Source organism: Shewanella sp. 1180_01 (assembly GCF_052850535.1).
This window is the reverse complement of sequence record NZ_VXCT01000013.1, coordinates 1-101,317: the sequence shown is the minus strand read 5'-3', so window position 1 is coordinate 101,317 and position 101,317 is coordinate 1. Positions and strand designations below refer to the sequence as shown.

The window sequence follows — 101,317 nt, the reverse complement described above, 5'->3', positions numbered from 1 at the left end:
TAAACAGGATGTTTAAATGCCCAAACGCACACACGGAACGGTTATTGGCATAAACCCAAAAACCAGTCGTATCGCCATAAAAGTAGACTTCGGTGATATCAGCATTCTCGAAGTTGATGACACATCAGACTTTGAGATAAACCACGTCCTCTATGGCGATCTTGAACAAGAAGGCGGTAATCTCATTTTTAATAAAACAGAGAAAACCGAACACCACGTCTACATTCAAGCCACAGGCTGTGACTATGAAACAGCCCAATATCAACTGTTCCGCGCATAAATTTCCCGCGCCAAATTAGTCCGTAACTGGCTATAAATATCGCGTCGCTTGATATGCTTCGCCTGATTAACGGGGTCAATCCTCGTCACCTCAATCGAACGCTCGGCGCGCATTTCTTCCATCTGCAAGTAACCCAAAAACCAATCCACGCACACTCGCGGCAACATCAAGGTGCCTTCATCACCTAAAATCACCCGACGCACCACTTTGTTGGCGATCTCCACTAAGCTGACGTTATCTAACGCCTCTAACTCGGGTTGCGTTCGCAACAGCTCAACAATGCGGCCCACCTGCAAACGGCTAAAATTATCCAAGGTGCTAAAACCGTAAAAATTCGCTAACTCGCGCCGCAAATCAACTTGGCACATGGGTAAGGTGTTTTTACTCAAGGCTGCCGCCTGCATCATCAGCACGTTAGCCTGAGCAACCAATAACGAAACCTTTGGATCGGCTGCCTCATCTTCTCGCTGCATAAAATCCTGTTGCGCAAGTAAAATATCCATATCATTACAAATATCTTGCTTGTCTTTTTCGAGTTTAAGAAACGGGTAAGCTAGCTCTAGCGCAATAATGCTGTCGTTTTTTATTGCTTGTTCACGTAACAAAACTGAGTGCATTTCAATCAGTTCGTCTTTAGAAGGAACCGCATGCAAAACAGCCTCTGTACAATTTGATTTAGGTTTCATTTTTTACATCCTATAAATAAAAAACCACGTTGTTATTAATTAAAAACTTTATTTAATATATGCTTAGGTATTTTTGTTGCTTGATGAAACAAAAATACTCGACGAACTGGCACTTCATTTTTAGCAAGCCATTGAGATACCGCTTGCTGAGAAACGTTGCAAGTTTTGGCGATTGCCGCTTGAGACCAGCCTGCAGGCATTAAGTCCCTTATTTTTTCTTCATTCAAAACAACCTCCCGTAGCAAGTAATACTTGTATCTCAATCAATTCTTGCATCTTAAAAGCAATTTGACAAGTTATTCTTGTGGTGCATAATAAAGCAATACTTGTAGCATTATAAAAATGGATGATAAGAACTTGATTGGTCAGCGCATAAAAGCCGCTAGAGAGAAGCTAAAACTCAGCCAGGAAGAATTAGGTGACCTGATGGGCGTGTCTTTTCAATCTGTGCAGCAATGGGAGTCGGGTAAAACGACACCCAGAACTACTCGCATGCGAAAACTGGCTACAGTATTAAAAACTTCACCTAACTGGATTCAGTTCGGGATGGGACAATCTACCTCTGAAAATCTTGACGATATTCTTAAATTTATTCGTTCAGATGAGTTCAAGAATCAAGTTTGTTCAGCTCACGCCAAATCATTGCAAGTATTGTTGTCTATGGGATGGATTGGGCTAAAACGGAATGACGTAACTATGAGCATTATGAATGACATATTCTTTGCTAAGTTACTCGAAGAATACGGACTAGACCCTGAAGAACCCTCAGTTTTAACACAAGAAACACTTCAAAAATAAAGCCGCATTAAGCGGCTTTTTTTATCTAACGACTTTTATCATTATCGGTACAACAGAATCACTTATTTGACTTTTTTCGAGCTCATCAAGATAATTAAAGTATCGTTCAACCAGCTCATCCTGCTCATCCGTTAATGTTTCAAACTCAGACAACAATTGCAAATCTGGTCTTGTATGCCTAATTTCATATTGTTTAATGGCGTTACGGATAAAGCATGCTGCTAACTCGCGTTCTGCATCCTCCTTGGACCCACATGTTTTAACCGAAGAACTATATTTCTTACTCACATTAAAAAAGAAATATAGGAACACAAAAACAAGAGCAATCATAAATATGTTATACACTGTTAAATCCCTCTAATGCCTGAAAATCCCTTTTGATTTTGAATCAGTTTCACCGTGTAGAAGATCATCACGATTAAAATAGAAACGTTAATACTCGGTATTGAATATTTATAAACCAAACCTAACAAATCTAAACCTATCTGCCTATCGAGCAATCTAACTATCTGCAACAAGGCAAAGACTTGCAATGAAAACGCTAAGTATTTTGAACAAATTGAGAATCTTAGTTGCAAGAACGCGTGCAACTTATAGATCATCAAAACACCAATAATATCTATAAAGGCAAACGTCATATAAAAAACCAATCTGCCAACGTCAACATCATAGCTTGATACAGCACTACGTATAGGGTACTTCAATAATACTCCCAGCGATTGGACAACCAAAAAAACCACAACCGCAATTGACTCAGATGAGAAGCGTCTTAACCAGACAACATGCAAAATCAAGAGTGCAACCAATGTGATTTCTACAGCCACGCCAATATAATCAAGCAATTCATTCGTTAACAGATTGGTCATTTTCCCTGCCTCTAGCAGATATTAAATATCTTAGTTATTTAATAATTGGTGGTTCAACACCGTCACCATTATCTGCTTTAGCTTTTGGTGGTTCCACTCCATCACCGTTATAAGCTTGCTGCTTTGGCGGTTCGACTCCATCACCGTTATAAGCTTGCTGCTTTGGCGGTTCCACACCATCCCCGTTATCTGCAGCTAACAATGCAAGCGCTTCTTCACTGATCATCACAGTGTTAGTCACTGGTTGAGTTGGATCCTGTGATATTTGCTCTTTAGTTTCTTGAAGCGCATCGAGAGGTTTAGAGTTGAGCTGATTTGCTATTTTCGCCGTATTTACAGACGTTTGACCAACAATTGTATTACTCATAAAACTTCCTTTTATTCAGTCATCCTGCCCGTTTGGGAGGTGAATAGTATGTTAAAAAACACTTCCGAAAAGTGGAATAATCACCTCACTTCAAAAGTTGTAATTGAATATTAACCTGCCCAAAAAAAATAATACAAGTTTTTCTTGATTTTTAGAGTGCATCTTGTAATATTTGATACAAGAAATACTTGCATCAACATAAAAGGACACGGAAATGATTCTATCAAAAGTTCAAACATCAGCTAAGCAACGCACTGAGTTTCGTCTACTGGTCGCTATTCGCTTTGCTTGCCTAATGGCAATCGCCAAAGGCCACACCAACCCAATGGATTGTGCCCGGGTGCAAGCGCGCTGTGCTGAGCTGGCAAAGCACTTTGCTTACAGCCACCCCAGCCCCGCCTTTCACAGCCAATACATCGGCCACGCTGGCGAACTTGGCAATAGCTTTTGCCTGCGCTTTAACGAACCAAACCAAGGCTTGTACGGCAAGGTGATGGTGTGGCGCAACGACTCGCAAGCCGTCACTAATGTGCATCCGCTGCACACTATGACGACAGCCACGCCAATCGGCCGCTAAGCAGTAGAGCCGCAGAGCCGCCGCACACATTCACGATTTAGGCTATCTAGGCAAAACAGCCAAGGGGTGATGGTCCATATCCCGATAACGGCGACAGTTTCACCTTGTTGGAGGCAATTATGTTTTTTGTTTACGGCGTGTCCATGACCTTAGCGAAAAAGCAGGCGGCCAAAAAGTGCAGCACCTCAGTAGGCGCACACCCTAACCGCCGTCAACTGAGCCCCGACGAGTACCAAGCTAAGTTGGATGATATGGCGCAGCACTTGTTTGAAACCATGAAGCCACAACGCCTGTCGCATTCGTTATCGACGCCCGCGCTGTGCCAGCAATATATCGTGTTAGCCATGACCCAAGAAGCCCACCGCGATGTGCATATTCGCTATCACAAGCTGTCGGACAAGGTGAACCCCAAAACCAAGAAACCCATCATCAATCTGGTGGTGTTTAACGGCGAAGCCGCAGCTTAGCCCTGCTGATTCAAAAGGAAGGAATAGCGTATGAACCACCCAACGAGAACGACATTTTTAAACGATGTGGCCGAACATCAACTCACCATTCTTAAAGATGATGGCGTGTTCCGTCACATGGTACTCAGTCAAGGCAGCTTTGAGCATCGCTTTGAGATCACCACATGGCCGCAGCATTTGTGCATCAGTGGCGATATGGGCTGTTACGTATTTTCTCGGGTTCAGGACATGTTTAGCTTCTTTCGCCAAAGCGATGATGACTGGGGTGTGAATGCGAGTTACTGGGAAGAAAAGGTACTGGCTGAGTGTAAAACCGACGGCACTCGCGAGTTTGATGCCAAGGAAGCCGATCAACGCCTTGAGCAGTTTTTGCAGTGGTTTATCGAAGGGCTCGACCCAACGAACGAAGAAGATGCTGAGGCGATTAGCAGCGCGACCAATGCCGTTAAGGAGTTTACCCAAAACCGCGAAAACGCCGAGTGGGATGTGGTTTACCGCCTCAATAATTGGGATGAAGAAGAGGCAGGCGGCATGACATTGGATGATTTTTGGGATGGCTGGAAAGACCTCTTCACCTATCGCTTTATCTGGTGCTGTTTCGCCATCGTTTTTGCCATCCGCCAATACGACGAAGCCACCCAAAGCAAGGAGGCAGCATGATGGATATGTGCTATTCAATGCCCGCTGTGATGGGCGTACAAGGTGGCAAAGTGTTTTACACCGTTATCATGTCGATGCGTGTACTGGTTCGTATGTTACGCATTGACGATGCCGGCAGTGTGCTCGACCGCAGCCAACGCAAAGTTAACCCTGCCCGTGCTAAATCCATTGGCAATTACATGGTGGCGAATCCAACGGGGTATTTTCTGCCAGGCATTATCGGCGTGGTTGAAGTGCCCACTGGTGGTGATGCGCCAAAGTTCGAAGCGTCCGAAATCAGCGGCGTGGTTGGTGTATTAAAAGTTGGCCTTGATTCAATTATCAAGTTGTTCGATGGCCAGCACCGCGCCACCGGTATCGCAAAGGCACTGGAAACATCACCTGAGATTGCCCAAGACTCAATCTCTATCACCCTATACATGAATTTATCGCTGCAAGAACGCCAGCAAGCGTTTACCGATATCAACCAAAATGCCAGCAAACCGCCTCAAGGTTTGTCAGATACCTACAACCACAGGGATGAGCTATCAAAGCTCACCATGGATTTAGTGAAACAAATCGACTGGATGCAAGGCCGTGTTGATTTTGCGACAAACAAACCCACGGCACAAAGCGAATTTTATTGGTCCTTTAAACAAATTAAAGACGCCACGGCCATCATGCTGGGTACCAAGAAAAACCTTGAGCCCTACCACGCCACCCTTGCCTATGACTTTTGGAACACCATGGGCGCAGCAATGGAGTTGCAAACCCTTGGCAGTAAAGAGCGCGAAACCAGCTTATTTACCACCACAGTAATGCTTAAAGCACTGGCGAGCGCCGCAAACGTGGCTGAGTCAATCGGCCAAAGACACTGGCGCTACGCTTACCAAAATCTCGTTTGGACCCGCAACAGCCAAGACTTTACAGGCCGCTGCATTTGCCCCAAAACAGGCAAGTTACTCGCGAACGCCGATGCCGTGACACTGACATCAAACCTCATTCTTAAAACCATGCAGCAAAAGCTCGACCCCGTTCGCGCCAGCGTTGAAAGAACCTATTTCCCAGAGGTGGCGGCATGAACCCATTATTCTACCTACGCGATTCGCGCGGCAATGTTGGCAGCACTTGCATGTTTTGGGCAGACCGTGGCGGCTATACCAGCAACTTAGAACTAGCTGAGGTGTTTACCCTTGAAGAAGCACAGCGCCAATTTAATAGCCGTCACACTGACATTCCACTTAGCAAGGAGCTTGTCGATGAGCAATCAACCGTGCGCGTTGATCACCAGTATCTTGGCGATGAGGGGGAAAAGTCAGGCTGTGATGAATACGTTATTCGCATTGGGGATCGCACTGATGGCAATGATGTTTATTGGCTAACAGTCGATTTTAGCTCTGTAAGTTACAAGGCATCTGCCGTATTTGCATACCAAGTTGCGCTAGTCAGAGTAAACGAACTCAAGACACAAGGTATCGTTGCCACTATCTATGCCAAAACCGACATAGACGCCATCGCGCGCCGCACTTTCCAAGCCGCAAATATCAACGAGCGCAGCATGATCACTGCTGCTGGCATTCGTAAACCCAAGCGACCACGCACCCGCCGAACCACAGGTAAAACGCGTGGCAATTGCCCACATTGTGGCTGCATTACTTGGGGATTAAATCCTTACGAAGCCTATAGCTGTGCTGATCAATATAGCGAACGCATGGAGCTTGATTTCACGGTATCCATAAGCTGCGAAGAATTGAAGGCAAGGAGAAAGGCTGCATGAACCACTTACTCCCGGGCTTTGAATCACAAGAGCGCGTTGCGTTATTGCTGTCACTTACCCGCATTAGTTCACCCGAGGTGATTGCCGCGTTAACGCTGCATTACACCAGCGCCCTGCCCGCTGAACGCGCGGCGGCTCGCCACGGGATCGAACTGTCGAACTTTATGCGCGGGCAAAAGAAGTTAGAGCAAATCGCCGCCACGGTCGAGGCCATTAAAGCCATCGACTGGGCCAAGCTGCAATTAACTCATTTGCAATCAAGCCCTTTGCAACCGAAACAGGTGGCCTAAATGACTCAATCAGCGGCGTTTCGCCATCTGCTAAATCATTACCGCAGCCATAAGTTAAGCCTGCTACTCAAGGCCACAACGGGCGACAGCATCAAAATCGCACTGGCACTAGGCGCGTTAGATTGCCTGTACTGGCAAGCATTGGGCAACGGCTTAACCAACTTAGCCAAGGGCATTAGCCGCACCATAGTGTATTCGTACCGATATCACCCAATGCGCCTGCCCTGCCATTCGCCTATCAGCCAAACAAGCGACAACCAAAACAAGGAGGCGGCATGAATACGTTTAGCACTAAAGCGGGCGTGGTCACGTTATCTAAGCCCTACTCCACCTTGATGTGCGATCAGCAACAAATCGAAGTGAAGTACACCCCCAACAATTACCACGGCTGGGGCATTTGTAAGTCTTTTAACGCCATCGAGTGCAGCGACTTCGGCCAAGCCGACGCCGAAGTATTCGCACTCAACGCAGAATCAAAACTCAGGATAAAAGGAGAAGCAGCATGCGAGGCTTAATCGTCGATAATTTTGCAGGTGGTGGCGGTGCAAGTACGGGCATAGCGTGGGCGATTGGTCGCAGTGTGGATATCGCTATTAACCACGACCCTGACGCCATTGCGATGCATTCAGCAAACCACCCAGAGACGTTTCACTATTGCGAGTCGGTATTTGATATCGACCCCGTGCAAGCTACGGCAGATAAGCCAGTTGATTTAGCTTGGTTCTCACCCGACTGTAAACACTTCTCAAAAGCCAAAGGCAGCAAGCCCGTGAGTAAAGAGATACGCGGCTTGGCTTGGGTGACGGTTCGCTGGGCGATGATGGTTCGGCCGCGCGTGTTGATGCTTGAGAATGTTGAAGAATTTAAAACGTGGGGGCCTGTTATTGAATGCCCAGTCACGGAGGCGATGCGCCCCTGCCCTGAGCGCAAAGGCGAAACCTTTAACGCCTTTGTCAGTATGTTGAGCACTGGCATAGATGCAGATCACCCAGCATTAGCGGAATGCGTCGAAACCTTAGGCTTACTCGATACCGCCAAACTGATGAAAGGGCTGGGTTATAAGGTGGAGTGGCGCGAGCTACGTGCCTGTGACTTCGGCGCCCCTACCATTCGCAAACGCCTATTTATGATCGCCCGTTGTGATGGCCAGCCCATCGTTTGGCCTGAGCCGACCCACGGCGCACCCAATAGCGAAGCGGTTAAATCGGGCAAGCTGCAACCTTGGCGAACGGCGGCTGAATGCATCGACTGGTCACTACCTTGTCGCTCCATCTTTGGCCGTAAAAAGCCGTTGGCAGAAAACACCATGAAGCGCATTGCTAAAGGGATTCAAAAGTTTGTGTTTGATGCCAAGGAGCCGTTTATCGTTCCGCAAAATGTCACGCTAGCCCCTTTTATTACTGAGCACGCGAATGCCAGTAATCAACGCAATATGCCCGTTGATGAACCCTTACGCACTATCTGTGCCCAAGTAAAAGGCGGTCACTTTGCGGTGGTGCAACCGGTGCTGGCGGCGGCCAATATCTGCAAGCATTACGGCGGCAATTACTCGGGACCAGGTGACGATCTAAAAAATCCCTTACCGACTGTGACAACGGTTGATCACAACGCGCTGATCACCAGCCACATGATTAAATTGCGTGGTACTAACCTCGGCTTTGCAATGGACGAGCCCGCACACACGATCACCGCTGGCGGCTTACACCTCGGCGAAGTGCGCGCGTTCTTCATCAAATACTACGGCAACGAGCAAGACGGCGTGGCATGTAACGAACCATTGCACACCATCACCACCAATGACCGCTTTGGCCTAGTGATGATCAAGGGTGAGCCCTATCAAATCATCGATATTGGTATGCGCATGCTCGAACCCCATGAGCTGTTCGCCTGCCAAGGTTTTAACCCTGAATACATTATCAGTAACTACAACGGCAAATCGACTAAAAAGCAGCAAGTCGCCCGAGTGGGCAACAGCGTTCCGCCCCCGTTTGCCGAAGCACTTACCCGCGCAAATCTCCCCGAGCTTTGCATACACACCGCCGAAGCGGCATAGGAGTTTTTATGAACCCGATACAAGCAGCAACTGTAGAACGTGAAGAAGGTTATTGGACCCATCCAGATATGCCCGAGTGGGATGAAGGCGTGACCCGTGTGGAGTGTGAAGCATGGGCTGCACGCCAAGGCGGCGAGTTTGTGGCGATTTGGTTTGAACTCGATGCCCCTGAAAACCTCATCGAGCGCTACTTTGACGAGGGCGACACCGATATCAGCGATTGGCAACCCGTTTGCGACAAGGCCGGCTCATTCTTGCTGAGTATTCACGACACCGAAGATGGCCCCGTCGCACTGTTCTTCGCACCAAAGGACAAGGAATTGGCAAAGGAGGTAAATGACAAAAAACCGTGTTAACGATATTAGAAAACAGCTGTTCGGTGTACCCCTGCGCTGACAACTAAAATGTCAGGCAAAAAAGATTTAAATAACAATACTATCAGAACATTAGAGGTTAATTATGAACGTTAAAAAACCAATTGAAAACGTTATACCAGCTAGATGGATTCGTGGCAATTTAATGCCAAATGTGTTTGGCATTTCCTCCGAGGCTGCACGTAAGTATCGCGAGCGAGGCGTTTGGTTGGAAGGTAGGCAATGGCGCTATGACCCTATTGGACGCATAGTTTACAACATCAATGAAATTGAACAGTGGATGGAAGGAGCCGCTTAATGATTGAACTACCAAAGGGAGTCGAAAAGCTCCCTTCTGGCATCCATATTCACGGTGAAACGGTACGCATTGATTTTCGTTACAATGGCGAACGTTGCCGTGAGCCATTGGCTGGCCATTACAAGATCACTAAGTCTACGATTAAGTATGCTGAAAATAAGCGTACAACGATTCTGACTGAGATAGCCGAGAATCGATTCGACTATCTCGCCCACTTTCCTAACTCAGCAAAGGCGGCAAGGTTTGCGGGGATCTGCCAGAAAAAACGTTATGTGGCAGAAGCGGTTAAGCTTTGGCTGGATGTGCAAGAAGCTACAAAAGCCCAAAGCACATTCAAAAATTACAAAGTTAAAGCACAGCACGTACTCAATAAATGGGGAGACAGAAAGCTTACTGATATCACCAAATCACAAATGGAACTCTTTCAAGTTGAATTGCTGAAAAGTGGCCTAGCGCCAAAAACCGTAAATGACATTTTCACTATCATTCGGGGCGTATGGTCAGAAGCTTTTCATGAAGGCACGCTCAAAACCAATCCACTTGATCGAGTGAGAAATATCGAACGTGACAACCTAGAAGAAACAGCTGATCCGTTTACTCGCGAAGAACTGCTGTGCATTGAGACGATAGACACATCACGTCAGTGTGATATCAACATGATCATGTTCTGGTGCTGGTCTGGATTATCACTCTCAGAAATCATCGCGCTGGCTTGGGAGGATATAGATACTGAGACTTGGACGGTGAAAGTACAGCGTGCGAAGGTGTTAAATCAATATAAGGTACCTAAAGAGCGTGGTCGCATACGTGTTATTGAGTTATTAGAACCTGCAAAGTTTTGGCTGCAACGCCAAATGGAACACACCTTTAATCAGCATGCGACTAAATACACCATAAAACAACGTGACAACATTACGAATAAACAAGAGAGTATTAGGCTCGTTTTTCTCAATGGGAAAAGTGGTTTGCCTTGGTATGATCATTCTGTTCGTCGCTGGTTTACCGGTATTTTGAATGGTGCCAAGTTACGCCATCGTGGACCGAATCAATGTCGCCATACCTTTGCAAGTCAGATGCTTTCTAACTACGTACCACTTGAATGGGTTGCAAGACAATTAGGCCATAGCGATACCACAATGATTAAAAAACATTATGGCAAATGGATACCTAAGGACTCACTAAGAATGGCTAATCGTATCTCTGAAATGATGGGTTTTAGTGAGGATAATAACGGACTAGAACACCCTGAAATGGTCCCAAATAGGTCCCAGAGCAACAAAGGGAACCAGTAAGATACTGATTCCCTTTGCTTTAATTTGGCGGTGAGAGAGGGAGTCGAACCCTCGATACGTTACCGTATACACACTTTCCAGGCGTGCTCCTTCGGCCACTCGGACACCTCACCATATGTCGATTTATGTTAGCGTGGTTAATCTTTCACGTTTAAGAATCGCTAGCGATTTTATATAGCCTTGCCGAGAGGCTTTCATCGTTAACGGAGCGGTACTGTACGCAAAAGCCTAAAGGGGGTCAAGTAAAAAAGACTCAGTTTCAGGCGGTTGCGCAATTGCTAAGCAAACCGCAGTCATTTCCTGAATCTTTTCACCGTTTTATACCGTTAATTGACGGTAAATTTGTGTACTTCTTTTGACATTAAATTCGCGTCAAACGTCAGGGCTTTGGTCAGTTCCCTAAGCTCATCGGAGATCCTTTGGGTATTAAGATAAATCTCACTGATCTTCAATGCATTACGATTTACGTCTTCCGATACGGCCGATTGCTCGTGGGTTGCGGTGGCAATTTGCTCGTTCATGCGGTCAATAATGTCGACTTGCTCCACAATCCGTTTCAGTTCAACGCCCGCTTGCTCGGCTTCATGAACACTGTTATTCGCCTGCCCCAAGCCTCTGTCCATGGCTTTTACCGCAATACTCGCCCCTGCCTTCAATCTATCTGTCATGTTTTTAATATCAGAGGTCGAGGTTTGTGAGCGCTGCGCCAAACTGCGCACTTCATCGGCAACAACGGCAAAGCCGCGGCCCATTTCCCCTGCTCGCGCGGCTTCAATCGCGGCATTGAGTGCGAGTAGATTGGTTTGCTCAGCAATACTGCTGATCACCTCAAGCACAACCACTATGCCATGAATTTCACGGTCTAAGTCGTTGATGGCTTTAGAAGCCCCACTGATATCATCGGCTAAGGCTTTGATCGCTTTGCTGGTTCGGCCGACTTCGAGGTTGCCTTCTTTAGCCTCTATATTGGCAGCGGAAGACGCTTCGGATGCCTGCACGGCATTGCTGGCAATCTCGGCCACTGTTGCACTCATTTCTGTCATAGCGGAGGCCACTTGTTCTGCCTCACTGTGGCCCGCCATCACATCTTGCTCCATGGCATGGGTACAAAGGTCCATTTGGGCTACCGCTTGCTGTAGCTTCGCGCCGCTAGCACGCACATGTAGGATAACCTTTTCAAAATCACTCATCATGTCGTTAAAGGCGATGGCAAGTTCACCAAACTCATCCGAGCTTGTTTGAGTCAGACGCACACTTAAGTCGTAATGTTTACGGGCTTGCGTGATGGTCGAATATAAGTGATGCACACTGTCATGCAAATAACGGATAACAGATAGACTCAATATCAAGACTATCGCCAATACTGAGATTAAGGTCGCGAGCACTAAGAACATTTTCTCATTCGCTAAGGTTAATCTTTCATGGGTGGTATTAAGTAAATCTGCCGAGACTTGCTGTTCAAACTCACGTAATAGCTCAATCCGCGCGGTCGATTTACTGAACCAGTCTTCGGGACTTTGTTGCAGGATTTTTTGACTGTCTTGCTCAAATGCAAGCTGGCGTAACAACTCAACATCGTGCATTGCCGCAGAACTCTGCAAACGGTTAAATGCCGTTAACAAATCTGAGTCTGCTAGCGCTAAGAATCGCTCTTGATAGGTATTTTGCTCCGACACTAAGGTAATAAATTTAGCGTAAACCTTAGGCTTAAATCCGGCTTGGCCGAAGGTTGAACTTAACACCGCCCTTTCTATCCCCGCCCTCTCCTTTAATTGCAAAAAAGCACTAAAGGCAGCAGCTTTGATGGCGATTTCTTGGTTGGCACCCGTTTTTGCGGTTTCATCGACTATCGCCAATAGTAACTTATTTAACTCAGTGTAATAGGCGACTTCGTCGGCGACGCTGATACTTAAACTGTCCACCTGTGAGCGAATTGAATTTAATCGCCCTAACTGTGAATTAAGCTCCTTAAGTTTAGGAGCAAATATCGTTGGCAACTGATTTTGAGTGATAAATTGCTGATAGAGACTAAGCTGCGTATCCGTTAACTGTCTTTGGCTTGGTATTTTACTGGCGAAGGCTTTTCCTGCTGAGCCGATAAATCCTGCACTCATTCCGCGCTCTTTTTGTAACTCGTGTACTAAGTTACTGTTTGTTACAGCCAACTCACTCAGTTGCACCACTAAGGTTAAATCTTGCTTATATTCATATTTTTCAATGAGGTATAGTGTACCGCAGAGGAAACAGGCTAATAAGGGAGGTAAGACAACCATTAATAATTTTTGTTTTAGACTGAGATTACCAATCCATTGCCATTTCATAGAAATATCCTTTTAAACTTAGTGTTAGACCAAATAACCAAACACTAGGTATAGCATATGATTAACCATATAACGACTAAGGCTTATGGGAAAACTCAGGTGAATCCTCTGATAAACGAGGATTTACCTCATGTCTCATCAATAGCGTTAGATTTGGCTTTTCGGGTAAGGTGAACCGCGGGATAAACATCAAACGAGTCACTGATAAAAACAAAAACGCACGGGATAAACTCCAATGCGTTTCGTAAAAAGAAGGAAAAACTCAATTCTGCGGGGTAATACGACTCTAGCTAAAGAGCTGCGGGAATAATCCCTTTACACCTGCCGCAATCACTTCAATACCTATGGATAGCATCAACAGCCCCATAAGACGAGTAATGACGTTAATCCCCGTCTTACCCAAAATCTTATAGATGACAGATGCCATTCTAAACAGGCCAAAACTCACTAAACCAAACACAATCACAGTAATGAACATCGCAATGATGTTCGACAATGAATTATGCTCGGCGGCAAAGACGATCACCGAACTGATAGCACCAGGTCCGGCCATCAGTGGCAAAGCCAAAGGCACAACCGCCACCGACTCCATCGCCGAGGACTCGCGATCTTCCTCTTGGTTACGCTTCACTTCGCCTAACTTACCTTGCAACATCGACATCGCAATAATGGCGATCAGACTACCACCCGCGATCCTAAAGGCTGATAACGAAATGCTGAACATATTCAGAATGTGCTGACCCGCCACAATCGTGACTAAGAGGATCACCACAACCGCAAAGTTAGCCACTTTACCCGTGTGATTTCGCTCAGCTTCAGTTTGATGGCTGGTTAAGCTCACAAACACAGGCAACAACCCGACCGGATTGATGATGGCAACTAGGCCAAGAAAAAATTTAACGTAAAGAGTTAACTCCAAGTTGCTATCCTTATGTGCGTGTCACGCCGTCTTCATCAAAATTTGCTTGAGGGCAAGTATAGTATCTCAAGCGCTATTGACTGAAAAATGAGATTTTTGAGGTTAAATCACAACTTCGAATAATATTTAGTTATCGAAGTCGATGCATTTTCAACGCAATTTTAAACAAACAAGTTACCCTAAGTGTAGTTTTATTACATAAAAGCCCGATATTGTCGGTGGTGTCACACTTTCAATGCGGCTTTAGGTGTAATTTTCTACCATAAAGAGGATTTAGTGAATGCCTTGATTCACTAAATCTTTTTAGGAGTATTAATCATGACAGTGACCAATGCACAAGAACTGGATCTCATGGTCGAGCGTGTAGCGAAAGCACAAGCCGAGTATGCGACATTCAGCCAAGCGCAAGTCGATAACATTTTCCGCGCAGCGGCCCTTGCCGCTGCCGATGCGCGTATCTCGCTGGCGAAAATGGCCGCCGCAGAAACCCGCATGGGTGTCGTTGAAGACAAAGTGATCAAAAACCACTTTGCCTCTGAGTACATTTATAACAAATACAAAGATGAAAAAACCTGTGGGATTTTATCTGAAGACGTCACCTTCGGCACTATCACTATTGCTGAACCTGTGGGCATCATTTGTGGCATAGTACCGACCACTAACCCCACATCGACTGCGATATTTAAGGCCTTAATCAGCCTTAAAACCCGTAACGCAATTATCTTCTCGCCCCATCCTAGGGCAAAAGTTTCAACCACAACTGCGGCAAAGTTAGTGCTGGATGCTGCCATAGCAGCGGGTGCGCCTAAAGACATAATTGGCTGGATTGATGAGCCCAGCGTCGCACTGTCGAATCAATTGATGACTCACCCTAAGGTTAACTTGATCCTCGCAACAGGTGGCCCTGGCATGGTGAAAGCCGCCTACTCTTCCGGTAAACCCGCGATTGGCGTAGGCGCGGGTAACACACCTATTGTTATCGATGAAACCGCCGACATCAAACGCGCGGTCAGTTCGATTCTCATGTCGAAAACCTTCGATAACGGCGTTGTTTGTGCGTCAGAACAAGCTGTGATTGTGGTTGACAGTATTTATGAGCAAGTAAAAGAGCGCTTTATCTCTCACGGTGGCTACATGCTGTCGAAGGATGAAACCGCGGCGATGCAGCAGGTCATTTTAAAAAATGGCGGTTTGAATGCCGATATCGTCGGCCAAAGCGCCGCCAGTATCGCGCAAATGGCGGGCTTTGAAGTGCCGCACTGGACTAAGGTTCTGATTGGTGAAGTCACCGACATTTGCGACAGCGAAGCCTTCGCCCATGAAAAACTATCACCACTGCTTGGCATGTACCGCGCCATCGACTTTAACGATGCCATGGATAAAGCTGAAGCTTTAGTCGCACTTGGCGGCATTGGCCACACTTCAGGGCTTTATACCGACCAAGATACCCAAACTGAACGTGTGCATGCCTTTGGTTTTAGAATGAAAACAGCACGTATCTTGATCAACACCCCAGCTTCACAGGGCGGCATTGGCGATCTGTACAACTTCAAACTAGCGCCTTCGCTGACGTTAGGCTGTGGTTCTTGGGGTGGCAACTCGATTTCAGAAAACGTTGGCCCGAGCCATCTGATCAACAAAAAAACCGTCGCTAAGAGGGCCGAAAACATGTTGTGGCACAAGCTTCCTGCATCTATCTATTTCCGCCGCGGCAGTTTACCCATCGCACTCGAAGAACTGAGCGATAAAAAACGCGCGCTGATCATCACCGACAGATTTTTGTTTAACCACGGTTATTGCGACGAAACCATGCGGATTTTAAAGGCCCAAGGCCTTGAAACCGAAATCTTTTACGATGTTGAAGCCGATCCCACTTTAGCCATAGTCCGTCAAGGCGCTAAGGTTGCCCAAAGCTTTAAACCCGATGTGATTATTGCGCTCGGCGGCGGCTCGCCAATGGATGCGGCGAAGATTATTTGGGTGATGTACGAGCATCCCGATGTGGATTTTGCCGATTTGGCGCTGCGCTTTATGGACATTCGTAAACGTATCTACAAATTCCCTAAAATGGGCACCAAGGCCATGATGGTGGCTATTCCAACCACTTCAGGCACAGGCTCAGAAGTCACCCCTTTTGCGGTAGTGACAGACGAAATTACCGGTAAAAAATACCCGATTGCCGATTATCAACTCACGCCCAACATGGCGATTGTTGATCCTAACCTAGTGATGGACATGCCTAAATCTCTGACCGCCTTTGGTGGCATAGATGCGGTGACCCATGCTCTTGAAGCCTATGTCAGCGTGATGGCAAACGAATATAGCGACGGCCAAGCACTGCAAGCCCTCGACTTACTGTGCAAATATTTACCCGATGCGTACAACTTGGGCTCACAGTCACCTGTCGCCCGTGAAAAAGTCCACAATGGCGCCACCATCGCAGGTATCGCCTTTGCTAACGCTTTCCTCGGGATTTGCCACTCAATGGCGCACAAACTGGGCGCAGAGTTCCATCTCGCCCACGGTTTAGCCAATGCGCTGCTGATCAATAACGTAATACGCTTTAACGCAACGGATCTGCCCACTAAGCAAGCGGCCTTTAGCCAATACGACAGGCCAAAAGCCCTGTGCCGTTATGCTGCCATCGCAGATCACTTGAAACTAGGCGGAAAAACGGATGAAGAAAAAGTCGAAAAATTGCTTGAGAAAATCACACACCTCAAGAAGACGATTGGCATTCCTGCTTCTATCCAAGAAGCCGGCGTCAACGAAGCCGACTTCCTCGCCAAGTTAGATGAATTAGCCGAAGATGCGTTCGATGATCAATGTACCGGTGCCAACCCACGTTACCCATTGATTAACGAGCTGAAACAACTGTTCCTCGATAGCTATTATGGCCGTGACTATAGCGATAACAACTAGGCAATCGCCTAACTATGCTAAGCGCGTGCTAAATAAACGCAGCGCGACATAAATGAAAAAGCCCTCGAATGAGGGCTTTTTACTGTGTGATGTTCCGTGGCTTACCTAGTTAATGAGTGACTTAATCGATGTGTTAACAACACGGACGTAAAATCACTTCACTAGCCGCTAACTCAACTTACGATCACTAAGCTAATCACCACTTAGCTGAGCATCACAACAAACTACGACTAACGCTGCGCCAGTACATAATCGATGGCGCTGGTGATGGCCGCAACCTGAGCCAGATTACATTCGGCCGGCGAAGCCGTTGGGCTATCTGGGTACACTTCTGTCGTGGTGTTATAGATACAACCCGTGACACTGCTGCAAAGCCCTAATGACTTAAGCGGATAGTTAATCACTCCGTGTTGCACCACAGTCGAGCCAATGATCTCGCCTTTCTCGTCGGCAGGGGCAATATGGGTCACTTTGCTCACGCCATCGATAATGGCTTTTTGGAAAGCATCCATTGAATGTTCGGTATCGCCCACAGCATAAAAACCATCAGGGATAGTGCCTTTGTCATATTCAATGCCATCACGGGCGCACAGCGCTGGACGAAACTCTAACTCATCTGAATCTGTGGTTTCATGCAAATCCACATGTAGATCAAAACCTTGCTCAACTGAAGCAACTAGGGCCATCAAGGCCGCCGATTCTTCTGCAGGGCTGTTGGCATAGAATGAACGGTTTGGATCGATAGCCTTTGGATTCCAGCGATTAATCGTCTCGTAACCCCAAGGACTCACGCACACGGCAACTACTAAGTTCACCTGTTGCACGTAATTCGCCACTTCGTTAGTTAAAAAGGCCAATGCGCCATGCACACCGCTGGTCTCGTAGCCATGCACGCCGCCAGTCACCAGCACGGTTGGCTTTTGTGGATCAAACTGCTGGCTCTTCACCGCAAATATTGGGTAACGCTCGGCATTAATCGATAAGGCGCCATATTGCACAATGCCAAGCCCAAGCGCAGACAGCTCTTCTTCCATCGCCTTGAGTGGCGTCACAACATCGTCCTGATATGAACGCTTGATTTGGGTGCTCGCCAGCCATGCGGCTTTTTCAGTCTCGCCCCATTTCTCGCCAGCGGTGCCGATGGGATAAAATGTTAAATTTGCCATAATTCCTCTATTTTTAGTTCTATTCGGTAAAGTTCTTTTTATTCAAGCTCTTTTTATTCAAGTTCTATTCGTTCAAGCTCTTCTCGCTCAAGCTTTTTCGTTGAATTGCTATTCAGTCGAATGATAGTGCTCGTGTTTGGATGATAAATGAGTGCAGTCAACCTAAAGCGTCAGCTGCATGGGGATATCACGGATGCCACCGCGATCTCGCTCGGGTCCAAGGGGCACAAAGCCAAAGCCTAAGTACACAGCCTGCGCATTCAGCGCCGAGTTCACGGTAAATACGCCCGGATTGCCTTGAGCTACACACTGAGCTTTGGCATGTTGCCACAACATTCGCGCCACGCCTTGCCCCTGTGCATGGGAGGCGACAAAAAGATGGTACAAGTGGCTATTCGCCTTCATCCCCACTACGCCTGCGAGTTGGCCCGAGTCCGTTATGGCGACATGGTACTGATAACCCATAGCAAAGTAGCTACCAATCGCTTCTATCGACATAGCATTGACTAAGATTGTAGCCCCCTCTGCAGTGCAAGTTGGGGCAATAAAATCTTGGGTTAATTGAGTGAGCAATACGCTTATTTCAGGGATATCAGTTAAGGTTGCGGCTCGAATATTCATCTCAACTCCTTGATTAAAAATAAAACCATTCCATGTGACACAATAAAAAGCCAGAACAGAGTCCTGGCTTTTTAAGACGCTTGAACAAAAGACGCTTCGCGTAAAACACTTTAATAGTTAATCACATCAAACGACTCGCCGATGATAACCCTATCAGGGCGAGCCTTACGCCTTTTATTACACTGCCATTCACTGTTTGTTATTAAACAGTCTGTCATTCAACAGTCTGTTATTGTGCTGGCAGTTACTGCTTAGTCCAGCGGTCCATCCAACGGAATACATTGGCGTACCATTGCTCTAAGTTTTCAGGTTTTAGGATCCAGTGGTTTTCATCTGGGAAAATCAACAACTCAGATGGAATACCTTTACGCTGCATAAAGCTAAAGGCCGCTAAACCTTGATCATACGGAACACGGAAGTCTTTCTCGCCGTGGATCACCAACATGGGCGTTTTCCAGTTTTCAACATAATTCACTGGGTTAAACTTCTCATATAAGGCTTTGTTATCTGAGTAAGTGCCGCCAAATTCATACTCTGGGAACCATAATTCTTCGGTCACATGGTACATAGAACGCATGTCGAACAGGCCAGCGTGGTCAACAAGACACTTGAAACCATCGTTCCAGTTACCTTGGATCCAGTTCATCATGTAGCCGCCGTAAGAACCACCGAGCGCACAGGCGTTTTGCGGGTCGAGCCATTTTTGTTGTTGGCTCACTGCCGCTAGGCCTTTTTGCAGATCTTCTAATGGCTTACCGCCCCAATCTTGGCTGATAGAATCCGTAAAGGCTTGACCGTAACCGGTTGAGCCGTGGAAATCCACCATGACAACGCCATAACCGGCACCCGCCCATAACTGCGCGTTCCATCGACCGCTGAAGGCATTACCAAATGAACCCTGCGGTCCACCATGCACTAAGTAGGCAATCGGGTATTTTTTACCTTCTTGGAAGTTAGCTGGTTTGATCCAGTAACCGTAGACGTCTTCGTTATTCCAACCCTTGAAGCTGAACTGTTCAAACTTACCGAACTTGATCTCGGCTAGCTTGTCTTTGTTCACTTCAGTCAGACGCTTAAGCCCTTGGCCATCTGTAGTGATACTGTAGAGATCGCCCGGCTCAACTAAGGTTTTGCTGTCGAAAATCAGTTCATCGTTAGTGACCGCAATTAAGCTATTCGTGCCATCGCTGTAGATAGAACGCACATCGCCAAATTGAGTATTCACTTGGAAAATAGATACTTGGCCTATGTCTTGCGCCGTGACATACAAGGTACGATTGTCAGGGGCAAACATCAGTGAGCTTGGGCTACGATCCCACAATGGCGCCACTTCTTTGATTTGGCCTGTGGTAGTATCACGCAGCATGATGCCGTAACGATCCGCTTCAAAACCCGGTTTCTTCATCGCTAAATAGGCCATGTAACGACCATCGCTCGAAAACGTTGGCTGTGCATCCCATGCGAGATTGTCTTTGGTTAAGTTCGTTGCAGTGCCGCCAGTGACTGGCACTTGCCACAAATCATAGTTAGTGGTCCAAGCTTGATCTTTGCTCGGCGCTTTAGCGCTATAAACGACGAATTTACCGTCTGGGGTGAAGGTCACTTCTTCCATACCCGAGAATGGTTTTGGCGGCGTTTCAGTGTCTAACCCTTGGGTGACATCAACAACTTTAGTCAGTTTTTCACCGTTGACTGCGCCCACAAATAAGTGGCTACGGGCATGATCTTCCCAAGTGTCCCAGTGGCGAACCATTAACTGCTTGTATTCGCGGCCAGTCGATTTACGCTCAGATTCAGCGGTAAATTTATCCTTTGAGCAGGCTAAATCCTTACACTCTGGGAATACGCGCATGCTGAGTACAACTTGCTTACCGTCGTTTGATAGTTTGTAACCATCAATATCCAAAGGTAAATCAGAAACTTGAACCGCTTCACCGCCCGTTAATGGCAGTTGGAATAGCTGGCTTGAACCGCTACGACCGGCAAGAAAATAAATCGACTTGTCGTCAGTGGCAAAACTCACATCGTGCTCAGTGCCCGCAGCAGAGGTCAGTTGTAACGGCTTCGCTTTCGTGTCAGTCAGATCCAATAGATACAGATCAGAACGGCCCTCTCTCTTATCGTTTACCGTTTTAAGACCATAAACTAATTTAGTGCCATCGTGGGACACTGTCGCAGAATGCATCTTATTGAGTTTAATGAGTTGTTGCACAGTAAAAGGCGTTGGATCGGCCGCTTGGGCTGATAACGCCAAGCCTGCGGCGCCGAGCGCCAATAGGAGAGGAGCTATTTTCATTGTTATGTCCGTCTTTTGTTGAACAGGTTCGAGGCTTGCAAATATTCGATAATCATCATTGCTGCAAACACGAATGTTAAAAACGATCTGAGATCGTATCTTTTGAAGATAAGCTTGCCACACTATCGAAACAAAAACGCTCAGGCAAGCCAAATGGCGAACCTGAGCGTATTTTTTTGTGACAAAATGTCAGTGGCGCAATGATTTGTCTAAGGAACTGATATCAGATTACCGAAGCAACCGATATCAGAGCGCAAATTTAAACGGCTTTGCTTAAAAAGCCATCAAGTTCAATCCGCTAACGCCTTCGCTTCACTCCCACTTAGGCTTTCGCGTTGGCGATATTCACTTTCCAAATTGCTGGGCCAGTTTCATGGGCGTTCACGCCATTTGAATCCACAGCCACAGTCACTGGCATATCTTGCACGTCAAACTCGTAAATCGCTTCCATGCCTAAATCGGCAAAGGCCACGACGCGAGAATGTTTAATCGCTTTTGACACTAAATACGCAGCGCCGCCAACGGCCATCAGATATACCGCTTTGTGTTTTTTGATTGATTCAACTGTCGCAGGGCCGCGCTCAGCTTTACCTATCATGCCCATCAAGCCTGTTTTTTCTAACATTAGGTCAGTGAATTTATCCATACGAGTTGCTGTGGTTGGGCCCGCAGGACCGACAACTTCAGCACCGACTGGATCAACTGGGCCAACGTAGTAAATAAACTTACCCGTAAAGTCCACGCCTTCTGGCAGACCTTCACCACTTTCGATTAGGCTTTGAATGCGCTTATGGGCAGCATCACGACCTGTGAGCATTTTACCGCTCAGCAGAATGGTTTCACCGCTCTGCCACTGCTCGATATCCGATTGGGTCACAGTATCTAAGTTAACACGGCGCACATCATCACCCACTTCACGGGTGATTTCTGGCCAATCTGACAATGATGGTGGCGTTAATTCAGCTGGACCTGAGCCATCTAAATGGAAATGTACGTGGCGAGTCGCTGCACAATTAGGGATCATCACCACAGGTTTTGAAGCCGCGTGGGTGGACGCCGATTTGATTTTAACGTCTAACACTGTGGTTAAACCGCCAAGACCTTGGGCACCTATGCCTAAATTGTTCGCGCGTTCAAAAATATCTAAACGCAGCTTTTCTTCGGTTGTTTGCGCGCCACGGGCCATCAACTCATGGATATCCACGCTTTCCATCAGTGCTTCTTTGGCTAATACGGCGGCTTTTTCTGCCGTACCGCCAATGCCGATACCCAGCATACCCGGTGGACACCAGCCTGCGCCCATCGTCGGTAACGTTTTTTCTACCCAAGCGGCGATATCGTCAGATGGGTTTAACATCACCATCTTAGCTTTGTTTTCACTGCCGCCGCCTTTGGCCGCAATCGCTACTTCGATGTGGTTGCCTGGCACCATGTCGATGTGCACCACAGATGGGGTGTTATCTTTGGTATTTTTACGGCTGCCCGCAGGATCTGACACGATTGATGCACGCAGAGGGTTATCAGGATTGGTATAGGCACGACGAACACCTTCGTCGACCATTTCCTGAATTGTCATATCGGTTTTGTCCCATTGGACACCCATACCCACTTTAACGAAGGTGGTGACAATCCCAGTGTCTTGACACAGAGGACGCTTGCCTTCGGCCGACATACGCGAGTTAATTAAGATCTGGGCAATGGCATCCTTCGCCGCCGCACTTTGTTCACGCTCATAAGCTTGGCTCATGGCATCCACAAAATCCTTCGGGTGGTAATAAGAGATGTATTGCAAAGCATCCGCCACACTTTCAATAAAGTCGGCTTGCTTTATCACAGAATTGACAGACATTTCATGGTTAGCATGGTTAGATGACATAGTAGGAGCGCTCCAGCAGCCTTTGCGGCCTAACTTATTTTTGTTTAATTCTTTCTGGGCCAATATGATACTCTTTCCCATCTTTTTGGGCTACATCACATTTTGAATAGGGTTAATCGATGGCAATTAGGGCGTCAAAACAGCTTGCATCACGCCAACTTGACTGGACATTAAGCACCGCAGCACTCTTCGAACACTTTGCCAATGACCCATGGGCAATCCTGTTAGATTCGGCGAACGCGCCACATCAGGACGCTCGATTCGACATCATTTGCGCCAATCCCATCGCAACATTAGTGACTCAGGGCGAGCGTAGCGATATAAAGCTCATCGATACGAGCTTGAGCTTACCCGAGGCGATGGACCCAAACCGTGATCCCTTCGACCTGCTCAACACTTTATTAAATCATTGGTATTCAAAATCTTTTGATTGCAATCTGCCCTTCAGTGGCGGCGCAATGGGCAGCTTTAGTTACGACTTAGGCCGTCGCATCGAATCCCTGCCGACAAGCGCTCAGCAAGATATTCAACTGCCAGAGATGAACATCGGCTTTTACGACTGGGCGTTAGTTTATGATTACCAAGCCCAGTGTTGGCATTTATTGCACTATTTAGGTGAAGCGGCACTCGACATTGAATTGAATAAAATTCAAGCGAAAATGGCACACAAGCCAAACTCAGATGCATTCATGCTCACAGGACCATGGACAGCACAAATCGATAAAGCCCAATACACTGCCAAATTTGAGGCAGTACAAGCCTATTTGCACAGCGGCGATTGCTATCAAATAAATTTAACCCAAAGATTTGAAGCTGGCTATCAAGGCGACGAATGGTCGGCTTACTGCCAACTGCGCAATGCCAATAAAGCCCCCTTCTCGGCCTTTATGCGGTTACCGCAAAACGCGATTTTATCGATTTCACCTGAGCGCTTTATTCAGCTTCGCGGTGATGATATTCAGACTAAACCCATCAAAGGCACGCTGCCGCGTCACGCAGATCCCGCGCTCGACGCAAAAGCTGCGAGCACCCTTGCCAGCTCGCCAAAGGATCGCGCCGAAAACGTCATGATTGTCGATTTGCTGCGTAATGATATCGGCAAGGTAGCAGCGGCAGGCTCGGTACGTGTACCGCATCTGTTTGAGATTGAAAGCTTTCCTGCCGTGCATCACCTTGTCAGTACAGTGACGGCTAAGCTTGATGCTAAGTACAGCGCCAGCGATTTGCTGCGCGCGGCGTTCCCCGGCGGCTCAATTACTGGCGCACCGAAAATCCGCGCCATGGAAATTATCGAAGAACTCGAACCTTCACGGCGCAGTCTGTACTGTGGATCTATGGGCTATATCAGCCAAGATGGCCAAATGGATACCAGTATCACCATTCGCACTATTGTGGCTGAGCAGGGGAAACTCTATTGCTGGGCGGGCGGCGGCATAGTGGCGGATTCAGAAGTGAATGCTGAATACCAAGAAACCTTTGATAAGATCAGCCGGATTTTGCCTTTGCTTGGCGCAGAGCCGCAAAAGCCGTAAGCTTTACTACTAAACAGTCACGGAAACCTCGATGGATCAAGCGGAATTTAGACTCAGATTTAATCTGCACCCTTTAGCACTGCAAGATCCGGCGGCCTTCCCACACCTTGGACTGCGCAAAGCCGCGGTGTTGATCCCGCTGCAGGATATCAACGGTGAACTGAATCTGATTTTAACCCAAAGACCCATGCACCTTCGCGCCCATCCAGGGCAGATCAGTTTCCCCGGCGGTAAAATTGAGCCCTACGATGTCGATGCAATTGCGGCTGCGTTAAGGGAAGCAGAAGAAGAAATAGGATTATCGCGGTATAACGTCGATGTGGTGGGCACATTTCCGGCCCACAATACCTTTACCGGATTTGAAATCACGCCCGTGGTCGGCATTATCAAGCAGGCATTTGATTGGAAACTCGATCCCGGTGAGGTAGCCGATTGCTTTACTGTGCCATTAAGCTTTTTTATTGAGCCGAGCAATCGTCACCAAAAACGCTTTTTACGCCAAGGGCGCTACTACAGCGTGCATTTTATTCCCTACCAACAACGCTTTATCTGGGGCGCGACCGCCGCCATTATCGACCATTTATGCCGCCAGTTAAGCATTCCTGCCGATATCCTCTGACTTTCTTTTCCATAGCGAAACAGCTACAAGCCAACAGGTTCGCTTAAACCACCAAATGAATATACAAACCGGCGACAATCGAGGTTAACAGCAACATGGGAATGTTAAACCAATAACCCATGCGGCTATGGTGGGCGACATAATAGTTAAACGCTAAACTGACCAAACTAATACCGCCACAGGCCCAAATCAAATACTGTAATAACTGGGTTTCGTGTGGATCCCAATGGACTCTAAATGTCGCGCCACGGCTTAAATAATCGCCGACTTCGCGGTCAGGCCTCGCATCACCGAACACTAATAACGCATAGACGGCCAACGCCCAGCCTAAAATGGATAATGTCGCGAGGATAATTTGAAATATTCTAACTTTACTCATACTGCCTCCCGCCGTTTAACTCACGATATCGCTAAATATCGGTAATATTAACCTCAGGATACCTTTTTCAGCTTGAGAAAAGCCACCAGCAAGGTAATATAAACCTCCAAAATTTTCATATAAAACGTTTCGTTGGAGAATTAAGCAACAATGAGCATCGCATCTGTCGCATCTGTATTTAAAGGTGAGCACGCCGTCGGTTCTAAAGTCACAGTTCGTGGCTGGGTCAGAACCCGTCGTGACTCTAAAGCCGGCATCTCTTTTTTAGCTGTTTATGACGGCTCTTGCTTTAATCCTATCCAAGGTGTCGTGCCCAATAGCTTAGATAATTACGACAACGAAGTGTTAAAGCTAACTGCGGGTTGTTCTGTTGTGATGACAGGCGACGTGGTGGAATCTCCAGGCGCAGGTCAAGCATTTGAGCTGCAAGTGACTGATATTGAAGTCGCAGGCTGGGTTGATGATCCAGACACTTACCCAATGGCCGCTAAACGTCACTCAATTGAACATTTACGCGAATTAGCGCACTTACGCCCACGCACTAACATTATTGGTGCTGTTGCCCGCGTGCGTAACTGTTTATCCCAAGCGATTCACCGCTTCTACCACGAAGAAGGCTTTATTTGGGTATCGACCCCACTTATCACCGCCTCTGACTGTGAAGGTGCCGGTGAAATGTTCCGCGTATCGACCTTAGATATGGAAAACCTGCCACGTACCGATGCAGGAAAAGTCGATTACGATAAAGATTTCTTCGGTAAAGAAGCTTTCCTAACCGTATCTGGCCAGTTGAACGCTGAAACTTACGCCTGTGCACTGTCAAAAGTGTATACCTTTGGCCCCACTTTCCGTGCTGAAAACTCAAACACCAGCCGCCACTTAGCGGAATTCTGGATGGTTGAGCCTGAAGTGGCCTTCGCTAACTTAAACGACATCGCTGGCCTTGCCGAAGCTATGTTGAAATACGCATTCAATGCCGTATTGACTGAGCGTATGGACGATTTAACTTTCTTCGCCCAGCACGTTGATAAGACAGTGATTGACCGTCTGCAATCTTTCGTTTCAAGCGATTTTGCGCAAGTGGATTACACAGATGCGGTTGAAATTCTGCAAAACTGTGGCAGAACCTTCGAGTTCCCAGTGTCTTGGGGTATCGACTTATCTTCTGAGCATGAGCGTTACTTAGCCGAAGAACACTTCAAAGCCCCTGTGGTAGTGAAGAACTATCCAAAAGATATCAAGGCCTTCTACATGCGCTTAAACGATGACGGTAAAACCGTTGCCGCGATGGACGTGTTAGCCCCAGGTATCGGTGAAATCATCGGCGGTTCTCAACGTGAAGAGCGTTTAGACGTGCTGGATATGCGTTTAGCTGAAATGGATCTGAACCAAGAAGATTACTGGTGGTACCGTGATATGCGCCGTTATGGCACAGTGCCACACGCAGGTTTTGGTCTAGGGTTTGAGCGTTTAGTGTCTTACGTGACGGGCGTTAACAACATTCGTGATGTTATCCCGTTCCCACGTGCACCGCGCACAGCGAACTTCTAATATCTCTTTGTTTGGGCTTGTGACTCTGTGGAGTAACAAGCTCAACATTAGAATATAAGCTAAGGCGTCGCTACTGCGCCTTAACAAAACGAAAAGGAGCTGAACATTCAGCTCCTTTTTTGTTTCTGCGCTTTTGCTAGCATGCTTAGCTAATACTTTGGACTAATACTCTGAACTAATACCATGAGTTAGCAGCATAAATTATCATCACGACCCAACACTAATGCCTAACCCTATTACCTAACATCATAAGGCGAAACAGCCACTCATTCGCTTGATACTAATCCACTTGTTACTTATCCGCTTGATGCAGCGCCTGCGTGATATATTCCGCCACGTGTTTGGCTGCGATTTCATCGATTGAGGTTAACTTAATATGGCGGCGAAATTTGCCACTGCCTTCGAGTACCTTGTGTGGATCGCTAAGGTTTGCGCCCAGACTGAACTCCAATGATACATGTTGTTTATAGGCAAACACCCCACCAAAAGCGCTCTTCGTGCTAAAGAGAATTCCACCGTACTTAACAGTTTCAGTGATATCGAGCGAGGATACGGCAGCAGTGGCGTTAACGGTTTGGCGCACGCCCTGCACGATTTCAAGCAGGCTCGGGCTCATAAAACCAATGTCTTCTAAGAGTTTTTCAAGTTGTTCATTCATCATCGCCTCCTGCGTAATGGCATTTTCCATAGCGGCCTTCCATAATGTCGATTGTATCCTGTACAGTGAACTGAATAAAACCCCGTCAGGCACTCATAAACAAAATCAATCGCTTAAACGTTATCTCAGCATGCCAACTACCAAGTGAAGTCGCAATGCCATGCTGCCATTACAATCAATAAAAAGGCCAAGCAGGTATGCTTGGCCTTTGGCTGGAGATATCTAACTAACCTTAAATAACACTAAGCAACATCAAGTAACACGAGCCTAAGTCACGCTAAGCCACACGAGGTCTCACTCTGTTTAAGATTAGAAGCCCTTCACACCCGCCATATCGGGGAGATGGTGAGCAATCCCCTTGTGGCAATCGATACAGGTCTTTTCGCCGCTCGCCAGTGACGTTGAGTGCATCTGCGCCGCTCTGGGTGATTGGCGGGTAAAGTCCATATACGTAAAGTTATGGCAGTTACGGCACTCGAGCGAGTCATTGGCCTTTAATCGCGCCCACTCATGCTCAGCCAGTTCGCGCCGTTTACTTTCAAACTTGTCTCGGGTGTTAATCGTACCGAAAACCTTGCCCCACACTTCCTTAGAGGCCTGCATTTTACGGGCGATTTTATCGGTCCAGTTATGTGGTACATGGCAATCTGGGCACGTTGCCCGCACACCGCTGCGGTTAGTAAAGTGAATTGTCGTCTGTAACTCTTGATAGACGTTGTTTTCCATTTCATGGCAACTGATGCAGAAGGCTTCCTTGTTGGTCGCTTCAAGGGCTGTGTTAAAGCCGCCCCAGAAAATCACTCCCGCCACAAAGCCACCTAAGGTCAAAAAACCTAAACTGTAATGCACACTCGGACGATTGAGTACCTGCCAGATTTTTTTCAGTTTATCTAACATGCTAACTCCTAGTGTTTTTTCTGCTCAGTGTTGGCTTTGATCAAATGTTCCATGTCCACAAAGTCGTTTTCGACCAGTAGCTTGGCATCTAACTGCGGCACATGACACTGAGTGCAAAAATATCGGCGCGGCGATAATGTGGCTAAGAAGTTATTATCCCTGTCCATAAAATGCGTGACGCTGACCATAGGTGCTTGGGATTCCCCAATGCGGTTGCGGGCATGGCAGGCCATACATTTGTTCACTTTAAGATCGAGCTGATAACCGTCGATCTTATGCGGGATCACAGGCGGCTGCATGGGGTAGCTGCGCACTTCCTTCACATCGGTATTACGCACGTTTTGCATCGCCGGCGGCGTCGGTTCCACATCAATTGGCGCTTGTCGCAGGGTCGCTATTTTTTCGTCGGGAATACTGGCGGCAGAGACTGCCGTCATCATCAATGAACCGAATGCCAGTAAACCGATCGCTGAAACTAATTGTAGAGTTTTCATCGTGTTCTCCTTAAACCTTGACGATCTTCACCGCACATTTTTTAAAGTCAGTTTGTTTTGACAAGGGATCTGTCGCATCCAAGGTTACTTTATTAATGAGCTGGCTAGCATCGAACCAAGGCACAAACACTAAGCCCACAGGCGGTTTGTTACGGCCACGGGTTTCAACTCGGGTCTTAATTTCACCACGACGTGACACCACACGAATTTCATCGCCACGGCGCAGACCGCGCTTCTTGGCATCTTCAGGATGCATAAAACACACTGCATCAGGGAAAGCGCGATAAAGCTCAGGCACACGTTGGGTCATAGAACCTGAGTGCCAATGTTCCAGCACTCGGCCCGTCGATAACCAAATATCGTATTCTTCGTCTGGCGACTCGGCGGCGGGTTCATAGGGCAGCGCAAAGATCACCGCACGGCCATCGGGATGACCATAAAACTCAAAGCCTGTGCCCGCTGTCACATAAGGATCGCTCCCCTCGCGGAAACGCCACTTGGTTTCCTTGCCATCCACCACAGGCCAACGCAGACCATGGGCCTCGTGATAGGCATCAAACGGCGCTAAGTCATGACCATGACCACGGCCAAAGGAGGCGTATTCTTCAAACAGGCCTTTTTGTACATAGAAACCAAAATGTTTCGCTTCATCGTTCAGATACTTAGGATCGGCATCCGCCAGCGGAAACTTATCGACATGGCCATTTTTATACAGGACTTCGAAAAGCGTTTTACCTTTGAACTCAGGGTTCGCCGCTAATACATCCTTGGGCCACACTTCATCTGTGGTGAAACGTTTCGCAAATTCCATCAACTGCCACAGATCCGAATGCGATTCACCGGGCGCTTGTACCATTTGATGCCAAAACTGAGTACGGCGCTCGGCGTTACCGTAAGCGCCCTCTTTTTCAACCCACATCGCAGTGGGCAAAATCAGATCGGCAGCTTGGGTGGTGACGGTAGGATAAGCATCGGACACCACGATAAAGTTGGCAGGGTTACGGTAACCCGGTAGCCCTTCTTCGTTAATGTTCGGCCCCGCCTGCATATTGTTGTTCACTTGTACCCAATAGCAGTTCAAGTCACCGTCTTTAAGGCGGCGGTTTTGCTCAACGGCGTGATAACCGGGTTTGGGCGGAATGATACCGCTTGGAATTTTCCACGTCTCTTCAGCGCGTTTTCTGTGCTCGGGATTAGTCACCACCATGTCGGCGGGTAGACGATGGGAGAAAGTCCCCACTTCACGTGCCGTGCCGCAGGCCGATGGCTGACCGGTCAGCGAAAATGGGCTGTTACCTGGGGTTGAAATCTTACCCGTTAACAAATGGATGTTGTAAATCAGGTTATTACACCAGACACCACGGGTATGTTGGTTAAATCCCATGGTCCAGAACGACGTCACTTTGACATTCGGATCGGCATATAGCTTAGCCAATTCGATCAGTTTATCTTCCGGCACCCCAGACAGTTTACTGACTCTCTCGACTGTATATTCGGCAACAAAGGCTTTGAAGGCTTCAAAATCAATTGCCGTTGAATCCCCTGCGGTTTTCACATTTTTAGCTTTTTGCTCAAGGGGATGAGTCGGACGTAAACCGTAGCCGATATCAGTCGTGCCTTGGCGGAAATTCACGTGCTTTTTAACGAAATCCCAGTTCACTTTATCGTTTTGAATAATGTAGTTGGCAATAAAGTTCAACATGGCCAAATCCGTTTGCGGCGTGAACACTATCGGAATATCCGCCAGATCGAAGGAGCGATTCTGGAAAGTCGATAACACAGCCACTTTGACATGGGGTTCACTCAAGCGTCTGTCTGTCACTCGACTCCACAGGATCGGGTGCATCTCGGCCATGTTCGAGCCCCAAAGCACGAATGCATCGGCGGCTTCCATATCGTCATAGCAGCCCATTGGCTCATCGATACCGAAGGTGCGCATAAACCCGACCACGGCAGACGCCATACAATGGCGTGCATTAGGGTCGATATTGTTCGAACCAAAGCCCGCCTTCATCAACTTAACGGCGGCGTAACCTTCCCACACAGTCCATTGGCCCGAACCAAACATGCCCACGGCCGTTGGCCCTTTGGCTTTAATGGTTTCTTTCCACTTTTGCGCCATGATGTCGAAGGCGCTGTCCCAGCTTATCGGCGAAAACTCACCGTGCTTGTCGTACTTGCCATCCGTCATTCGCAGCATGGGCGTAGTTAAGCGATCGCTGCCGTACATGATCTTCGACAGAAAATAGCCTTTAATACAGTTAAGACCACGGTTCACTTCACTGTTGGCATCGCCGTGGGTTGCCACCACTTTGCCGTCGCGGGTGGCGACAATCACAGAGCAGCCCGTACCACAGAAACGACAAGGCGCCTTGTTCCACTCTAATTTGGTTTGTTCTGAGCTGGTTATCAGGTTACTTGCGCCAGCGGGCAAAGCTAAACCTGCGGCCCCTGCAGCGGCAATCACCGCGTTGGCCTTAATAAAGTCACGTCTGTTCATATTCATTCTTCACCCTCTTCGAGCGTTTCACTCTGGTGGTAAACCATAGTGGCGGATAACACACCCGGAATGGCATTGATCGCTTCTATGCAGTCCATCAAGGCGCGCTGAGTCTCACCTTCGATAACCACGACCAATTTCACTTCGTTGTTGACGGAAAGTTCGGCATTTTCAATGGTCATGATCTCTTGTCTAACATCTGCCATTTTCTGCGGTAAGACCTGCACCACTAAACTGGTGATATGGAGTTCTTTGCTCATCCGACATTCCACTCTTTGTCTAATATTTGATAATAAAGCGATTAACCCGCTCCCGGCGGTCCAGTCAGGATCTGACTAAACCAAATTGCAAAGCCCAAGCCACTGACCAGCAGCACGGACAATAACGGTGCGAGAAATACGGTTAAAAAGATAAAAATTTTCAGTTCTAAGGATTTTTCTTCTGCGGTGCTAGCACTCATGCATCCTCCAAGAGGTGTGTTCCTGCCATTTTTTCGCGCTGGAACAAGCGTCAGCGGCAGGTTTTATGTATATCCGTTGCATCTTTAACTCACTCAAACATCATACCTTTTAGTTGTTAACAAACTGTATACCTCCAAATTGGTAAAGCTGATGATGCTTGATCCAGATCATCAATTTGGCGATAGATTTAACTAGCTCATGGTTTGTAAACGATTTACTAGATTGTAATGAGGTGAATTCGGACAAAGAAGTTATTAAGGTGTGGCTAAAACATGGTCAAAGATCAGTTTTTTAGCAAGGTGAATGCTTAAAATTAGCGCTAAATATCTCCAAAGGAGTAAAGCAAACTGATTAGGGCGTGTTGACGTTTCGAGATTAAATGTTGTTTGCTCAGGTAAGTTAGTGACCGCAAAACGAGAACGACTAAAACCACAAAGTAAAAACGCCGCTAAGTAAGCTTAGCGGCGTAATGAGATAACCAAGAATAACAACTATTGAGTCGTAAATAATAAATTCACTGACCTCATATTTTTATACTTGTTGGATATGATTCAAAATGCGTTTTTCAGATATCGGATAAGCCGTGCCTAACACCTGCGCAAAACAGGAAACACGATACTCTTCAATCATCCAGCGTGCCTCGATTAACGCGGGCGGTGTCGGCTGCGATCGTGGCACTTTCGCCAGTTGTGCGTTCAATGCTTCCTGTACCTTGTTAATGCTCTGCATATGCAAACGGTCACGAGTTGGATCGACAGGTAACTTCTCGACACGGATTTCAATCGCTTTTAAGTAACGCGCCACATCGGCTAAACGATTCCAACCGCAGGATTCAACAAACCCTTTAAACACTAATTTGTCTAATTGGCTTTGAATATCACTCATAGCAAAAGCGATATCTAAGCTAATTTTGCCCTTGAGACGCTTTTTAATGCTCTGGTATAAAGTCAAAATCTGCTCAACCTTCAAGGCAATTTGCTCGGCGGTCGGGTTGAGCTCTTGGCGAACCCAGTCCTTTGCCTGCTCAAATTGGGCTTGATTACGCACATCGAGGGCTTTTTCATCCAATAATTGCTGCACAGCGGCGGCAATAATGTCATCAATCAAGATTTGTACTTGACCAAAGGGATTGAAATACATCGCCAATTTCGCCTTATTCGGCAAAGCTTGCTGTAAATGTTTTACCGGTGATGGAATGTTTAACAGCAACAAGCGTCGCAGACCTTGGCGATGAGCATCTAAGGCTTCAAATTCATCATCAAATAATTTGATCGCAACACTGTCTTTTTTATCGATCAGCGCCGGAAACGCCCGTACTTGGTAATTGCCTTTTTGCTGCTGATATTGCTGCGGCAAATCACCAAAAGACCACTCGGTTAACGCTTCTTGCTCTATGCCTTTATCCGCCACCTGACGAATGGCCTTCGCCACCACGCCCTGCAACTCGGCTTTTAAGGTATCGAGCACCCGACCTTCGGCGACTAAGTTGTTTTTATCGTCTTCGATTTTAAAGTTCATCTGCAAATGCGCAGGGATCTGCGTTAAATCAAAATCTTCCGGCGTTATACGCGTGCCACTCATGCGCAGCAATTGCTTGCACATGGCTTCAAGCAAACTGGCACTAAAAGGCACCATGGCCTGCACGCAAGCGCGGGCATAGTCAGGCGCTGGCACAAAGTTACGTCGTAAACTCTTAGGCAAAGATTTGATCAGCGCGATGCACTTTTCTTCCCTCAGCCCCGCCACTAACCAATCAAAATCGCTATCGTCGATTTGATTGAGCAGCGCCACCGGAATGTGCACCGACACGCCGTCATCCGCCGCAGCGGGTTCAAAGTGATAACTCAGCTGCAGGCGCAAATTGCCCTTGTGCCATGTATCGGGGAAATCCAAGGTCGAGATATGGTCGGCATTGCGCTGCATTAACAGCGCTTTGCTGAAATCGAGTAAATCCGGTTGCTCGCGCTTGGCTTTCTTCCACCAGCCAAAAAACAGCTGGGCGTTGTAAATCCCCTCGGGGATCCGCGGCTCGTAAAAATCCACCAACACTTGTTCGTCCACCAAAATATCGCGGCGACGGGATTTATGCTCAAGTGATTCAATGTCTTCAAGCAGCTTTTGGTTAGCGACAAAAAACGCTTCTTGGGTTTGCAACTGCCCTTCTGCCAAGGCGCTGCGGATAAAAATCTCACGCGCTTCAACGGGATCGATGGGGCCGTATTGCACTTTGCGACGGTGTACAACCGTCAAGCCATAGAGCACTTGATTCTCAAGGGCGATAACGCTGCCAGGTTTTGCCTCAAAATGAGGCTCTACATAGCTTTTCTTAATCAAATGCGCCGCTAAGGGCTCTAGCCATTCTGGTTCAATTTTGGCGCAGCAGCGGGCGAATAAGCGCGATGTTTCGGTAAGCTCAGCGGCCATGATCCACTTAGGGCCTTTTTTGGCCAAAGGCGAACCGGGAAACACAAAAAACTTACGATTACGCGCACCTAAATACTCGTTATTGTTATCTTTAAAACCAACATGGCTCAACAATCCCGACAACAACGCACGGTGCAAGCTGTCGTAATTGGCGGGTGTATCGTTTAAACGCCACTTTAAATCGTGCACGGCTTGTTTAAGCTGAGTGTATAAGTCCTGCCACTCGCGCACGCGCAAATAGGCTAAATATTCATCGCGGCATTTTTTACGGAACTGACTTGCTGATAACTCTTTTTGCTGATCTTTTAAGTGCTGCCACAGGTTAATCCAACTGACGAAATCGGAACTGGGATCGGCAAAACGACGATGGGCTTCATCACTGGCTTGCTTCTTCTCCATCGGGCGTTCGCGGGGATCTTGAATCGATAAGCCCGCAGCAATCACTAGCACTTCGTTCAAACAACCTAACTGCTGACTCTCGACCACCATACGCGCCAAACGCGGATCCACAGGAATTTGCGCCAAGTTGCGCCCAAGTGGCGTCAATACTAGCTTGCCGTGTTTGCTCTCAACCGCTTGTAATTCTTCGAGCAGCAAAAAACCATCGCGGATATGGCGTGGATCGGGTGGCTCGATAAATGGGAAGCCGCCGATATCACCCAAACCGATGGCGAGCATCTGTAAAATGACCGAGGCCAAGTTAGTGCGCAAAATTTCAGGATCGGTAAACGCCGGACGATTATTAAAATCCGCCTCATCGTACAAACGAATACAAATACCCGGTCCCACACGACCACAACGGCCTTGACGCTGATTAGCGCTTGCCTGCGAGATAGGTTCAATTGGTAAGCGTTGCACCTTAGTGCGATAGCTATAGCGGCTGATACGCGCCGTACCTGGGTCGATAACGTAGCGAATACCCGGCACAGTCAACGAAGTTTCCGCCACGTTCGTCGCTAATACAATCCGCCTGCCCCTGTGACTGCTGAAGACTTTGGATTGCTCGCCATAGGATAAACGAGCGTACAGCGGCAAAATTTCGGTATCGCGGTAATTACGCCGACTTAATTGTTCGGCCGTATCGCGAATTTCCCGCTCGCCGTTCATAAAGATCAGAATGTCGCCCAGCCCTTCGGCCACCAGCTCATCGACGGCGGCAAAAATGCCTTCGATTTGATCTAAATCGGCATCGCTATCTTGCACTAAGGGTCGATAACGGGTTTCGACCGGAAAGGTACGGCCCGACACTTCGATAATCGGCGCATTGTTGAAATGCTTAGAAAAACGCTCCACGTCTATGGTCGCCGACGTGATGATGACTTTAAGATCGGGGCGTCTTTTAAGAATTTGTTTAAGGTAGCCCAGAATAAAATCGATATTCAGGCTGCGCTCGTGGGCCTCATCTATGATGATGGTATCGTATTGATCGAGATTGCGATCTGAGGTCAATTCCGCCAGTAAAATACCGTCGGTCATCAACTTAATATAAGAGTCACTCTTAAGTGCATCGGCAAACCGCACTTTAAAGCCGACCACTTCACCGAGCGGGCTTTGTAATTCTTCAGCGACTCGGCTCGCCACGCTGCGGGCAGCCAATCGTCTTGGCTGGGTGTGGCCAATCATGCCACGGCAACCTAAGCCGAGTTCTAAACAAATTTTGGGGAGCTGCGTGGTTTTACCCGAGCCCGTTTCACCAGCAATGATCACCACTTGATTGCCCGCAATCGCGCGCGCAATGTCATCGCGCATCAAAGAAACGGGAAGGTTTTCAGGATATTGGATTTTAGGGCGAGCGTTACGGCGCTGCTCAACCTTCTCAAACGCCGCCTGCGCTTGCTCACTCAGCTGGGCTAAGATTTGGGTCTTTTTATCTGAGTCGGCTTCTTTATTGAGCTTAAATAAACGACGACGGATCCTAGACGCATCAGCCTGATAACAAAGATTAAGAAAGGCGTTCGATAGCGGATGTTTGTCTGAGTTCAAATCCAAATTCCATTGCTAGCATCAAAAACGGCGATCCTAGCAAGGAAAGTGGCGCAATGGTATTGCTAATTTACTCTGCACTCAGGATAAAGGGTGTCAGATTATCTCCACTGCGGCTCAGATTAAACTGGTGACAGATAACATTGTTGCATATAGATATTCATCGCTTTGAGCACATTAGTGCGATTTATCGTGCCAATCACTTTACCGTGTTCAACTACAGGATAAACCTTAGGTTTAGGCCCGAGCATTTGTTCAGCGAGTTGCAAAATACTGTCATCAGGCCCGACAAACAGTACTTCAGTACGCATACAATCCTTCACCACTGAGGTCATATCGCAGTGATAGCTACTTTTGATCATCACAGCCAGACAATCCTGCTGGGATAAAAAGCCCACCAAATCGCCCGCCTCATCAACCACAGCGGCGCCCATTTTATTATTATCTAACAGCTTTTCGACCGCGGTCGCCAGCGACATATTCGCGCGCAGTAACACGGGCTGACGATCCATATGGTCACGAATCTTAATTAAGTCCATAGTCTTCCCCTCGAATTAACCCTACGTTTGAAGTCTAGTCAAAATATCGGCAAGGATGTGCGATTTATATCGATTGCGCTTATCTAGTGTGTAAACTGAATGTCAAAAAGTGCTGACAGAATAGAAAGAAACAACAAACGGATACACAGCACGATGAGATAATAAATGTCTCGTTAAGTGTTAGACGAAGCTGCTGACTCGGCAAACTTGGCGGCGTCTTGTACGGCTTGCAAGTCCTCTTCGATATCAAGCATTTTTTGTGAACGCTTCAGTGCTAACCGACCGTGGTACTCGGCCGCCGCGCGTATTTCCCCGTCACCACTGGATGCTAACGATTCAAGCGCTTTTTGTAGCCGTACAGCGACTTCCACCACTCCCGCGCCGTCTCTGGCTATGGCGGTAAACGCATCATCAAACATGTCCTGTACACAAACGTGAGGGACTTCTACGCGATCGCACTCTGGCGCGGGTTTGTCATCAACTGCCGCGGGTTCACCCCATAGGGTAAACAGCCGTACCAGTGTGCCTATAATGCAAATGGCCGTACCAGGGTCATTGACCGCGGGTGATAAGGCGCGGCCAGCGATTTCCGACAGTACCACCAACCCAAATCGCGGATCGTCGTCAAAAAGACGGGTATCACCAATCTGGAATGACTCGGCAACACAGGTGCAATCAATCTCAGTCTGCTCCGCACCATCGGCACTAATGTATGCCAATGGTCGATTGGGCGCGGCGAACGTGCCCGGCAAGGCTGCAATCACGACTCGTAACTCGTTTTTCTCTGCCCAGCGCTGCATCGCGGCAATATTAATGTACTGAACATAACCGACGTTAGCCGCGTACACGGCTCGTCCACGCGCTTGGGGACGCACAGAAACGCCGCCAAGATGTGGGATATTGCGTCGCCGTGTCAGGGCATCGGCCGCCGCCTTTTCAACTTTCTCAATTGTGGTTGCCATGCGGCCAAGACGGGCAATGCGATCCACCCAGCGTACAAAGGTAAAGATCACCATGCCAAAAATAAACGTGGTCAGCAGGAAGAGGATAAACAGACCCGCCGTTTGAAAGTAATCATTTTTAACCGCAGTGAGTGCCACAATACTGAAGATAAATGCCCCAACAAAGGTCGATAGCGCATTTTGAGAGGCATCATCGGCGACAACTAAAATAAATGAACGTGGTGTTGCCGTGTTAGCCGCCGAAGCATAGGCCGAGACCATAGAACCCACGGAAAAAGTGGCGATAACCAGCATGCTGGAAGCCATGACGGATAACAGCGCCTCGATGGAGGCCGATGACACCTTAGGTGCAATCTCAACAAGCTCAGTACCATCTGCCAATTTTGCGGCAAAGGCGACTGCAATCGATAATAGGCAAACAAGCAGTGGTTTCACCCAAAGTCGATGGCTAAACCGATTGAGGAAAACCCTGACGCGGTCGGTTAACACGGTAGAAATCATGTAAATATCCTTTACGCTGAGTGCAACCTCATGCAAACGCGATAAGTTCGCGGGACACAAACTGCAGCTTTGACGGTGAGTTAAGTACGGCTTTGCGTATGACTATTGTACCGCTAATGAAATCAAACAACGGGCGACACTCCACATACCATTAACTATTCGTAATAGCCCAAACTTATCAGCTTCTTACTCACTCTTAAAGCAAAAAACCGCTAGCAAAAAGCGAGTGCCACTTTCGCAGCACTCGCTTTTTAAGGTTTATAAGTGATGTTTCTAGACAATCTTGTAAGCAATCTTGTAAGCAATGTCCATCTCGAACCAACGGCTTTTACAATTCAAGTTATTGGTCTTGCCAGATCAGCACTTGGGCGGGTTCGCCATTGCTACGGGTAGCGCGGTACATGCCTTCAGTGTTAAATGGCGTGGCGATATTACCACGCTGATCGACGGCAATCACGCCGCCCGAACCACCTGCGGTGATAAGGCGTTGATTGATCACTTCATCGGCGGCTTGAATAATGGATTTTTGCTGGTATTTCACTTTGGCACAAATATCCCCCGCCACTTGGTAACGAATAAAGAATTCACCATGTCCGGTTGCCGATACAGCGCACACCCCGTTTTCAGCATAGGTGCCGGCACCAATCACAGGGGAGTCTCCAATGCGGCCGAAGCGTTTTGCCGTCATGCCGCCGGTTGAGGTACCAGCAGCTAAGTTGCCATTTTTGTCTAAGGCGACGGCGCCTACGGTACCAAATTTGTAATCGAGATCTTTCATCTCAATATTGGCGACTTGCTCTGATTTAGCCGCAGCTTGCAGCTTTTGCCGAGCATCGAGTAATTGCTGATAACGCTCGTCAGTATCAAAATGACTGTTTGGCACTAAGCTAAAGCCTTGAGTCAGGGCAAATTCTTCTGCACCTGCGCCCGAGAGCATCACATGCTCAGACTTATTCATCACGGCTAAAGCGAGATCAATGGGATTGGCGATATGGCGCACTCCAGCAATTGCGCCAGCATTCATGGTTTTGCCATCCATAATGGACGCATCTAACTCATGCCCGCCGTCATAGGTGTACACCGCGCCTATGCCAGCATTGAACAGTGGGCTATTTTCGAGAATATTAATGGCTGTTTGCACCGCGACTAAACTGTCACCGCCCTCTTCTAACACTTTTGAGCCTTTATCAACGGCTTCCTTTAACTTATCTTTGTAGGCTTGGCGTTGTTCAGGGGTGAGATTAGCCTTAGAAATCGTGCCAGCGCCGCCGTGGATCGCAATCGCGAACGGTTTGTCATTGGCAAAGGTGTTGTGTGACATAAAAAGTAAACCCGAGATAATTAAACTAAAGGTGGCTAATTTTGTTTTCATTCTTTACATCCCCTTAAAAAGTAGCGTCCTTTGTACCCATTTCATCGTGTAATTTCAATCATCTCCTTGCCTGTTGGTTTTATTCTGGCGACAATGATGCCACATCACAGGGACTATAAAGTGCAGCCATTTTTGCAAATCACCTCACATTACTTTCGTTTTTGCTTATTTCTGAGTCTGATTTCAGTCACATCCGTCGCTGCGGCGGCAGATGAATTTATTAAATTATCTGTCACAGGCGTGAATGAAGCTCTGCAACGTAACATAGTTGCGCACTTAGGCACCTTACCCGAATCCGAGGTGCAGCGCCGTGCCTTTCTGTTTAATGTCGATGACAATGTCAGCACAGCCTTAGAATCCATGGGTTACTATCATGGCGAAGTGGAAGAAAAACTGACGGAACATGACAAGGGACCGTGGGAACTAAAACTGGTGATCACTGCCGGCGAGCCAACCATAGTGCAGTGGGTCGATATTAACTTCAGTGGCGAAATGCTCGATGATCGCGCCTTCGATCAATGGCTGGCAAAGGTCAACCTTAAGCCTGGCGATGTGCTAAACCACGGTGTGTATAGCGACGTAAAATCGCAACTGATCGCCTTAGCTCTGGCCCGAGGCTACTTCGATGGCGAATTTACGGAATCACAGATTAAAGTTAACCGCGACATCAATACCGCGCAGGTAAGTTTGCATTTTGACTCAGGCAAACGTTATAAATTTGGCCAAGTCAGCTTCGAAGGCCATACTTTAGAACCTGAAATTTTAGAAAAACTTATCCCCTTTAAAGAAGGCGCTTCCTACTCGACTCGCCGTGTGGGCGCGTTGAATCGCCAGTTATTAGACACAGGCTATTTCGCCAATATTAAAGTGATCCCGCAAATCGACGGTGTCGAAGAGAGTCATATTCCTGTGCTGGTGGAATTAACCCCTAAGGCAAGCCACGCCATTGAGCTCGGTTTTGGTGGTGATATTGGCAAGACGGATCAAGCTTTCGATCCAAGAGTGCGCGTGACTTGGCGGACGCCACAAATCAATAAATACGGTCACTCACAGGAAACCAGCCTCGAATGGTCTCCAGATAGACCAAAGTTATTAACCACTTATACTATCCCCTTGACACATCCCTTAGATGATCAATTAAAAATTCGCGTCGGTTTACTACGGGACAAATACGGTGTGACCCAAGTGTATGACGCCGAGAATCGCGATTTTAGTAACACAGGTCAGCTTGAGTCGACTAAATATCTTCTTGGGCTATTACGCCAACAAAGACTCGAAAACCAATGGCTAATGAGTTATTCGCTTGAGGCTATTCGCGAAGAATATACCCAGTCTGATGTCGATTATATGCCGTCGTTTTATTTGGCTGGGATTAACTTTTCGCGAACAACGCGTGGGGATAATTCACTCGATCCTAAGTCCGGTTTTAGGCAGATTTACAGCCTAGATTATGCCGATCCCTATTTGGGCTCAGAAACCCGTTTGGCGCGCCTACAGGCAAAATTTAAATGGATTGATACCTTCTTCGACAACCACAGAATTGTCGCGCGTATCGATTTAGCCGCCAACTTAGCCAACGAAAATGATCTGGCCTCTATTCCGCCTTCGCTGCGCTATTTTGCCGGTGGCGATCAGAGTGTGCGGGGTTATGGTTATCAAGAATTGGGCCCCTATTTAGATTATGTCGCCGATGATGGCAAGACCAATCGCGAGGTCATAGGTGGCCGCTATTTAATGGTCGGCAGTTTAGAATATCAATATTACGTGACCCCCACTTGGCGGGTCGGTACCTTTATCGATGCGGGTAACGCCTTCGATAATAATCAATTTGAACCTGTTGTCTCAGTCGGTGGCGGTATCCATTGGATCTCCCCCATTGGCCCAATCAAACTGGATTTAGGGGTTGGATTGAAAGAAACCGATACCATTGAAAGATCATGGCGAATTCACCTGACCATGGGGACAGATCTATGAGCCAGCCCCCAGAACATAATAAGCCACCCGAACAAGACGCCGTAGACAGTCCCATCACGGAAGTCACTGAAGCCATTGCGAGTTCTGTCACACAATCGGTGTCATTCATTCAAAAACTGTGGCGACAGTTCAAACTCTGGACTCGGATTATCATCTATGTGCCATTAGGGCTTTTAGTGTTAATCGCCCTATTACTCGGCACTGAGTTTGGCTCGCGCATCACAGTGGGCTTAGCCGATCAGTTTGTGCCCGATCTTGATCTCACTTACACCTCAGGCTCCATTAATAAAGACTTAGCCCTGTCCCATGCGGCTTGGTCTATGGCTGGCATCAAGGTGCAACTTGAGGATCTGCATTTACTGTGGCAACCCGCCTGTTTACTACAAAAACGTTTATGTGTGAATGGCTTATCTGCGGCCAAAGTCGATGTGACTATTGATACTTTAGCCCTGTCTGCCGACACAAACGAAACCCCGATAGTGCCGCTCGATGAAGAGCCCAGCGAGCTGCAATTACCCTTTGATATTGAGTTAGATTCCGCGGAACTCAACGCTGTGAATATCCAAGTGGATGAGATGCAATTTACGGCCAATCGCCTTAACGCAGAGGCAAAGTGGTTTGCCGAAGGCTTGTCGGTTAAACAGCTTTCCAGTGAAGGATTGTTCGTGCTGATCCCCACATCAACCGATGCCGCACAAACGAACCAAGCAGCGACAACGACGGCTTCTAACGCCGACATAGCCGCGAGTACGACACCCAACGCAGCGGCCAGCACAGCCAGCACAGCCAGCACAACAGCCAATGTAACGCCTGAACCATCGGCCAACTCGCCGGCAAAAGACAAGCCAGCAAAAGACAGTAGTGCTGAATGGGCTCTAGCGCACTTACCACAAGTGTTTATGCCTTTTCCTGTGACGGTTAATGCCCTCACGCTTGATAACACCACGCTGCAAATCGGCGATCGTAAAGATGTCTTTAGCCATGCCGAGCTGCAAGGTCGTTTCCGCGAATATCAATTGACCTTAGATCATCTCGCCATCAGCCATACAGATGGCAGCGCGGATATCACAGGCAGTTTAACGCTCGATAACGATTATCCACTCGATTTAGAAGCCAACCTCATCCTTAACCAATTAGCCGAATTACCTGAGCTGAGTCACCAAGCACTAGATGTAAAGCTGAGCCAAAGCTTAGGGCAATTGCAGGTGAACGCTGTCGCCAAGGGCGATGCAGACTTCACGCTAGATGGGCAGATAACACTTCGCGATCCTAACCTGCCCTACAAGGTGAAACTTGAACAGACACGGCTGCAGTGGCCGCTAAAAAGCCCTGAGTACTTGGTCAGCGATGTGGCACTGGAAAGCCAAGGCGATCTCAATCGTCAAGAGGCGAGCCTTAAAGGCCAGCTGACGACGCCGTTCCACAAAGTACTCGCCATAGACACTAGCCTTCAGCATCAAGATGCGAAGTTAACCATTAATAATCTTGATGCAACGGGCGCGATTGGTCAGGTCAAGCTCACGGGCGAACTCGATTATCAAAAGGCCATTCGCTGGAACGCCAATCTCTGGCTAAATGACGTAAAACTGCAGGAAGTACAACTGCCACAAACGGATACGGCACAAGCTGCAACCGGTCTACCGGACAGTTTGATTTCAGGAAAATTACGCACTCAAGGCTCATTTGCTGATCCTCGCTGGCAAGTCTCCCTGAACGACACTGAGCTCACGGGCACCCTGCAAGGTTATCCCTTCGATATCACAGGGAATATCAGTGTGAATGATTCCCTGTATGTCAGTTCTAAGGGGCTGAACGCCAAAGTACTGGGCTCGACTCTGGCACTCAAAGGCGAAGCCAACGCCAACTGGGATCTACAGGGTGAGCTGCAAGTGCCCGACTTCGGTCTGTGGTTGCCTAAGGCCAGCGGCCAATTGCAGGCGCAAATTAATGTCACAGGGGATGAGAAGCACCCTCAAGTTGAACTCACTGCCCAACTCGCTGAACTGTTTTATCAAAACATTAAACTGCGGGAATCCAACTTAAAGGCCTATTACAAGCCGCTAGACCAACATGAATTTGCTATCTCGCTGAAATCAAAAGCCTTACAGATTGCGGATCAGAATATAGATACAGTGACACTCGGGGCGAAAGGCACTATTGACGCTCAAAAGCTGACCCTGAATGCCACGGGCGATCTTGGCCTCGATACCACAGTGAGTAGCCAATACGATGAGAAAAAGTCGCGACTACGGCTCGATGTCGAACGTCTAAATCTCAACACCCCCGTTGGCCTATGGCAGCTCGATAACGCCATTAATCTCGCTTGGGATCAAAACAAGAATCAGGGCAGCATCACGCCGTTTTGCCTCATGAACCCGAACAGCCGCATCTGCCTAAACAGCGAGACGACAATCGGCAAAAAAGGCAGCGCGCAGGTGAGCTACTCAGGAAATCCGGGGCAATTACTCGTGCCGATATTGCCAACGAATATGCGCTGGGATGGTCCTGCCTCATTGTTAGCTAATTTTGCTTGGGCTGCGGGTCGTAAACCCACTGCCGATGTGAACTTTGATTTTGCCCCTGGCAGTATCATGCTCAAGCGGGATAAGAATCGTGAAGTCACCATTAATTACCAACATCTGTCATTGCTGGCGACCTTAGATGCTAAACGGCTTGCAACAGTATTAAATTTTGAATCTGAAGGTGTGGCCAGTTGGCAGAGTGAGATCAACGTCAATGTCACCCCAGACCGCACGCTCTCAGGTTTTGCCAATATCAAGCAAATCAACTTACAACCACTGGGAGAATTTTTCCCGCAACTCAATACAGTACAAGGCTTGCTGACCAGTCAGCTTAACTTTGCGGGCAGTCTAGAGGCGCCAGAAGTATCGGGAAGCATGGCCTTAACGGAGGGCTCCTTAGCCCTGACGGCAAACCCGACGCTAATCGACAAAATTGATATGTCAATGTCGTTCGCGGGTCAACAAGCCGAGCTCAAGGGTCGCTGGATGATGGGCAATGGCTTGGGTCGAGTGACTGGCCAGCTGCAATGGCCACAAGGTCAATTTAGCGGTGAATTAGCCCTTGAAGGTGACAAACTCGCCGTGATCCAACCGCCACTGGCTATCCTTGATGTTTCACCCGACATCAATTTAACCTTCAACAGTAAACAATTAACGGTGAAGGGCAAAATAGCCGTTCCTTCTGGCAACATTAAAATTGTGCCATTAGCGGAAGGTGGTATCGCCACATCTGATGACGTGGTATTTGATGACTCCATTGCCGCCACGCAACCTAAAACCAGCCCCTATGCAATCGTGGCCGATCTGAATATCAGTGTGGGCAACGAACTCAGGATTGATGGCATGGGCCTCACAGGTAGGCTCCAAGGAACCTTAAAACTGCAACAGCAAGCGTTCCGTCCGCCTTTGCTCTTCGGTAATATTAGAGTTAATCAGGGTAGTTACCGGTTTATGGGTCAAACCCTGAGGATCCGTACTGGTGAAGTGCAGTTTGTGGGGCCGACTTCAGTGCCTAACCTGAATATTGAGGCAATACGCGAGATTAAGAGTGAAGACTTAGTCGCGGGTGTGCGCGTCACAGGCACTCCCGCTCGCCCTGTGGTGACCCTGTTCTCTAATCCTGCCAAAGAGCAGGCCGAGATCTTGTCTTACATTATCAAAGGCAGTGGTTTTAACAGTGCCAACAATGAGCAAAATAACTCATTGATGATGGGCGCAGCCTTAGGTTTAAGCTCGCAGGTGGGCGGCGGCGCAATTAACAACATAGGGAATACCGCGACCGGATTGATTGAAGAGTTTGGTTTCTCTAACGTACAACTCGACACCAACGATGAGGGCCGTGTGGCGATCAGTGGCTTTATCGGCGAGAACTTGATGGTGAAATACGGGGTGGGCGTGTTTAACCCTGGCTATGAGATGACAGTCAGATATTACCTGCTCTCGCAGCTTTATCTTGAAACAGTCTCAGGTACCTTAGGCCAATCCCTTGATATCTATTACAACTTCAATATCAAGTAGCAAGGTCAGACTCAAATTCAGGTGGAATGTCGATACACTCTGCCTGTATATGATAAGTATTAGGCCGCAATAAAATGAGTCACGCCGATCCATCAGATGAAAATCAGTCGCGTGAAAATCAGCCACAAAAAAAGCGCCCTTAGGCGCTTTTTTGCTTCAGCTACGACAATTAAGCGTAAACGAAGTCAACATGTTCAATAAGTGGTTTGAACACGTGGCGTTGCATAGCTTGTGCACGTACACCCACTTCTTTGCCATCAACAACGATAGTCAAAGTTGAAGTGTAGAAATCAGCGTTAGCTTGAATGTTGATGATATCTTTGTGATCAAAAACAATAGAAACTGGCTCTTTGCCTTGGCCATAAATAACAGCAGGTACTTTACCAGCATGGCGTAGGCGGCGGCTCGAACCTTTCCCTATTTCAGTGCGGGTTTGTGCTTGGATAGTGTAAGACATGTGTTTCTCACTTAAATTTAGAGTAAAAAGTTGCCGGCATTTTCGACCAATGACGGCTCATATAAAGCGCGCGAATACTAACATAGATACCCAAGGCGCACAAGAATCCCGCAACCCATCAATTTGTCCGCCGCTGCGTTAGTAAAACAGGTAGCAATTTATCAAATTGAAGAACTTGTATCTAGGCTGTTACAGCTGGGGAAAGGCTTTGATCTCAAACAAAAAACACGAGATCTAGATCACACTGGGAAATTGAGAAGCCTGATAAGCTCGGGCAAATTTCGATAACTGCTGTGTCAAAAAATGCGTCATGCGCTATACCAGTTACAACAAGAAAACAGACTTTCATGCCAACTGGCCCGTGAACTAGTCTCGCTTATCGAAACCGTTCCTTACCAGCAAAATACCCTCGAATTAAAATTTTTAGAATTGCTTGCCTGCACCCAACAGAAAAACCGCAGCTTGATTTTACTCATGCAGGTCATTGAGTCGGTCGACATTGAGTTACAAAGGCAAAGACAGTATCAATTCTCACAACATTTGAGTTTATTGATCTGTGATTGGCAACAGCATAGGGAAATGAACAAACTCAACCAGCAATTCATTCCGCTGCTGAGGCATTACCTGACAGAATCTCAAGCCCTAGAGCAAGGATTCTATCAACGAGTTCAGCAACAAATTATTCACGCTACCAGTGTCGTACCGGCCCACAATCGACATGCACAAAGCCAGAGTTAGGATAATAGCCCACTCCACCCAGTTTTAGTGATAAAGCCGCTTCTCTGAGGGTTTTAAGCTTAACGCTTGGGATCGCGATATCCATAGCCATGCCGCGCATGTGGTAACTCTTTTTTGCGACACCGCCACTGTGGCTCGCAAGCATGGCATTGGTTTTAGGTGAACGGTAACCAGAAATCACATGGATTTCATCGTCGACATTCAAAGTCGTTTTAAGGGAATAGAGCAAATCGAATAAACGTTTATCCATGGGCGCCGCCACATTCTGGCGATGGTCCCGCAGTAAATGATTAAAATCGTTTAATACCTTGCTTTGATAATGACCATCAACCCAGTAACTACCGTCATCGCGCTCACCGGTATGGCGATTAAACAAACTTAACTCGCGGATCCCTTTGGTTGAACGACTGGCTGCTGCTTTTGATGGAATAAGAGAACATAATGCCACACCACTCAGGCCTAACAATAACTGCCTACGGGCAGGACATATCAAAGTCACATGATCACCTTTTGTATGCTTTTTGGTCACTAATCAAGCAAATTATACTGAATAAGCCCTAAGATCAAGTTTTGCCAACCCCATTCTGCCCACGATTTTAAAATGCCCTGTGAGTTCAATTTGTTATCTTACTCAGCTTTATGGTGCCAAAATCTTAATTGAGATCTAAAACCGTGGCGGGTACGGCATTCGTCAACTCAGCTTCTAAATGGTAAATGTCGCTACGGTATTGCTCTTGCCCACTGTCATCCAGCCATGCAGTCCAATACACCAGATGCACTGGCAGCTTTTGAGAAAGTGAAAACCACTGGGGCTCCGTTACATCTGGGGCTAATTTGTCCCATAAACGCTTATATTTAACTAAATGTTCTTTAAACCACTGGGCTAATTCAGTGACTTTTTCAATCCGAATACAGCCTGATGATAGTGCCCTATCGTCCTTATTAAAGAGACTTGGCTCAGAAGTGCCATGTAAATAGACACTGAAACTGTTATCAAAGTGGAACTTATATTTGCCTAATGCATTCTTCGCCCCTGGGCGTTGCACTAGCTGGTAGGGAAACGAAGTGCTGGCTAAGTCCTGCCATTCTTCTGGCATGTGTTGCACTAGTTGGCCGTTATAGTCGTACACATCAAATTGGCGTTCATTAAGATAATGACCATTTCGCCGAATCTGCGGCAGGATATCTCGGCGTAGAATGCTGCTCGGCACTCGCCAACTGGGATTGAGGACCACGCTGGAAATCTGGCTATCCAGCAGCGGGGTTTGCCGAGAAGATTTGCCCACAATCACTTTGGAATTGAGCACTGTGGTGCCATTATCGACTAAGATCATCTCAAAGGCGGGCACGTTAATCAGCAAGTAGCTTAGCTCCAACTTACGTTCAAACACTCGTTGCCGAATCGTATTTTTAGCCAGTAAGACTGCCCTCACCTTTGGCGATTGATTCAGCCAATACAAGGTCTGCTTACCAATCACCCCGTCTTGTTTTAACCCATGCCTGTGTTGGAAACGCTTAACACCGACCACCAATTCTTCGCTATAGACAAGGTTCGTCGTTGGCTCAATGGCTAAGTCACCCAAAAGCCACAAACGTTTAGCTATAGTATCAACGAATGGATGACTCATTCCGACCGTTAACTTTTCATCCAGCACTAAGGTTTCCCAAGGTTCAGTGGCATCCAATTGCACTAAATGGGCGACTTGTTTTAGCACCCTTTGATAGTGGAGATCCGTTGGAATAACGGTTGATACTGTGTCTACAGGTGCGCCGTTATTACACTGCGCAAAGGTCTTGATATAACGCCAGTAGCGCGTCACATCAGCTTGAACCCGCGCCACATCGGCCGCCGATAAGGTATTTGGTGATAATGTTAATTCGCGATAATGCAGACCAAAAATAGGATTAACGCCCGCAAGATCCAGCAGCAACACCTGCGGCACTAATGCCGTAAGTGGCAAGGCTGCATCGGGCTCATCGGCTTTACTCTCAGTGCTTGGTTGCACACTGTTTAGCTGCAGCATGTCTTGCTGTGCACCAATGCTGGGATTCGATGAAATGGCTTGAGTATCATCGGTAGCCATTGCCACTGACGTGATAGGAAAACAGACAATAACACTCAGCACTAACAGTCCTAAACTGCGCCTCATGGGCATTGGCTTAATTTGCGATGCGCGTACAAAGCGGGGGAAATACTGGATGATCTTGTGCAATACCATAAATACTCCTTTCGTTATTTAAGGTCACTTGAAAGCCAGCGATCATGTCAGTCAATAATACTGTCATACGACTATTTCATGGGGATCAGTTAATTACTAGGGGCAAACTGCAGATTATGAAAAGAAAAATACCACTGAGGTCGTCAGTGGCATTTTCTAATAATTACAACCAAACTCATTTGCGAGCAAATGCTGCGCTAATGTTGGTTCGCTGTGCGTTAGATATTCGTTAACAAAAAGACACCAGATCTTCTTCAACAAACTGCTCTGGTAATTTCTGCAGGCTACGTAACATCAAAGGATTCGCTAACACCATCGCCATTTCTTGGCGATTCAGTACTGCTAATGCACTCTGTTGGCAGCGAGCTTCATGCACTTTCACATGCACTATGGCTTCCATCGCTTCAATCGGAGTCCCCGCAGCACGCAATGGCTGTTTATCCACCATAGCCAAATGCAGCTCCATCAACGCAGGATCTTTAAGTACCTGTGCCAATGTCCAAGGCTCAGCGATGTGTTTTTGGTAAGCGGCACGGGCTTCATGTGCTTGCAAGCAAATCTTTGCAGGATTACGCTCTTCAGGTGTCGCAAGAATACCCGCACGCTTGAACACTTCGCCGATTTTAACAGAACCCGTCCATGCTGAAATAGGCACGGCAATCCACAGACCAATCAAGGCTGGACTCATCCAAGCTAACAAGGTCAGAGAATCCAAAATAGCTGCATAACCTAACATAACACCCGCCAGCATATGCCAACGGTGACGATAGATTAACGTCATCCACGGCATACTGCCGTCATCACGACGTTGCGGCGACCAACCACTGTCGCGGCCCATTAGAATTGACATCACGGCACCGCAATGAATGAACATCATGATAGGTGCGATAAGTGCTGAGAGTATGACCTCAAAGATCACACTGAATATCGCTTTAAGCCGGCCGCCAACACTGCGAGCAAACTCGCCGTCTTTAAGCAGCAACAAGACACCAAATACTTTAGGGCCGAACAAGACGCCCATAGTAATGTAGAACAATCTCAATGCCCTATCCGAGTCCATGATGGGCCAAGTGGGGAACAGTGAAAATTGATCGGTGAAATATTCAGGTCGAATAAAGTGTGCCTGCAGGGCTAACATCAAACCGGTCAAAATCAACATCAACCAGAAAGGTGATGATAAGTAGGCCATGATACCCGTCAGTAAATGCAAACGGCTCACCCAGTGCAGACCTTTGGTCGGCAAAATACGTGAATGCTGCAAGTTACCTTGGCACCAGCGACGATCACGTACCGCTAAGTCGATAATTGATGGAGGACATTCTTCGTATGAACCGGGTAAGTCATAGGCAATGACCACACTCCAGCCCGCACGGCGAATCAAGGCCGCTTCAACAAAGTCATGACTCATGATATGACCACCAAAAGGCGGCTTACCCTTAAGGTTGGGTAATCCGGCCGCGGTCATAAAGGCTTCGGTACGGATAATGGCGTTATGGCCCCAGAAGTTACCTTCTTTTTGTACCCACCAGCCTAAACCGGTACCAATTACGGGGCCATAAATACGCGCCGCAAATTGCTGTAAACGCGCCATTAAAGTGGTGCCGTTGATCAGCGACGGAATTGTTTGGATCAAGCCCGCATCAGGGTCGGCCTGCATACGCTGGGCCAAACCTGTGATGGTTGATGACTCCATTAAGCTGTCGGCATCAAGCACTAACAAGTGATCATAGCGCGAACCCCAACGGCGGCAGAAATCTGCCACGTTACCCGCTTTACGGGCGACGTTTTTACGACGACGACGGTAATACACCCGCGAGTGTTTATGGGTTTCTTGACGTAACACCAAAAACGCCTGCTCTTCGAGCAAGGCGATATCGGGATCTGTGGTATCACTTAAGATAAACCAATCAAAAGCATGACCATGACCCGTTTGCGACAAGGTTTCTGCCATCACAGAGACCGCCGAGAATACCCTGTCTGGGGATTCGTTATAGGTCGGCATTAAGATCGCAGTGCGCGTATGCAGCTCAGTTACTTGCAGATCTTTTGCCCGTGGTTTGCGCAGCAAAATTAAAAAACCCGCAATACCACTACAGAACGCTAAGGCGATCCAACAAAAGTTAACCGCAAATAACGCCAACACGAGATATTCCAGTGGCGTAATTCCGCCAATACTAAATACCGCGCCCATTTCATAAATAGCGAATAAAGACAGTAATAAAGCACCGCCAACCACTAAGAAGCGGCGCGAAGCACGCGAACGTACTCCATTCGCCACTGTGCTACGGCGAGGGAATCCCTCTGGCATCTTACTTAAATTTTGGGGTTCCATAGCGCCAGGCCGTTCATTTGGCATAGCACTACCACCCACGAGGACTTCCGTCTCGAGTACCGAGTTTTCGGATACAGTCATATCATGTTGCTCCGTCATGAACCTTACAGCGTCCAGCGATAGAGCCAGGTTTCAACCTGACGAGGAGTTGGGAACTTGAGTTCAGCGCGCAGTTCGATAAGTTCTTTATCTTCTGGCTCTAATTCAAAAGCTAAGCGATAGCCATTTTTGGCTGCATTACGGGCAATCACCACATTGGTAACCACACCACCAGACGCTTCTACTTTAGCAACTGGCATTTCATCTGTCATCGGACCTTCAATTTGATAGTCGACCACAAACAAACGTCTTGGTGTTGCTTTAGCAATATCGGCACGGCCACTGGCAGAGCGAGACACATGCACGGCACCGACTTTAGCCGCGGGTTCTTCACCCCAGCTCATGCGATAGGCAAAGTGGAATTCACTGCCCGCAGGAATAGGCTGACGAGGTTTCCAGTAGCTAACGATGTTGTCATGAATTTCAGACTCAGTCGGAATCTCAGTCAACACCACAGAACCTTGGCCCCAGTTACCCACAGGCTCAATCCACAGGCTTGGACGACGTTCATAATGTGCTTCTAAATCTTGGTAAGACGCATAATCACGCTCTCGTTGGATCAAACCAAAACCCTGTGGTGAGTTGTCAGAAAACGCACTGACCTGTAATTGACGTGGGTTAGCCAATGGACGCCATAAATGCTCACCACGACCGTTTAACATCAATAAACCGTCAGAATCATGCACTTCAGGTCTAAAGTCATCGGTATCATGACGACCATTGAGTGAATGCAGGAACATGCTTGTGCTTGGGGCTAAACCCACTTTGCTCAGCTCAACTCGCGGAAACAGCGTCGCTTCGACGTCAATCAAAGTGTTATCACCAGGACGGACAGAGAAAGTATAAGCACCCGCCACACTTGGGCTATCTAGCAAGGCATGCACGACAATCAAGTTGCTGTCATTGTATGGACGTTCAACCCAGAAAGCGCGAAATATTGGGAATTCTTCCCCTTCGGCATCGGCGGTTTTTAACGCTAAACCACGTGAAGATAAACCATAGGCGTTACCTTTACCTAAAGCGCGGAAATAACTCGCACCTTGGAACACCATAAGTTCGTCAAACACACCGTTAGTATTCAGTTGGTTATGAATGCGAAAACCTGAGTAGCCAATATCGTCATTGGGTAACGCTTGGGTAATCACTTCACCCGCGGTGAAATACTTAGGCTCGTAGGCCAAATGCGTTGCATTTTGTCCTTCCACAATCGCAATCTCAATCAGATCTTGGAAATAGAAGCCACGGTGGAACATTTGCATTTGAAAAGGCACGCCCTGATCACGCCAAATAGACGCAGTCGGGTTAAAACGAATATCACGGTATTCATCGTATGACAATTTAGCCAGACCGGCCGGTAACGGGTCTTTAAGGGCCACATACGGTTTCGCTGCCAAACGTTTTGCAATCTTCACCACAGTATCGCTATCGAAAGCGCCTGTTTTAGTGAATCTCACTTGATTTTTTGTAGCGGGCTGAGAAATCACTTTCGGCGGAGTTACCACAGGAACTGTCTCGGCGGGTTTTGTCTCTTCAGCGTACGCGACACCAGACAGGGCGACAACAGCGCCTAGCGTCAGTGAACAAATGAGTGACGAATAAGGTTTGGACGATGGGCAACGCAACAAGCTAACCATAGATAGGTAACCTAAAAAATAAACTAAGAAATCAATGTTTTTTATGTATACAGTGAATTTTTTTCATCCTCGCTTAGGGGCGAAAAAAAACAGTTGCTTACATATCGCGAAAGATATCAGAAGGAGAAAAAAACTCATAAATAAAGATGCAGTTAACCCCTTCTACACAATACTATTTGAGAATAAGTTTATACCTAAAAGGAATATAAAAATAACATTATCATGCATATTTCTGCTTTCACAGTTACAAAAGCAGGTTAAGTGATCCAAATGCTACATTTTTGAAAGTAAAATGAGACTTTTTAAAGTCTCAACTTAGTGTGGATGATCTTAGATGAAAAAACGCAATTAGCGAACCAATCTGTTGGTAAACCTAAGAATTATTTCTAAGATAGCAGACAAACTCACAATTACACTCACCCAAATGTATCAAAACCACTGAGGTGATGTCACTTAAACTGCGGATCTATTTTAAGATGTTAACTTCTGAACTATTGCGGCAAAAAAAGAGTCACAGATAATCCGCCCTGCTCCCTTGGCGCTATCACTAAACGGCCTTGGTGCAATTCAATGATGTGATGGCAGATAGATAAACCTAAACCCGCACCTATGCCTTCATTTTCATTCACACGATAAAAACGCTCTGTGGCATTAGCAATCTGCTCCTCTGTCATGCCTTGGCCGCGATCCGCGATACAGATACTAATCTCATCACCCAGTGAATGGGCCGACACTGAGATTTCTGATTCCTGCGGGCTGTATTTGCAGGCATTCTCGATAATATTTTTTAGCACCAGCAGCAGATAGAACCGATCGCAAGTCACGGTCAGCTGGGGCTCGATATCGATATTCCATTCATAATCGGTGATTTGTGGCATCAATTGATTAAGCGCATCTTCAACCATAGGCAAGATAGCGTGGGATGACACATTGAGCTCATTTATCGAATCCACCCTCGCTAACACCAGTAACTGTTCAACGGTATGACTCATGTGCACCACGCCAGCATCAATCGCGGCTAGATGAAATTTCTGCTGTGGATCATCGTCAATCAGGCTCTCTAAACCGTGTTGATGTAATTTAATCACAGATAATGGTGTTTTAAGTTCATGGGCGGCATCGGCGCTAAAACGGCGTTCACGGGCAATGAATCTAGCTATGCTATTGATATATAAGTTTAATGCACGGCGAACGGGTACGAGCTCTTTCGGTAGTGACATAGTCAGCGGCGTGAGATCGTTCGGCGCCCGCCCAATCAACTCCCTTTCGAAGGTTTTTAATGGCCGGAACAATAGATAAAACAATAGGCTAACGATAAGTAGTGTCAAAGGCACCACAATCAATGGCACGATAACCGCGTTGTGCATGATTTGCGATACGAGCTCTTGGCGCACTTCATCCTGCTGAGCGGTGACAATCCAAACATGATTTTTAACCGAGAAAAAACTGAACACATGCCAGAGTTCACCTTCAAACACTTTCTTGTGATAACCCTGTACGAATCGAGTGATAGGTTGATGGCCAATATTGTCCGACAGCACTAAGGCTTCGCCCGCCTCACTCCAAATTTGAAACGCCAATTTATGTTCATAAGCGAGTTTCAGGGCATCGGCTATTTCGGCAAAGGAACTGATCTGGCTATCGGGAACGTGGAGCACTTGCGGTCTCGCGGTACTCTGGGGCGTCGCACCTGGCTCAGTGTGATAAAACAGCTCCAGCATTTTCGCGGTTTGCAGCATTTGCGCATCGAAGAGTTCTTCAATTTGATGCTTAGAATCCCGAGTACTCAACCAGCTAGAGACAGCAACGGACACTGAAATACCTGACAAAATCAATAATGTCAGTACCAAACGCAGTGAATACACATCCAGCCCCTTTAATCGAATCACTTCAGTTTCCTAACGTTTACCCTCAGCGAATGACTGAGGTATCAATACCCACAAACGTGAGTATTGTCACTTAATTCAGTGAATTAATTTATTTCAATCAAGGTATAGCCGATTCCACGCACGGTTTTAATCAGCTCATTGGCGAGCTTTTTACGCAAATGATGGATGTGCACTTCAATCGAATTGCTGCCGACTTCATCCCAACCATAGGTTAACTGTTCCAGTTGGCTGCGCGTCAATACACGACCCGCTGATTGTGCGAGTTCAAGCAATAACTGGAATTCACGCCGCGAAAGCAGCACATTTTGATCGCGAAAAGTCACTTCGCGGGTATTTAAATCTATACACAGCGCACCAATAATCAAACTGTTGTGATCGAGCCCATACTGGCGTCTGACGATGGCACGAATGCGGGCGGCGAGCTCTCGTACATCAAAGGGTTTACCGAGATAATCATCGGCGCCCATGTCTAAGCATTCGAGCTTAGTGTCAAAATCCGTATTGGCGGTCAGGACGATGGTAGGAATTGACACCCCCTGCTGACGCCATGCCTTGAGTAAATCTTTACCGTTACCGTCGGGTAAACCCAGATCGAGCACTATGGCACTGAAGCTTTCATTTTTAACACCCTGTAATGCTTGCTGATAACTATTAAGGTGATCAACCTGCATGCCCAGCTTTGCCAAACTTAAGCAAATCCCTTGGGCTAATAACTCATTGTCTTCAACCAACATAATACGCATTCAATGTCCTTAACAGAGCCTTTTAAAAGAACCCTTAACGGAAAATACTAAACTTAACATCTTGTTGCTGTAAAAATGCTTCCGCATCTTGGCCCTGTAGCATGGCCATAGTCGCCAACATTCCCGCGGTCACACAATTTGGCCCTAACACAGTCACGGAGCGCGGCACCTGGACGACTGGATAGCCAGTACGCGGATCGACAATATGGCCGTAACGCATTCCATCGACTTCAAAAAAGCGCCGTGTATCGCCGCTGGTCGCTAATGCGCCCTGACTGATCGCCAGTACACTGGCGGCGCGATCGAGATGGCGAGGATCTTCAATGCCCACCTGCCATGGGTTCACTTTGGGCACAGGACAGGCGATATCGCCACCAAAATTCACTAGCACAGGAATATCTGGATAACATTCAGCCAACTCATAGGCGACTCTATCGACCGCATATTCCTTAGCAACGCCGCCAAAATCCAATTTCATTCCCGATGGCATCTCAATATGGCGCGAATCAAACTCGATACGCTCAAACCCCACTAAGGCTTTAGCGGCAAGTATGCGGGCATGTTCGGGCAATTGGGCTTTGGGATCAAAGCGCCACAGTTCCATTAACGGCCCTGCAGAGATATCAAATAATCCATCACTAAGCTGAAAACATTGTTTGGCAAAAGCCAATAACTGCCAGGTTTCTTCATCAATAAGCTGCTTATGACCATAGGCATGGTTTAATTGCCACAGACAATTCTGCGCAATAAAGCGACTGTACTTATGTTCAATACGCAGCGCCTCAGTGACGGCCATATCCAACATATCGTCGGCAATATCGAGTTGATCACATGCGATGAGTATTTCACAGGGACTCGCCATGGCCCTAAATTCGCCCACATAACCCCAATCACGGCGTTGCAGCGAATAAAGTGCGGTTTTTAGGGATGATGTCGACATCATAAATCACCTCTTTACATGGCACCCCACTGGGATTCAGCTTAAATAAGCTCAGGGGTAAATTGAGTATGGGTAGCTAAGCTACCCATACAGTTCAACGCCTTGCTATCTGAGTCAGTAGCATTATTTCGTATTAAAAAGAATAACTAAACTGTGCTGTTATTGCCTTCTGCGTCGGGAACAGATCAAAGTTTTGCAGCTCTCCGGGGATCGTAGTGCCGTTATTTTTCGGATCCTGTTGGTAATACTCTAAACGATACGACATCTCATGACCGCCCGATAATCGATGACCAAATTTAATCCCTATCGTATAAGCCGACATATCACCGATACGATAATCGGCACTGGCAAACTCGGGCAGTGGCGTATCTGCTATCAAGAAAGGTTGATAGAAGTTAGCCGCCGTTTGTTGGTAATAACGTAGATGCAATTGACCGTAAAAATTGCCCGTAAAGTAATAACGGTAATGGGTTTCTAAGGTGTGCGATGTGAGATCCCAATCATCGGTATTATAACGATAGGAAAAATCCACCACGCCCGCATCCAACGCGCCTTTAGTCATCACATAGAAGCTATGCTTCAAGCGAGCATCGGGGCGGCTTTCATACAAGAGATCCTGAGTGATGCCATTGTTATCCACCACACTGAGCACTTTGTAGGGATCAGTTAAATAACCATTCACACTCGATAAGCCGTAATTGGCCTGCAACAACCAGCGCTGACTGAGCACTTGGGTGATGCCTAACATCACATCGACCGTTTGCTTGTTATCACTGCCACTTTGACGAGTCGCATCAAATGCGGTGCGGTAGGCTTCTTCACTGGCGAAGTTATCGCGAACCGCCATGGAGGATAAATCCACCGGACGTCCACCGACAGGATCGACCACATCGAAGCTGTAAGCTGTGCCTAAAAATAACGTAGTGTTGTCTTTGTTAAAACCGCGCTCAATACTGGCATTGAGCCCCATTGACATATAATCGAATTCTTTTGAACCATAGACACCAGCGTTGACTTTCCAGTCTGAATTAAGCGCTTGGGCCCAGTTAACGCTGCCTTGAACGCGGGTATCGTGGAACGTGTCATCAAGGGGTGTATCGCCCGCTGCCACACTGTATTGGCCATTGCCCGAAGGACGAGTAAAGGTTTGGCTGGTACTTTGGGCCACAGCGCCCGAAGCCGAGGCACCGGTTAAGCTGTCGACCACCAGTTTGAGATCCAGCATGCTATCATCGCCAAAGGCTTTTTGTGCTGTACCTATGGCTTCAACGGCCTGCACTCTATCCTGCTCACCGTAATACATTAACGCAGCATCGACCTTCCAGTCGTCAGCTTTTTTAGATAATTCAGTCGCGTGGCCACTTGTGGCAAACAATCCACAACTGGCTAAGGCTAACGCACCCGCAATCTGTTTCGATTGTCTTGCATTTATTTGATTCTTTTTTTGGGTCATAGCTGACAACACCTGTAGGTCACTTTCATCTATTCAATACCGCGGGATTTCGCCCCAGATTTTATTACATCTGCTCATCACATCTATTCGTTACATCTAAGGGCAACTAACACCAACGGAGAGTTTAGTTACAGCCACATCCACCACCGGCAAAGGCGCGACCGCCGCTACTGCCTTCTTTACTAAAATAAATATGATCATCGAGTGCCAGATCGAGCTTTTCACTGTCGAGCGCCATATCAGCACGTGCCAACTGGCCTTTCTCCCACGGCTGCACCCCTAAATTTGAACAACCACTCAAACCTATAATGAGTGTTACTGCGACTAATGCGGGTTTAAGCATAAATTACTCCTTCAGTAAACTGACGAGCTCTTGCTCGTATTCAGCGGCTTTATCGGCATAAAAACCAACATGATGCTGCACTAACTGACCTTGGCGATTGAACATAAAACTGCTCGGCATACCCAGCAAATCGAAGCTGCGCGCGACATCACCTTCTGGATTGAAACGCACTGAAAAATTGGCGGGGACTTGTTTTAAGAATTCTTGGGCTAACTCGTTATCTGTATCTAGGTTGATTGCCACGACGGCCAAACCTTGATCTTGATACTTTTTTTGGATCTCATTCATCCACGGAAAGGATTTACGGCAAGGCCCACACCAAGAGGCCCAAAAATCGACATAGACGACTTTACCTTTAAACTCACTCAGAGAAACAGCTTGGTTTTGCGCGTTAAACACTTGATGATCCAACGACGGCGCGGCTTGTACGCCAGCGGCCATTAAACTGAGTAACAACAATATTTTCTTCATAGAATATTCCGCGTTAACGATTACCTTTGAATCTATTAACTGAATCTTAAGGTTTTCTTAAACAAGCTGATATAAGTCCAATTAAGCCGTATGCACAGACTCCCCCCACTTAAGGTCGGCATTTTCAACAGCGCAACCTTAATAACATGAGCGCCGATTAAGTGACCGATTTCATCCAAAATGGCAAATATGAGACATTTTGTCCCATTAGGAAAAGTGAAATTAGATCTGCGTCATGTTAATTAAATGTCAAATTCAGTTCTATCACATCTCTTGAAAATTATTGATATACATCAAGAATCTTTACACTCCAACGGCCTAAACTGACCCTGTCAATTATGTAAACCCTTACCAATTTACATTTAAATAACAAAAAAGGTTGACCCATGGACACACATGCAGCCCTATATGAACAGGGAAAGGCGCGCTTAGATGCGTTACGCCAATTCGCTCCCCGTCAACAACAATCGCTGATTGAGAAAATGCAACAGCACGGCATTAGCCGCCGTGATTTTATGAAGTGGAGTGCCATGGTGACGAGCATGCTCGCATTGCCGCTCCCTTTCAGTAACTTAGTAGCCGAAGCTGCCGAATTAGCTGACCGTGTACCCTTAATCTGGTTACACATGGCCGAATGTACTGGCTGCTCAGAATCCTTAATTCGTACCGATACCCCCAATCTAGATTCGCTGATTTTCGATCATATCTCCTTGGAATATCACGAAACCTTAATGGCTGCTGCGGGTTGGCAAGCCGAAGAAAACCTCGAAAATGCACTCGAAACCTACAAGGGCCGCTATTTACTGGCCGTTGAAGGGGCGATTCCAACCGCCAATAACGGCAGCTTCCTCACTGTGGGCTGTAAAGGCCACACAGGGTTAGAAATCATCAAGCATGCTGCAGAAGGCGCCGCCGCGATTATCTCTGTCGGCACTTGTGCGGCGTTTGGTGGCGTGCAAGCTGCCTATCCAAACCCAACGGGGGCGAAAGGCGTGCACGAAGTGGTCAGTAAACCCGTCATTAACTTAGGCGGTTGCCCACCGAGCGAAAAGAACATAGTCGGCACTTTGATGTACTTCATCATGTTCGGCAAATTACCTGCGCTGGATATGTTTAACAGACCAAAATGGGCTTACGGCGCACGGGTACACGATAACTGTGAACGTCGCGGCCGCTTTGATGCCGGTGAATTCGTTGAAGAATTTGGCGATCACGGCGCGAAAGAAGGCTACTGCCTGTATAAAGTCGGTTGTAAAGGTCCTTACACCTACAACAACTGCCCTACCGAGCGCTTTAACCATCACACCAGCTGGCCAGTTCTCGCTGGACACGGTTGTATGGGCTGCTCAGAACCTAACTTCTGGGATTACATGGCCGACTTTGAAAAACCCCTTGGCCGTCAACTCCTCCATGGATTGGATGCGACCGCAGATACTATTGGTGCGGTGATTTTAGGCGCAACTGTGGTGGGCATTGGAGCCCATGCCGTTGCCAGTATTTTTGCCAAACCGCTGGAGGAATAACCCATGAGCAAGCGCGTTGTTATCGACCCTATCACACGTATCGAGGGTCACTTACGTATCGAAGTTGAAGTTGATGAAAATAACGTCATCAGCAAGGCTTGGTCATCCTCCACACTCTGGCGCGGTATTGAAGTCATTCTCAAGGGCCGTACACCTATGGATGTTGGCCTTATTGTGCAACGTATCTGTGGTGTCTGTACCTATTCCCACTACCGCTGCGGCACTGAAGCGGTTGAGAACGCTCTGGGAATTCAAATTCCGTTGAACGCAAGATACTTACGTTCATTAATGCAAACCTCTTTATACATGCATGACCATATTGTGCATTTCTACCATCTACACGGCTTAGATTGGGTGGATGTGGTGTCTGCACTGAGCGCCGATCCTGCTAAAGCGGCACAAGTTGCGCTGCAATACACAGACAAGCCCATAGCCGCGGGTGAAGGTGATTTAAGAGCCGTGCAAGAAAGAGTCAAAGGCTTTGTTGAAACCGGTAAATTAGGCCCCTTCGCCAACGCTTATTGGGGCAATGGCACCTATAAATTTACTCCAGAGCAAAACCTTATCGCGCTATCTCACTATCTTAAAGCGCTTGAAGTACAACGTGTTGCAGCGGAAATGCTGGCCATCTTTGGCGGTAAATCTCCACATCCACAATCCGTTGTTGTTGGTGGTGTGACGTCGGTGCGTGACATGTTAAGCCCTGCTCGCCTGCAGGAATGGAAGCAAAAACATGCGACCGTGACTGACTTTATCCTGCGTGCTTATCAAGCGGATATCGTGATGGCGGCCGAAGCCTTTGGTACTGAGCCAAGCGTGCTGGGCGGCGTGAATGTGAAAAACTTCATGGCGACCGATGACTTTGTGTTAGCCAATGGCGAATACATGTTCAATCAAGGCGTGATCATGAATGGCGACCTTGCCGGTGTCAGCGATGTAAACCCAGATCTGATTGCTGAAGACGTTAGCCATGCTTGGTATAGCGCCGATGCGCCGCAGCATCCCTATGACGGTACCACCATCCCCAATTACACTGGTTTTGTTGAACGCGATACCGTCTACGGCAAGCTGCCAACGCTGGATGGTGATGGCAAATACTCTTGGGTGAAATCCCCCCGTTATCAAGGCGAACCTGTTGAAGTGGGTCCATTAGCCTGCCTATTGGTGAGTTATGCCCGTGGTAACAAAGTGGTTGTGGATTCAGTCAATGCCTTGCTCGCTCGCACTGGCTTACCCGTTGCCGCCCTATTTACCACTTTAGGTCGCACCGCAGCCCGTATGTTACAGACAGTTATCGTCGCCCAAGAAGGATTAAAAACCTTCGATGCGCTGCTGACGAATATCCAGTCTGATGAATCAACTTATGTGAAACCCAATATCGACCCGAGCAAAGAGTACATAGGTCACGCCATGATTGAGGCGCCACGCGGCATGTTAAGCCACTGGATCCGCATTAAAAATGGAGTGATAGAGAACTATCAAGCCGTAGTACCGACGACCTGGAACGCAGGACCTGTGGATGCCAACGGTAAAATGGGTCCCTATGAAGCCTCTTTAATTGGCTTGAAACTGGAAGATCCTACTAAGCCCCTTGAGGTGATACGCATTATTCACTCATTTGACCCTTGCATGGCGTGTTCTGTACACGTGATGGATTTTAAAGGTCAGGCATTGAGCGAGTTCCGTGTCAGCCCCAATGGTCAATAATCGAGGGAGGGAACGCAAAATGAACCATTCTGCAACCCGCATTCGGACACTGGTTTTTAGTCCGGCAATACGGATTTTCCACTGGCTCAGGGCACTATCAATTTTAGTGCTGGTGATCACCGGATTCTATATTGCTTGGCCGTTTCTTGTGGCGCCTGAAAGTACGGATGTGCTCGTACAAGGCTGGATCCGCTTCGCGCATCTGATCTGCGGTTTTGTATTGACCGCCATCACCTTAGTCCGCTTCTACCTGTATTTTTTCAGTCGAAGCGACATTGAGCGGCGCTCATTTCGCGATGTAATGAGTGTAAAAAGCTGGATCACTCAGCTGAAATCTTACTTATGGATGGGTCACTTACATAAAGCGGGTGTATATGGACCGCTGCAATTTGTGACTTATGTAGCAATCTCACTGGTCGCTCTCGTGATATGTATAACGGGTCTGGTGTTGTACGCCAATGTGTATCACCAAGGTTTAGGTGGGATGCTTTGGGGCAGCGCCGCTTGGATTACGGCACAAATGGGTGGGCTGGCACAGGTTAGGATTTTCCATCACTACTTAACTTGGGCATTTGTTATCTTTGTGGTTATCCACGTCTATATGGCGGTTTGGTCAGGGATACGCTTCAAACATAACTCAGTTGACTCGATTGTCTCTGGCTATGACTACCCAAAGCCAGACTCACACCACTAGGAGTCCAATGAAGATATTGCTACTCGGTATTGGCAATGTCCTGTACGCCGATGAAGGCATCGGCGTACATTTTGTCAATTATATAGCTGATAATTATCAGTTTACCCATGAGTCTCACCAGCTGAAGCTGCTCGATGGCGGCACCTTGGCTCAGGGACTTATTCCTATTATTTGCCAATACGATTATTTAATCGTGGTCGATACTGTCAATGCCAATGGCGTAGAAGCGGGCGAGGTCTACTTCTTCGATTTTGATAAGGCTCCGAAGGAAATCGACTGGCAAGGCAGCGCCCATGAAGTCGAAATGCTACAAACCCTCAATATGATGGAAATGGTTGGCGACAGACCTAAGACCTTTGTGCTGGGCGTCACCCCAACCGTGCTCGAACCTATGGTGCTGGGTTTGACCCCTAAAGTCGCCGCCGCAGTGCCGTTAATGGAATCAAGCTTGTTATCCCACTTAGCCTCCCTTGGGTTCACTGCGACGCGTATTGCCGATCACAGTATCGACTCGCTGATCCCTGACTCTTATAAACGCGGCGTTACTACTGGTGAAAGTATATAGAAAATGAAAAACATCAGATTTGATTTTACCTGTTCACGTCAGGTGCCTTTGTACGCGCATTTATGTAATCAATACCTAAATTACGATGCGCTGAATATCAGCATAGGCTGTGATGGCCTACATGACTTTGGTCAGCACAGTTACTTTATTGAAGCCCAGGGCGAGCAGACTCAACTCGAGCAACTGGCCGATGCCATTGCCGCGGACTTTTTGATTTCTGCTTGGTTAATTGACTCCAGCATTAAAGCCATCGACGAGCCCCAAGGCGGCAAAACCTTACTGCCCTTTCCACAGTCTGGATCGAGCCCTGCCATAGTGCCTTTTTGCCAGCATTGTTATCCGCTGATTGGCGATAATCAGTCGGCGAAGTTTGGCACGCTAGATTTTGCCTGCCCTTGCTGCAAGGGCGAAACACAATTAACGCCAGCACAAAAAGCCTTAACCTTGTCAGATATTAAAGCCTTGGCACAGGGGCTGCTGACACAAGGCCCACTGACATTAGCGGCCGCCGATGAACTGCAACTCAGCCTGACACCGTTCGAGCAGCCCTTAAGCGAGCGGCCACAACTGTTAATTTGTAATCCCAATACGCTTAACGCCCACTTCTGTCTGAACGATTCACAGGTGCTCGCGCTTTCCAGTATTGAAAAACCGCTTATCTGCGCCAGACCCACGCAAGAACACGATAAACTCAGTGCGCCACTGTACGACATTTGTTTTGCCTACAGCTGGGTGATTTTAGTGCTCGGGGAAGTATTGAGACAAAAAGGGATCGATTGGGTTTACATTAAAGGGCAGCATAATAGGCCGAAACTCGCGTGGGTCGATGGCGCTTGGGCACAAATTGCTAGCAAAGATTTAGGCTCAACGCAGGCTCAAACCAAGCACTTTATCGCTCCAGAACCCTTAAGGGAAAAAGTCAGTCTTCACGGTTATCAAGCCCAATGGCAAGCGGCGAAACGGTCACGCTCCCATCAAGGCGAACTGAGTGTAGCGATATTAGCTCAATCGAGTGAAGCGGCTCATGCTGCTAACACCTTTACCGCTAACGCAGGTGCCGATAATACAGGTGTCGCTAATGGTGAAATTGAGCACGCAGGCACGCCACACGCTAGCGATACCGAAAATCATACCATCGCGGACGCAGCGTTATTCAGTGCCTTACTCAACGGTAAATTTACCAGCCACAGACAGGCAAAAAATGCCGCGGTCATTTACTTAAGCCATACCCACGCCAGTCAAATTGTGATCTGCGATAATAAGGGCGACACCGAACTCTTCTTCGCCCTACCCGAGCTGCCCGATAACGGTTACGAAATCTTCCATCAACTGGACAGCAGTCCACAAAAAGCAGTGGCACAAAAGTTTAAAAGCCTGTTCCCCGACGATTACCTAAAACTCCTGAGCCTAAAGCTTCACGGCAGACGGGACAACTTGCAAAGTTTGTGGGCAATTGCCGCCATTTTAATTGGCCTCAATCCTCAAGAAGAAACGCAAAGCCAAGAAAGACTCAGCGATGCACTGATGGCGGCCGCCATGCGTTACCACGGTGCCAATGCCCCGCGTATCGATTATCCCCTGACCAAAGGTGAAGCCCACCGCAGCCTAAATTGGTGTAAAGCCTTAGGCACAGTGTTGAGTTTTCGTATCGCAGGTAATGACGACCCGAGTCAACTCGCCTTTGCGATGCAAGACTCGCTGGCGGACTATCTTTCTAACTGGATCGAGCATATCGATTTAAATATCGGCGTGCACAATGTTGCCTTAGCGGGCAATGAATTAACGAATGAAACCCTGTGTAAACGCATCAGTTTACGCTTAGGCAAAAACTTCCCCTTAGTGATCAATCGTAGTCTAGATTTAGACGGCGATAACTTAGCCGTTGGCGCACTTTACGTTAAGCAGCGCCAACTCAATGCCCATGATTAGGAGGCCAAAAGTTAAGTCACAACGCATGCAGCCACATAGACATAATAGTCGCCATAAAAAACACAGTGATCTGCAGATAAAGCGCAGGCTGGCGTTGGAATACCTTGTCCACAAGGGCGCCGCGCTAAAGCGTTGTCAGCTACACGTCACTGGCATAGTGCAAGGGGTGGGATTTCGCCCCTTTGTTTATCGTTATGCCCTTGAATTTCAACTAACAGGTACTGTGCTCAACAATGCCAAGGGCGTGACCATTGAGCTGCAAGGCACGGAAGAAAACCTCACGCAATTTATCACAACGCTCAATACCACCCCGCCACCACTGGCCCGTATCGACAATATCACCCAAACACCTCTGCCGATTTTGCTAGGCGAAACCACATTTGAAATTATAAAAAGCGACAGCCATGAGGACGATGACCCAAGTTCACCGATAGGCGCGCAGGTGGCGGTATCTGCGGATAAAAGTATCTGCCAAGATTGCTTGAACGACATGCATAATCCTGATGATCGCCACTTTGGCTATGCTTTTACCAACTGCACAAATTGCGGCCCAAGATACACCATAATCAATGCCTTACCTTATGATCGCCACAGTACCGCCATGGCCGATTTTGACATGTGCCCCGAGTGCGCCAAAGCATATCAAAACCCACTCGACCGCCGCTATCATGCTCAGCCAGTCAGTTGCCCAGTCTGCGGCCCCAGACTCAGTTTAAAAACACCCCAAGGGGAATACATCATCCCCAATACCTCTAATTTCAGTACACCTGAATTGAATACGGATTTGGCGGTACTGAAAGCGGCGGCTGACAGATTACACCAAGGGCAGATTCTGGCAATTAAGGGACTGGGCGGATTTCACTTAATCTGTGATGCCCGTAACGACAAAGCAGTCAACAAACTCCGGCTGCGAAAACAGCGCCAAGCCAAGCCGCTAGCTGTGATGATGGCGGATATCCAGATGGCGCAGCACTATGTCACAGGGACGGATGCTGAGTGGCAAGTACTGAGTTCGCAGGAGCGGCCCATAGTGCTGATGAGCAGCCGCGCCGAACATGATCTCAGCTTAGCTGTCGCCCCTAATCTGAATAAACTCGGGGTATTTTTGCCCTACACACCACTGCATCATTTACTGTTAGGTCTCTTCAAAGGGCCATTGGTCGCGACCAGCGCTAATGTGTCCGGAGAACCTATCATCACAAATTGTGATGAACTTATTCGCCACTTAAGCCATGTTGCGGATGCAATAGTTGACCATAATCGGCCGATTATTAATGGCTGCGATGACAGTGTGGTGCAGGTGATTCAGCCCCACATGGATTTGCCTGCAGGGGTGCAAGTGCTGCGTCTCGCCCGTGGTTATGCGCCGTTAAGTTTTCCCTTAGAGATACCCCTGTCCCAATCAATTTTGGCCGTGGGGGCGCAGCAAAAGAATGCCATCGCCTTAGGCTTTGGCAATAATGTGTTTTTAAGTCCCCATATTGGCGATTTATTCAGTGTCAGCGCCGAGCAGTATTTTGAGCGCACCTTAGCGACCTTCGCGCGGCTGTATCACTTTGCGCCCAATCTCATTGTTCGCGATAAACACCCAGATTATGCCCCATCGCGCTGGGCTGAAATGCACTCAAACTCGATCACAGAACTGCGCAATAGCAGCCAAAGCCAATGTTTAACGGTACAACATCACCATGCCCATGTGCTCAGCGTAATGGCGGTTAACCAATATCGAGAACCTGTATTGGGTTTTAGTTTTGATGGCACTGGGCTTGGCGACGATGGCAGTCTATGGGGCGGTGAAGTGCTATTAACCACACTGGATAAAGCGCAGCGACTGGCCCATTTTGAGCCTATAGCCTTGCTGGGCGGCGAGCAAGCCATTAAGCAACCTGTGCGGTTGTTACTGGCATTATTGTTCGAGCAAATGAGCCTCGATGCTGTACTCGTATTGCAATTACCTATATTAAACAACATGCGCCCAAACACTCTGACTAACTTACATAAAATCTGGCAGAACGGTAGCGCACTTAAAAGCTCATCGGTCGGACGCTTGTTCGATGCCCTCGCCTGCGCCTTAGACTTAATCGAAACCACACAATTTGAAGGTCAAGCTGGCATGGCAATAGAAGCCGCAGCCAATCGCGCCGATGCATTAGCCCTTGAAGCCATTTCGCTTAACTTACCTCTTGACGTCGACCAGTGGCGCAGCAGTGAAATGTTCAAGCAAATTGTTGAATTGATTACTGCACAACCGCTAACGGACAAAAGACGAGATGCCATCGCCCGCGCCTTTTTACACACATTAGGCGATGCTATCTGCGACTATGCCGCCCAGTACAAACACCTCCCAACCGTACTCTGCGGCGGCGTATTCCAAAATAAATACCTATTGGAATACTGCCTGAGCAAACTCAGCGCCCAAGGCAATAAAGTGTTATCCAGTCAACAGATCCCCATCAATGATGGCGGCATCGCCCTAGGCCAACTCTGGTATGGCATTCATCAGAGTCAATAACCTTACTTATTTGATAAGCCCTGATGTTCGCTCGCCATTTTTATCCCCATAAACCTGACGAACATCAAAGATCCGTAGCGCAATTTGTATCACACTCAACATTAGCGTAACCAAATTAACGATTCGTACATCAATCATTATTTGTCAGGCAAAGTCCTCGTACTCTGCCGATACAAGGAGAGGTAAAATGTGTAAAGACTGCGGCTGCTCCCTTACCCGCCACGACCATGATCATCTAGGCGCGCATGCCCATAGCCATGAGCATAATCATGACCATTCACATACTCATGAGCATAGCCATCAAGAGTTACACACAAATCCTCAGTTAAACGATAAAAAAACCTTGTCAGTCATCCACAAAATTTTAGATAAAAATGATGTCGAAGCAGGTCATAACCGCGCCCACTTTGAGGCACATAACATTACTGCCTTCAACATCATGAGTAGCCCGGGCAGTGGCAAAACCACCCTATTAGAAAATCTCAAAGAATACACCAAGCTCAACTATGCGGTGATCGAGGGCGACTTAGAAACCTCCCGCGATGCCGACCGCCTCATCGCTAAAGGCATTAAGGCCTATCAAATTCAAACGGGCAGCGCCTGTCACCTCGACGCCTTTATGGTGCACGGTGCCCTACATCATCTGCCGCTTGAAGGACTCGATATTTGCTTTGTCGAAAACGTCGGTAATCTCGTCTGCCCAGCCAGTTATGATGTGGGCACTCACAAAAATATCGTGCTGCTGTCCGTGCCAGAAGGCGATGATAAGATTGAGAAATATCCTGTGATGTTCCGCCGCGCCGATGTAGTTTTTATCACAAAGTGCGATCTACTGCCCTATTTTGATTTCAAGATGGACGAAGCCAGAGCGCAGCTTAAAAAACTCAATCCAGCAACTCAAATTATTGAAGTCTCAATTAAAGATGGCGACTCCATGCAGGCTGTAGCCGCTTGGCTTAAAGACAATATTCGAGGTGCACAATAATGTGCTTGTCCATACCTTCCCAAGTGGTGGCGGTCGATATTGAGCGCCAGAGTGTCACCGTCGATACCTTAGGCGTGCGCCGCGATGTCAGCAGTCATTTAATGAATGAACCACTGGAGATTGGCGACTATGTGTTGATCCATATTGGTTTTGTGATGAACAAAATTGATAAGGAAGATGCGCAGCAAAGCATTGAACTATACAAAGAAATCGTCACTAAGCTTGAAAATGAAGCCATACACTGACCATCAACAGTGCAAGATTGAGTCGCAAGGCGCGCGCCCTATCGAGTGTACCGAGGAAAGAGCATGCTTGAACTAAAACACCTCTATCAAGGCTTTCGCGATCCCCAAACGATTGCCAATTTAGCGCGGGATATTCAGGTAACCGCTAAATTGGTTAAGCAACCAATCAATATCATGGAAGTCTGTGGCGGTCATACCCACACTATTATGAAATACGGCTTACTGGATTTACTGCCTGATAATATTGAGTTTATCCACGGCCCAGGTTGTCCAGTGTGCATTATGCCGAAAGAGCGCATTGACCAAGCGGCGGCGCTGGCCTCCCAAGAGAATGTCATCTTAGTGACGCTGGGCGATATGATCCGTGTGCCCGGTTCTAAGGGTTCCTTAGCCAGTTTTAGGGCGAAAGGCTGCGATATTCGACCGATTTATGATCCCTTAGATACGCTCAAAATTGCCCGCGATAATCCCGATAAAACCGTAGTGTTCTTTGCCATCGGCTTTGAAACCTCAACCCCAATGACAGCGATTTTATTGCAGCTGGCCGAACACGAAAAACTCGAGAATCTGTTATTCCATATTAATCATGTATTAGTGCCGCCCGCGATTGATGCCGTGATGCACGACCCGAAAGCCAGAGTGAATGCCTTTATTGGCCCCGCCCATGTGAGCGTGATCAGCGGCGCCAAAATCTATCGCAGCACAGTCGAAAACTATGGTACGCCTGTGGTTGTCGCAGGATTTGAACCCGTTGATGTGATGGAGTCGATTTTACGGATTGTGCACCAAAAAGCCGCGGGCAAAGCGGAGCTCGATATCCAATACAGCCGCGCGGTATCACAGGACGGTAACCTCACGGCGCAGGCCAAAGTGAATCAATTCTTTAATGTCAGACCGCAATTTCGCTGGCGCGGCCTCGGTCCTATCCCCAATTCAGCCCTGCAGCTCAAACCCGAATATGCTCACAGGGACGCCGAACTGCGCTTTAAGGACTGCTTACCCGTGAAGGAAATTGACGATCATAAAGCCTGTCAGTGTGGCGATATTCTTCGTGGGCTTGCTAAACCAAAGGACTGTAAAGTTTTTGGCCGAGGCTGCAATCCCGAAACGCCCCTAGGAAGCTGCATGGTCAGCTCCGAAGGTGCATGTAACGCCTATTACCGCTATCAAGGTATCGATATCAAGGAGCCACATCATGGCTGATACGCTAAAAGATAAATCCATTCAGCTCAGCCACGGTGGTGGCGGCAAAGAAATGAATAAACTGATCCGTGATCTTTTTTTTGCCGAATTTGATAACCCAATCCTTCGTAGCGAAGAAGACGCTGCCAAACTCGATTTGCACGGCGCCAACGCCTTTACTACTGACTCTTTTACCGTCTCACCTTTGTTTTTTGCCGGCGGCGATATCGGCAAACTTGCTATCGCGGGCACAGTCAACGATCTCGCTATGATGGGTGCAGAACCTCAGTATCTGAGCTGTAGCGTGATCATCGAAGAAGGCTTTTCTATCAATGATTTAACGACTATTGTCCGAAGCATGGCAAAAGAGCTCAAACAAAGTGGCGCGCGGATTGTCTGCGGCGACACTAAAGTCGTACCCAAGGGCTGCGCCGATGGTTTATTTATTAATACCTCAGGCATTGGTCGCATCTTGCGTCCCAACATCTCAGCAGCAAATATCGCTGTGGGCGATGCCATTATCGTCTCCCGTGATATAGGCTGCCACGGCGCGGCGATTTTAATGGCGCGAGAAGGGCTCACACTCGAATCGGCATTGCAAAGTGACTGCGCGACGCTCTGGCCCATAGTCGAGCAATTGATCGCCGCCAATATTCCTATCCATGCGATGCGCGATGCGACTCGCGGTGGCTTATCGGCAGTGCTCAATGAATGGGCTGTCGCCTCCAATGTTGGCATTACAGTCAATGAGGCCAGTATTCCCGTCAGCGATGAAGTCAAAGGTCTGTGTGAACTCTATGGTTTCGAAGCCATGGATCTCGCTAACGAAGGCACTTTCATTCTCGCCGTCCCCAATGACATAGCATTAGGCGCGCTCGAGATCATGCAACGCTTTGGCCGCTGTGAGCACGCATCGATAATCGGCACTGTGAGTGATGAATTCGCGGGAAAAGTCGTGCTAAGAACGCCTTGGAATACCAAGCGTTATCTCGATCTTCCCCAGGGTGAACTGCTGCCAAGGATTTGCTGATGCACGAATATTCGATTGTGAGTGCCCTGATTGAGCAATGTGAACAGCATGCGCTGGTCAATCACGCCGCTAAAATCACCCGAGTGGATATCAAACTGGGGGTGATGAGCGGGGTTGAGCCTAGCCTGCTGCAAACCGCCTTCGATACCTTTAAGCTCGATGGCATTTGCAAAGCTGCCCAGCTCAATATCCAAATTCAGCCGCTAGTAATACTTTGCCAAGACTGCCAGAGCGAATCCGTGCTGAGTGAACGCACCATCGTCTGCCCAGCGTGTCAAAGCTATCGCACCCGCGTACTCGATGGCGAAGACATGCTACTGATGCAACTTGAAATGGAGCAGGGGGAAGATTAAATCCTTCATTTGTAATCTGCATTGTTAACGACAGCAGAGTCGATAAAGATCTCAATCAATAAAGAGTCCTATCAGCAAGGATATTCCTCAAAAAAATGGCTTTGAGCAATCAGCGCTCAAAGCCATTTTAAACCACACTATTTTCAGTCACGCTACATCAGCAGTAGATAGAAGCTTCACCCTCTGGGCGCGTTTTGAGCACCCGCAGAAACCACATATACTGCTCTGGGTAAGCTAAAATAACTTGCTCGACCACTTTGTTCAGTGCCAACGCCTCGTTTTCCTTGCCGACCATGTCTTCGGGCGCAACGGCCGTCATCACAGTAAGATCAAACTGACGTGTCGCTTGGTTGTAACCAATCTTTACAGGCAGCACTTGGGCATTACCCGCCAGTGCTAAACGCCCAACGACAGGCAGCGTTGCTTTCACTGTGCCTAAAAAAGGTGCAAACACGCTTTGTTCTGGGCCTAAATCTTCATCGGGGAGATAAAAGAAACTGTTACCGCGCTTAAGCTCGGCCAATAGTGCCCTAATGCCCGCCTCGCGCATATACACATGGCCACCACAGCTGCTGCGCACACGATTACTAAACCAATTGAATAAGCCGTTTTTATGGGCTTTGGCCATCGTCACCATAGGCAACTCAAGGTTAAGGCGTAAACCAGCATAATCGATTGGCCACACATGGGGCATGATGAAAATGATCGGTTGCCCCGCCGCTTGTGCTTTCGTCACATGCTCAAAACCGATTAAATTCACTCGACGACGCAAATGCGCTTTTGAGCGCACCAGCAATTCGCCCTGTGCTAACAAGACTAAAACGAAGTTTTGTACGTTCTCACGGATTAACGCTTCGAGCTCGACGGCAGATAGTTCAGGAAAGCACGCTCTTAAGTTGGCTCTTGCAACACTAATGGGCTTTTTGGCAATCGGCATCACTAATCTTGCCAATAATCTTGCAATGGGATCACGCAGCCATGCGGGCATGAGTCCGAAAATCACTAATAGACCAATCGCCAACCAAGTGGCCCAGTATTTAGGGTGTAATAAGGCGGGTTTAAAGCGACGGTCGAAATGTTTGGGCTGTCTTGACAAAGAATTCACCTCAGACAGTGGATAGAAATAATGGAGATATTGCACAAAAAAATAAACAGGAAAGCCACTCTCTAAGGAGTGGCTTTCCCATCAAACAAACGAAATTACTTACCCGTGTTTGCTGCTTCTACACGAGTTTTCAGCTTTTGGCCGGGACGGAAAGTCACGACACGACGAGCAGAAATTGGGATATCTTCGCCTGTTTTTGGGTTCCTTCCCGGTCTTTGATTCTTGTCCCTAAGGTCAAAGTTGCCAAAGCCAGATAACTTGACCTGCTCACCACTTTCAAGTGCGCCCCGAATCTCTTCAAAGAACGACTCAACCATCTCTTTGGCGACACGTTTGTTCATTCCGAGTGTTTCAAAAAGATGTTCTGCCATTTCGGCTTTGGTAAGTGCCATACTTTAATCCCTCAACGATGCGTTGAACTCGGACTTAAGGGCAGAAACAACTGAACCAACGGTCTCAGCAATCTCTTTTTCCTCAAGCGTACGAGTAGTGTCTTGTAATGTAAGTGCTATCGCCAGGCTCTTCTTGCCAGGTTCAACACCTTTACCTAAGTATACATCGAACAAGTTTATGCCAACCAACTGATTTTCGCCAACTTTTCTTATCAATTTCATTACATCACCTGCAGATACACTCTCATCTACTACGACTGCGATGTCACGACGATTAGCTGGAAACTTAGATACAGCTTGGGCTAGCGGCAAACTGGTATGCAATAAAGCATCCAATTCCAACTCAAAAACGATGGTTTTACCATTGAGTCCAAAAGGCTTCTCCAAACTAGGATGGATTGCACCTATATGACCGATCACTCGATCATTTCTCAATATTTCAGCACATTGCCCCGGATGGAGAGCAGAATGCGTCGCTCCTCTAAAGCTAAATTCTGATGCGGAAACTGTCAAGCCGATAATTGCTTCTAAATCACCTTTAAGGTCGAAAAAATCAACAGTTTTCGATTCCATAGCCCAATGTTCATCATTTTGAAGCCCAGTAATGACACAAGCGAGCATTGCTTGCTGTCTTACACCGGATTCTGCATTGATATCAGGAACAAAGCGCAGGCCAGTTTCAAAAAGTCTCACGCGACTCTGTTGACGACTTTGATTGTAGCCAACGGCGGCCAATAAACCGGTGAACATTGACAGGCGCATGGCCGACATTTCACTGGAAATTGGGTTTGGTAACACCATAGCGTCTAAACCAGGGTGAACCAGATTTTGCAGTTTTGGATCGACAAAGCTGTAGGTTACCGCTTCTTGGAAGCCACGAGCGACCAATAAGGCACGCACGCGTTTTAGGCTTAAGTCAGATTCTTTATGATCTGACATACGCAGCGCGGCAACAGGTGCGGTATTCGGGATATTATTATAACCGTAAATACGCGCCACTTCTTCAATCAAATCTTCTTCAATCGCCATATCGAAACGATAAGTCGCAGTGGTGACCTGCCAGCTATCTTGGCCCACAACCACACTAAAGCCGAGACGTTGTAAAATTTCGACCACATCTGTGTCTGGTACATGGTGACCTAAAATTCGATCTAACTTGCTACGACGTAACACGATTTGTGCTGGTTTGGGTAAATCAGCCTCTGATTTAGCCTCAACTACAGGGCCCGCTTCACCGCCACAAATATCCAGCACTAAACGGGTCGCACGGTCGATAACCTTGTGTTGCATCTCAGGGTCAACGCCACGCTCAAAGCGGTGTGATGAATCTGTGTGCAAACCTAAACGACGTGACTTACCCATAATGGCAAGAGGCGCGAAGAACGCACATTCAAGCAGTATGTCTTGGGTCGTGTCACTCACGCCTGAATATTCGCCGCCAAACACGCCTGCAAGGGCTAATGGACGCGCATCATCGGCGATCACTAAGGTATCGCTTGGGATGGTCACTTCGCTGCCATCAAGCAGGGTGATTTTCTCTTCGCCAGTGCCTAAACGCACTTGGATATCGCCCGTTAACTTGGCAAGATCGAAAGCGTGCATAGGTTGACCGAATTCAATCAACACAAAGTTAGTGATATCAACGATAGGATCGATAGAGCGAATACCGCTACGGCGCAGTTTTTCCTGCATCCATAATGGCGTAGGCGCTTTAACATTAACGTTTTTAACCACACGGCCTAAGTAACGTGGACAAGCGGCTGGCGCCTTAACGTTAATCGTGACCTGTGCATCTGTCGTTGGCGTAACGGCTTGCCACTGTGGCTCAACCACAGCTTGGCGGTTTAACACGCCTACTTCACGGGCAAGACCTGCCATGCCTAAGCAATCGGCACGGTTAGCCGTTAAATCTACATCGATAACGGCATCATTAAGTTGCAGATAATCGCGGATGTCAGTGCCAAGTGGCGCGTCCAATGGCAATTCGATAATGCCATCGCTTTCGACGTTAATGCCAAGCTCGCTGTACGAGCACAACATGCCTTCTGATGGCATGCCACGCAGCTTAGCTTTCTTGATTTTGAAATCGCCAGGTAATACAGCGCCAACCATAGCCACGGCCACTTTAAGACCCTGACGGCAGTTTGGTGCACCGCAGACGATATCGATAAGTTCGCTACCACCAACGTTGATTTTGGTCACGCGCAGTTTATCGGCATCGGGATGCTGACCACACTCAACCACTTCACCAATCACGACACCGCTAAAATCGGCTGCTACGGCTTCAACGTCATCGACTTCGAGACCGGCCATAGTGATCTGGTGGGATAATGCTTCACGGCTGACTGAAGGGTTTACCCATTCACGAAGCCAAGATTCGCTAAATTTCATGCTATTACAGCTCCGTTATTTAAATTGCTTCAGGAAACGTAGGTCGTTTTCGAAAAACGCACGTAAATCGTTTACGCCGTAACGCAACATAGTTAAGCGCTCGACACCCATACCAAAAGCAAAACCAGAGTATTTTTCTGGATCTATGCCAACACTGCGCAGCACATTCGGATGTACCATACCGCAGCCAAGCACTTCTAGCCATTTACCATTTTTTCCCATCACGTCCACTTCGGCTGAAGGTTCAGTGAATGGGAAGTAAGATGGACGGAAACGCACTTGCAGATCTTCTTCGAAGAAGTTACGCAGGAAGTCATGCAAAATGCCTTTCAATTCGGCAAAGTTCACATGCTCATCAACCAACAGCCCTTCCACTTGGTGGAACATTGGCGTATGCGTTTGATCGTAATCGTTACGATAAACACGACCCGGTGAAATAATGCGTAATGGTGGCTTTTCAGTTTCCATAGTACGGATTTGCACGCCCGAGGTTTGGGTACGCAGCATCAGTTTAGGATTGAAATAAAAGGTATCATGATCGGCACGGGCTGGGTGGTGCTCAGAGATATTCAGCGCATCGAAATTGTGGAAATCATCTTCAATTTCAGGACCCTGCTTTACCGAGAACCCTAATTCCCCGAAAAAGGTTTCGATACGTTCAATGGTACGCGTCACTGGATGTAAGCCACCGATCTCTTGGGTGCGGCCTGGCAAAGTCACATCAATCTTTTCAGCGATTAATTTGGCTTCCAGTTCCGAACTCTTCAGACCATCGATGCGCTCAGTTAATTTTTGTTGAATCGCCTGTTTAGCATCATTGACCGCTTGGCCAAAGGCTGGCTTTTCTTCAGGGCTTAAGCTACCCATCATTTTCATCATGTCGGTGATCTTACCTTTCTTTCCCAGGTAATCGACACGGATATCATCCAGTGCTTTTAGATCACTGGCCTGGTCAATAATGACTAAGGCTTGTTCTACGATCTCAGTTAACTGCTGCATTTTCTCTTCCACTGCATAGTCGCGCTTGATAAACAAGTGCTATGGGCGCCAAACTTTCAGGCTATTTGGGTGCTCAGGTTATCGGGCGTTAATGCCAGACGCTTTGCTAGCTATAACGAAATAAAAGGATAGAAATTTTACGCGAGCGAGCGGCATATTACTAGGGCTTATTGGGGGTTTTTATCATGCAAATTCATGTGTTACCCCAGTTCAGAGCCTGAGTTTTGCTCAAGGTGAAATCCAAACCTCAATTCTGACCGAAACAAGTTCTCTATTCAGCCACTAGCAGCATTTGTAACTAAACTGTAAACTAATGTCTGTACCCTGCCAAAATTGCAGCAAACAACACAATAACGACTGCAATTAGACTACATTAGCGATATAAATCATTACAAAACAGAAAACTATCAAGTCTATGGCAAACTGACCGATATACATTCGGTTCACAGCCCATTTTATCGAGGCACTCATGAAAGAAGTAAAGTTTCGCTGGATAGATCAATATCTTATCCATATGACCTTAAAAACTAAATTCGCTATTCTCTCTATCGTTCCCATGCTAATGATTGTTGGACTGGCGATTTTTCTTGATAACCAATCCCAGCAAACCTTAGTGCAAGGACAGCTCAACGGTCTACAAAATGCGTCACAACAAATCAACCAAGTCACGGGCACCTTATATAACAAACTACCAGAGCAAGAACGCCAAACTATCCTTAGCCAGCTAAGTCGCGAAATCAAAGGCAATGTCAGCATTATTTCGGTGAATGAAGCCGACAGCAAAGCGCAATCCTTAGCTCGCAGCGGTGGCGGTATTGATGATAGCGGTAAGCAACCTCGAGCTGTGAGTCGCGTTAACGATCAAAACCTGATCACGATTATTCCCTTCGACAGCAAAGAAATTGATGCCCTGCTCGCCAAAGATAACTTGCTGGTTTACGGCCTGATGGCGGCGCTTCTATTTGTGTTGTTTTTATTTAGCTACTACATTTCGACCTTCGTGGGCGGCGCACTTTATACCACAGTGATGGCATTAAAACGGGCCGCATCGGGCGATTTAACTGGGCGTTTAAACTTCTTCGAAGTAAAAGACGAGTTCAGTATCTTAGCTATCAGCATAGATACCTTAGTTGAACGTCAACATCTGTTAGTGAAACAAATCGCAGAATCGACAACAAAAATCCGTGAGGTAGTCTCCTCGTTTCGTAGCACAGCGCAGCAAGGTCAATCTTTGGCGGTGAACCAGAGACAACATTTGGATTCCCTAGCAACGGCAATGGAAGAAATGACCGCTGCAGTGAAGGAAGTTGCCCGTAATGCTGAACAATCTTCTGCCGAAACCCAAGAAGCCAATCAACAGGTTAGCGCTGGCGGTAAAGACATTGAAACCACAGTCAAGGCTATTGACGTGTTATCGGATGAAATTTCTGCGGCCTCAAATGCGGTGGGCGTTCTCAATGACAACGCCAGTAAAATTGATGAAGTGGTATCAACTATTAATGCGATTTCCCAGCAAACCAACCTACTCGCCCTCAACGCAGCGATTGAAGCGGCGCGCGCCGGTGAACAAGGCCGTGGTTTTGCCGTGGTGGCCGATGAGGTACGTACTTTAGCGGGCCGCACTCAGGCCGCAACGGTTGAGATCAAAACCATGATCGAATCACTGCAGTCGGGTACGCGCAATCTAACCCAAGTGATGTCGCGTACAGTGAATCAAGCCGATGAAGGTAAACAACACGTACTGCAAACGGGTAAAGACTTAGAGTTTATCGCCCACCACAGTAACAAAGTGTTTGAAATGAGTGTGCTAATTGCCACCTCGGCCGAAGAGCAATCGGCAGTGGCCAACGAGATTGCGACTAACCTGATGGAAATTCGCAACCAATCACACGATGTGGAGCAATCGGCGAACCAGTCGGTTTCAGGTTGTGATGAGCTGCAAGCAACAGCTGGGCAACTGGATCAGTTGATGGTGGGATTAAAAATCTAGCCAAAGATTATTTAACAAAGTTTAAATTCACTTAACACCAAAAATGCACCAGGGAGCGATAATCGCTCCCTTGTTGTTTTTTCATTCTGACGGTAACGGTCCAATGAACTACTGTTGTTTCAATCAACCAGCAACGTTTCAATCAATAAGTCACTTTTCAATCTACTTCGCTAAGGCAAAAATTAATCCACGTCTGTTAATCCACATCTTTGAGTGGCCATAGCACGATATGATCTTCAATATCCTTCACGCGTCTTTCATCGACTACTTTACCTTGGATCGACATGCCCGCTAAATGCATCGCTTCTTTAGAGCCAGTCAGCAGCGGATGCCAGCTCGGTAGCTCACGTCCTGCCGCTAGGCGGCGATATGCGCAGCTGTCGGGAAGCCAAGTTAACTCATGGATATTATCAATCGTGATCACAGTACATTGAGGGACATGGGTGAAACGGTCACTGTAATGCTGACAGCCCGCCGTTTGATGATCGAGTAAGAGGCAGGCCGCATTGGTGTAATACAAGTCTTCGGTTTCATCATCTATCAACTTGTTTAAACAACATTTACCACAACCGTCACACAGGGATTCCCACTCGGTTGCGCTCATCTGCGCTAATGTTTTGCTCTGCCAAAATGCCATGATTAACTGTATCTTCTCAATAAAAAGCCCGCTTAATGCGGGCTATTTTACACTAGTTTATCGGCGGATACTTTATTCTCTCGGACAGATGCGCGACAGAAATCCCGAAATAATCGGTATTCTGCAAGTGCATTAAGGCGCGGTAATTGCCATAAACGAGGTATTTTCGACCGGTAACACCATCGGGCATGATTAGCGAGGCGTTGATGTCTTCGCGGGACGGCAAATCGGTATGATCAAACTTGCGAATACCGAGAGTTTGCCACTGGGCTAAGGACTGGGGTTTATCTAATCCAGCGACTGCCAAATCAAGCGTTGCAGGCACTTGTACTTGTCGCCCCCAAGTATCATCGCCGTTCCAACCGAGTTGCTGTAGCAAATACGCCGCGGAGGCAAACGCATCTTGTGTGTTGTGCCAAATGTCTTTCTTACCGTCACCATCGCCGTCCTGCCCATAGGCAAGATAATCCGTTGGCATCAGCTGCGTTTGTCCCATGGCGCCATTCCAACGACTTTTAAGATCTTGAAAACCGATATGATCTTTATCCATTATGCTGAGCGCTGCCATAAACTCTTTTTTGAAGAAAGCTTCGCGCTCGCCGCCAAAGGCCAGTGACGCCGTCACAGATAGCACAGGATAATCGCCAGAAGCTTCACCAAAGTCGGAGACAAGCCCCCAGAGCGCGACTAAGAAGCGTGGCTGAACAGCGTATTGGCTGGCGATGGCGTTGAGTTGTTGTTCATGCTCTTTAAATAGTACACGTGCGGTGTCAACTTTCCACTCGGGCACAGTGTCGGCGAGATAAGTATCGAGGTTGTGAGTTTTGTCAGTCTGGAGGCTGTCTGTCGCTCGGGCTTTTTTGAAGAGTTTGATCTGGGGAAAGGCTAAATCTAAGGTCGTTTGGCTGATGCCCTGAAGACGGGCTTCTTGCTTTAACTGAATTAAATAATCACTAAAGCTGATTTTCTCATCCGACTGCTGCGCCATGGCTGGCAAACTGCACGCACTCAGCCAAATGATGAAACAGACAAATACCCTGATGGGAGCGAAGATATATGCTGCGAGTCGATAAAGCTTATTCTGATAAACCCCAAAGTGACAAACCTTAACTGGGTAAGTATTGGTTTGATAAGCTTGGGTTAGATAAGTACGGTATCGATGCATATACCTTCCTGTTATTTTTATGCTATTGGCTTAATCTTTGATCCCAAGACTGAGTTTATGCTCCGCCAATAAATTCACCTGAGGAGGTGGAATTTGTAAATAAAAGCCGTTTTCTTCCATCGCAGCTCTCACCTTTTGAATATCTGCCATGCCTAACGCATCACGTTTCGCAATAGGAAACACCATCACCAGCTTTGGCACGCCGAACATTTCCATCAAAGGCGCTGGAACATCATCAAAACAATCTCTTTTCTTCACAAATAAATAAGTATCAGCCTTTCGGCTACTTTTATAAACGGCACATAGCATAAGAGTACAAATATCCAATAGTTCAAACTTGCCAGTCAATGGGGCACACTATAACATGGTCGCCTAGTAATTTAATTGTAAAATCAGCGAACCGACTGATGATTTCTGGAGAATAGTGCCGGGATGTCAAAACCTAGCTTAGAGTTAAAAGGCGCTTCTTTTACTCTTTCAGTGCTTCATATTAATAGCAGCGATTTACAAGCTGTCATGACGGAATTAGACAGTAAGTTGGCACAAGCTCCTCAGTTTTTTCTGGGTGCTCCTTTAGTCGTCAATCTGAGTGCGATCCAACACGACAGCTTAAATTTAAGTGCGTTAAAGGATCTGCTGATCTCACGTCAATTAGTGATTGTTGGCATAACGGGCGCGACAACCGTACTCAGTAAACAGGCAAAAGACTTAGGCCTTGCCATAGTCAAAGCCGGAAAACAGAGCAGTACGCCACCGCCAGCACCGCGCCAAACTAAGATAGTGAAGCAAAATATTCGTTCAGGCCAACAAGTCTACGCAAAAAATGGTGATTTAATCATATTTGGTGCGGTAGGCAATGGCGCAGAAGTCATCGCAGATGGTAGCATTCATATCTATGGCGCATTACGAGGGAAAGCCATGGCAGGCGCGGCGGGCGATACCAGCGCCGTCATCATAGCCCACTCTCTGGAAGCCGAACTCGTTTCAATAGCAGGGCAATATTGGCTCGCTGAAAATCTACAACAACATAGCTCAGATAAAAGTGGCTGCATTCGCCTAAACGGTGAGTCACTTATGGTTGAATCATTGCCCCTCTAAATGGCAGAACAAAGGATAGAGAGAAACATGGCACAAATTATTGTTGTCACTTCAGGTAAAGGCGGCGTAGGTAAAACCACATCGAGTGCTGCAATTGCGACTGGTCTTGCCATGCAAGGACACAAGACAGTCGTTATCGATTTCGATATTGGTTTACGGAATTTAGACTTGATCATGGGTTGTGAGCGTCGTGTGGTTTATGACTTCGTTAATGTGATCAATGGTGAAGCCAATTTAAATCAAGCGCTGATCAAAGATAAACGCTGCGACAAGTTATTCGTTTTACCCGCTTCACAGACCCGTGATAAAGATGCGCTGACCAAAGAAGGCGTTGGCCGTGTTCTAGACGATTTAGCCAAAGACTTTGAGTTTATTCTGTGTGATTCACCTGCGGGGATTGAGCAAGGCGCTATGATGGCACTGTATTTTGCCGATATCGCCATTGTGACCACTAACCCAGAAGTCAGTTCAGTACGCGATTCAGACCGTATTTTAGGGATGCTGCAGAGCAAATCCCGTCGTGCCGAGCTAAACCTTGAGCCTATCAAAGAATACTTACTGCTGACGCGTTATTCACCGAGCCGTGTAAAATCGGGCGAAATGTTGAGTGTCGACGACGTGAAAGAGATTCTGGCCATTGAATTACTCGGCGTTATCCCTGAATCACAATCGGTACTGAAAGCCTCTAACTCAGGCGTGCCTGTGATTATCGATCAAGAAAGTGATGCAGGTTTAGCCTACAGTGACACAGTTGCACGTTTACTGGGCGAAGATGTACCAGTACGCTTTATTACGGAAGAAAAGAAAGGTTTCTTACAACGGATATTTGGTAGCTAATTATGTCTTTACTCGACTATTTCAAAAGCAAGAAAAAGCCTAGCACTGCGGTAATGGCTAAAGAGCGCCTACAGATCATTGTGGCTCATCAACGTGGACAAAGGGACACTCCCGATTACTTCCCGCAGATGAAACAAGAGATCATCGCCGTTATTCGCAAATATGTGCAGATTTCTGATGATCAAGTTTCTGTGCAGTTAGATCAAAACGACGCGAACCTGTCGGTACTCGAACTTAACGTCACTTTGCCTGACAGATAAGTCGATTACGCAAAAAGCGTCATCTTCTGTGGAAGATGACGCTTTTTGTTGGCTGTTTTTCCGCTATCGGTAATTTCCAAATACTGCGCATAAAGTACAAGACTTCACGCGCTAGTTTTAAATGCTAGATTGAAAGCCTTAGACTTCAAGCTTAGCCAAAGACTCTGCGGCAATCTCGCCACGCCATCCGCATAACACCGCGGGCCAATCCCCTTGTTGCTTATCCCAACGCCATTGCAAAAACTCATGGATATGACGTTTAGAACCGAGCATTTCCTGCGGCACATCATGCTGTTCGCACAACTCAACTAAGCAGCTTTTAATTGCCTTAAAGGCCGATTTGTAACCCGACTTCAACGCCAGCACATCCACTAACTCGGGTAAATTGACCAAATCAGCGGTTTGCAGCACACGTAATAAATCTTTGCCGTGGATACGTTTTTCTTGCTCAGTCAAATCATTGAGCTTAAACAAGTCGGCCGAGGATTTAGGTTGCTTCTTCGCTAATGCGATAAGACCATGATCTTTGACCACAAAACCTAGGGCTAAATCACGCACTAAGGCTTTTTCAAGACGCCACTTAGCAAGCACTTTAAGGTAAGCCAATTGGATTTCGGTCAGTTGGAAAGCATTTTTCACTTTCAAATAAGCCGTGTCGAGATCAGGATCGGCAAGCCTGCCCTGAGTCATCCTTTCCCCTTCCTCGTATAACCAAGCTAAACGCCCTTGGGCGCTGAGTTTTGCTTCAAGTTGAGGATAGAGCTGATACAAGTACAAGACGTCATTAGCGGCGTAGCTTAACTGGGCTTCCGTTAACGGGCGGCGGATCCAATCGGTACGCGACTCGCCTTTATCAATCACTTCACCCAGGCAAGTTTCAACTAACTTGGCATAACCTACACCATGGCCCATACCACACAAAGAGGCGGCAATTTGGCTATCAAACAAAGGCGTAGGCTGACATTTACCATAGTGGGCAAACACTTCTAAGTCTTCACTGCAGGAATGCACAAGCTTAACGATATTCGGGTCCGATAACAGCGCCCAAAACTGGGCTAAATCAGGTAAAGCCACCGGATCAATCAAAGCTAAGGTTTTACCATCATAGGCTTGGATCAAACCTAACTTGGCATAATAAGTACGAGTACGAACAAACTCGGTATCTAACACGAGTATCTTACTCTGTTTATATTGGGCAACGAGGGCATTAAGGCTTGCTTCATCACTCACATATTGAAACGCTGACAAATTCTTCTCCAGATCCTGTGGGTCAATCACAGTCCATAAAAACAAAAGCCGGCAAATGCCGGCTTCAATCTTACGCGCGCTTAGCTTCGTCTCTAAGCTCTCGTCGCAAGATTTTACCCACGTTGGTTTTAGGTAACTCGTTCCTAAATTCTACCAGCTTCGGTACTTTATATCCCGTTAAATGAATACGGCAGTGCTTAATGATGTCTTCAGCGGTTAAAGATTTATCTTTTGCCACCACAAATACCTTCACTAACTCACCACTGGCGTCATTTGGTACACCAACAGCGGCCACTTCAATCACTTTAGGATGCAGTGCGACCACTTCTTCGACTTCATTAGGGAATACGTTAAAGCCTGAAACTAAGATCATGTCTTTCTTACGATCGACAATATAGAAGAACCCTTTCTCATCCATGTAACCAATATCGCCCGTGGCTAACCAGCCGTCGGTATCAATCACTTTGGCAGTTTCTTCAGGACGTTGCCAATAGCCTTTCATTACCTGAGGACCTTTACCGAACAGTTCACCGGTTTCGCCTTGGGCTAATACCTTGCCGTCATCGTCACGGATTTGAATAAGTGTCGAAGGTGCAGGGAAACCAATTGAACCGTTGTAACCATCTAAATTATATGGGCAACAGGTTAATAAAGGTGAGGCTTCAGTCAGACCATAACCTTCGAGTAAACGGGTCTTAGTGATAGCTTGCCATTTATCCGCGACGGCTTTTTGTACCGCCATGCCGCCACCGATAGAGAGTTTTAAGCGCGAGAAATCCAACTGGGAAAAATCATCACTGTTCACTAACGCGTTAAATAAGGTGTTTACCCCAGTCAATGCAGTGAAAGGATACTTTTTCAACTCGGCCACAAATCCTGGGATATCACGAGGATTGGTGATAAGTAAGTTCTGGCTGCCTTTGTGCAAAAACAGCAGGCAATTCACGGTCAACGCGAAGATGTGATACAGCGGCAAGGCCGTTACCACAAACTCGCTGCCATCGTTTAAGGCGGGCGAATAAGCGCCATCGGCCTGCAATACGTTGGCGACAATATTACCATGGGTCAACATCGCGCCTTTAGACACCCCAGTTGTGCCGCCTGTATATTGCAAAAACGCTAAATCATCGTTAGTCACTTCAGGCTTGATGTATTGCATGCGACGACCAGTTGATAAGGTATCGCGCATCGATAAGGCGTGCGGTAAATCGTATTTAGGGACGAGCTTCTTAATGTACTTCACCACAAAGTTCACTAAGGTGCGTTTTGGCGCACTTAATTGATCACCTAAACTGGTGATAATGACGCTTTCAACGGGCGTTTGTTCGACAACTTCTTCTAAGGTGCGGGCGAAGTTTGACACTACAACTATGGCTTTGGCGCCCGAGTCAATCAACTGATGTTTTAATTCGCGCGGGGTATATAGCGGGTTAACGTTAACGACCACCATACCGGCACGTAAAACCCCAAACAGTGCAATCGGGTATTGCAACAGGTTTGGCATCATCAAGGCGACACGATCGCCCTTTTCAAGCTTTAATTCATTTTGTAGATACGCGGCGAATGCTCGGCTGCGTTCTTCCAATTTACGATAGGTTAGCGTGGCACCCATGTTGATAAATGCAGGTTGGTCTTCATACTTAGCCACCGCTGTTTCGAACATATCAACAAGCGATGAGTACTGCTCCACATTAATTTCAGCAGGCACATCTTTTGGCAAATGATTAATCCAAGGCTGATCCACTACTCTCTCCTAAATCCCCACAACTGCGGAAACAATATCCATACAAGCGTCAAGACTCGATAAATACCGAGTTAAAATACCGGCTTACATTTTATAGTTATTGATTGACTCGTCATAAATCATACGAGCGTTTTAATTTTGATCATCATCACATAAAAAAAACAAAAAACCTAGCGTCTTTTTTAGGGCGGCAAAGGCAGCCTATTTAACGAATTCGCGGATCAAGCGGGCAACGCCTTCAGCATTGTCCATATGCACATGATGATCGCCCTCGATTATATGTTCAGACAAATGTTTGAACCAAGTTCGCGCCTTAGGTATGGCGGTCTGCAACTGGCTAAATCCTTGTTTGCCACAGACTAATAAGGTTTCAATATTGATATCCTGCATCAAGGCATCAACTTGAGCAAAAGTTAACCGTTGGGGTGAATCTAATCTCAATCGAGGATCACTGCGCCAACCTATGCCCTCACCTTCAGGTTGCATATTACGCTCGAGCAACAGACGACACCAAGGTTCGGCAAGTCCTGTTAAATGTGCCCTCGCCCGCACTGCGGTATCTATGCTATCGTAAATTTTTGCCTGCCCATGCTTCTGGGTTAAATACTTCTCGTGTTGATAGAAGCTTTTCCTTAATCGTGCTTTCGCCTGCGTTGGCGACTCAGACAAGGGGCTTAACGCTTCAATCAATACCAGCTTGTTGACCTTTTCTGGAAACGTCGCCGTATACGCCGAGGCAATAATGCCACCGAGCGAATGCCCAACCATAGCCACAGGCTTTTGCGGTAATGCCGTTAACAGTGCATCCAAATCATACAAGTAATCAATCCAATGCAGCGGATAATGCCCCGGCCTGTGTGCCGAAAAGCCATGTCCAGGCCAATCAATGGCGAGCACTTGATAATCGAGTAAATGTGCCGCTAAGGGCTCAAAACTGTTGGCGTTGTCTAACCAGCCATGTAAGGCCAGTAATAAAGGTTTATCCTTCGCCCCCCATAATCGGCCCGCGACCTTAATATGAGGTAATACAAATTCGATTTGATTTTGGGGGGCGAGAGATTGCCACATAATGCCTCTGGTGTCAGGTGATTAAGATGATTTTTTGACAAATTTGAGTGTCATACGATCACTTTCACCGATCGCTTGGAATTTTTCTTTATCCGTGTCACCCAAAGCAAAGGATGGCGGTAGCGTCCAAACACCTTTGGCATAATCCTTAGTATCTTTGGGGTTCGCATTGATTTCAGCGCTTTCAACTAAGGTGAAACCGGCTTTTTTGGCTAGAGCAATCATGGCCGCTTGATCCATATAGCCAGTGCTAAAATTCATCCCTTCGTTGGCTCTATGCTCCACCACACCAAAGACACCGCCGTCTTTCAATACTTTATATGACGCAGCAAACACATTCTCTAACTGATCACTTGATGCCCAGTTATGAAGATTACGGAAGGTTAATACCAGATCGGCACTGCCATCGGCGCCTAAGTCCATCTTATTTGGGGGATCGAAAGTGACCATTTTGGCATTGCCCATGACGTCTTTATTAGCCGTCATCCACGCAGCATACTTAGTACCAGCATTGGCACGATAGCGATTTCCAGGCGTGTCCGTCGCGGGAGCGGTTTCAAAACTGGCGGCGATATATTGGCCTTCTTTGGCTAAATAAGGCCCTAATATCTCGCTATACCAACCATTACCTGGCCAGAGTTCAATCACAGTTTGTGTTGGGGTAATGCCAAAAAAACTTAAGGTTTCAGCGGGATGACGATAAACGTCACGACTGGCATTTTTAGCCTGACGAAAATCGCTTTTTAAGACTTTATCTAAACTCTCATCGGCGTAGGTAGCACTCGAACATAAACCAGCAAGCAATAGACTGGCAACTAAGGTGACTTTTTTCATTGTAATTCTCCATGGATACCGAAGGCTTAAGCTAGCAGCCAATGGCCAAAAATCCAAGGAATAGAAGTCGTAAAACCTAGGTTTGAGTGACATAAGTGGTTATGGGTCAAAGTGATGAGTCAATTCACCTTTATCTAAACCAATAAAACGCAAAGCGGAAAAAAGCCAGAGGAAACACAATACGCCTGAGGTATTAAATGACCTTAAGGATTAGCGACTCGCAGCGTTATCGACACGGCGCCACGCAAAATACAAGGCGCAGGCACTGGTTAATAACCAAAGTCCCACCCAGATCCAAGCGGGGATCCAAGAACGTTCGGCCAACATCACCGCATCACCTTGGCCATCAAGCCCGAGCAACACAGTTGGACTTGCCAGCGCATTGAGCATAATCATCAAGCCAATAATACGTAAAAACTGGGTCAGCATCTTGTTTTGACTGAGTTTAAGCGGTAACAACAAAATAATAGTGAGTACGGCTAAAATCGCCAGCGTGAGGATATCCCTTCCCCAAAGCAAGCCGCTTAGCACCACTAAAGCGCCCAGCAAGGCAAAGCTCACGCGGATCCCTTTTGGCCAAGTCGCGAGCAAGTAGATTAAATATCCCCAACAGGCCGCGCCAAAATACCCAGCAAAGCCAATCAACATCGGCGAACCGCCTTGGCTAAAACAAAAGCCTGCGCCGTTAGGAAACAATTGAATATGGCTGACTACGCCCGAGCTTAATATCGTCGCAATGCCGTGGGACAATTCATGGAAATAGCTTTCAAGCCATTTAAACGGCACGCTTAAATAGGGAATGCGAGTGATGAGTAACGCCACCACCAGCTCGATGATAAACAAGCCACGGCTTGGTACACCGCTGGCGGCTAAACCTGTTAATTTAGAAGAGGAAAATCGCGAGGTAGAACGGGGAGGCTTTTGTTGATGTTCAAGCATACAAGTCCACGCCAACCATTTGCTGAATTTCATCGCGTTTGGCGGCATGTTGAGTTTGTAAATATTGGGCTATCGCCCCCTGATGGCCACGCGTGTCTTGCTCATACTCTAGGTGGGCGCCGAGCCTTGACTGTAAATTTCCCGCTGCGCTTTTACTTTTAGGCTGGGTTTCTAAACTAAGGGCTTCGACGGCATCTTGCTCAATCACTGGGCGTGACGATTCAGGTGCGGTTAGCCCCTGAGCGATAGCGGGTCTATTACTCGCTACAGCATTCGTCAAACTCATTTGATTCACATTAACTTGCATCAAGAAGCCTTAAGTTTGCACTATTCATCGTTAAGCCATTCATAGTTAAGAATGCTTAGCATTAATTGCCTGAGATTCTATCGCAGATACTCAGGCAAAGAACAGCTTATTCACGACCAGGTAACTTTTTCCATGTGACTGTATCACGTAAATACACAGGTTCAAGCTCATCGACCGAGGTTGTTAGTCCTGCTTTGATACCTGTCTCAGCCAATATCAGCATAGCCCTTGCATCGGGATATTTCACGGCGTCGAGAGCTAAAATCCCTTTGCCGAGTGCCAGTAAATCAGGATACGCATCAAAACCGGTGCCGCAAGCCACAATGGGCGCTTGAGTATCAAGCTGAAGTTGTACGTTGGCAGGCGCACTGACCACTTCTTTACCGACTAATGTCGCAATACCATCGACGGCCACAAACTGCCCCCAATACACTTCGCCCATGCGCGCATCAATGGCACACAGCACTTGCTCGGCTTGGTGCTCGCTAATGGCCATTTGTGCCATAGCCGCTAAGGTTGAAATACCAATCACAGGTAAATCTAACCCCAGTGCCAGACCTTGGGTCATGCTAGTGCAGATACGGATCCCCGTGAAACTGCCAGGACCTCGACCATAGGCAATCGCCGCAACTTTATCTAAGCTAATGCCCGCTTGCTTGAGCACTGAATCGACCATAGGCAACAGACGCTGGCTGTGTTCACGCGGCGCATCGGCAAGTTCAGCATAAATCTGACCTTGATATTGCAGCGCAGCTGAGCAGGATTCGGTACAAGTGTCTAAGGCAAGAATACAAGCAGAGTGTTCGTGTGTTATTGTCATTTCAAAACCGGATTAGCGGGCAAGATTTCGCATCAAGTTGACCATTTCGGTATTGTGCGAATATGCCATGAGTAAACTGGCGCAAATAATAACATCAAATGCCCGAAAACAAAGGGCTAAGCAAGCAAGTCCGCTAAAATAGCGCCCGCATGATATCCAGTAGCAAATCAGGACTTGATGGATTTATGTGATCTAAGTCAATGATCGATAAACTCATTAAGGAATACCGCCAGCTTGGGGAAACTTTTTCAACTTTGCTTGTCAGAGCAGACAAGTCTGGATTGAATTCATTCCTTGCCATTCCTTTACTATTGTACGATTGCACTAACCCGCCTTCGATAAGGATATTTCATGTTAAACACGCCTCCATTGCGTCGCCTAAGACGCTTACGTAGTTCAGAAGCGATGCGCGATCTGTTGCGCGAAACCCATGTTTCGTTAAGCGATCTCATCCATCCCCTGTTCATTGAAGAGCACATCACCCACGCAGTGCCTATCTCCACGCTACCAGGTATCAGCCGTTTACCAGAGAGTGCACTGGCGGAAGAAGTGCGCGAGCTTTACGCCCTCGGGATCCGCTATGTTATGCCCTTTGGGATTTCGCACACTAAGGATGATAAAGGCAGCGACACATGGGATGACAATGGCTTGCTCGCCCGCATGGTGCGCACCATTAAAGCCGCCGTGCCTGAGATGATGGTGATCCCCGACATTTGTTTTTGTGAATACACAGATCACGGCCATTGCGGCGTGGTGCACAATAATGAAGTCTGCAACGCTCTCACCGTCGAAAATTTAGTTAAGCAATCTGTGACTGCCGCTAAAGCGGGCGCCGACATGCTAGCGCCATCGGCCATGATGGACGGTCAAGTGAAAGCCATTCGCCAAGGGCTTGATGCCGCAGGTTTTGAGCATGTGGCGATTCTGGCCCACTCGGCAAAATTCGCCTCTTCCTTCTACGGTCCTTTCAGAGCGGCGGTCGATTGTGAACTCAGTGGTAACCGCAAAGGATATCAGCTTGATTATGCCAACGGTCGCCAAGCCCTGTTAGAAGCCTCATTAGATGAAGCCGAAGGCGCCGATATCCTGATGGTTAAACCCGGTACGCCCTACTTGGATGTGTTAAGCCGTTTAAGACAAGAAACCCACTTGCCACTCGCAGCCTATCAAGTCGGCGGCGAATATGCAGGCATCAAGTTTGCCGCCCTTGCAGGTGCGTTAGATGAGCGTGCTGTGGTGACTGAAACGTTTGTCGGCTTAAAGCGAGCCGGAGCGGATTTGATTGTCAGCTATTACACCAAACAATATGCCCAGTGGTTAGCCGAGAGTAGATAGTTACTTCGGTAACTACCGTTGCGGACATTAAAAAACCGATAAATAACGCCACCTTTATCGGTGGCGTTTTTGTATTTAGCATCCTGCGCTGAATTGCTTAAGCTTTTTGCAATCGTGCAAACAAGGCTTTCACTTTTTCGACTTTAGGGCGCACGACCATCTGACAATAAGGTTGCTCACCGTGTAAAGCAAAGTAATCATTGTGATAATTTTCAGCGGGATAAAACGTCTCAAATGCTGACACTTGGGTCACTAGTGGCGCATCAAAGACCTTAGCCGCCGCTAACTGAGTCAACATAGCAGTGGTTTGCTCAATCTGCTCGGCATTATGGGCAAACACCACAGAGCGATATTGTGGCCCCTTATCATTGCCTTGACGATTGAGCGTGGTCGGATCATGACTCTCAAAAAAGACCTGCAACAGCGTCGTAAAATCAATTTCCTCTGGGTTGAACTCGATATGCACAACCTCAGCATGGCCGGTTTGGCCCGAGCAAACCGATTTATAATCGGCATCATGGGCATCACCGCCAGCATAGCCAGAAGTCACATTCACCACGCCTTTTAGGCTTTGAAAGATCGCCTCGACGCACCAAAAACACCCAGCACCAAAAGTCGCAAAGCTGTTCGATGCAGGTTCAACAGCATCATCGATCCCTTTGAAAACCATAGAAACGGAGTTAACACAGTGACGAATATTGTTGGCTGTTAGCATCTCACCTTCAAAAACATGGCCTAAGTGACCACCACACTGGCTACAGACAATCTCGGTTCTGCGGCCATCGGCGTCGACATGGCGCGTTACAGCGCCGGCAATTTCATCATCAAAGGCTGGCCAACCACAATGGGCATTAAATTTATGCTCAGAGCGGTACAAGGGCGCATGGCATTTTTTGCATAAATACAAACCCTTGGCATCATGATCATAATACTCACCACTAAAGGGGCGTTCAGTGCCTTTCTCTTCGATAACATAGCGTTCAAAATCAGTCAGTTTGTTCATATTAATGCCCTTTCGACTCACGTCGTTGTCTATTTTGATACTCTTCATTCAGTTGATTAAGGAGCTGATCCATAAAAAGCCAACATAAGACCCAATCCAAGCAAGATTTCTTGCACTCGGCTTCAAAATGCGGCCGACATCAATCCATAACAACAAATCCAATAGCCCATACTAACGGGTTTGACGGCTAAAATCTTGCCACTTAAGTCAGTCCTAATCTATGCGTTTAAATCAGTGCTCATTAAGCGACAGCATAAGTGACGGAAAATACAGCAGTTGCTCTCACTCACCCTCGCTGAGTATTTGCACCCGCTCCAGCGCACGGCTACACTTGCAGCGGGTCAAATTACAACTAAATATAACAAGTAGAAACCACAATGAAATTAGAAACCATTGATTACCGCGCTGAAAACAGTGCCCAGCAATTCGTTGAATCACTTAGGGAAACTGGCTTTGGTGTTTTATCTAATCATCCGATTGATAAGCGCTTAGTTGAAGACATCTACACCGAGTGGCAAGCCTTTTTTAACTCAGAAGCTAAAAACGACTACATGTTTAAAAAGGAAACCCACGACGGTTTCTTCCCCGCATCGATTTCTGAAACAGCCAAAGGCAACACAGTCAAAGACATTAAAGAGTATTACCACGTGTACCCTTGGGGTCGGATCCCCGATTCACTGCGTGCCAATATTCTCGCCTATTATGACAAAGCCAACGCGCTGGCCGCTGAACTCTTAGAGTGGATTGAAACCTACTCACCCGAAGACGTAAAAGCCAAGTTTTCGATCCCATTGCCAGAAATGATCGCCAACAGCCAAAAAACCTTGCTGCGCATTCTGCATTACCCGCCGATGACGGGCAGTGAAGAAATGGGCGCCATTCGCGCGGCAGCCCATGAAGATATCAACCTTATCACAGTGTTACCTGCCGCAAATGAGCCAGGGCTGCAAGTGAAAGCCAAAGATGGCACTTGGTTAGATGTGCCCAGTGATTTTGGCAGCATCATTATCAATATCGGTGACATGCTACAGGAAGCGTCTGGCGGCTATTTCCCATCGACCTCACATCGCGTCATCAATCCTGAAGGTACGGATAAAACCAAGTCAAGGATCTCTTTGCCGTTATTTTTGCATCCAAACCCTGCTGTCGTGCTGTCTGAGCGTTATACCGCCGACAGTTATTTGATGGAAAGACTGCGCGAACTAGGGGTTATTTAACCCTTAATACCGCCTATTAATCCGAGTGACAATCGCAAGAGACAGTCAAGGATTAAGCGATTAAAGCGCCTTAGGGCGCTTTTTTTATGACATTCGCCACCTTCAAGGTAGAATAGCCATTCTTTAAGTTATTTAGGACAAGGCGTTATCATGGCAATTCAGTGGTATCCAGGGCATATGCACAAGGCACGCAAAGAGATTGAAGAGGCAATGCCTCAGGTCGATCTTGTTATCGAAGTGCTGGACGCGCGTATTCCCTACAGTAGCGAAAACCCCATGGTGGCTCAGCTTCGAGGCGACAAACCTTGTATCAAACTGCTCAATAAATCTGATCTGGCCGATCCAGAGATCACTGCGCAATGGATTGAATACTTAGAACGTGAACAAGGCGTAAAAGCCACAGCGATCACCACACTGCAAGCGGCAATGGTGAAAAAGATCCCTGATATCTGCCGCAAGCTAGTGCCAAGTCGTGATAAAACCGAAAAAGACATACGCACTATGATCATGGGGATCCCCAACGTCGGGAAATCCACCATCATCAATACCTTAGCTGGCCGTGTTATCGCCAAAACAGGTAACGAACCTGCGGTGACCAAAACCCAACAAAGGATCAATTTACGTAACGGTATCGTACTCTCGGATACCCCAGGGATTTTGTGGCCCAAAGTGGATAACGAAGCGAGCAGCTATCGCCTCGCCGTCACTGGTGCCATTAAAGATACCGCAATGGAATATGAAGATGTGGCCCTGTTCGCTGCTAAGTATTTCTTAACCGCTTATCCAAAAGAGATTTGTGAGCGCTACAATCTCACTGAATTACCAAAGGATGATGTGGCTTTACTCGAAGCGATTGGCCGTAAACGTGGCGCCCTGCGTCCCGGTGGTCGCATCGATATGCACAAGGCATCTGAGTTATTGCTGCATGAATACCGCTCAGGCAAAATCGGCCTCCTTTCGTTAGAAACGCCAGCGATGGCCGAGCTTGAGAAGATTGAAGTCGCCCGCATCATGGCCATAAAAGAAGCCGAGAAAGAAGCCAAACTGGCTAATGAAAAGCTGAAACGTTCAGGCAAACGCCATAACGACTAAATCAGCTTGCGACTCTGCGAGCGTTGAAAATAACGCGCGGAGTGTGTTGAAGATAAAGTGCTAATGACTTTATGTTTATGATCGTTACGTTAATTCATCAAGCTTAACATTTAAGCCAGCATATTGAATATGCTGGCTTTTTTATTACATAAACGGAGATATTACGTTAACTAATACTGTCACGTGGGACTACTTTTGTGCACCTGATGCCAGCTTATCGAGCAAGGCATCCATACTCTGCTCTAATAAATCCAACACCAACTCAAAGCCCTGAGTGCCGCCATAGTAAGGGTCCGGCACTTCTGTGACTTGCGTATCCGCATAGGAGAGCATTAACTGTAACTTGTACTGAAACTCGAGCGGACAACGTCTACGCAAATCCTCTAAATTGGCCTTATCCGCCGCCAAAATTAAATCAAAGTGTTCAAAGTCGACATCCACAACCTGCCGTGCCCGCATTCCATCGAAACTAAAACCCCGCTTTTTCCCCGCCGCCATAGCACGGCTATCAGGCCTATCCCCTTGGTGATAACCAATAGTACCCGCAGAGTCCACCTCAATATTAAGCCTGCGCTGCGCAACCTTAAAGCGACACACAGCTTCTGCCGTCGGTGAACGGCAGATATTGCCCATATAAACACAATAAACAAGATAAATTGCAATAAAATCAATTGATTAATTGCTATTTGAGGTGTTTTTGTAGAGAACATTGAACAAATTTAAATGCTATTTTAATCAATTACTTATTTTGGGTTTTGGAGAGAGAAAGTGTGAATAACGCACCTTCTAGATGCAAAACTGGACCTCTACTTCAATAAGTAGCAAGTCTATGCTGTTCCTTGCACCCTGCTATGTTATCGCCGAGAGTGACACTGGCAATGGCGCAGATGCTCCAGCCATCACGGTAGTGTTTAATACCCTGTGGCAATTTATGTAGTACTATTTGAAATTATTTTTTATTTTCAAGAAAATCACTTTTTGGAAGTATCCTGCAGCTGAATAGAGACGGTCCAATAATCAGTCGAACCAAAGTAACGCCTACAAATAGCGAACTATCAGATAAAATCGGCAATACACTGCACATTAGAGTATCCGACCTGCAACCCACGTCTCCAATACATCAGCCAGTTTAATGAGTTGTTCTTGATGCTTGGATTTGTTTTTCGCTAGGTTTTGGATATTCAATAGCTTCCATTTCACCGCGGGTAGTGTCGCGACGCTCGGTTCATCAAACAATGACCAATCAGGCTGACCCTGTTTAAAGGATAATAAAAAGTCTCTATCTTTTGCAGTAAAGTGATGCTGCAACGCTGTTAGCATTTCTGAGCGAGTTAAAACCAGCTCATTGAGACTAATCGGCTTTGTCGTCATTCCATTGAATTCAGCTTGAAAGCTTTCATCAAGCGGTTTCCAACGTGGAGACATCACTTCATTAATAGGCCTTGGATGGCTAAGCGTATAAGTGAGAAAGCCGACTAAAATTTCTCGACTGATCCCCTCTTCCGCCAGCAGCATTTTCACATCGAATAGATCTCTTGGGTGCTGTCTATCCATCGCTGCACATAACTTACCACCGTATAGATCAGGCAGGCTTACAACAGGGATCTCTGCATACCCAAATTCCTCTTCAACTAACTCAACGACTGGCATTAATACCGCTTTGTGCAGCGTGCCTCTCGCAACAGGAGAGACTTCAATTTTTATTGTCACCCTCTCACTTGTCACGACAACCCTGAGCTCATCATATTTATTGTCTTGAAATACTGCACTAAGGTTCGGTTGTAGATTGATCTGCGCAGTCAAACGACCAAGCGCTTCCTTCACACTTTGTAGCGCTTGTTCCCTTGGATCCAAAGGAAGATAAGCCAAATCGATATCAACCGATAAGCGTGGGAAGTTGCGTACAAATAGGTTGATAGCCGTACCGCCCTTTAGGGCAAATACCTTCTCTTGGGCGACGAGCGGCAGCATCCGAATAAGCAAACTCACTTGCTGGTAGTATATCGATGACTTATTCATATTGATTTTCTTCTGCCTTAATAAACGATGCAGGCACTGTTATTTGATACCGTCCATCGTAACGGCCATGAACCACCACCTGACGCTTTCCCGCACCTAGCGTGATTTGCTGCTCATCTAGCCGTTTGATCCACTGGTGTTGATAGTAGTGGCCTAAAAAGAGAAATACGCGATTAGCTTGTACGGCTTCACTTCGATTCAGTATTGACTGTATTTTACGTGGGCTGAGATTCACTAACCCTTGAAACAGCTCCGCGGCATGCTCAAAACTGATATGTTTGCCAATGGCATTGACGACCTCATAGGCTGCAAGCTCCGCACAACTTGCCTTAACTTCCCTATTGTTCACCCCTATAGTTATAAAGTCTTTTTCCAACGTTTGGGTCAGCTTGCTACTGGTATAGAAAAGCCAGTTTTGCTCCTCCAATTCACGGAACCACTTTGGCAACGCCTGCTTACTTTGACAGCCAACCCAAACTTGCTCGCTGCTTAGTTGAAGATAATGACTAAGCCCTTGCTGCGTTAGGCTACTGACTCCCGCAAGGTGAACAGGAAGCTTTAGCTGCTCATTCACAGCCTTGAGCGCTTCAACCCAATGAGGCTGTAACTTGCCTGTTGACTCAGGACGAACGTAAACCCCCGCACTTATCTTGTACAACCAACCACTCTGCACATATTTTCTCACCAAAGATGAGCTGATCTCATTTTGTGTCAACCACGACTGAAGCACTACCGCACCAGGGCTCGTATGATTAATCAGCCAGTTTATTTTTGATGACATAGATGCACCATAAGTACCAAAATATTTAATAAATTAAACTGAGTATAGGAACGTGGTTTAAAAATTGCAATTAAATAGCACCTAAAGTACGATTTTAGCTAAAAATGTAAACTGGCTAAATGAGAAAAGCATCGGTTCTGGCAGACTTAAACATCCAGCTGAATCGCAGTTAGGCCCCCTGTGTCTGATCCGATACTTTTGGACATCTCGCTAAGTGAGTAAACTCGCTTATCGAGGTGAAGTATGTCAACAAAGAAACCCTGTAAAATCCACACGCAAGAATTCCAAGCAGAAGCCCCGAAGCTTGCTGATAAAATTGGTGTAGCGGCAGCCGCTCGTGAACTCAATCTTTACGAGTCTGAGCTATACAATTGGCTCTCAAGTGTTAAGAAAAAATCCAATACCACCGCTAGGGAAGCTGAACTTGCTGCTGAAGTCGCTAGGCTTAAACGCCAACTTACTGAACAAGAAGAAGATTTTTAAAATCTTAAAGAAGGCGGCCTACTTCACGAAGAACCAAAAGTAGCCTGATTTGAGTTCATCCTTGAGCATCAGCACCGTTATTCACTTAAGCTGATGGTGGAGGTGCTCAAGATATTCGTAGTGGGTATTATACCTGGCTACAGAATGGTAATGACGCTGAGTTCAAGGACGATTAAATGTGCGCCTCGTGATGTTCTGATTAAAGCGTCTTTTGACGATTCCAAGAAGCACAATGGTACAAGGTGCATTCAGCAAGATTTGGCGGATAATAACAGTAAGGCTGATATCAAAACCATTATCGCCAAAATTTCACGGCAGCGTTTGGTGTCAAAGGCGGTTAAGACATTTAAGGTCACAACCTACAGCAACCATAAGAATCCAGATTACTGAGTATCAATGGAATTCAGATCCTTTAGATGATCCTTTTGCAGTATCCCTTGATTTACTATCTCCAGCAAATTAAAGACTTAATCATTAATGATATTGTTCCACTAACAAAAAATGCCCCAGAATCATTGTCGTGATAGTTTCTGGGACATTTAAATTATTTATATCAAAATACTATTTGATCGCCTCTGCTACTTGTTCACCGGCAATGCGTCCAAACACGATTGTGTCAGCAATTGCATTACCAGCTAAACGATTACCACCATGTACTCCACCAGTCACTTCACCAGCGGCAAAAAGCCCTACAATAGGCAATCCATTTTCGTTAAGTACTTGAGTTTTTGAGTTTATCTTTAAACCTCCCATTGTGTGGTGAACAGCAGGCTTGACTTTAACAGCGTAAATTGGGAATTGAAGATCATCAGCCATATTCTTACGGCCAAAATCTGAATCATTTCCTTTTGCTTTGAAATCGTTGTAACGCTTAATTGCTTGCGAGAATACTTTTGCATTCATCTCGGTAGATTTAGCAATTTCATCTGCTGAATTACCTTTAAAAATAATACCTAAATCTAACATTCCTCGCAGTTGACCCAATCGGTCTAAAACGGTTTCATCAAAGACTAACCAAGCATCTTTGCCATCTTGTGCCCAAATACATTCAGATACTTTATCTCTTGGTCCCATTTCGTCACAGAAACGGTCTCCATGACGATTTAACATGATCGCACCTGCACCACGAGCTGTACCTGATATCACCATTTTACCAGCCGCAGCCGTAGGGAATGCTTGAATTTCTTTAATATCAACAGTTGCTGCGCCTACTTTTGGTGCGAAAGTTAATGCATCACCAACGTTACCAGGATTATTTGTTGCATCAATACCTTTTAAATCCGGACGATATTTGGCAACTAGTTCATTATTTCGCGCAAATCCACCCGAAGCAATAATGACGGTTTTAGCACCAAGTACATGTAACTTAGAATGCTTACCTTGAACAACAACACCGGTAACACTGCCCTGCTTATCTTGTACAAGCCGGATCACTTTACTATTGGTACGTGTTTCAACACCTAACTTTTTAGCCACATTTTTAAGAGTATTTATAATCTCTGGGCCCGATTTCGCGCCACCATCTGGTCGGTGTAACCGCTCTGCACTATGGCCGCCAGCGCTAGAAGCTGAACTCAAGTCAGCCCCCATAGCTTGCAACCAGTCGATACCAGCACTGCCGTTTTCAGTTAATGTTCGGACTAAATCTGGATTATTTATATCATGCCCGCCTTTCATCGTATCTTTGTACCATAATGCTTTACTGTCAGGGTACTCCCTAAAGGCCTGTGTCATGGTTTCAGCTGCCGCCATACCACCTGCAGCTAACATACCATTACCACCAATATAGGGTTGTTTCTCAAGAATAATTACGTCTTTGGCACCATGCTGACGAGCAGAAACTGCAGCGGCATGCCCAGCAGCTCCTGCGCCAATAACAATCACTTGATGCTGTTCAATCGGTCCCAGTGCAAGCGCTTTATCTATCATACCCTGTGTGACTGATGGGAACTGATAGCTGTCAGCTACCAGTTTATCGTTGGCAAAGGGGATCTTAAATTCCGTTTTAAAAGTGTCATGGCAAGTCTGACAAACAAGTATTGGCTGATTATGGCCTGAGTGACAACTTGTGCATGATAGATCAATTAAATGACTATGGTGGGGTGTTAATTTAGCTTTCGATTTAGTCGCTAATTCAGTCAACGTACCATGGCAGCTTTCACAAGCTTCATTCTCATGCTGTTCGGCATCAGCCACCTTTATTGGTTTGGTATGACACGACTGGCAATTATTGCCGAGTTCCTTTACATGGAAATCAGACAAGGTTTGTCCGTAACTTGAAACTGATATAAAAAAAGCTGACATAGCTAACGGTAATAACTTGGCGTTCAACATTATCCTTACCTCTTTAGAGTTGTTTTCGTAAGGATCATCACTTCAAAACGAAACAGTGACAAAGCAATAAAATTCACCTGACAGAAGATAAAAGTTCATTTAACGGGAAATATCAAAATGAGAGCTATACCTCCGATAAAATCAATTCTTTATTTTGAAGCGGCGGCAAGACTGCAAAGTTTTAAACTTGCAGCAATCGAACTAAATGTAACACCAGGTGCAATCAGTCATCAAATAAGTAAATTAGAAGATTTTATTGGGAAAAAGTTATTCGAAAGAGGCAGTCGGCAAATCAAGCTAACACATTGTGGTTTAAGGTATTATTCTCGTGTATCTATCATTTTACAAAGCATTGAAGAAGCCACTACAGACTTAGGGATCGAAGGTAAAAAACCAAAAATGAAAATTGCTGTACCACCATCACTATTAAAAAATTGGCTTTTGCCACACTTAGGGGAAACATCAATTAAAGAGCTAAATCGAAGCATTGAGTTTATTGATACATTAGATTACCTTGATTTGTCTAAATGTGATTTAGATCTAGCCATTCGCTATGGTTATGACTCATGGGAAAATATGTATTCGGTTTACTTATTTCATGAAGAAATGATTCCAGTATGCCGTCCTAATTATTTGAAAATGAAATACCCCACTTTTAATCAAGAGTTAATTGATAATTATACACTGATATATACTAACAATCGTTTGGTACAATGGGATATTGTCATGCAGTATTTTGCTTTGGAGCGCAAATCCGGTCATAGCAAACTCACCTTCCAAAACTCCATTCAGGCAATTGAGGCAACGATCCAAGGTGCAGGCATTGCTTATGTAAATCGTATTCTTGTTTCTAAAGAACTTAGCAATGGACGATTAGTACAGCCATTCAGCATCGTAATGCCTGAGAGTAAGACCCCTGCATATTACTTAGTCAGTACCTATGAGCACATGCAAGATGAATCGACTTCACAACTCTATCAAGCAATCGTTTCATTTAGTAAATCAACTCCAAATAATCAGTATTTAAAGCTGCTAGGGTAATCTGCTATCCGCCCGCGTGAATATGCTTCTCTTAGAAGACTCCCCAATGCTGCAGCCACCCAAAAGTACTGGCACCTGCTAAAATTGAAGTTGTATCCAATGAAAAACAAAATAAATGTCAGCAGATGCCTAGAAGATCAAAGGATCACAAAATCGATCTGTTGAAGTTGGTATATCCGAGCACACCTATTTTTTGAAACCCTGTTAAAAAAAGGGAAATAATCAATTAAAATCAACGCCGTAAATAGCGTTCAAAATTATGAACGCCCCCTAAAAGCCCGCAAATAAAACAACAACCAAGCCCTCTAAAATTCTCATATGTAGTGAAGCACTGCGTGTCGCCGCCCCCGCAATCAACCGCGCC

Annotated in this window: 92 protein-coding genes, 1 tRNA gene and 1 pseudogene; 41 read left to right on the top strand and 53 right to left on the bottom strand. The window is 47.0% G+C overall.

Annotated features, from left to right (window positions below):
* The first annotated feature begins 16 nt into the window (after nucleotides 1-16).
* Nucleotides 17-280, top strand: coding sequence for a hypothetical protein (locus tag FW758_RS09795; RefSeq protein WP_220776207.1), 264 nt, complete (start codon nucleotides 17-19; stop codon nucleotides 278-280).
* Here the strand turns inward: FW758_RS09795 and FW758_RS09790 are convergent.
* Together FW758_RS09790 and FW758_RS09785 are read right to left on the bottom strand one after the other, a co-directional pair.
* On the bottom strand, nucleotides 262-966 hold the full coding sequence (locus FW758_RS09790) for a hypothetical protein (protein WP_446445277.1): 705 nt from the start codon (nucleotides 964-966) through the stop codon (nucleotides 262-264). The two genes, FW758_RS09795 and FW758_RS09790, sit on opposite strands and share 19 nt — an antisense overlap.
* A 35-nt stretch (nucleotides 967-1,001) precedes the next feature.
* Nucleotides 1,002-1,193 carry a helix-turn-helix domain-containing protein gene (locus tag FW758_RS09785; protein ID WP_446445276.1) on the bottom strand — a complete coding sequence of 64 codons (192 nt, stop codon included), beginning with the start codon at nucleotides 1,191-1,193 and terminating at the stop codon, nucleotides 1,002-1,004.
* A gap of 115 nt (nucleotides 1,194-1,308) precedes the next feature.
* Here FW758_RS09785 and FW758_RS09780 point away from each other — a divergent pair, with 115 nt between their 5' ends.
* Nucleotides 1,309-1,764, top strand: coding sequence for a helix-turn-helix domain-containing protein (locus FW758_RS09780; RefSeq protein ID WP_446445275.1), 456 nt, complete (start codon nucleotides 1,309-1,311; stop codon nucleotides 1,762-1,764).
* A gap of 21 nt (nucleotides 1,765-1,785) precedes the next feature.
* Here FW758_RS09780 and FW758_RS09775 read toward each other — a convergent pair whose 3' ends face one another.
* Genes FW758_RS09775 through FW758_RS09765 form a run of 3 tightly spaced genes read right to left on the bottom strand, consistent with a single transcriptional unit; the run spans nucleotide 1,786 to nucleotide 2,997 of the window.
* Nucleotides 1,786-2,109, bottom strand: coding sequence for a hypothetical protein (locus FW758_RS09775; RefSeq protein WP_446445274.1), 324 nt, complete (start codon nucleotides 2,107-2,109; stop codon nucleotides 1,786-1,788).
* 2 nt (nucleotides 2,110-2,111) lie between these two features.
* Nucleotides 2,112-2,630: a hypothetical protein gene (locus FW758_RS09770; protein WP_446445273.1), complete on the bottom strand. Its 519-nt coding sequence runs from the start codon at nucleotides 2,628-2,630 to the stop codon at nucleotides 2,112-2,114.
* A gap of 34 nt (nucleotides 2,631-2,664) precedes the next feature.
* Complete coding sequence (locus tag FW758_RS09765; protein WP_446445272.1) at nucleotides 2,665-2,997, bottom strand: hypothetical protein; 333 nt, start codon at nucleotides 2,995-2,997, stop codon at nucleotides 2,665-2,667.
* Nucleotides 2,998-3,211: 214 nt separating this feature from the next.
* Here FW758_RS09765 and FW758_RS09760 point away from each other — a divergent pair, with 214 nt between their 5' ends.
* From FW758_RS09760 to FW758_RS09705, 12 genes are all read left to right on the top strand, one after another.
* Nucleotides 3,212-3,574 carry a hypothetical protein gene (locus FW758_RS09760; protein ID WP_446445271.1) on the top strand — a complete coding sequence of 121 codons (363 nt, stop codon included), beginning with the start codon at nucleotides 3,212-3,214 and terminating at the stop codon, nucleotides 3,572-3,574.
* A gap of 119 nt (nucleotides 3,575-3,693) precedes the next feature.
* Nucleotides 3,694-4,041, top strand: a complete 348-nt coding sequence (locus FW758_RS09755) for a hypothetical protein (RefSeq protein ID WP_012088961.1) — start codon at nucleotides 3,694-3,696, stop codon at nucleotides 4,039-4,041.
* A 30-nt stretch (nucleotides 4,042-4,071) separates the two neighbouring features.
* Complete coding sequence (locus FW758_RS09750) at nucleotides 4,072-4,701, top strand: hypothetical protein (RefSeq protein WP_446445270.1); 630 nt, start codon at nucleotides 4,072-4,074, stop codon at nucleotides 4,699-4,701.
* Nucleotides 4,698-5,762: a DGQHR domain-containing protein gene (locus FW758_RS09745; RefSeq protein ID WP_446445269.1), complete on the top strand. Its 1,065-nt coding sequence runs from the start codon at nucleotides 4,698-4,700 to the stop codon at nucleotides 5,760-5,762. The genes FW758_RS09750 and FW758_RS09745 overlap by 4 nt, the downstream gene beginning before the upstream one ends.
* Nucleotides 5,759-6,457, top strand: a complete 699-nt coding sequence (locus FW758_RS09740) for a hypothetical protein (protein ID WP_220592757.1) — start codon at nucleotides 5,759-5,761, stop codon at nucleotides 6,455-6,457. Before FW758_RS09745 ends, FW758_RS09740 begins: the two co-directional genes overlap by 4 nt.
* On the top strand, nucleotides 6,454-6,747 hold the full coding sequence (locus tag FW758_RS09735) for a hypothetical protein (RefSeq protein WP_012089044.1): 294 nt from the start codon (nucleotides 6,454-6,456) through the stop codon (nucleotides 6,745-6,747). The genes FW758_RS09740 and FW758_RS09735 overlap by 4 nt, the downstream gene beginning before the upstream one ends.
* On the top strand, nucleotides 6,748-7,026 hold the full coding sequence (locus tag FW758_RS09730) for a hypothetical protein (protein ID WP_446445268.1): 279 nt from the start codon (nucleotides 6,748-6,750) through the stop codon (nucleotides 7,024-7,026).
* Nucleotides 7,023-7,262, top strand: coding sequence for a hypothetical protein (locus tag FW758_RS09725; RefSeq protein ID WP_012197001.1), 240 nt, complete (start codon nucleotides 7,023-7,025; stop codon nucleotides 7,260-7,262). The genes FW758_RS09730 and FW758_RS09725 overlap by 4 nt, the downstream gene beginning before the upstream one ends.
* The gene (locus FW758_RS09720) at nucleotides 7,250-8,800 is read left to right on the top strand and encodes a DNA cytosine methyltransferase (protein WP_446445267.1); all 1,551 of its coding nucleotides are present in this window, start codon (nucleotides 7,250-7,252) and stop codon (nucleotides 8,798-8,800) included. The genes FW758_RS09725 and FW758_RS09720 overlap by 13 nt, the downstream gene beginning before the upstream one ends.
* Nucleotides 8,801-8,808: 8 nt before the next feature.
* Nucleotides 8,809-9,156 (top strand): hypothetical protein, encoded by a 348-nt coding sequence (locus FW758_RS09715; protein ID WP_446445266.1) that lies wholly within the window; start codon nucleotides 8,809-8,811, stop codon nucleotides 9,154-9,156.
* A gap of 103 nt (nucleotides 9,157-9,259) precedes the next feature.
* Nucleotides 9,260-9,472, top strand: coding sequence for a DNA-binding protein (locus FW758_RS09710; protein WP_012089039.1), 213 nt, complete (start codon nucleotides 9,260-9,262; stop codon nucleotides 9,470-9,472).
* On the top strand, nucleotides 9,472-10,764 hold the full coding sequence (locus tag FW758_RS09705) for an Arm DNA-binding domain-containing protein (RefSeq protein ID WP_012089038.1): 1,293 nt from the start codon (nucleotides 9,472-9,474) through the stop codon (nucleotides 10,762-10,764). The genes FW758_RS09710 and FW758_RS09705 overlap by 1 nt, the downstream gene beginning before the upstream one ends.
* Before the next feature lie 25 nt (nucleotides 10,765-10,789).
* Here FW758_RS09705 and FW758_RS09700 read toward each other — a convergent pair.
* From FW758_RS09700 to FW758_RS09690, 3 genes are all read right to left on the bottom strand, one after another.
* Nucleotides 10,790-10,877 (bottom strand) — tRNA-Ser (locus tag FW758_RS09700).
* Between the two features lie 213 nt (nucleotides 10,878-11,090).
* Nucleotides 11,091-13,085 (bottom strand): methyl-accepting chemotaxis protein, encoded by a 1,995-nt coding sequence (locus tag FW758_RS09695; RefSeq protein ID WP_446445265.1) that lies wholly within the window; start codon nucleotides 13,083-13,085, stop codon nucleotides 11,091-11,093.
* A 286-nt stretch (nucleotides 13,086-13,371) separates the two neighbouring features.
* On the bottom strand, nucleotides 13,372-14,004 hold the full coding sequence (locus FW758_RS09690; RefSeq protein WP_006086441.1) for a YchE family NAAT transporter: 633 nt from the start codon (nucleotides 14,002-14,004) through the stop codon (nucleotides 13,372-13,374).
* A 318-nt stretch (nucleotides 14,005-14,322) separates the two neighbouring features.
* Between FW758_RS09690 and adhE the strand changes: the two genes are divergently transcribed.
* A complete protein-coding gene (adhE, locus tag FW758_RS09685; protein WP_427749702.1) occupies nucleotides 14,323-16,926 on the top strand; it encodes a bifunctional acetaldehyde-CoA/alcohol dehydrogenase in 2,604 nt (867 codons plus the stop codon).
* 230 nt (nucleotides 16,927-17,156) lie between these two features.
* Here adhE and FW758_RS09680 read toward each other — a convergent pair whose 3' ends face one another.
* The 4 genes from FW758_RS09680 to FW758_RS09665 form a co-directional block, all read right to left on the bottom strand.
* Entirely contained in the window at nucleotides 17,157-18,092 is a 936-nt protein-coding gene (locus FW758_RS09680; RefSeq protein ID WP_446445264.1) for a M14 family metallopeptidase, read from the bottom strand.
* A 162-nt stretch (nucleotides 18,093-18,254) separates the two neighbouring features.
* Nucleotides 18,255-18,713 carry a GNAT family N-acetyltransferase gene (locus FW758_RS09675; RefSeq protein ID WP_259569854.1) on the bottom strand — a complete coding sequence of 153 codons (459 nt, stop codon included), beginning with the start codon at nucleotides 18,711-18,713 and terminating at the stop codon, nucleotides 18,255-18,257.
* A 244-nt stretch (nucleotides 18,714-18,957) separates the two neighbouring features.
* On the bottom strand, nucleotides 18,958-21,009 hold the full coding sequence (locus tag FW758_RS09670) for a dipeptidyl-peptidase 5 (RefSeq protein WP_446445263.1): 2,052 nt from the start codon (nucleotides 21,007-21,009) through the stop codon (nucleotides 18,958-18,960).
* A gap of 322 nt (nucleotides 21,010-21,331) precedes the next feature.
* Nucleotides 21,332-22,885, bottom strand: a complete 1,554-nt coding sequence (locus FW758_RS09665; RefSeq protein ID WP_446445262.1) for a fumarate hydratase — start codon at nucleotides 22,883-22,885, stop codon at nucleotides 21,332-21,334.
* 119 nt (nucleotides 22,886-23,004) lie between these two features.
* Between FW758_RS09665 and pabB the strand changes: the two genes are divergently transcribed.
* Complete coding sequence (gene pabB / locus FW758_RS09660; RefSeq protein WP_446445261.1) at nucleotides 23,005-24,417, top strand: aminodeoxychorismate synthase component I; 1,413 nt, start codon at nucleotides 23,005-23,007, stop codon at nucleotides 24,415-24,417.
* A 31-nt stretch (nucleotides 24,418-24,448) separates the two neighbouring features.
* Nucleotides 24,449-25,036, top strand: a complete 588-nt coding sequence (locus tag FW758_RS09655) for a CoA pyrophosphatase (RefSeq protein ID WP_006081413.1) — start codon at nucleotides 24,449-24,451, stop codon at nucleotides 25,034-25,036.
* 43 nt (nucleotides 25,037-25,079) lie between these two features.
* On the opposite strand, the gene FW758_RS09650 is transcribed toward FW758_RS09655, so the two are convergent.
* Nucleotides 25,080-25,415, bottom strand: a complete 336-nt coding sequence (locus tag FW758_RS09650) for a hypothetical protein (RefSeq protein ID WP_446445260.1) — start codon at nucleotides 25,413-25,415, stop codon at nucleotides 25,080-25,082.
* A 150-nt stretch (nucleotides 25,416-25,565) separates the two neighbouring features.
* Here FW758_RS09650 and asnS point away from each other — a divergent pair, with 150 nt between their 5' ends.
* The gene (gene asnS, locus FW758_RS09645) at nucleotides 25,566-26,966 is read left to right on the top strand and encodes an asparagine--tRNA ligase (RefSeq protein ID WP_006081411.1); all 1,401 of its coding nucleotides are present in this window, start codon (nucleotides 25,566-25,568) and stop codon (nucleotides 26,964-26,966) included.
* Nucleotides 26,967-27,258: 292 nt separating this feature from the next.
* On the opposite strand, the gene FW758_RS09640 is transcribed toward asnS, so the two are convergent.
* The 10 genes from FW758_RS09640 to FW758_RS09595 form a co-directional block, all read right to left on the bottom strand.
* Complete coding sequence (locus tag FW758_RS09640; protein WP_446445280.1) at nucleotides 27,259-27,624, bottom strand: DUF1801 domain-containing protein; 366 nt, start codon at nucleotides 27,622-27,624, stop codon at nucleotides 27,259-27,261.
* Nucleotides 27,625-27,933: 309 nt separating this feature from the next.
* A complete protein-coding gene (locus tag FW758_RS09635) occupies nucleotides 27,934-28,521 on the bottom strand; it encodes a cytochrome c3 family protein (protein WP_006081409.1) in 588 nt (195 codons plus the stop codon).
* A gap of 8 nt (nucleotides 28,522-28,529) precedes the next feature.
* Nucleotides 28,530-29,015: a nitrate reductase cytochrome c-type subunit gene (locus FW758_RS09630; protein ID WP_006086431.1), complete on the bottom strand. Its 486-nt coding sequence runs from the start codon at nucleotides 29,013-29,015 to the stop codon at nucleotides 28,530-28,532.
* 10 nt (nucleotides 29,016-29,025) lie between these two features.
* Entirely contained in the window at nucleotides 29,026-31,515 is a 2,490-nt protein-coding gene (gene napA, locus FW758_RS09625; protein ID WP_446445279.1) for a nitrate reductase catalytic subunit NapA, read from the bottom strand.
* A 2-nt stretch (nucleotides 31,516-31,517) separates the two neighbouring features.
* On the bottom strand, nucleotides 31,518-31,775 hold the full coding sequence (locus FW758_RS09620) for a chaperone NapD (protein WP_006086429.1): 258 nt from the start codon (nucleotides 31,773-31,775) through the stop codon (nucleotides 31,518-31,520).
* A 41-nt stretch (nucleotides 31,776-31,816) separates the two neighbouring features.
* The gene (locus tag FW758_RS09615; protein WP_028760147.1) at nucleotides 31,817-31,975 is read right to left on the bottom strand and encodes a nitrate reductase; all 159 of its coding nucleotides are present in this window, start codon (nucleotides 31,973-31,975) and stop codon (nucleotides 31,817-31,819) included.
* 532 nt (nucleotides 31,976-32,507) lie between these two features.
* Nucleotides 32,508-36,383 (bottom strand): ATP-dependent RNA helicase HrpA, encoded by a 3,876-nt coding sequence (gene hrpA / locus FW758_RS09610; RefSeq protein WP_446445259.1) that lies wholly within the window; start codon nucleotides 36,381-36,383, stop codon nucleotides 32,508-32,510.
* 122 nt (nucleotides 36,384-36,505) lie between these two features.
* A complete protein-coding gene (locus FW758_RS09605; RefSeq protein WP_106650356.1) occupies nucleotides 36,506-36,922 on the bottom strand; it encodes a CBS domain-containing protein in 417 nt (138 codons plus the stop codon).
* Nucleotides 36,923-37,095: 173 nt separating this feature from the next.
* A complete protein-coding gene (locus FW758_RS09600; RefSeq protein ID WP_445781759.1) occupies nucleotides 37,096-38,385 on the bottom strand; it encodes a DUF2254 domain-containing protein in 1,290 nt (429 codons plus the stop codon).
* A 340-nt stretch (nucleotides 38,386-38,725) separates the two neighbouring features.
* Nucleotides 38,726-39,757, bottom strand: a complete 1,032-nt coding sequence (locus tag FW758_RS09595) for an isoaspartyl peptidase/L-asparaginase family protein (RefSeq protein ID WP_432289683.1) — start codon at nucleotides 39,755-39,757, stop codon at nucleotides 38,726-38,728.
* Between the two features lie 120 nt (nucleotides 39,758-39,877).
* On the opposite strand from FW758_RS09595, the gene FW758_RS09590 reads away from it, so the two are divergent.
* Complete coding sequence (locus FW758_RS09590; RefSeq protein WP_347096428.1) at nucleotides 39,878-41,731, top strand: autotransporter assembly complex protein TamA; 1,854 nt, start codon at nucleotides 39,878-39,880, stop codon at nucleotides 41,729-41,731.
* Complete coding sequence (tamB, locus tag FW758_RS09585; protein WP_446445258.1) at nucleotides 41,728-45,771, top strand: autotransporter assembly complex protein TamB; 4,044 nt, start codon at nucleotides 41,728-41,730, stop codon at nucleotides 45,769-45,771. Before FW758_RS09590 ends, tamB begins: the two co-directional genes overlap by 4 nt.
* 169 nt (nucleotides 45,772-45,940) lie before the next feature.
* Here the strand turns inward: tamB and rplY are convergent, their stop codons facing one another.
* The gene (rplY, locus tag FW758_RS09580) at nucleotides 45,941-46,228 is read right to left on the bottom strand and encodes a 50S ribosomal protein L25 (RefSeq protein ID WP_006081398.1); all 288 of its coding nucleotides are present in this window, start codon (nucleotides 46,226-46,228) and stop codon (nucleotides 45,941-45,943) included.
* A 303-nt stretch (nucleotides 46,229-46,531) separates the two neighbouring features.
* Here rplY and FW758_RS09575 point away from each other — a divergent pair, with 303 nt between their 5' ends.
* Complete coding sequence (locus FW758_RS09575) at nucleotides 46,532-46,966, top strand: hypothetical protein (RefSeq protein WP_006081396.1); 435 nt, start codon at nucleotides 46,532-46,534, stop codon at nucleotides 46,964-46,966.
* Here the strand turns inward: FW758_RS09575 and FW758_RS09570 are convergent.
* The 10 genes from FW758_RS09570 to FW758_RS09525 form a co-directional block, all read right to left on the bottom strand.
* Nucleotides 46,917-47,465, bottom strand: a complete 549-nt coding sequence (locus FW758_RS09570; protein ID WP_006081395.1) for a DUF882 domain-containing protein — start codon at nucleotides 47,463-47,465, stop codon at nucleotides 46,917-46,919. The two genes, FW758_RS09575 and FW758_RS09570, sit on opposite strands and share 50 nt — an antisense overlap.
* Nucleotides 47,466-47,619: 154 nt before the next feature.
* Nucleotides 47,620-49,185: a L,D-transpeptidase family protein gene (locus FW758_RS09565; protein ID WP_446445257.1), complete on the bottom strand. Its 1,566-nt coding sequence runs from the start codon at nucleotides 49,183-49,185 to the stop codon at nucleotides 47,620-47,622.
* 229 nt (nucleotides 49,186-49,414) lie between these two features.
* Nucleotides 49,415-51,598: a glucans biosynthesis glucosyltransferase MdoH gene (mdoH, locus tag FW758_RS09560; protein WP_446445256.1), complete on the bottom strand. Its 2,184-nt coding sequence runs from the start codon at nucleotides 51,596-51,598 to the stop codon at nucleotides 49,415-49,417.
* 23 nt (nucleotides 51,599-51,621) lie between these two features.
* Nucleotides 51,622-53,250: a glucan biosynthesis protein G gene (locus tag FW758_RS09555; protein WP_006081391.1), complete on the bottom strand. Its 1,629-nt coding sequence runs from the start codon at nucleotides 53,248-53,250 to the stop codon at nucleotides 51,622-51,624.
* Nucleotides 53,251-53,741: 491 nt separating this feature from the next.
* A complete protein-coding gene (locus FW758_RS09550; RefSeq protein WP_446445255.1) occupies nucleotides 53,742-55,139 on the bottom strand; it encodes an ATP-binding protein in 1,398 nt (465 codons plus the stop codon).
* A gap of 83 nt (nucleotides 55,140-55,222) precedes the next feature.
* Entirely contained in the window at nucleotides 55,223-55,882 is a 660-nt protein-coding gene (locus tag FW758_RS09545; protein WP_006086413.1) for a response regulator transcription factor, read from the bottom strand.
* Nucleotides 55,883-55,916: 34 nt separating this feature from the next.
* The gene (locus tag FW758_RS09540; protein WP_446445254.1) at nucleotides 55,917-56,825 is read right to left on the bottom strand and encodes an FAD:protein FMN transferase; all 909 of its coding nucleotides are present in this window, start codon (nucleotides 56,823-56,825) and stop codon (nucleotides 55,917-55,919) included.
* 130 nt (nucleotides 56,826-56,955) lie between these two features.
* On the bottom strand, nucleotides 56,956-58,275 hold the full coding sequence (locus FW758_RS09535) for a DUF3570 domain-containing protein (protein ID WP_446445253.1): 1,320 nt from the start codon (nucleotides 58,273-58,275) through the stop codon (nucleotides 56,956-56,958).
* Nucleotides 58,276-58,399: 124 nt separating this feature from the next.
* On the bottom strand, nucleotides 58,400-58,618 hold the full coding sequence (locus tag FW758_RS09530) for a DUF4266 domain-containing protein (protein ID WP_006081386.1): 219 nt from the start codon (nucleotides 58,616-58,618) through the stop codon (nucleotides 58,400-58,402).
* A 3-nt stretch (nucleotides 58,619-58,621) separates the two neighbouring features.
* Nucleotides 58,622-59,089, bottom strand: coding sequence for a TlpA disulfide reductase family protein (locus FW758_RS09525; RefSeq protein ID WP_006081385.1), 468 nt, complete (start codon nucleotides 59,087-59,089; stop codon nucleotides 58,622-58,624).
* Between the two features lie 386 nt (nucleotides 59,090-59,475).
* Here FW758_RS09525 and hyaA point away from each other — a divergent pair, with 386 nt between their 5' ends.
* The 11 genes from hyaA to hypA all read left to right on the top strand — a co-directional run bounded on the left by hyaA (nucleotide 59,476) and on the right by hypA (nucleotide 71,814).
* Nucleotides 59,476-60,612, top strand: a complete 1,137-nt coding sequence (gene hyaA, locus FW758_RS09520) for a nickel-dependent hydrogenase small subunit (protein ID WP_446445252.1) — start codon at nucleotides 59,476-59,478, stop codon at nucleotides 60,610-60,612.
* Nucleotides 60,613-60,615: 3 nt separating this feature from the next.
* On the top strand, nucleotides 60,616-62,319 hold the full coding sequence (gene hyaB, locus FW758_RS09515) for a nickel-dependent hydrogenase large subunit (RefSeq protein ID WP_006081383.1): 1,704 nt from the start codon (nucleotides 60,616-60,618) through the stop codon (nucleotides 62,317-62,319).
* 19 nt (nucleotides 62,320-62,338) lie between these two features.
* A complete protein-coding gene (gene cybH, locus FW758_RS09510; RefSeq protein ID WP_006081382.1) occupies nucleotides 62,339-63,013 on the top strand; it encodes a Ni/Fe-hydrogenase, b-type cytochrome subunit in 675 nt (224 codons plus the stop codon).
* A 7-nt stretch (nucleotides 63,014-63,020) separates the two neighbouring features.
* Nucleotides 63,021-63,578, top strand: coding sequence for a HyaD/HybD family hydrogenase maturation endopeptidase (locus tag FW758_RS09505; RefSeq protein WP_006086407.1), 558 nt, complete (start codon nucleotides 63,021-63,023; stop codon nucleotides 63,576-63,578).
* Between the two features lie 3 nt (nucleotides 63,579-63,581).
* The gene (locus FW758_RS09500) at nucleotides 63,582-65,507 is read left to right on the top strand and encodes a NiFe hydrogenase (protein ID WP_446445251.1); all 1,926 of its coding nucleotides are present in this window, start codon (nucleotides 63,582-63,584) and stop codon (nucleotides 65,505-65,507) included.
* Nucleotides 65,500-68,019 (top strand): carbamoyltransferase HypF, encoded by a 2,520-nt coding sequence (gene hypF / locus FW758_RS09495; RefSeq protein ID WP_446445278.1) that lies wholly within the window; start codon nucleotides 65,500-65,502, stop codon nucleotides 68,017-68,019. Before FW758_RS09500 ends, hypF begins: the two co-directional genes overlap by 8 nt.
* 187 nt (nucleotides 68,020-68,206) lie before the next feature.
* Nucleotides 68,207-69,004 carry a hydrogenase nickel incorporation protein HypB gene (hypB, locus tag FW758_RS09490; protein ID WP_113939527.1) on the top strand — a complete coding sequence of 266 codons (798 nt, stop codon included), beginning with the start codon at nucleotides 68,207-68,209 and terminating at the stop codon, nucleotides 69,002-69,004.
* The gene (locus tag FW758_RS09485; RefSeq protein WP_113939526.1) at nucleotides 69,004-69,249 is read left to right on the top strand and encodes a HypC/HybG/HupF family hydrogenase formation chaperone; all 246 of its coding nucleotides are present in this window, start codon (nucleotides 69,004-69,006) and stop codon (nucleotides 69,247-69,249) included. Before hypB ends, FW758_RS09485 begins: the two co-directional genes overlap by 1 nt.
* Nucleotides 69,250-69,312: 63 nt before the next feature.
* Nucleotides 69,313-70,452, top strand: a complete 1,140-nt coding sequence (gene hypD / locus FW758_RS09480) for a hydrogenase formation protein HypD (protein WP_446445250.1) — start codon at nucleotides 69,313-69,315, stop codon at nucleotides 70,450-70,452.
* Complete coding sequence (gene hypE, locus FW758_RS09475; RefSeq protein WP_107404699.1) at nucleotides 70,445-71,461, top strand: hydrogenase expression/formation protein HypE; 1,017 nt, start codon at nucleotides 70,445-70,447, stop codon at nucleotides 71,459-71,461. The genes hypD and hypE overlap by 8 nt, the downstream gene beginning before the upstream one ends.
* Nucleotides 71,461-71,814, top strand: coding sequence for a hydrogenase maturation nickel metallochaperone HypA (gene hypA, locus FW758_RS09470; protein ID WP_446445249.1), 354 nt, complete (start codon nucleotides 71,461-71,463; stop codon nucleotides 71,812-71,814). Before hypE ends, hypA begins: the two co-directional genes overlap by 1 nt.
* A gap of 157 nt (nucleotides 71,815-71,971) precedes the next feature.
* On the opposite strand, the gene lpxM is transcribed toward hypA, so the two are convergent.
* From lpxM to pheS, 4 genes are all read right to left on the bottom strand, one after another.
* Nucleotides 71,972-72,910: a lauroyl-Kdo(2)-lipid IV(A) myristoyltransferase gene (gene lpxM / locus FW758_RS09465; RefSeq protein WP_446445248.1), complete on the bottom strand. Its 939-nt coding sequence runs from the start codon at nucleotides 72,908-72,910 to the stop codon at nucleotides 71,972-71,974.
* Between the two features lie 104 nt (nucleotides 72,911-73,014).
* Nucleotides 73,015-73,311, bottom strand: a complete 297-nt coding sequence (gene ihfA / locus FW758_RS09460) for an integration host factor subunit alpha (RefSeq protein WP_006081370.1) — start codon at nucleotides 73,309-73,311, stop codon at nucleotides 73,015-73,017.
* A gap of 3 nt (nucleotides 73,312-73,314) precedes the next feature.
* Nucleotides 73,315-75,702: a phenylalanine--tRNA ligase subunit beta gene (pheT, locus tag FW758_RS09455; RefSeq protein ID WP_259578302.1), complete on the bottom strand. Its 2,388-nt coding sequence runs from the start codon at nucleotides 75,700-75,702 to the stop codon at nucleotides 73,315-73,317.
* A 15-nt stretch (nucleotides 75,703-75,717) separates the two neighbouring features.
* Nucleotides 75,718-76,701, bottom strand: coding sequence for a phenylalanine--tRNA ligase subunit alpha (pheS, locus tag FW758_RS09450; RefSeq protein ID WP_006081368.1), 984 nt, complete (start codon nucleotides 76,699-76,701; stop codon nucleotides 75,718-75,720).
* A gap of 469 nt (nucleotides 76,702-77,170) precedes the next feature.
* Between pheS and FW758_RS09445 the strand changes: the two genes are divergently transcribed.
* Nucleotides 77,171-78,691: a methyl-accepting chemotaxis protein gene (locus tag FW758_RS09445; RefSeq protein WP_446445247.1), complete on the top strand. Its 1,521-nt coding sequence runs from the start codon at nucleotides 77,171-77,173 to the stop codon at nucleotides 78,689-78,691.
* Nucleotides 78,692-78,887: 196 nt separating this feature from the next.
* Here the strand turns inward: FW758_RS09445 and FW758_RS09440 are convergent, their stop codons facing one another.
* Genes FW758_RS09440 through FW758_RS09430 form a run of 3 tightly spaced genes read right to left on the bottom strand, consistent with a single transcriptional unit; the run spans nucleotide 78,888 to nucleotide 80,802 of the window.
* Complete coding sequence (locus tag FW758_RS09440; protein ID WP_006081366.1) at nucleotides 78,888-79,328, bottom strand: YcgN family cysteine cluster protein; 441 nt, start codon at nucleotides 79,326-79,328, stop codon at nucleotides 78,888-78,890.
* Nucleotides 79,329-79,380: 52 nt separating this feature from the next.
* Nucleotides 79,381-80,493, bottom strand: a complete 1,113-nt coding sequence (locus FW758_RS09435; RefSeq protein WP_446445246.1) for a lytic murein transglycosylase — start codon at nucleotides 80,491-80,493, stop codon at nucleotides 79,381-79,383.
* Between the two features lie 30 nt (nucleotides 80,494-80,523).
* Complete coding sequence (locus tag FW758_RS09430) at nucleotides 80,524-80,802, bottom strand: YcgL domain-containing protein (protein WP_006081364.1); 279 nt, start codon at nucleotides 80,800-80,802, stop codon at nucleotides 80,524-80,526.
* A gap of 123 nt (nucleotides 80,803-80,925) precedes the next feature.
* Between FW758_RS09430 and minC the strand changes: the two genes are divergently transcribed.
* Genes minC through minE form a run of 3 tightly spaced genes read left to right on the top strand, consistent with a single transcriptional unit; the run spans nucleotide 80,926 to nucleotide 82,688 of the window.
* Nucleotides 80,926-81,591 carry a septum site-determining protein MinC gene (gene minC / locus FW758_RS09425; protein ID WP_106650327.1) on the top strand — a complete coding sequence of 222 codons (666 nt, stop codon included), beginning with the start codon at nucleotides 80,926-80,928 and terminating at the stop codon, nucleotides 81,589-81,591.
* 27 nt (nucleotides 81,592-81,618) lie between these two features.
* A complete protein-coding gene (minD, locus tag FW758_RS09420) occupies nucleotides 81,619-82,428 on the top strand; it encodes a septum site-determining protein MinD (protein WP_006081362.1) in 810 nt (269 codons plus the stop codon).
* A 2-nt stretch (nucleotides 82,429-82,430) separates the two neighbouring features.
* Nucleotides 82,431-82,688 (top strand): cell division topological specificity factor MinE, encoded by a 258-nt coding sequence (gene minE / locus FW758_RS09415; protein WP_006081361.1) that lies wholly within the window; start codon nucleotides 82,431-82,433, stop codon nucleotides 82,686-82,688.
* 138 nt (nucleotides 82,689-82,826) lie between these two features.
* On the opposite strand, the gene rnd is transcribed toward minE, so the two are convergent.
* From rnd to tsaB, 7 genes are all read right to left on the bottom strand, one after another.
* Nucleotides 82,827-83,936: a ribonuclease D gene (gene rnd, locus FW758_RS09410; protein ID WP_446445245.1), complete on the bottom strand. Its 1,110-nt coding sequence runs from the start codon at nucleotides 83,934-83,936 to the stop codon at nucleotides 82,827-82,829.
* Nucleotides 83,937-84,006: 70 nt separating this feature from the next.
* Nucleotides 84,007-85,680 (bottom strand): long-chain-fatty-acid--CoA ligase FadD, encoded by a 1,674-nt coding sequence (gene fadD / locus FW758_RS09405; RefSeq protein ID WP_006081359.1) that lies wholly within the window; start codon nucleotides 85,678-85,680, stop codon nucleotides 84,007-84,009.
* Between the two features lie 201 nt (nucleotides 85,681-85,881).
* Nucleotides 85,882-86,748 carry an alpha/beta fold hydrolase gene (locus FW758_RS09400; protein ID WP_226059083.1) on the bottom strand — a complete coding sequence of 289 codons (867 nt, stop codon included), beginning with the start codon at nucleotides 86,746-86,748 and terminating at the stop codon, nucleotides 85,882-85,884.
* Nucleotides 86,749-86,769: 21 nt separating this feature from the next.
* On the bottom strand, nucleotides 86,770-87,582 hold the full coding sequence (locus tag FW758_RS09395) for a class I SAM-dependent methyltransferase (RefSeq protein WP_446445244.1): 813 nt from the start codon (nucleotides 87,580-87,582) through the stop codon (nucleotides 86,770-86,772).
* 210 nt (nucleotides 87,583-87,792) lie between these two features.
* A complete protein-coding gene (locus FW758_RS09390; RefSeq protein ID WP_006086386.1) occupies nucleotides 87,793-88,521 on the bottom strand; it encodes a M50 family metallopeptidase in 729 nt (242 codons plus the stop codon).
* Entirely contained in the window at nucleotides 88,514-88,828 is a 315-nt protein-coding gene (locus FW758_RS09385; RefSeq protein WP_006081355.1) for a hypothetical protein, read from the bottom strand. The genes FW758_RS09390 and FW758_RS09385 overlap by 8 nt, the downstream gene beginning before the upstream one ends.
* Before the next feature lie 106 nt (nucleotides 88,829-88,934).
* On the bottom strand, nucleotides 88,935-89,648 hold the full coding sequence (gene tsaB / locus FW758_RS09380) for a tRNA (adenosine(37)-N6)-threonylcarbamoyltransferase complex dimerization subunit type 1 TsaB (protein WP_259569879.1): 714 nt from the start codon (nucleotides 89,646-89,648) through the stop codon (nucleotides 88,935-88,937).
* Between the two features lie 351 nt (nucleotides 89,649-89,999).
* Here tsaB and hemB point away from each other — a divergent pair, with 351 nt between their 5' ends.
* Nucleotides 90,000-90,983: a porphobilinogen synthase gene (gene hemB / locus FW758_RS09375; RefSeq protein WP_446445243.1), complete on the top strand. Its 984-nt coding sequence runs from the start codon at nucleotides 90,000-90,002 to the stop codon at nucleotides 90,981-90,983.
* A gap of 97 nt (nucleotides 90,984-91,080) precedes the next feature.
* Here hemB and FW758_RS09370 read toward each other — a convergent pair whose 3' ends face one another.
* A complete protein-coding gene (locus tag FW758_RS09370; protein ID WP_446445242.1) occupies nucleotides 91,081-91,986 on the bottom strand; it encodes a bifunctional methionine sulfoxide reductase B/A protein in 906 nt (301 codons plus the stop codon).
* A gap of 377 nt (nucleotides 91,987-92,363) precedes the next feature.
* Here FW758_RS09370 and FW758_RS09365 point away from each other — a divergent pair, with 377 nt between their 5' ends.
* Nucleotides 92,364-93,203 (top strand): isopenicillin N synthase family dioxygenase, encoded by an 840-nt coding sequence (locus FW758_RS09365; protein WP_446445241.1) that lies wholly within the window; start codon nucleotides 92,364-92,366, stop codon nucleotides 93,201-93,203.
* A 150-nt stretch (nucleotides 93,204-93,353) separates the two neighbouring features.
* Entirely contained in the window at nucleotides 93,354-94,295 is a 942-nt protein-coding gene (gene ylqF / locus FW758_RS09360) for a ribosome biogenesis GTPase YlqF (RefSeq protein WP_006081350.1), read from the top strand.
* A 189-nt stretch (nucleotides 94,296-94,484) separates the two neighbouring features.
* Here the strand turns inward: ylqF and FW758_RS09355 are convergent, their stop codons facing one another.
* The 3 genes from FW758_RS09355 to FW758_RS09345 all read right to left on the bottom strand — a co-directional run bounded on the left by FW758_RS09355 (nucleotide 94,485) and on the right by FW758_RS09345 (nucleotide 97,095).
* Nucleotides 94,485-94,928 carry a low molecular weight protein-tyrosine-phosphatase gene (locus tag FW758_RS09355; protein ID WP_446445240.1) on the bottom strand — a complete coding sequence of 148 codons (444 nt, stop codon included), beginning with the start codon at nucleotides 94,926-94,928 and terminating at the stop codon, nucleotides 94,485-94,487.
* Between the two features lie 450 nt (nucleotides 94,929-95,378).
* Entirely contained in the window at nucleotides 95,379-96,314 is a 936-nt protein-coding gene (locus FW758_RS09350) for a nucleotidyl transferase AbiEii/AbiGii toxin family protein (protein WP_063882857.1), read from the bottom strand.
* On the bottom strand, nucleotides 96,307-97,095 hold the full coding sequence (locus FW758_RS09345; protein WP_063882859.1) for a type IV toxin-antitoxin system AbiEi family antitoxin: 789 nt from the start codon (nucleotides 97,093-97,095) through the stop codon (nucleotides 96,307-96,309). Before FW758_RS09345 ends, FW758_RS09350 begins: the two co-directional genes overlap by 8 nt.
* A gap of 243 nt (nucleotides 97,096-97,338) precedes the next feature.
* Between FW758_RS09345 and FW758_RS09340 the strand changes: the two are divergent.
* Nucleotides 97,339-97,959: pseudogene (locus tag FW758_RS09340) on the top strand (IS3 family transposase); the annotation flags it as partial.
* A gap of 180 nt (nucleotides 97,960-98,139) precedes the next feature.
* Here the strand turns inward: FW758_RS09340 and FW758_RS09335 are convergent.
* Complete coding sequence (locus FW758_RS09335) at nucleotides 98,140-99,912, bottom strand: flavocytochrome c (RefSeq protein WP_063882863.1); 1,773 nt, start codon at nucleotides 99,910-99,912, stop codon at nucleotides 98,140-98,142.
* A gap of 117 nt (nucleotides 99,913-100,029) precedes the next feature.
* Between FW758_RS09335 and FW758_RS09330 the strand changes: the two genes are divergently transcribed.
* Nucleotides 100,030-100,953, top strand: coding sequence for a LysR substrate-binding domain-containing protein (locus FW758_RS09330; RefSeq protein WP_063882865.1), 924 nt, complete (start codon nucleotides 100,030-100,032; stop codon nucleotides 100,951-100,953).
* Nucleotides 100,954-101,317: the final 364 nt, after the last annotated feature.

What these genes read in the sequence shown, in the direction of transcription:
- FW758_RS09740 (WP_220592757.1), top strand. Translation starts at nt 5,759, where the DNA reads ATGAACCCATTATTCTACCTACGCGATTCGCGCGGCAATGTTGGCAGC.
- FW758_RS09545 (WP_006086413.1), bottom strand. Translation starts at nt 55,882, where the DNA reads ATGCGTATTATGTTGGTTGAAGACAATGAGTTATTAGCCCAAGGGATT.
- FW758_RS09330 (WP_063882865.1), top strand. Translation starts at nt 100,030, where the DNA reads ATGAGAGCTATACCTCCGATAAAATCAATTCTTTATTTTGAAGCGGCG.
- FW758_RS09605 (WP_106650356.1), bottom strand. Translation starts at nt 36,922, where the DNA reads ATGGACTTAATTAAGATTCGTGACCATATGGATCGTCAGCCCGTGTTA.
- FW758_RS09640 (WP_446445280.1), bottom strand. Translation starts at nt 27,624, where the DNA reads ATGAATGAACAACTTGAAAAACTCTTAGAAGACATTGGTTTTATGAGC.
- FW758_RS09505 (WP_006086407.1), top strand. Translation starts at nt 63,021, where the DNA reads ATGAAGATATTGCTACTCGGTATTGGCAATGTCCTGTACGCCGATGAA.
- pheS (WP_006081368.1), bottom strand. Translation starts at nt 76,701, where the DNA reads ATGCAGCAGTTAACTGAGATCGTAGAACAAGCCTTAGTCATTATTGAC.
- FW758_RS09370 (WP_446445242.1), bottom strand. Translation starts at nt 91,986, where the DNA reads ATGAACAAACTGACTGATTTTGAACGCTATGTTATCGAAGAGAAAGGC.
- hypB (WP_113939527.1), top strand. Translation starts at nt 68,207, where the DNA reads ATGTGTAAAGACTGCGGCTGCTCCCTTACCCGCCACGACCATGATCAT.
- FW758_RS09780 (WP_446445275.1), top strand. Translation starts at nt 1,309, where the DNA reads ATGGATGATAAGAACTTGATTGGTCAGCGCATAAAAGCCGCTAGAGAG.
- FW758_RS09635 (WP_006081409.1), bottom strand. Translation starts at nt 28,521, where the DNA reads ATGTTAGATAAACTGAAAAAAATCTGGCAGGTACTCAATCGTCCGAGT.
- FW758_RS09435 (WP_446445246.1), bottom strand. Translation starts at nt 80,493, where the DNA reads ATGCATCGATACCGTACTTATCTAACCCAAGCTTATCAAACCAATACT.
- FW758_RS09555 (WP_006081391.1), bottom strand. Translation starts at nt 53,250, where the DNA reads ATGGTTAGCTTGTTGCGTTGCCCATCGTCCAAACCTTATTCGTCACTC.
- mdoH (WP_446445256.1), bottom strand. Translation starts at nt 51,598, where the DNA reads ATGACTGTATCCGAAAACTCGGTACTCGAGACGGAAGTCCTCGTGGGT.
- FW758_RS09615 (WP_028760147.1), bottom strand. Translation starts at nt 31,975, where the DNA reads ATGAGTGCTAGCACCGCAGAAGAAAAATCCTTAGAACTGAAAATTTTT.
- FW758_RS09760 (WP_446445271.1), top strand. Translation starts at nt 3,212, where the DNA reads ATGATTCTATCAAAAGTTCAAACATCAGCTAAGCAACGCACTGAGTTT.
- cybH (WP_006081382.1), top strand. Translation starts at nt 62,339, where the DNA reads ATGAACCATTCTGCAACCCGCATTCGGACACTGGTTTTTAGTCCGGCA.
- FW758_RS09565 (WP_446445257.1), bottom strand. Translation starts at nt 49,185, where the DNA reads ATGGTATTGCACAAGATCATCCAGTATTTCCCCCGCTTTGTACGCGCA.
- FW758_RS09445 (WP_446445247.1), top strand. Translation starts at nt 77,171, where the DNA reads ATGAAAGAAGTAAAGTTTCGCTGGATAGATCAATATCTTATCCATATG.
- FW758_RS09790 (WP_446445277.1), bottom strand. Translation starts at nt 966, where the DNA reads ATGAAACCTAAATCAAATTGTACAGAGGCTGTTTTGCATGCGGTTCCT.
- FW758_RS09715 (WP_446445266.1), top strand. Translation starts at nt 8,809, where the DNA reads ATGAACCCGATACAAGCAGCAACTGTAGAACGTGAAGAAGGTTATTGG.
- FW758_RS09705 (WP_012089038.1), top strand. Translation starts at nt 9,472, where the DNA reads ATGATTGAACTACCAAAGGGAGTCGAAAAGCTCCCTTCTGGCATCCAT.
- FW758_RS09720 (WP_446445267.1), top strand. Translation starts at nt 7,250, where the DNA reads ATGCGAGGCTTAATCGTCGATAATTTTGCAGGTGGTGGCGGTGCAAGT.
- minD (WP_006081362.1), top strand. Translation starts at nt 81,619, where the DNA reads ATGGCACAAATTATTGTTGTCACTTCAGGTAAAGGCGGCGTAGGTAAA.
- hypE (WP_107404699.1), top strand. Translation starts at nt 70,445, where the DNA reads ATGGCTGATACGCTAAAAGATAAATCCATTCAGCTCAGCCACGGTGGT.
- FW758_RS09745 (WP_446445269.1), top strand. Translation starts at nt 4,698, where the DNA reads ATGATGGATATGTGCTATTCAATGCCCGCTGTGATGGGCGTACAAGGT.
- FW758_RS09675 (WP_259569854.1), bottom strand. Translation starts at nt 18,713, where the DNA reads ATGAATATTCGAGCCGCAACCTTAACTGATATCCCTGAAATAAGCGTA.
- adhE (WP_427749702.1), top strand. Translation starts at nt 14,323, where the DNA reads ATGACAGTGACCAATGCACAAGAACTGGATCTCATGGTCGAGCGTGTA.
- FW758_RS09650 (WP_446445260.1), bottom strand. Translation starts at nt 25,415, where the DNA reads ATGAGTAAAGTTAGAATATTTCAAATTATCCTCGCGACATTATCCATT.
- FW758_RS09500 (WP_446445251.1), top strand. Translation starts at nt 63,582, where the DNA reads ATGAAAAACATCAGATTTGATTTTACCTGTTCACGTCAGGTGCCTTTG.
- hemB (WP_446445243.1), top strand. Translation starts at nt 90,000, where the DNA reads ATGTTAAACACGCCTCCATTGCGTCGCCTAAGACGCTTACGTAGTTCA.
- FW758_RS09345 (WP_063882859.1), bottom strand. Translation starts at nt 97,095, where the DNA reads ATGTCATCAAAAATAAACTGGCTGATTAATCATACGAGCCCTGGTGCG.
- FW758_RS09535 (WP_446445253.1), bottom strand. Translation starts at nt 58,275, where the DNA reads ATGACCCAAAAAAAGAATCAAATAAATGCAAGACAATCGAAACAGATT.
- FW758_RS09765 (WP_446445272.1), bottom strand. Translation starts at nt 2,997, where the DNA reads ATGAGTAATACAATTGTTGGTCAAACGTCTGTAAATACGGCGAAAATA.
- FW758_RS09670 (WP_446445263.1), bottom strand. Translation starts at nt 21,009, where the DNA reads ATGAAAATAGCTCCTCTCCTATTGGCGCTCGGCGCCGCAGGCTTGGCG.
- FW758_RS09525 (WP_006081385.1), bottom strand. Translation starts at nt 59,089, where the DNA reads ATGAAGAAAATATTGTTGTTACTCAGTTTAATGGCCGCTGGCGTACAA.
- FW758_RS09695 (WP_446445265.1), bottom strand. Translation starts at nt 13,085, where the DNA reads ATGAAATGGCAATGGATTGGTAATCTCAGTCTAAAACAAAAATTATTA.
- pabB (WP_446445261.1), top strand. Translation starts at nt 23,005, where the DNA reads ATGGCAATTAGGGCGTCAAAACAGCTTGCATCACGCCAACTTGACTGG.
- FW758_RS09485 (WP_113939526.1), top strand. Translation starts at nt 69,004, where the DNA reads ATGTGCTTGTCCATACCTTCCCAAGTGGTGGCGGTCGATATTGAGCGC.
- FW758_RS09620 (WP_006086429.1), bottom strand. Translation starts at nt 31,775, where the DNA reads ATGAGCAAAGAACTCCATATCACCAGTTTAGTGGTGCAGGTCTTACCG.
- FW758_RS09440 (WP_006081366.1), bottom strand. Translation starts at nt 79,328, where the DNA reads ATGGCATTTTGGCAGAGCAAAACATTAGCGCAGATGAGCGCAACCGAG.
- FW758_RS09795 (WP_220776207.1), top strand. Translation starts at nt 17, where the DNA reads ATGCCCAAACGCACACACGGAACGGTTATTGGCATAAACCCAAAAACC.
- FW758_RS09390 (WP_006086386.1), bottom strand. Translation starts at nt 88,521, where the DNA reads ATGCTTGAACATCAACAAAAGCCTCCCCGTTCTACCTCGCGATTTTCC.
- rplY (WP_006081398.1), bottom strand. Translation starts at nt 46,228, where the DNA reads ATGTCTTACACTATCCAAGCACAAACCCGCACTGAAATAGGGAAAGGT.
- hypD (WP_446445250.1), top strand. Translation starts at nt 69,313, where the DNA reads ATGCTTGAACTAAAACACCTCTATCAAGGCTTTCGCGATCCCCAAACG.
- FW758_RS09770 (WP_446445273.1), bottom strand. Translation starts at nt 2,630, where the DNA reads ATGACCAATCTGTTAACGAATGAATTGCTTGATTATATTGGCGTGGCT.
- minE (WP_006081361.1), top strand. Translation starts at nt 82,431, where the DNA reads ATGTCTTTACTCGACTATTTCAAAAGCAAGAAAAAGCCTAGCACTGCG.
- hypA (WP_446445249.1), top strand. Translation starts at nt 71,461, where the DNA reads ATGCACGAATATTCGATTGTGAGTGCCCTGATTGAGCAATGTGAACAG.
- FW758_RS09395 (WP_446445244.1), bottom strand. Translation starts at nt 87,582, where the DNA reads ATGAAAAAAGTCACCTTAGTTGCCAGTCTATTGCTTGCTGGTTTATGT.
- FW758_RS09710 (WP_012089039.1), top strand. Translation starts at nt 9,260, where the DNA reads ATGAACGTTAAAAAACCAATTGAAAACGTTATACCAGCTAGATGGATT.
- FW758_RS09400 (WP_226059083.1), bottom strand. Translation starts at nt 86,748, where the DNA reads ATGTGGCAATCTCTCGCCCCCCAAAATCAAATCGAATTTGTATTACCT.
- tamB (WP_446445258.1), top strand. Translation starts at nt 41,728, where the DNA reads ATGAGCCAGCCCCCAGAACATAATAAGCCACCCGAACAAGACGCCGTA.
- FW758_RS09725 (WP_012197001.1), top strand. Translation starts at nt 7,023, where the DNA reads ATGAATACGTTTAGCACTAAAGCGGGCGTGGTCACGTTATCTAAGCCC.
- FW758_RS09540 (WP_446445254.1), bottom strand. Translation starts at nt 56,825, where the DNA reads ATGATGTCGACATCATCCCTAAAAACCGCACTTTATTCGCTGCAACGC.
- FW758_RS09665 (WP_446445262.1), bottom strand. Translation starts at nt 22,885, where the DNA reads ATGTCATCTAACCATGCTAACCATGAAATGTCTGTCAATTCTGTGATA.
- napA (WP_446445279.1), bottom strand. Translation starts at nt 31,515, where the DNA reads ATGAACAGACGTGACTTTATTAAGGCCAACGCGGTGATTGCCGCTGCA.
- FW758_RS09655 (WP_006081413.1), top strand. Translation starts at nt 24,449, where the DNA reads ATGGATCAAGCGGAATTTAGACTCAGATTTAATCTGCACCCTTTAGCA.
- FW758_RS09365 (WP_446445241.1), top strand. Translation starts at nt 92,364, where the DNA reads ATGAAATTAGAAACCATTGATTACCGCGCTGAAAACAGTGCCCAGCAA.
- FW758_RS09335 (WP_063882863.1), bottom strand. Translation starts at nt 99,912, where the DNA reads ATGTTGAACGCCAAGTTATTACCGTTAGCTATGTCAGCTTTTTTTATA.
- pheT (WP_259578302.1), bottom strand. Translation starts at nt 75,702, where the DNA reads ATGAAATTTAGCGAATCTTGGCTTCGTGAATGGGTAAACCCTTCAGTC.
- FW758_RS09750 (WP_446445270.1), top strand. Translation starts at nt 4,072, where the DNA reads ATGAACCACCCAACGAGAACGACATTTTTAAACGATGTGGCCGAACAT.
- hypF (WP_446445278.1), top strand. Translation starts at nt 65,500, where the DNA reads ATGATTAGGAGGCCAAAAGTTAAGTCACAACGCATGCAGCCACATAGA.
- hyaA (WP_446445252.1), top strand. Translation starts at nt 59,476, where the DNA reads ATGGACACACATGCAGCCCTATATGAACAGGGAAAGGCGCGCTTAGAT.
- FW758_RS09730 (WP_446445268.1), top strand. Translation starts at nt 6,748, where the DNA reads ATGACTCAATCAGCGGCGTTTCGCCATCTGCTAAATCATTACCGCAGC.
- hyaB (WP_006081383.1), top strand. Translation starts at nt 60,616, where the DNA reads ATGAGCAAGCGCGTTGTTATCGACCCTATCACACGTATCGAGGGTCAC.
- FW758_RS09595 (WP_432289683.1), bottom strand. Translation starts at nt 39,757, where the DNA reads ATGAAAACAAAATTAGCCACCTTTAGTTTAATTATCTCGGGTTTACTT.
- FW758_RS09735 (WP_012089044.1), top strand. Translation starts at nt 6,454, where the DNA reads ATGAACCACTTACTCCCGGGCTTTGAATCACAAGAGCGCGTTGCGTTA.
- FW758_RS09430 (WP_006081364.1), bottom strand. Translation starts at nt 80,802, where the DNA reads ATGCTATGTGCCGTTTATAAAAGTAGCCGAAAGGCTGATACTTATTTA.
- FW758_RS09755 (WP_012088961.1), top strand. Translation starts at nt 3,694, where the DNA reads ATGTTTTTTGTTTACGGCGTGTCCATGACCTTAGCGAAAAAGCAGGCG.
- FW758_RS09385 (WP_006081355.1), bottom strand. Translation starts at nt 88,828, where the DNA reads ATGCAAGTTAATGTGAATCAAATGAGTTTGACGAATGCTGTAGCGAGT.
- ihfA (WP_006081370.1), bottom strand. Translation starts at nt 73,311, where the DNA reads ATGGCACTTACCAAAGCCGAAATGGCAGAACATCTTTTTGAAACACTC.
- FW758_RS09680 (WP_446445264.1), bottom strand. Translation starts at nt 18,092, where the DNA reads ATGGCAAATTTAACATTTTATCCCATCGGCACCGCTGGCGAGAAATGG.
- FW758_RS09600 (WP_445781759.1), bottom strand. Translation starts at nt 38,385, where the DNA reads ATGATTTCTACCGTGTTAACCGACCGCGTCAGGGTTTTCCTCAATCGG.
- minC (WP_106650327.1), top strand. Translation starts at nt 80,926, where the DNA reads ATGTCAAAACCTAGCTTAGAGTTAAAAGGCGCTTCTTTTACTCTTTCA.
- FW758_RS09530 (WP_006081386.1), bottom strand. Translation starts at nt 58,618, where the DNA reads ATGCTTAAACCCGCATTAGTCGCAGTAACACTCATTATAGGTTTGAGT.
- FW758_RS09355 (WP_446445240.1), bottom strand. Translation starts at nt 94,928, where the DNA reads ATGGGCAATATCTGCCGTTCACCGACGGCAGAAGCTGTGTGTCGCTTT.
- tsaB (WP_259569879.1), bottom strand. Translation starts at nt 89,648, where the DNA reads ATGACAATAACACACGAACACTCTGCTTGTATTCTTGCCTTAGACACT.
- FW758_RS09575 (WP_006081396.1), top strand. Translation starts at nt 46,532, where the DNA reads ATGCGTCATGCGCTATACCAGTTACAACAAGAAAACAGACTTTCATGC.
- FW758_RS09630 (WP_006086431.1), bottom strand. Translation starts at nt 29,015, where the DNA reads ATGAAAACTCTACAATTAGTTTCAGCGATCGGTTTACTGGCATTCGGT.
- asnS (WP_006081411.1), top strand. Translation starts at nt 25,566, where the DNA reads ATGAGCATCGCATCTGTCGCATCTGTATTTAAAGGTGAGCACGCCGTC.
- FW758_RS09350 (WP_063882857.1), bottom strand. Translation starts at nt 96,314, where the DNA reads ATGAATAAGTCATCGATATACTACCAGCAAGTGAGTTTGCTTATTCGG.
- ylqF (WP_006081350.1), top strand. Translation starts at nt 93,354, where the DNA reads ATGGCAATTCAGTGGTATCCAGGGCATATGCACAAGGCACGCAAAGAG.